The following is a 115,343-nucleotide window of genomic DNA, read 5'->3' on the forward strand; positions in this document are numbered from 1 at the left end:
GGGCAGGCGATGCTGGCGCGGCTTGGTCTTGCGGATCAACTGCCGCAGTCCGGGGTCGCCAATGACGCATTTGCCGCAACTATCGTGACCCCAGATGGCACCGCCAAAACCACGCAGGCACCTATCATCGATGCAGACCGTCCCACATGTTATTGGACCACGCGGCGCAATCTGCTGACGCTTTTGGCAGGCGCAGTTGCTGAGCGTGGCGATGGCAGGATCGAGCTTTTGTATGGGCACTCGGTCGAGGGTTTGAGCCAAGCAGACGATAGTTCTGGGCTCAAGATCACCGTTGCAAGCGGCGATGGATCGACCCGCACATTCTCACCCGACCTTATTCTCGCTTGCGATGGCCTGATCTCCACCATCAGAGAAGCCGCCAGTGAGCTTGACGCTGTCCCCGATGGTCACTTTGCGATGACGCAGTGCCCTTCACCCTCGGCGCAGATGCGATATCGCGTCCTCAACTTCCCGCCTAAGTTCACCAGCGCGTCGGGTGATGTGGCGATTGATGATACGACCATGGCGTATATCTTTCCCTCGGCATTCACAGATTTCAATCGGATGGGCTCTTTGTTCGCCTTCCCGGTCGCGGGCGAAGATCAGCCGCGCAGTCTCAATATCATCAGAGAGCCCGATCACCACATTTGGACGATTGATGATGCGCAAGATTTGCTGGATTTTCTCGAAGAATCTTACCCGCAGCTCGATATCCGCGCGCTCATCCCGCTAAGCGAAGCTCAGGACTTTGTCTCGATGAGACCGGGTAAGTTCCCCGAACCGCAATATGCCGCCAATCTGCACGCTGAGATTGGAGGCACGCAAGTGGTCCTCATAGGTGACAGCGCTCACGCCTTCCCACCTGACCTTGGACTTGGCGTCAACTCGGCGCTCGAAGACTTAGAGCGATTGGCGCAGGCAATGGCGCAAGCGGAAGACTGGCGCGAGGCCGTTCAAAACTATGCGAGAGATCGCCTGCCTCAATCCAAGGCGCTCGTGCGGCTCGTCCAAACTGTGTTCCCGGAACAATATGCGACCCGTAAATGGGCAACGCGCCGCTGGGCCGCGATGTTTGGCATTCAGGTGCTGCTGAACAAGTTTGTACCGTTCTTAGTCAACAAGCCCGCGTTCCTTTTGACCCAAAACCCTCGGTTAGATTATGTTGAGATCGAACGCCGAAAGATTCGTTCAGAGCGCAATATCAAACTGATTGCAGCTGGCCTTATGACCATAGTCCTTGCAGGCGCGATCTATCCGTTACTTTAGCGTGTCGCCATCAGCGCCCTGAAGCGCTGCCATTACATTGCCGACGATTGTGGCCATGGATGCCTCGCTCTTGGCCTGAAACGCATCGTCGGGTTGGTACGTATCGATTGCCTCTGAGGCGACAATGCCGTTGTCATTGAGCAGCGTCTCCATCACCTGAACCCGGTCATTGAGCACCACAACTTCGCGCATCAAAGTGATCAGCGCACGGCCCAGATTGTCTACTTGCGCCTCGCCCAAAAGCGCGCCCTCGGGCAGGTTAAAGCTCTTTGGATCAGACGTCATCAAGCGGGCTTTCTACCTTGAACGACATGGGGATATTGGCCTTCCGCTGTCACATCTTCGAAGCCCGCCTCGCGGGCCAATTCGGCCAAATCAAGCAAAGCTGATGCGCGCCAATGCGGCTCACCGCCATACTTCGCTCCGCGGTCCGCTTTCCAAACCGAAAGCTTATCAAGATCAGCATAGCGCGTGACGTCAGACATCAGCATATCGCCGCCTGGCTCCAGCACGCGGAAGGCCTCGGCAAACATTGCCTTGATCGCATCCTCAGGCATTTCGTGAAGAACAATGTAGCTGGTCACAAGGTCAAAGCTTGCATCGTCAAAGCCGGTCGCCTCCGCCCCGCGCTGGTAAAGTGTCCAGTTCCAGCCATTCGCATTTGCAGTGCGCCACGCGTGCTCCATCATCTCAGCGGCATAGTCGATGCCGGTAATCTGAGCATCGGGATAGGTCTTTTGCAGCGCGTAGGTGAAGTGGCCTGAAGAACAGCCCATATCAAGGATATTGGCGTAATTCTCACGAGGAGCCATAGCGGCCACATTCAAACGCTGCTGGAAGATACCACCCGGAAAGGTGCGTCCCAGCATTTTGCGATGAATGAGCTCGCCGTGGATGAAGCCCTGGTTCGCGTTGTTGACCCACCCGCCCGTGGTGCGGTGAAAATTGACGCCGTCATAATAGTCAGGAAACGTGAGGTCTGGATCATATTCGATGGTCGCAGGGCCTTTAGAAGTCGCCTCGATCACGGGGGCTAAATCCCCGGCAATCTCGTCATAGGCCTCCGCGGAAACGCGTCCGTGCATCCGTCCATGCCAATCACCCAAAAGGCGCTGCGCTGCAAAGGCATCGCTATCGGCCAAGATCGTGTCCATCGCCTCATGCCGTTCATCCAAGTCATCAGGAAGTTCAGCCGGGTCAGGCAATTTCGCCGCGATTTCGGCGTTCACTTGGGCAAAGATAGGTCCGGAAGACTTGAGCATTTGTACTAGGAAATCGACCGATGCACGCCCGCGCTGGCGCAGTTCAGGTGCGTTGATATGCTGGTTCATGAGGGTGCTTTCTCACTATTCGAATTTGCGATTTGATCTTCAGTTAATTTGTATCCTGACAGCAGCAACACTGCGATCACGTAAAATATGGCTGGCAACCAAGATACGGCCAGAAGCAGCGCTGTATTCACGCCGTCGCCTTGGGGCACGTCTGGCGGCAGGTCTTTGTTGAAACCAACAAAGCTAAGCGCGACGCCCACGATCAACGGTCCGACCGCTCCGGTTAGCTTTTCAACAAAGCTGTAGAGCGCTGTGAACGCCCCTTCGCGACGAACGCCGGTACGCCCTGCGTCTTCATTGATGATATCGGTGAGCATGCTCATCGCCATGATGACATTGCCGCCAAAAGCGATCCCGACAATCGAAGCGCGCGCAAGGATCGACCAAAGCGGCTCACCCGGCTCAGCGAAAGTCCAGCTCAGCGCGTAGATGATGTTAACTGCGGCCGCGACATAATAGGCGGCCTTCTTTCCATACCGTTTTGAGAACGCGACCAATATGGGTGAGAAGATGATGGTCGAAACCGAGACCACGACAAAGAACATCGCCAGATAAGTAAAGTCGCGCTCAAGATACTGGAGGAAGAAATATGCCATCCCAGCGCCCATGGTTTGCACACCCATGAGCTGCGAAAATTTGACGCCGATGAGACGCACGAAATGCCGGTTGCCGGTGACCGCCCCAAATTCGCTTGCCAATTGTTCAAACTTGTTGGTTTCCGCCGCTTCATCGGGCTGGGTAAAGCGGGCGCTTGCTGTGGTGAGGTAGCTCACCATCATACTGACAAAGATGATCGCGCCGCCGATGATACCCACCGTCGCCCAGCTGCTCGCGGCACCGATACCAAGGTAATCGAGAAGAGCCTTCGTGCCCGCCCCTGCGGCCATCCCGCCAAGCGCCACGAACACCATGCGGAAAGCATGGATCGAAGAGCGCTCGTGATAGCTGTCCGTCATCTCTGCAGGCATGGAGAGATAGGGGATGTTATAAAGCGTGTACCCGAATGCGTAGAGGCACAGCGCACCGAACAGATAAAGCGCGGTGATATATTGATTGTCGAATTGGGGCGTGGTGAAGATCGCCGCAAAGCTCGCAGCGCTCGCGAATGCCCCCCAGGTCAGGAATGGCCTTCGCCGACCTTTGGGAGAGCGATACCGGTCGCTCCAAATGCCGACGATTGGGTCAGTTGCGACATCGAAAAGCTTGCTGACCAAGATAACCGCGCCAGCCAGCCACGGGTCGATGCCAAGAATGCTGACGGCAAAGAGCAGGATGACACCAGATATCCCGTTCATCAGAACCGCGACACCAAACGCGCCGGTCGCCCAACCCAGCTTCAACCCGAAAGTGAGCTTTTCATCGGCAGGCGCAGCGCCCGGTTTGGTGGCAATGCTCGCGTTCATTGGGCCTGCGCCTCCGGCATGGCTTCACCATTGTTCTCTCTCAAATCACGGATCAGCATATTGGGCAGATATGAATTGTCCCATTCCGCCTCAGCAGGCGGTCGACCGCCCATGCGCAGGATCACCATGTCCTTGGACGGCACCATCACGACTGTCTGATTGCCATTCCCATCGAAGAGGAAGATATCTTTGTCGGCATAGGGTTCGCTATGCAGGACCTTGCCAAAGGGCACCGATGGATGCGCGAAACCGCGCCGCTCGAGATAAGGCCCTGCAAGCCAGAGCCCCAAGCCATAGTGCGGGTTCTCAGCTGTGCCCGTGCGCATCTCAGCGACGTAGCCCTCAGGCAAAAGGCGTTCGCCGTCCCATACGCCATCTTGCAAAAGCAAAACGGCCATTCGAAGGAACGAGCGCGCCGGTAAAAGCATGCAGCACCCTGAATGCGCCATCCCGCCCTCGCGGTTGACCCAAACGCTCCCACCGGTCGCACCAATCGGCTCGAGCAGAGCTTTGCTCACATATTCAGAGTATCGCATCCCCGTCGCCCGCTCGATCAGCGGGGCGACCATTTCCGAGGTCGCATTGGCATATTCATAGCGCGTTCCCGGCTCATGGGTGAGCGGGTAATCATTGATGATCACCTCGTCGTGGCGCGGGTGAAGATAGGCACGGTTCAAAACATCGGCGGGATCGCGTGCAAACCCCTGAGGCAGAAAACCTGACCGCATATCAAGCAAGTGGCGGATAAGGATCTTCTCGCGCTCAGCATTGCCTTTCCACTCCGTGATGAAGTCAGCGACCGGTTGATCAAGTGAGGCAATATGCCCATCCCGTAACGCTCGGCCAACGATCAGGGCGGTGATCGGCTTTGAAAGCGATTTTGAAACTAGCGTGGATGCAGCGTCGAAATCGCCGAAATAACTCTCGTGCTCGATTCTTCCGGCGCGCCAGACGATAAAAGCTGAGCTGTTGCGAGCGCCTGCATAGGCCGCAGCGGTTTTCAATGCGTCGTTAGAAAGTGTTGGCTTGGCCGCTGAAGCAATAGGCACAGCGTCCACAGCGCCAGCAACCGGCACTAAAGGGTCATAGGCACCAAGGCCAGCACCACCGCTGCCACCCTCCGCAAGGCGCTTGAAACGCGCAAGATATTCCGCCTCATCGGCCTCAGAATATTGAGAACCAGCCACTGCCTTAGCTGTTACCGCCTCAGATTGACCAGACGCGCCGCTCGTTGACGCACAAGACGCAAGCCCCACTGCCACCAAAGTGGAAAGGCCAAATCGGACTGCTAGGTTAGAGCTTGCGGGCACCATAATCCTTTCGTTCTGCACGGGACGGTAAGCGCGCACCAGAGCTTTTCCGCTCCCACGCTGCGACTTCACCGACTGGCGGAGAACAAGCGACAATCCGCGTCTTAAAGTGGCAATTTCTCGGCAATCTGCACAGATGAGGATGGCGATATTTGGAGCGACAGGCCGCGTCGGCACATCCGCCGCTCGCCAAGCACACGAGGCAGGCCATACATTGGTTTTGCATGCTCGAACGGCCGAAAAAGCGCAGTCCCTCAAAGCTTTCGGCGAAGTGGTCGTTGGCCCAATCGACGATCCTGCAACACTTGCACGAGTGGTCGAAGGCGCGGAGGTCGTATTGTGCACCTTGGGGACGACAAACCGTAAGCCGAACACTGAGCTTTCCGATATGACCCTTGGTATCATTACAATGATGGAACAACTAGGGGTTCAGCGGCTTGTCTGCGTCACCAGCCTTGGGTGCGGAGCCAGCTTCGACCAAGTGTCTGGCAGGATCATGCGTTGGATCATACGCGGGCCTGCCAAAGAAATCTGGGCCGACAAAGACCGGCAAGAAGCCCACATTATGCAAAGCGGCCTTGATTATGTGATCGTGCGCCCCGGCGGTCTGTCGAAAAAACCTGCCAAGGGAGTCTGGCAAGCGGCCTTTGACACCGAACCATTACCCAAAACCAGATGATCCCAATCGATGATGCGGCGACCTTTTGTCTAGAGCAGTGCGTCGATCTCAACCAATCGTCTGCAACTGTTTCTTTGGTCTCTGGCTAGAGAAGTTTGCGCAGCATGCTCTTGGTCTTGGCTAGGAAATGGGTTTTTCGAATACCTTGTAGTGAGCACATGAAGGTGGATCGTTGAGCCTGCCGAGCCTCTTGCGGAGTCAATGCAAATCACGCTTTGGCTATGAGCAACTGAGCTAAAAATGGCTCAAGCTATGATTGCGGTGGACTCAATAGCGTAAGAGTGCATGGCAATTTGATGCGAATGGCGAAGGATTTCAGTCGCTGTGCCATGATCCAGATCACTATCCACAAGCGGATGATCGGGAGATGTGACAACAGCGATCATCATCACATTTCGAGCACCGAGCGAAACCCCAAACCCGTTCGCAAAATCCACCATGAAGCGCACTGCGCGCGAGCGTATTGCACTCAAGTCAGCGCTTGGCTGCGCCCGTCCCCAGTGCCGCATTCCAGCCGGAAGGGCGGGATTCAGACCAGCGACAGTTTGACGGATTGCACTGCGCCAAGCATCATCGATTGTCGGCTCTGATCCGGACGTATAGAGCTGCGAAAACAGGTCTATGTTCACCGCCGATCCAGCAATTGGATCGGTATGAGCATAATGGGCCATCACGTAAACCGGCAGCACCATTGGAAGAGTACCAGGCAAAATGTCTCGCATTTCCGCCTCATTAGGGATCGGGGCGGTGTTCGGATCGATAAGCGATGGGTCAACAATAACATCAGGCGAATACAAGAGGCTAAGGGTGCCCCGAACGCTGGGAGATTTCATCTCTTGAGGCAAAACGCCGCGGCCAGTGTCGTGGTCGACCGAACGGATAAAAAGACGGCCCACCGAAGAGGGTGTGTCGCTGATATCGCGCTCCCAAATGCCCCGTGACACAAGAGCCGCTCGCAAATATCTTTGCGAACCGCCCTCTGGCGGATGGACATGCAAGTCCTCGACAATCGTTTGCGGCAAACCTTCCATCGCTGGTCGCCAAACCCAGATTGGAAGGGCGTCTTCACCGGTTCCCGTAAGGCTAAGCTCTCCCCGCCAAACGCCTAACCGATTACCGACATAGACGGTATTCCGGTTACCTGGGTCGACTACAACCGAAGTCACACCAGAAGGATTTCCGCCGGTGCCATTGTTCGTATTGAGCGGAGCATTGCGAAGGCCAGTTGGAAACCACTTGCCATGGCCGTTATACCACCACAGCACATCATAGGCTTGCACTCCGGAAATCGTCCCATCAGGTGCCGTTTCTACCGCGCCAGTGGTTGCCGCGTAAAAGCTTTCGTGGCCGACAGAGCTCACATCGTGGACTGCAGTATCGGTCCAATGGCTGTTCTTTAGCCTAGGCAGATCATTGATCGCAGGATCGGGAAGTTTCTTTTGTTTTGCGGGCGGCTTGGTAACAACCTCTTCTGACCATTCGCCCGGATCAGCGCCATTCGTTCCGTCCCCGCAGCGGAAAATGCGCACACTGTCCCGGCACAAAACCAGCAAGGCCATGCCATCGTCTTTAGTGAGATCAGTTGGCCGGCGAAGAATGTTGATCACATTGATCGGGTCGGACTTTTTGTCGAACTTTAACTGATCTTGTTTGACGTCAAGCTTGTTGTTTAACGCATCAAAAGCATCCTGACCTTCAGGGATGGTGATCCATGTGAGTGCGGTTTCATCTTTACGCCAATTGTCGCAATACCAAACACGATCAGTTCCAACAAAAACGCGCGCCGTATCATCATCCGAACCCTCTAAAACTGCGGGCTGAGAATAAAACAGGGCATTGTCTTTTGCCTTTTGTTTGGGGCCACGGTTCCCCGGCGACGATGGCTCCGCAGTGGGCCAAAATGACCAAATAGCTTTAACATATTGCCCCATGGTCATATGCGGCTGCGTCGGATGAAAGGCGCAACCGCCTCCATCACCGTGACCAATGCGTTCCCACACCGTGTTACCGACACGCTTGATAATTCCGTTATCCTGAAGGCCTGCAAGCATTGGTCCGTCTAGCGTTGGACAAGAGGCGATGTAACCAGGCTCAACAGTCACAAGTCCGGCATTCAAGCTGACCGAGGGTGGTGCGGCCGCCGGGGGATTGGTGCCCGGAAACCTAAACACTCCTCCATCGCAGCCAATCAGGAGCCCGTTAGCCGCGATGTGCAAGGCATGAACATCCGCGTGTGTTTCGCGCCCAATCCATGACAGAGAGTGACGCGGCCGCTTTGCATGAAGCTGATTGGAAAAACCGGCTTTCAGGTCATTGGCTGCAGCGCTGCCGGTGACACTGAGTTCATACAGTGCTGCTTCCCAACGATTTGATATCCCTTGAAGGCCTTGCCCGCCGACATATACCAATTCAGAACCGTCGGAGCGTTTTGTCACTGCTAAAGCTTGATCGTACGACGCCTGATCAACTTTCCATGTTGCCGCGGTTCCGGTGCCATCTATCCTGTGTGGGATGGTAAAAAGCGTTATGGGAAACTGGTCTACTTCGGCCGCGTTCCAACGATCGTGGCTGAGATCCACCTGCCATAACGCTGCATGACCCTTTAACTGCGCCGATGAAACTTGCGGCGACAAGGTCTTTGTCGACAGGACATAGATGTGTTTCTTACCGGTCCCTGTTTGCGGCAAGGACTGCTCGATAGTCAAACGTTCCCAATGCCCATAATCAGGTAATGAAACTCTCCTAAATGTACCCGAAAGCCCTGTTGAACTGCACCATAAACCAGAAACATTGGGCGGATCGGTTGGTCCCAGAGTGACGTTGCGGTCAATAAATGCATTACATATTCCGACCCAGACGCCATCCTCATTCCACAAAACATCGCAGACCTTTGCATATTCGTTGGCAGCAAAATCAAACGGCTTTTTCGTGATCCTGGTCCAAGTTTTACCCGATGATGGCCCCCCTGTACGTTGCCACAGCCCTGTCGTTGTTGCGGCGACCATGGTGTTGGGATTTCCGGGATCTTGCGCCAATCGATAGATACCCGCCCCGGCCAAATTTGGAGCCTCTCGTTCCCACGGATTGCTTCCGTGATTATCGATTGCATCTTCAATAGGCTGAGTTAAGCGCAATATGCCCAGACCGCCGTAGTGTTGCCCTGCGGTACCGCCAGACGAGAGCGGTGGCTCACCCGTTGCAACATAAACCTCATCGCGGTGTTTACCCCCAACGGGGGCAGTGTCGAAATTTACCAGCAAATCGCCAATCGTAAGCGACAACCCGCTGCGCTCTGTTCCAGCGTTAAGGCCGCCAGAGCCGACCGCCGACCAATTCTCACCAGCGTCACTTGAATACCATACGCCGCCATTGGCAGCGCCTGCATAGATGCGCTGACCATCCGGAGTTGCTCGTATCGCCCGGACACGCCCGGAGACAATCGATGAACCTCTATCAGTTCCTTTACGAAGCAAAGAAGGGCCGAGCGGGAGCCAACGGCGCTGTTCATCGAAATTGGCCTGAATGACGTCATTCAAATCGGCCACGTCGCCAATCATGCCTGCCGTTTTTCCGGTCTTTCCAAACGCCCAGCTGTGTTCAGTCCTTGGTGTCAAACGATCAGAGGATGAGAAGGGTTCTGAGGGCCAGTCATAATCCGCCATTACTGTGCCTCCTGATCTTTGTGAGGCGCTATACGAATATAGCCTTCTTCGACCGAGACACGGCCTTCGGGCAAAAGCGCCGCTTGAGTTGCGGACAATATAGGATCAGTTCGCCAACTGATCGGCGTGTTACGTCTTGTCCAAAGCTGGTCATCGCCAAAGGCCGCAACCTTAGGCAAGCGAACCCGATCAGGATCTATAATCACCGGTCCTACTCGCACTGACGGTGCGATACGCTCTAGCCCATCGTTGACCCACTCACGGAGCAATGAGAGCGATTTGCGCGGCAGAAAGCCAGTGGTTGCATGGACCTTTGCACTTGGGTGCATCAACAGTGTCAATCGGATCGGATGGCCAGAATGCACTTCAACGCGATCATTTGCCGCGATGTAAGGCGAAGTGATCGATGCTTGGGCAGGCAGACCAGCCGAGCTGATCGCTGAACCGACAGTTCCAAGCATGCTCGCAAAGCCGCGTCCCTGTCCCCCGACACGCGCTGAGCTGCTGACTTCTTTCTCGATTAAGTGGAACTTCGAAAAATCATCTCCGATGTAATAGCCGTAAAGTCCGTCCTGCCCTTTGGCGAGTTCGCCAAGACGAACTTGAAATGCCTGTGATTTGATGGTCTCGAAAACACCGGCGTCTATCAGCCTTTGACGAACAGCAGCGGCTTCCTCACCAAAGGCTCCCGTCAGAGCGAGATCATCGGGAATGTCGAGCCATAGCTTGGCTGAGACCACCGCAATGGGCCGTCCAACCAAGCCCGCAATTGCAGCTCCGCCCGCACCAAACGATCCATCAACGCTCCACATGGTCGTATCGATCGCCCGCAACATGGCGCTAAGTGGGCTTTCATCCTCTTCACCACCGTTAGCATTTCTCCGGGCGAGATCGGCATCAATAATCCCTTGAGCAATTTTAGCGGCAGGCAATGATGATGGGGTAACGCTGTCAAACGGGCTTGAGACCGCTGGACCGGCAGCGCCCACACCCCCTTCCCATTTGACACCGCCAGTGATCCCATCTTGTAGAACTTCGCCAAGCGGTGTGCCGTCCGCATCGAAAAATTCAAACGTTTCATCCATGAAATCTGGCAGAATGAAGCAGCTGATTGGATTGATCGTGTTGGCGCGGTTTGCCTGATCGAGAGAGGCCTCTGCTGGATCGGGGCCGGTGTTGGCTGGATCAACGAAGCGAAACATCAGGCGAGAAGGCAGGGCAATGCGCGGCGGCAAATCGAGCATGCGATCCCCGTCTCCAGCGTCCACTTCGAGGGCTTGAGGCAGAGCAATCGAACTTGTCTCGATATCACGAAAACGACCGAAGGTGTCGATTACTCGTGCTTTTGTGAGCTGGGCGCGCCCGGAAGCGATCAATCGCGGCAATCCGGCTGCTAAAAGGTTAGCGGCTACCTTCTCTGGCTCACTTTCGGACTGACCATCAGGACCAAGAGTTGAACCAAGCCACACATCATCCACCCGGTCCAGCGTAATCGAGCCAAGGTCAGTGTTCTTCAAAAAATCTGCCAAATCGGCGAGGGCATCCTCGTGCTGGCTGCTTATCTCACCTGCTTCAGCCAAGTCGCGCTGCGCCTCAGCGGTAAGATAGTCCGAAATGACAGCCTGGTACTTTTGCGCAATGCCGCTTGTGATTGGAGAGCGACCGCGCACCGTTAACTGCCCAGCCACAGAGCGCGATTTGTGTGCAAAATCGAACCGGCCAAGCGCCCAGCCTTGAAGGTCTTCCCCAAGCTCTAAAAGCACCTCCCACTCAAGCCACACAGGGCACCAAGGCTGCGCCCAATTGGTAACAGCCACAGGGCTCGGATCGCGCCCATCCAGAAGTGAGAAGCGGCGCACTTCTTCGGTTATCGCATACCGGGCGGCCGGTCCACGCGCGCTCGCATCCACTGCGACCTGCGCGAAACCGTCATAAACCCCTTGCGGCGAATGACGCAGCGCGATTTCTCCGCGAAGGCGCTGGTCTATCTGTGAGGCGGCGCTGGGTGGGCTTACACTTTGCGCAGCCTTGATCAGCCACTCAACCATGTGACCGTCGCCCAAGAGCGCGCTTTGCAGCACAGTGCCCGCGACATCTGGAACCTCAGGGTGATCAATGGTGGGCATATGGGTCGCACAGTTCACATAATCGCCGCACGTTGTTGGGAGTTCGGTGTTCCACCGACAAACCAAAGTGCCATCATCACTAAATCGCCCGTCTTCAAAACGATTGGTGCGGCCAAAATTGGAAAGACCAACGACCGGTGGAGTAGCCCGGAAGTATCGGGGCCCTGGTCGCTTCACGGTTCGCACTGTGGAACCCCCGGTGAGCCCTACCCCGGCCAGCGTGTGAGTGGAACCAAGACCTGCCGCCTCGCGCACAGCAGCGCGAGAATAGTTCATCCGACCAAGCGTAGAACCGCTCCACACCATTTCAGCGCGCACGGGTTCAGGCGATGCAAGAGCTGCCGATTTTGTGCGCAGCGGTCGTCCAGCCTTTATCGACGTGCGCGCGCGCTCAACGATCACATCGCTATAGGTGTCTGGGCTTTGGAACGTCTCAAAGCCATCAGCATGTTCGGTCTCATCAAGTTCCACAAGGCCATCGCGAGAAGCCAGATTGATGAAAGAGCCATTCGCCATCGCCGTAACGAGGCTCTCGATGTATTCTTTCTCTTTGGGGTCTTCGATCCGCAACCCTCGTGAGGCTTGCGCAGCCATCAATCGTTCAAGCGTTGGTGCCATTGAACACGAGATGTCTTTGCGGTCAGGGGCAAGGTCCTTTTTCACGGCCCCGCGCACGGGCACGCCGTAAACAAAGCCGTGCATTACGGTTTCATAACGGAAGATCGCTTGCGGCATTACGACCTTATCAAAGGCGACCTCGTCGAACTGAGAAAGGAGCGCGGATTGCGATGTCGAAAGCTGCAATTCGCTCTGAAAATCGACCAGTCTGCTGGCTCGGATCGCGCGCTCGATGTTGGCACCGCTGTCAACTGACACGCGACGTTGGGAGGGAGGCTTGGCGCTTATGGTTTCAAATTGAGAGACAAGGGGAGCATCCGAGGCGCTCCAATCGAGCTCCTCGAGCTTGCGTGAGACGGCGATTGGCCAATGCGCAAATCGCAAGGGGTCATGGCGCGCCTGCGACCACCATCCGATCACAGCATAACTTGCAAGCCCATTTTCAGCTGTTGAGCTGGAGACGCCTTTGAGGTCGTCATGAAAAGCAAACCTGTTTTTTGTCGCATCATAAGCCGCCGTCCACATCGGTGAGCCACCGTAGATACCGTCCAGCTCATCAGACGAGATCGCCTCAAGACCAGCTTCGTTTTCGTCCGAGGGGTAGTTTTCAAGCTCCGTGGCGCGTCCAGTTTCCGCCTCTATCACCCAGCTCTTTTGGGCGACTTTAGAGCCAGCTTTTGGACCCGTCATCCGTACGATCAACCAACGATCTGGTAGAGGCCTCATTTTCAAAGGATTATCGGCATCATCCTCCATCTCACCGCGCATCAGCCCATCTGGCAATGCCCAGTGCAGATGGACCCCCTTGGGGCGTTTTTTGCCTTCGGAGAAAGGCTGCGTGATCGTGTCCCCCTCTCCCAGGTCTAGAGGCAAGTGGATACAGGGTTCTGAGCCTGATGATGGCACATAAAGCGCCTGGACATCGATCGGCACTAACAGAGCGGGATTGGTTGGCTTTTCTGGCGGAAGGAACAGCTCACGATCAAGAAAGATATCGGCTCGCGACTGTGCTGCCATCGCCCACTCATTGCGCGAGAGCAGCTCTTCCATGACCTCAGGTTTAAGCGTTGGCATGGCTCACCCCTCCCCCAATCGTTTCTGCAAAATCTGTGTGTAAAGCTCGGGCACTTTGACCCGTGTGGGGCGAAAGGCATCATCCTGGATATTCGCATCGGTTTCCGATTGCGCGAAGACTTGGCGATAGGGAAACCGGATCATCTGCATGGCAAACTCTGCACCATCGATCCGATTGTCCATGTCGAACACCATTCCGGTGCCTTCAGCCGCTACGAAGTTTCGGGCGGTATTGGTCATGTCGATGACGCCGGGCGCACCGCGCCTGAACCTCACATCGATATCCGCCGCGTCTTCGGAGACATCAACCTGCTTGCCTTCATCGTTCACATAGCTGGCTGATTGAACATTTCGGGCGGGCACATATGCCTGCCATTGCCCATTCGTTTGCTGCTCTTTGCGTACCCCGAATTGCAGCCCCTGCCGCGGCTCTTCGAGATGAAGCACCTCGGGCACCCCATCAAACAATGCGAGCAATACAGAAGGGGCCAATCGCTCCAATCGCAAGAGCTTAATGCGTGACGGATGGCTTTCCGGCAGCACTTCCTCGTCATTTTGCGCAGGCTCGGTTGTGTAAGCCCGGACATGCATTCCCGGCCAACCCGCAACAGCAGCAGAGCGCAGGAGGAAACCGGTCACGATGCCCGCACTTCCCCCCATGAGCGCCTCGCTCCCAGGTGACCTCACACGCCGTTCAGCATCATCGATCTCTTTTTCAATTTCAGGATAAAGTGCCTCAAGCTGCGCGCGTTCGATCGTGTTGGCTGTCCCAACGCTAAGCGCGCCTTGAACAAGAGCATCAGTCCACGCCCGGTCGAGAAAGAAGAACCGAATAGACTCGGTTGGCAGCAACTCTTCATCAGCGACCAAAGTGTTAAACGGCACCCCTTCAAGCATTCTGAGCCGGGCAAGAAAATTAAGTATTGCCTCGGGCGCCACCGTTGGCCCCGCATCGCCACCCTTCAAAAAAGCACCATCTTTGAGCGCCGCTGAAACGACATCATAAGTCGAGAAATTGGAAAAGCTCATGTCAGATATCCGTTCTTGTCGCGGACATATTCTTCGCGTGTCTTTGGCTCGGCTTTGTCTTGCAGATCGCGCTTGGTTGGCTCAGCTTTACCGGTAGCCTCTTCCACCAAACCAGAGACAGCTGCCGTGAGGTTTTGTTTGAGCTTGCCGGTGTCAATTTTCTCTTCCAGCCCTTCACCAACAACAAGAGCTGCGACAGGGGGATCGACTTTGCGCAAAGTCGCGATCATCTCTGCGGAGCCGCCAAGCCTGTCCACCCGTCCAAGGATTTCGCGATCAAGGCCAAGGCCATCGGCGATGAGTTCGACCGGCTTTTGCTCAACAACGGCCGAAACGGGCGCTCCTGGATCAACAAGCGGGCGTGCCTTTGCCACAGCCACTTCGCGGTTTTCATTAATAGCTGTGATCAGAACAGCTTCCATATCGCGCTGTATCGTGCCTTTGGCGATCGCTGTTCCGAAGTCTTTGAGGTCGATGCTCGCAAAGTTTTCGCTGGCAAGTCCTGGCTTCACCAAAAGCCCTGCTGCTTGGGATTGACGCGCTCTTGCAGCTCCAAAGGCATCTTCGCGCCAGCGCTTGAGTGCGGCGACAAAGGAAGGCTGGGCCATCGCCATCAGTCGGCCCGTTTCAAAGGCCACTGCTAGTGACACATCTTCGCGGCCCTCCGGCGTCATCATCCGCATCTGATCGCTGACATGGGCAAGCACTGGGAACTGGCTCTCTTCAGCCAGAGGGTTGCGCAAGAGCCGGTGCGGTGAGAGCGGGCCGCGATACCACGCATCGCGTTGGTCACCGGTCCGGGTCACATGCGGCAGCCCGACATGCCCAGTCTCTGCGATTTCCAAAGGAAGTTTCGTGACCGGCGCATCTCCTGGTCCCTCACCCTCTTGCTTCACCGTACATGGCGGAAGTGGCCGTTCATGCCCGCTTTCCGATTTGGTCCCCAACAAGCCCACATCAAGATTGCGCATGAATGTCTCGAAACTGCCTGCACCCGCGGAGGTGAAGCGCCAAGAGGTCAACAGCGGGAAGCGATAGAACTTCTCTTGGATTAAGAGATCGAGCGGTACTCTAAAGCCGCCAAGAGCGCTTGAAACACGCACAGCTTGTGGCTTTCGCCCAGAGCTCCTGAGGTTCGAAAAATCGCCGTCGAGCACATCCTCATTGCTGATGGTCCCTAATCGATTGAGCGTGCCATCCGAAGTGACGCCGGCCCTGTCGATTAGCTGATCGCCATGGAGGACCACGTCGCCCCGGCGCATCGCTTCAAAGACGCTCTCACGGTCGCTTGTATCAAGTTCTCGTTCGCGCGGGCCCGCTTGGACCGGGACGGCAGTTCCTGATTGGATTGCGGTCGCATAACTGCGCGCAAAATCTGTGAGGAACAAATCCTTAGCGTTAAAGAAATCGATGGCTGGTGCAGGCTCTGGCAATGCACCCAATTGCCCCTCAAGATTAATGAGGCAGGCGGTGTAAGCTTTAGGCTTGCAGTTTTCCTCATCGTATTGAGGCATGCGATTGGCGATCACCACCGCCAAAAAGCCATCATCATCTCCCATTGCCGCTTCGGTATCGTCGATGTTGACCTCTCGCACATGGGTGAGCATCCCCAGGTCCTCCACCGTTGGGAAAACCTTTGTTACCGTGCTTTGTGGGACCGAGAGATAGCTTGCGCTGGGCGTATCCACCTCGCCTTCAAGCGCGACACCTGGTGTTACGCAATCGCGCCAAGGCGCATCGTGGACGACATGGCCCTCGCCTTCTGCGATTATGACAAGGGCAAGCCAAGGAGTGCGGTCTTCAACCTTCTGGCCATGAAACTCTTCACCCTCCTCTGCTGCCCGCCTGTCCCAAGGCAATGTGCGGCGCTTCAGGACAATTTGCGGAAGCCTTTGATCATAGGCTCCTTCAGAATTAGCTGGAGGATAGGTCAAAAGAACTTGATCAGGCGGCAGTTTGAAACGAGGCGCCGTCACTTTGATATGCGTGTTAAGCGGAGCAACCGGCAGATCATCGGCAGGATCGCCTGACTCGAGGTCCACATTGACCCTCATCGTGTATTTGCCCGCTTCAAGGGCCGGTACGATGCTGTCGTAAAGAAAGAATTTTCCGCGTGCGACCATGGCTTAAGCAGCTCCCTTGGTGTTGCGCTGTTTGGGCAGTTTGGGTGGCTGCCATTTGACGCGGACAAGTTCAGCTTCTTGCTCGGCCAAGGATTCCACCGTCAATTCAGGTGATTGAGTAAGAAGCTGGGTAGCCAGGCGTTCTGGAGGAAGATCAGAGGCGATCACACCGTCAAGCATGGCAGCTTTTCTCAGTCCGACATCGACTGAGAAGCCCGACATGTCATTGCCTGCTTTTGCGATGCGGCGCTTGTCTTTGGCACTTGCGCTTTTGTGCTCGCCTTCAAGAGCAAAGACGAGGCAGGTCTTCCCATTGGTCGAGACAATAAGGGGCGCAGCGTCAGCCCTCTTGGAGCCAGCAAAGTTTATCGAAATTTGCTCGAGCTCTTCGGGTGTGACCTCGCCATCAAGAATAATTGCGGCGCAGGTTGCCTTATTGTCGAATGTCGTGCTGATCACTGCCGATTGATCGGTCAACGACCCGGCTTTCATCCATCCCATGGCTCCGCGTGAGGAACCGCGATTACGGCTCGCCCCTTCCGCAAGCACAAAGCCACCCCGACATCTGGCAAGTCCGCTTCCAAGGTATGCAAGTTGGCTCCCTTCGAGCCATCCCGCCATCTGTGTCGAACCTGCCTCATCACCTGCAAAAATCGCAAAGGCACGAAGTCCACGTGGCAACACGATTTTGCTGTTTGACGGGTACGAATTCAAAAGGATTTTACCGGTTGTGCCAATAGCGGCCAAACGCGCTTTGCCTTGCACGACAACCGTTCCATTGTCCGGATAACGCGGCGAGGATGGCGCAACGTCAAAGACCGCTATCCCGCCCGGCGCAATCGCCTGCTCAGCTGCCGATTTCATGATCGCTGCCTTTGAGGCAGAAGCCTGCCTTCGAGCGCTTTTTCTTTGATCCGTCGCACGGCGAGAAGATCGACCCGAAACCATCTCTTGCAGCGCTAGCAATTGTGACCGATCAGCCCCGCCAGCAGTACCGCGTGCAGCGCTCAATGGACGGTGCGAGGAAGGGCTTGCCGGGACTGATCTTGCTGCAATTGTTGTCCGGCTGGCAATTGGTTCGACATTGGCTGATCGCATCAAGATGGGTGTGAAACCCGAAACCCGCTGGGTGCGACCGGTGTTAAGAACCGGCGGAGGTGTTCGCGGCACTTTGCGCAAAATTCCGGGCTCCACCGACGTGGTTCGCAATTCGCCCAGTTCCTCGCGCAGTTTCACTGGACCTGACAAGAACCCTCTGATTTTCGGATCCCTGAATGTCAGGTCACGCTCTGGCGCAAGTTGCGGCTTGAATGGGTTGGCATCTCCATGTTTCGCCTTACCGACAATCCGCTCTGACAACAGGCCCACGCGCATCGGAGAACGGCGAGTGCCAGCCCAATCACGCCGAGAAACATCAGCGCTAGCCCCGGCGCGCCAGTCACTGGTGATTTGCACGAGCGCATTGGGACGAAGCCCGCCGAGCAATGCGCGCTGAGACGTCGCTTGAGAGACCAAGCTATCACGCAAAGAGCCAAGCTCCTTGAGCGGAAGCGGTTTGCGTGGTCCTGCCTCGATTTGATTAAAGGCAACCCCGCCTGTGTGTGGCGCAGGAATTTTGCCGATCATCTTAGGCACGAACTTAAAGTCCACGCCTTCGGTTGCCTGTATCACCTCACCTTTAGGGAGCTTTCTGACGTCATCGTCTTGTGGTGGTCCCCAAACTCCAACCGGGAACGCTCCGGTGACGCGGGCAGACATGAATATCTTTTCCAGATCGCCAAGCCGTTCTTCGTTTCGATCAATATCCTTTTTGAGAGACAATACCAAAGTGCTCGACTGCACGTTGAGATTGGCAGGCGCTGCCCCCAGATCGCTGCTTGGTGCTTGTTCCTGGTCTGGAGCGCCCGGCCTTTTGATTTTGCTGATTGGTATCGTCGAGGTGAAAGACAGCTCAAACTCGCTGATCACTTCGAACGGACGGGCCAATGTGCCGTCAGGCGTACCGCTCTCGCTGCCATTTCCATCGGCGCTATCGCGGTCTTTTTGTGCAGGGATCAATGCGCCCTTACCCGCGATGCCGCTTAGCGCTTGGGCTTGATTACCCGGTGCAAGTTCCAGATATTTCGCAGCAAATTCGCTCCAAGACAGGTAATTGGCAGGCACCGGTGAGGAATCGCCAAACCTTACAGTGACATTGATCGGACCAACCTTAACACGTGCCTTGCCGTGGAATTCCGGCCCGCGAACCTCGATTGCAGCGCCCAGAGTGAAGCGCAGATTGATTGTTCCAAGCCATGTCTTGATCTTGATCCCCGCTGACACCCGCGCATGGGCATCGGCTTCGTATGAAAACGGTTCGAAATAGACGATGGCATTGCCGCCAAAGCTCAAATTCGCATAGGCAGGCCCGAACTTGGCGTTTGCGTCAAACAGACCGCCTGCCATGATGGCTTCGGAAGTGAGGGCAAAGTAATTCTCTGCTTTGACCGATATGTTGCTGCCAACTCTCCAATTGAAACCAAGGCGCGGCACCACAGGGTAACCGTCACGCTGGAAATTGGGATGATATCCGCCAAGTGTAAGGACAAATTCGCCAGCCTTATCGCCTTTGAACCAGCTGACAAATGCAAAGCCCCCGGTCAGCCGAGCGCTGCGGTGGAGAAGCCAGGAATTGTCGGTTAGCTGGGCTTGTATCCACAAGACGCCCTCTTCGGTAGAGAAGCGAGCAATAAGGCCAAGTTCGATAGAGACAAGAGCCGCTTCGGGACGGGGCAAGGCCATCCTCGCAAGCCCATAAATCGACAGCTCGAAACCTTCGCCAAATTCAACGGTCACAACCGCTATGCCATCAACAAGAGCGAAGGATGTGAAGCTGATTCCCGCAGCGAACCAGAACTGGTCGCGGCGCGCTGGCAGGGTGTTACGCACCTTCTCCATATTCGCAATGGGATCATCTGGCGGTGAGGCGGCAGGATCCAGCGCCTCAATCATCACAAACTCATCGAACTGCGCCATATTGGTAGGCGGAATGATATCGCGGTTGATCCCAAAACCGCCACCAACACCGGTTAGGAAGAATGCAGGTGGCCCACCGATTGCCCCTGTCACCGCGCCAAACGCGAAGAAGGAGGTGAACTGTCCCTGACTGTCAGTCAGCGTGCCATAACCGCCATAGATTGACAGCCCGTAAGCAGCGATCCGAGCAGTGAGCATACCCATGTATTCAACGCTTGGCTCTGCGTTAGGCGGTGCACCGGGCAACTCAAATTCAATCTTTCTCAGGCCTCCTGCAAGGGACACACCCGAAAGATCAGCCGATATGCCAAGACCGGCAAGGTCCACCTTCCATGCGTCAGCTGAGAAGATGTTATCTGCTCGCACATTGACCGTCAGCTCAAGATCATCGACCACCGCAGAGAGACCCGCGATTGAAATCCCACCGTCAAACAGAATAGAGAGCGACTGCAACTCGTCGTTCGATATCTGCGTACCCAGACCCACTTGCCCGACGTAAAGCGGGCCAAAGCTGCGCTGTATCGGCAGCCACCATGGCCCATCCCCCTCTCCAGCGCGAAAATTAAAGGCGAGACCGCTCTGTGGCGGTCGCCGAGATTGGATTGAAAACGCAGGGCTGAAAGCCGGCGCAAGGGATGCCTCGCCATCATTGGTTTCAGCAAGCATGCTTTGCGCAATAAGGTTGCCACCTGATGCATTGCCAACTGCCGCAGAAATTTCGGCAAGCTCCACCTGAGCCCCGCCAAGCACTTCAATATCGCCCGACGTACCCTCACCGATATCTGCAAACAAATGCAGTGCGATAGACCCAAGTGAGAGCGGATTTTCGATAAGGGGCGCGTTGTTCTTACCAATCCGCACTCCAAGCCCTTCAATCGAGAGCGAAGGTGCAGGCTCAAGTCCGTTTGCGCCGTCAATCTTCAACAGACCAACCGAAACACCTGCCTGCGATGATTCAATGATCCAGCGGTTGTCGTTTTCCAACCAGACCAAGATATCGCCATTGGTAAGAGGAATGCGATCATCCAGCGTCAGCGTGACTTGCGCAATTTTTTCGCCGCCGGAAGTCTTTGAAGACAATGCGATGGACAGATCATCAGCAATCCGCACGCTCAATCCGGAATCAACAAGATTGCCAACCAAGGTTTGAACGCGCGCGACTTTATCTTCAATCAACTGCTGCGTGGTAACACCATGCACTCGGAACAATTCCGCATCGAGCCCGCCCGGCCCCGGCAACAAAAGCACACCTTCCAGAAGGTCCTCGACCTTTATCGAGCCGACATCTGTGTCCAGAAGCTCTTGAATAGGATCAAGCGCTAGGAGGAACGAGCCAAGAAAATCGACAGCGAAATGGAATATGCCTTCGGCCACATCTTGGGGGTCACTGGTGCCTCCAAATTCGACCGAAACCGAGTTATCACCAAGGCCATATCGAACCGCCAGCGCGTCAGTCTTGTTTGCATCAGTCGCAAGACCGATTGTGATGTGCGACGCATTGCCCGGCTGTGTGATCGGCGCTGTGAACGAGTAGTCGACAAATGGCCGCAAGAACACGCCTGAACCTAACTCGATTTCAGCAGGACCAACGCCTCCTGACAGCAAGACAAGCCCATCGGTCTTGTTGAAAACGAGCGTGGTTTGGACACCGTTCAGGAACGGTACGTCCTTTATGTCGGCCTCAATCTCCACTTCAAATGGGTTGCCAGGCCTCAGCTCAATCGCAAGCGTGGATGTCGGCGTTCCAACGTCAGTGAGTTCCAGTCGGACAACGCCCCCCACCGGCGTTGGCACATTGAAGGAGTTCGGTAAAACTGAGGAGAGTGCATTTAATCCGCTCCCCAGCAGACTGGTCCAGCGATCTTGCAAGCGGTCAAGTGGGTCTGCCGCCCATGCAATTAGGGCCGCGCTATCGAATTGATCCTGAACCCTCAGTTCTAAAGCATCGCCAACCTCGGTGACCAGATTGCCAATATTTGGGTCATTATCATCCTTCAGGGCGGCAATTGCATCGAGCGCTGCGGGCAACGCTGCAATTGCGGCCGCTTCGAGGAATTGCCCAAAATTTCCAAAGCTTGGATAAACTGGGATATCGTCTCCGACAGCGGGCCGAAGAAAGATGCGAACGTCCGACCCATTCAAAGTCACATGAACCGCTTTTGTACCAGCAGCGCTCGCATCGAACCCTGCAAACAATGCGATAGCTGGGCTGACAGTACCGGTGTTTGCGATATGCACACCGACCGACCCGCCTACCGCAAACGGCGAGCCGCCCAAGAAAGTTTGAGGGTCGATGACGAGCTCGATGATCGTCCCGCCTGCCTCTCGAACACGCACGGCAAGGCCTGTTGCAATATCCCAAGTCCCAGTAGCGCCAGCAAGGTCTGCACCGATAAAAGGCTTAAGTGCGTCAAGGGCATTGATGACAGTGGACGCGGTGAGCGTCGAACCGTCGCCAAGCGCCTCATTGCTTGCAAACCAATCTTTTGGCTGCGTGAATAAAATAGCAGGCACTGAAACTCGTGCCTCAGGCGCTGCATCAAGAAAACCGAAAACACGCAAGGCCGGATCCATCACCGCTTTGGCGCCCGGATCGCTGTTGCGCACACCTTCAAGAGCGCTGGAAAGAGCAAAAGCGGCCAGTGACGGCAGTGCACTTGGGAGGAGCTCATCCAAGCGATTGGCGGGCCAAATCTGAACCCTCTCAGGCAAATGTCGTAAGGCTGGCGGACCATCGGACGGTAGAGACAGGCTCACCGCCAATGGTGCAAAGGTCGCCTCCAAGTGTGCTCCGCCAGATGTTCCTAACGAGAGCGATCCAGACGGCGCTGAGTGAGCAGCAATATCGGCCTCAAAGCTCCAAGCGCCGAACACGGGTTCATTGGTTGGCCCAGACACAGATACGGATAAGGTGTCAGTATCGCGATCATAGGTCAGGCCTGCGAAATCGCCGGTCAAGTTTCCAACCATGTTGCGCCATTGGAACGCCCGATCTGGATCAGAGATCAGCTCATCCATCGCTGCGCTTGGATCTTCCAACCAGTTGGCAAGCGATATAGCATCAAAGGCATCGACGCCATCAACGATCCCTGCCGCCCGCATCGCGTCACACAATCGGGCGATGGCCGGATCAGTGGACGCCAAAAGGTCGGTCACAATCCGCGCGATCAGCTCCCTTATCTCAGGCGTTGTTGGCGAGGCCAGCCCGTTAATGCCAAGCTCGCCGTCAGCAATCGAAGGGGACAAGGTGAGTTTGGGATAGCTCAAACTACCGATGCGCACGCCGTGCAAAACAATCGTAAAGCGATCAAGCGATGGATCATCGCCGCCAAGAGCACTGCGCGCAGAGATATGAGCCCAACGAAGCTCAAGCGGCAAAGCTCTGGACGACTGCCCCGGACCGCCGACCAACCAGCCCGATGCACGGCGGAGTGCAAAATCAACAGCGACGCGGCGTGATTGGCTTAATGAAAGAGCAAAAGGCTCATCTTGTGCCGGTAATTTCAGGCCGATACATTCCGCTAGAACATCTCCTTGCACCTCAATCCCGCCAGCGGGCGCCGTGTTCGATACTTCGAGGGCAATGCCTAAAGAGGCGGAAGTCGCGGTCAGCTCCTGCCGTTTTGCCGCTCTCGCTCTTGCATTGGAGCTAAGCCCCGCTGCGGCAAGCGCAGTGAGCGCTTTGCGAACTCCCGAATTGCTCATCGCACCATAGATCAGCCGAATATCAAGATCGCTGCGGCGGGTTGCAGACCAACCCGATGGCAAGGACAAATCACTGGAAGCGGGCAAATGCGGATCAAGGTGGGCAGCGAGGAAAGCGCGCGCGGTGCTGAGCGCATCGTCATCACTGTCTCCGGCAGCGAGAGCGGGCAAAAGCTCACTAAGGCGCCTTATCGTTTCGCCAATCAGCGGATCAGACAGATCGATTAATTGGTTAGCTGCAACGGCAAGCCCAACGGCAATCAGCTGGTTATTGCCGGAACCCGCCTCATCCAGCGCTCGCCACGCTGCATGGCCCGATGCGCTATCAGCCAGTACAGTGGCACCGGTCACATTGTCGAGCACAGAGGCAAGCAGTGCGGCTTGGCGCGCGACGCCGCCCATGGCAGGATCATCGATCTGTGCCGAGCTGCGAAGAGGTAAGAGCACATGGTATACACCGTTTGCGTTTGGCAATGGTGTGTATGTCGCAGGATCCCTTCCCGCTTCGCGTAGGTCAGATACTCCGGCGCTTCCGGCGAGTGGTTCAAACTGAGCATCGGGCCCAAGCGCTTGAACAACAATGAGCTTTGCAGGCACCGCGCCAAGCAAGGCTCCGAGATCAAGCCGTTCAAGCAATTGGCTTGCCAAAAGATCTTGGACAACATGGACCTGTGTGCCCGTTGGCGGGCTAAGGATCGGCCGGACTTGGCCATCGCTTCCCTCGAACTGAGAGAGAAGATCAGTAAATGCGCTTAAAAAATTCTCCGCTGACAAACCGCCTGCCAGCGGCGCAACGATATCGGGCAATTCTGAAATTATTGCCTGAGCCAGCGCCTCGAACTGAAGGCCCTCGGCGCCCGGACGCCATTTGCGCAAACTTCGGACTTCAGCGAAATCGGGCAACGGCAATGGCGCGTCAGGTTCCCGCCATGCTGCCAACTTGGGCTGACCGGTTGCTCCCGACAAACCGACTTTGAGCGGGTCTTCGATTGTCCCAGTGCCTTCAACGACAAGGCCGCTGTTCAGATCGCCTGCAAGGAATTTGGCCAAGGGTTGAAGTCGGGATGAAAGGTCCTCATCCACATCTGCGATTAGAGCCGCTAACCATTCTTCGATTGCAGCCTTCGCATCATTGACCAATGCAGCCAAAGGCAGGCGATGGCGAGGTGAGCCGCCCAAGACTGGCGCTTCGGGAAGCCAGCCAAACGCCTCGACAATCTCGCTTAACCAGGACTGATTAACTGCGTCAGAGATCAGGCCAATGATCCGTTCAATCGCATTCCAGTTTTCGGTTGCCATTGCCTCCAGGATTTCTTCAAGGCTTTGGTCAAAGCTTGGCAGAACAAACGGGAGCTCAATTGAGTTAAACGAGAGTGCTGGATTGGGCGCTGAGGGGCGTATTGCAAGGCCCGTATCAGGCTCCCACCGTGCAACCACGCCCACATGGTCAACATCCAGCCTGATCGAACCGAGTTCGCTGGAAAGCCTGTCGCCACCTCTGGCACGGCCAAAAACGCTCACATCGATCGCAGGCCGAAACACGCAAGAGCGTGCGTCCAAATCAATCGCAGCAATCACTACACCAATCCGGGTCTCAATGACGGTGCAGCGTTCTCCAAGATTATCTACAGACTTCTTCAAACGCAGCGCAATGAGGATCTTGCCGTTGTCATCACGCCATATCGAGAGGTTAAAAAGCGCCTCCAAAGGTATGACCCACGGATCCTCGTCCGTGCCAGTGCCTGTCACCGAGCCCGGAGTAGCATCGGCGGTCAATAACTCACGCAAGGTGGAAAAGGCGAGAAGGGCGTCTTGTTGTGCTCCTTCAAGAACAGCTTTCCAATGCTCGGCCAACTTACCCAGGGGATCTGCAAGAAATTCAATGGGGCCAATTGTGGGATAGCCCGGGCTTGCTCCTGAAGGTGCCTGCCAACCAAGGATCACTGAAATCAGATCAGCAAGACCAGTACCCGGCGCAAGGTCATCGAGTTGCTGCAACAGGGGCGCAAGAAGATCTCCGGCCGCCTGACCTGCTGCTGCTGCAAGAGCGTCTGGATTGGTGAGATCGAGCCGCTCATGGAATGTGTCGAGAATCTGAGCGTTATGAACTTCGAGCACGAACAGCGGATGGCGCAGCTCATCGAGTGCAAAGCCAACAACCAGCGTATCGATTTCAACATCCGGGCTCGGCAGGGCCGGTAAATCGAAACTGGCGATAGCTTTGAGTGCTGGCACAGCAACGACGCTGCCATCGTTAAGATCAAGCCTAAGATAATCGCACGCAATTGCTGCAGAGGTGTCTGCTTCTTCCAGTTTAAAAGCACACGAGAAGGTAACTATTGGCCGCCCCGCAGCGCCCGGTACCGCTGCAAAGCCGAGATGAACGATCGCCTGTCCGCCTAAGGGCAGGTCAATTCCACTAGGCTTCGGCGTGCCACCAAACAAGCGCGCTAGGGCATCAAGCCAGTCGGTGAGTATGGCCGTATCGCCAAGGCACTCACTCAGCCAATCGAGGAGTGCAATTGGACCGTCATTGATCAGCTCAGTCACTGGAAACGCAGGGACCAAAGGTGCACTTGTCAAACCCAGAAGGTCAGCGAGCGCTTCCATTTGCGGGCCGGTATTGACGCCCAATTGCGCCTGAATAAGACCAAAAATGAGGTCCAATCCTGCATCTCGCACTTGCTGGGGATTGGTAAGCGACAGCTCTATATCGTTAGGGCTCGCTTCCCCGGGCAATTGCAGCCCGCCAAGCGACAATTCAACAGTGGGATTGCCATCGCTTGCATTGGTAGGGATAGACAGGTTGAGGCCTAAAGATTGCAGCCCTGCCTCGCCTGGCGCTGGAGGTGCTGCGGCCAGATCAACCTGTGCTCCAAGGCCGATCTTACCTCCTGAATTGCCCAAAAGCTCCGGTGAAAGGGAGCCCGATGCTCCTTGTTTCGCAACACGAAACAGCGGAATGACAAGACGGGAATTGCTCAGCGGCAGCGGGTCTTTGGTCGCAAACGTTATACCAAGGAAGAGGTGCAGTTGATCAGAGACACCCGGAGGCGCTTCATCCAGGACCAGCGAAAACGTGACCTCGCCTTTGCCTGCAATAATTTCGCTGAACAAAGCGATCCATTGGCGATTTTCGCTATCTTGCGACACCGCCCCTTCATCGGTACTTCCCACAAACTCGAGGAGTGCCTCGCGCTGATCAGGATTTGACAATATCTGCTTGAGATAGGTCTGCGGATTTCTGAGCCAGTCGACATTGAAGTCATTGCTCGAGTTGGCAAGGCCAAGAGCCACCAATAGTTCGGACATATCGCCAAATTGACCAGGGGACAGGTCGTTCATGATTTGCCCTCCGGATAGTCAAAACGGCCCTGAGATTGGATGAGCAATTGCCCGCTAGAAGCAGAGAGGGCTCGGGGCACGAGAGGGCGCTTCTTCGAATCATATCCAGAGGCTGCTGAAAGGCTCTCAATCGTGTCCAACAGGCTCTCATAGGCAAACGCAATCAAGGCATCGCCCCACACAGCCCCGATAAGGGCGTTACCTCCCGGTCGATCGGGCGCAGCGATCACCATCCCGGTGACCTCTTTCTTTGAACCAACCGCGAAAGGCACCGTCATTACTGCCGCCGCTTCCTGACATTTCACGGGGATAAAGACCTCGATCAAGCCTTCTTGGGCAGAGACCTTCACGTCACCTGCAAACACCATCAAAGTGTTGCGTCCATCGTCCCAGACCACTTGTGCCTGTTCCTTTGAAGCACCTGTAGCTGCCAGTTTCATCAAAGATGCTGCGCTCTTGTCTCCCAATGGAAGTGCAACTCCTGCCTGGCCTGGCTTTAAAGGCTCCTTGGGAAAGGCCTCTGGGAATGCTTTGCTCAGATCTCCAAAAAGGCTCCCGGAAACGGTGCCTAAAACGTCCGCATCCGCAATTCCGATTGCGCCCTTGATCGCGCTGCCGATCAACTCATCGACCACCTCAGGCTTAATGCGCTTGATGAGATCGCCTGGGCTCGGATCTAGTGGTTTAAGGTCACGCAGCTTATCTTTGGCGTCCGGCCTTAACTTACCAATCTTGCCCCGCTCAATTTTACCGGGTTTGGTTATCGTGCCGGGCTTCGTAACACGGGTCTTGTCCACACTTTTACCCGCCGCGCGGGTCGCCTTTGCAAGGGTTGGTTGTTTCGATTGCGTCGTCTTAGATTGGCCCTTTGACGTCGCTTTGCCTCTTTCACCCGATTTCGCTGCTGGCTTTTTGCTCAGCGCAGACTGTGGTGATCTCTTTGCCCGTTTGGCAGAGCTTTTGGTTGCTTTGTTCACAGCCGCCCCCGCGGCGCGTTTATCCGGCTTGATCGGCTTTCTGGCCATCTTCAAAAACCCCCACCAACGCGCACTCAACGAGCACCGAAAGGCGCACGCCTAAGTGACGTGAAATCACGATTGGAAGTGACCGGAATTGCAAAGACCTTTTAGGCCTTGGGCAAAACGGCGCTCATCAAAAACCCAAGCACCCACCACAGAGCAGCGAACGCAAGAAGCTCAAGAGTGAAACTTCCCCATTTGAATAGAGTTTGAGCGATGACCAGAGCCGCAAAGAAAGGCAAAAACTCTTGCTTAAGCAAAAAGCGCCAATCGTTTTTACCAAAAAGCGAATACATAGAATCCCCCAACTCTATTTTTCGCGCCCGACTCGATTTTTATGTCGTACAGGATGGCTTAATTCAGCATCATGTCAATAAACTTTACAAGCTTTCTTGTGAGTATCAGTAAGTTACTTCGCCTAACACGCTGGTCCGCCGCGAGGTGAACTTGTAGCATCGGGCCCCATCAAACTGGTCAAATTTCGCATGAACACAGCCTACAGAAACGCTTGCCACCACTTCAACGCAAGAGACAGACAGCCGGACTTTGAGATACCACTGCTCAGTCAATCACCTTTGCCCGAACGAACTCAACTGCGGGTGTGATATAACCGGCCTTGCGCTCCTCAACCTTGCTCAAATCGGTCGACAAATAGCGATTGTTCCCATCAGGAAACACAGTTGCAATCGCTCTGCCATCGCAGCGCTGGAGGGCAATTCTGATTGCTCCCAAAAGGTTCGCGCCGCTGGAAATACCAACACCCAATCCGATTTCGCAGCAAAGCCGCTGTGCCATCAAGATGGCGTCTCCGTCCTGTATTGCGACGACATCGTCTAGCTGGTCTAACTTGACAATATCAGGAATAAATTCGTCTGAAATTCCCTGAATACGGTGCGAGCCAACCTTGTGCCCAGTGCTGAGTGTAGGCGATTCCGCAGGCTCAAGCGGGTGGACGCAAACCCTTGGCGCGAATTGCTTGATGAACTGAGCGACACCTGAAACCGTTCCGCCCGTCCCAACGCCAGCGACAAACGCGCACAGTTCAGCACCATCCGCCTCTGACTGGGCAAACAGTTCGGGCGCCGTACCCTCATAGTGGGCAAGACAATTGTCGGTGTTGGAAAACTGGCGTGGTAGGAACGCGCCATCGTTTGCACCCATGTTTTCGGCACGGGCGATTGAGCCAAGAAAGCCGCCCTCCTCCTTGGACACCAACCTCAATTCAGCACCAAAGCTCTTGAGAAGCGCCTGACGTTCTTGGCTCATCCAATCGGGCATGAAGATCGTCACCGGATGCCCCAGAGCCCCTCCGACCGCCGCTAAAGCAATGCCTGCATTCCCGCTGGTCGCCTCGACAATGCGTTGCCCCGGTGAAAGCTCACCCGCCCCAGTCGCGCGTTTGAGGATCATCAGAGCCATCCGGTCTTTGATGCTTCCCGAAAAATTGAACATTTCCGCTTTGGCATAAACAGTGACATCGCGGCCCTTGGCACGCATATCCAAACGGATAAGCGGCGTACCCCCCACCATCTTGGATAGGCAGGACCAGCCAAGAGATGGCCGCGTTGAGAGTTGGTCGAGCATGTGTGATCCCTTTTTATGATGGCAAGCCGCAAATTCTGTCATCGAGGGCGGCAAATCATCGTCAAAATCTCTACCAAACACGTATTTTGTGTTATATTTTCACTTATATGAATAACAATACGCAAAATCTTGATGCTAATGACCGTGCAATTCTGAAAGCGCTTCAGAAAGACGCGACCCTTTCGCTCGAAACGCTGGCCCAGACCCTTCACCTTTCGACCAATGCGTGTTGGCGACGGGTGAAGAAGTTGGAGGCCAGCGGTGTGATTGAGCGGCGGGTCGCGCTGGTCTCGCCCGAAGCGGTGGGCTTGAACGTCACCGTCTTTGTGTCGGTCAAGACTGATGACCACAGCGCAGGCTGGCTCCAGACGTTCGCCAAAGCCACCGCCGATATCTCAGAAGTGGTCGAGTTCTACCGTATGGCGGGGGACGTGGATTATCTGCTCAAATTGCTTGTGCGTGATGTGGCGGATTATGACCGGGTGTACAAGAAGCTGATCGCTGCAGCCTCGCTCGCCGATGTGTCTGCAAGTTTCGCGATGGAACGGATCAAATATGAAACCTCGGTTCCCATCCCCTGACCGCTACAAAAGTCCCGGCGTATAAAATTTGTCCGGACAACTCTTCCCATTGGCCAAAGAGCTGCCTAAGCTGCGCTTCATGATCAAATTAGGCAAAATGCTAGCTTTGGGGACTGCCTTCTTGGCAGGTCCCGCCCTTGCCAGTGACACGTTACCGGCAGGGGTTTGGACTAACACCGAAGATGCGTATTTCGCCGAGGAAGAGGGCCGCGAGGAAGCTGAATGGGCAGGCATCGAAGTCAGCGATGATGGCCGGTGGCGCATGATCGACGCCTTTGGTGCTGCGCAAAGCGACTGGTCCACCGCCCCCATCCCAAATCTGTCTCCCCGCGAAGAAGGCGGATGGCAATTGGGAGCGAGCGAACTTCGCCAAGCGCGCGCTATGTCGTGCTGGGTCTCAGTCAAGAAATTTGCGGGTAAGCCCAATGGCGATACCGACTGGACTTTTGCCAATAAACTCAGAATCTTCGACCAAGGCGGTCGCGTGGCGATTGCTGGGGAAGGCTTAGCGCCCGATGTCACCATCCGCGTGCGCAACGTCACATGGGCGAAGGGTAGCCGGAACAAGCCCTCGCTCGTTCTCTACATCCACAAGGAGGATCCGGTCCGCGCAGAGAGCTATTCTTGGGCCGCGCCCGATGCCAATTTGATCGGCGTAAACCTGCGCTGGGTCCAAGCCAGTTGCAGCCGAGAGGAGAGCTGAACCATGCAATCAACACGCGCATTTTTCAAAGAAACCGGCGGGCCAGAAGTCATCGAATGGGTGACCGAAGACCACCCTGCCCCTGCTCCGGGTGAAGTCACCATTGAGCATGGTGCAGTAGGCCTCAATTACATCGACACTTACCACCGGCGCGGCATCTACCCTGCGCCCCTGCCAAGCGGCATGGGACTGGAGGCTGCGGGCCAGATCGTCGCGGTGGGTGAAGGCGTCACACAGTTCAAAGAGGGCGACCGGGTGGCAACTTTCGGCCCGCTCCTTGGCGCCTATGCCACCCATCGCAATATCGGCGCTGAGCACCTGTTTCGCCTCCCTGATTTTATCGATGACAAGACGGCGGCGGCAGCGATCCTGAAAGCCTGCACCACCGAATTTCTTGTCGAGCGCTGCGGCAAGGTTGAAGCCGGATGGCCCGTCCTCGTCCACGCCGCTGCCGGGGCGACCGGACTGTTGCTCGTACAATGGCTGAGCCACATTGGTGCAGAGGTCATCGGTACGGTTTCAACCGAGGCGAAAGCTGAAGTAGCCCGTAAGGCAGGGGCTGACCACGTGATCTTCTACAAGGAAGAGGACACAACCGCCCGAACCCGCGAAATCACAGGCGGAAAGGGTGTTCGCGTCACTTTCGACGGCATTGGCCGGTCGACTTGGGAAACCTCGCTCGATGCTACAGGCCAGCGCGGGCTTATTATCAATTACGGCAATGCCGATGCGCCAGTGGGCGAGGTTGATGTGGGTGTGCTCGCGCTCAAAGGCTCCCTTTTCAACACGCGTCCTATGCTGTTTCACTATTACGAAGACCCTACAGAGCGCGCCGCAGGCGCTGCGCGCGTGTGGGACATGATCGACAAGGGCGCATTGTCCGCGACCATCGGACAGACCTACGCCCTGACTGATGCCGCGCAGGCACACCGCGACCTGCAAGCGGGCAAGACCACCGGCTCCACGGTGCTTGTGCCATGACCCGTATTGCGCCCATGGCAGTCGAAGATCTGCCCCCCAAGACCCGCGAGGCGCTCACCTATGCGCAAGAGATGATGGGGTTCGCGCCCAACGATGTTCTCACCATGGCGCACTGGCCCGAATTGCTTGAGGCGATGGAACGGCTGGTGCAGGTGATCTACAAGCCCGGCGCTTTGGACCCTGTTCTCAAGCGACTGATCGCGACCATCACCAGCGGCGCGGCAGGTTGCCGCTATTGCCAAGCGCACACGGCGCACGGCGCGGTGGAAATGGCAGGCGCGGATCAGGAGAAGGTCGCCAAGGTCTGGGAATACGCAAGCGATCCAGTGTTTTCAGAAGCAGAACGCGCGGCCTTGGACTTGGCACTTGCCGCCGGGACACAGCCTAATGCGGCAACCGACGATCACTTCCGCGCGCTGGAAAGGCACTTCTCCAAGCAGCAGATCATGGAAATCATGGGCGTTATCAGCTTGTTCGGTTTCCTCAACCGCTGGAATGACACGCTCGCAACCGCGCTTGAGGACAAGCCTTTGGGCTTTGCGAGCGAAACCTATTCAAGCGATGTGTGGGAAGCGGGTCGCCACAAGCGAGATTAATTCTTGGCGTAACTAATTCTTCCAGGCCGCTCCGCCAACCCAATCGCCCGCCACACCAAGGAAGTGTTGGACCTCTACGCTGTCCCAAACGCCTGCTCCAAAATAAGGGTCAGCCTCGAAGGTTTGACGCGCTTCGGCTTCGTTTTCAGCCTTGATGATGAGAAGTGAACCGATTGTTTTTCCTGCTTCTTTAAGGGGACCGGCGACTGCGATCTTGTCCATGACGGTCTCGACATGGGCAAGGTGGTCCCTCAAAAGCCGCTCGCGCAGGTTCTCTCCATTGGCGCCGTCCCGGCATAGAAACGCAAACAAAGTCATTGCGGGTTCTCCTTTGGAGGCGTGAAGACCGATGCGTTGATCGGTTCGCCGATAGTGACTGTCTTCCAAAGGACCCTATTGCTCATCACGCCATCGTACAAGAGTGAGACTGAGCGAGCCTGTACCCAACCGCTATCGGGCAGGCGCACAAAGTCATCGTATATCCGCTCATGAAAGCCGCGCGGGCTGTCGAACGCCATGTAGCGGATGAAGCCGCTCTCGATGTCAAACCCGAAGAGGGTCTCTTGCCCGCCGGGGTCGGCGATGCGCACAAGAGTGACGGGGTGGCCTGAGACGTTGCGCGGCGGAGCGAAGCTGAGAGCAAATCCCTCATCGAGCGCTGAACGAATGATGCCAAAGCCGAAATTGTTCGCCCAATAGGCGTCGGCTTGGAGCTTGGGCATGATCCCGTCTTGCGTCCATGTCGTCTCGCCGTCATAGCCAACTTCGAACAGGACGCTGCCCTCGCCGGTTTTGGCGACAATCCGAACCTTGCCGTCTGCGCCATGCGAAACCGTACGCCCACGTTCAAACTCGCGCCACATACGGTAATTGTCGGCAGTGGAGCGGACTGCCCCGGTCGCAGGGTCGAAGAAGGTTGCGGTGCCTGTAAGTTGGAGGGTCTGAGGGTCGATAAAGGTCTCGCCTCCATGCGCTGTAAGTCCGCGTTGAACGACCTCGCTTGGGGTCAGGGGCTCCTCGGCATTCACCGGAATCGCACCAAGGGCAAAAGCCGCGATTAGTGTCATGATCGAGCGGACTATCATTCAGCCAACCTCGACCAGTTCCAACAACTCACCGCCTGCCCCGATCGTGGTTGCAGTCCGGCGTCCCTCATAAAGCGCGCCTTCGCGAGCGGCAGGCGGAGTAATCCACTCGACATCGCAAGCATCAAGGTTGCTCACCGCTAGCGTCACCAGAGCATTTCCCGGCGGCAGATGGCCAGAGTGACGAGGCCTTGGCGTGGTCTCTTGCGGATAGTCATCGACCTCGACAATTGGCATGCGCTCGTGCTGGACCATAGTGATGGTGGTCTGCGTATCGGCGGGAAGGCCAAAGGCGTTGTTGATCATCGAATAGGGCAAAGTGTAATCCGCCCCGCGCGTGAGCCCTACCTTGTTGCTGTACCATTGGGCGCTGGCATCGCGGTCGGGGGTGGCGAGGACGACGATGAAAATCCGGTCCACGGGAGCGCCTGCGCGCGGCAAGTCGGTCCCTGGCATGTCGTTCAAAACCTGATTTAAATAGACCATCTCGCGGCCCGTCCCCAGCACCTGCATCGGGATGAAGGCGGGCTCGATGTTTTCGAGTTTCTTAGGCGGACCGACGATGGTGAAGCCAGCCTCTTCGACCACATCAGGCCAATGCCACACGTTTTCGACCGTGCACTCAAACGCTGCCCAACCATAGCTTCGTGTGGGGAGGAAATCGGGATGGTCTTCTTGTTCGACCAGCCGGAACCAGCAGGGCTCACCGCTTTTGGGGCGCAGCACAGCGTAAGGCGCGCCTGCATTGCCTGCGCAGTCCCAGCTTGCGGCAAGATCATTGGGCAAACCGCCGCGTTCGACCAGCTCAAGCCCAAGACAATCGCGATAGCCGCGCAAGGCCGCTTCGAGATCAGGGACGGTTGAAAGCCCGCCAAGTATGGTCCCGTGCGCGATGCTCATTGGCCGAACTCCGGTTTGCGCTTCTCAACAAAGGCGGTGGTGCCCTCAAGGAAATCGGGGCCAGTGAACGCCTCGCCGAAAACCCGTAGCGTGTCCGCATCGTCAGCGGTCTGAGCGTCCAGAACCCTTCGGACAAAGCCCTTAGTCTCACGGATCGAATGAGGGCTTGCGGCGAGCAGAGCGTTGATGAGGACTTCGGGCGTATCAGTGATCTCTTCGATAAGGCCAATGCGCCTCGCCTCCTCAGCATCAAGCAACATACCGGTGTAAAGCATCCGCTTGGCATGGCCCGGACCGACCAGATCGGTGAGCAGCTTCACATCGTGCAGAGGGTACACAAGGCCAAGTTTCGCAGGCGTAATCCCGAAACGCGCCTTAGCGCTCGCCGCCACACGAAGGTCGCAAGCGAGGGCAAGTCCGCATCCGCCTCCGATGCAGTCGCCTTCGACAACCGCGACAGTAGGTAGCGGCAGCCGCGCTAACTCAAATTGCACCCGGTTGATGGCTTTCTGATTGCGCGCGCGCCAATCGGCATCGTCCTTGTTCGCGAGCAGCTCGGAGATATCCGCGCCTGCGCAAAACGCTCCCTCTGGCTTGGCAGACCGCAGGACCAACACCCGCACGCCCTCGGTCTCGTTCGCCTCAGCAAGCAGCGCAGGCATCGCCTCCCACATCGCCATGTTGAACGCGTTGCGCTTATCCGCGCGGTCGATCAGCAGATTGGCGACCGGCCCCTCGATTTCGAGCCTCAAATTCACGCAGGGTTCTCCGCCATAAAATGCTCGGCAATGCTTTTGCGTGTTGTCACCCAAACGCCTTCACGCGCGCGGACATGCTTGAAAAACTCTTCCAGCGCCCAGATCCGTCCCGGACGACCGATAATTCGCAAGTGAAGCCCCAGGCTCATCATTTTCGGATTGCCCTCCTCGCCCTCGCGATACGCCTGGTCGAAGTTCGCCTTCGCATAATCAAGCCATTGGTGCGGGGTGAGCGCGGGATCGGTCCACATTTTCATATCGTTGTTATCAAGCTGATAGGGGACGATGCACATTGGCGTGCCTGTCGTCTCCCGGTCCCAGAAAGGCACGTCGCCGGAGTAATCATCCATGTGATAGGTAAAGCCCTCTTCCTGCAAGAGCCGCCGTGTGTTGTCGGTCAGCAAATAGCGCGAAAGCCAGCCATAGGGGCGCACGCCGCAGGTTTTCTCAATGGACCGCACAGCCTTTTGGATAAACTCGCGTTCTTGATCCTCATCCATCTTAAACTGATGCACCCAGCGCCAGCCGTGGCTGACCGGCTCATGGCCGAGCTCAACGATGGCCTCGGCAATCTCAGGATGGTTCTCAAGGGAAAGCGCTGCCACGGTCCAACTCGCCATAATGTCATAGCGTTTGAGCAGTTTTACGATCCGGGGTGCGCCGGCTTTGATGCCGTAGAGATAGTTGGATTCATTCGAATAATTGCGCATCTTCGACTTCACGAAAACGCCTAGCTCATCCACTGGCTCCATCCCGCGATCACCGCGCGCGATGGTCATTTCGGAGCCTTCTTCGACATTGACCACAACGCTGAGGGCGAGCTTTGCCCCCTCCGGCCAATCCATGCGTTCTTCGGTAAGAGCCATCAGTGCATCTCCTCGCCGCCGCTGACGTTCAATGCCTCTCCGGTCACATAAAACGCCTCGTCGCTGGCAAGCCAAAGACACGCTGCCGCAGTATCGCTGGGCAGGCCGGGCCGTCCCATCGGATTGCGGGCGCTCATATTAGCAAGGTAATCCTCGACTGTTTCAAAGCCCAGAAGCTTGGAGAAATACTCGTTTTGCCTTGCGCCGAGGCCCGTTGTGACATGGTTCGGGCACACAGCGTTGACGGTGATTCCATGCGCGCCGAGCTCCACAGCAGAAGCGCGGGTGAGCCCCACCATGCCGTGCTTTGACGAAACATAGGCAGGCAGGTGCGGAAAGCCGGTCTTAGCCGCTTGGCTCGCGATATTGATAATCCGCCCGCCATTGCCAGCCTCAACCATAGCGCGCGCGGCGGCCTGTGTTCCGTAGAATGCGCCAGAGAGGTTGACCGCGATTACCTGATCCCACTCGTCAGAAGTGTCGACGTCGAGCAGAGGCTTCATCTTAAAGCCAATGCCAGCATTGTTGACGAAGATATTGACCGAGCCGAAATGCTCTTTCGCCTGAGCAACCAGTTGCTGGCAATCTTCGGCCTTTGATACGTCGCAGGCGATGGTCGCAACCTCGGCCCCGCGCCCGCGCAATTCCTCAGCAACTGCCTCAGCCTCGGCATCAATCGCAAGGTCTGAGACGACACAATTCGCGCCTTCATCGGCAAAGGCCTGTAAAATACCTTGGCCCAGCCCCTTTTGCTTGCCTGAGCCGGTGACGACCACGGTTTTACCTGCGAATTTGCCCACGATTACAAATCCTCGGTCAGGATAAATTGCGGGCTGTCGGCATAGTCCTGAAATGGCGCTGCTTTTGCCTGAAACTCCGGATCCGACACATCGGCGATAAAGGCATCCATATCGGTGATGTCGAGCACCTCGAAATAGGCGTAGGGCGGCGGTGTGTCGGGGTCACCAAAGAGCCCTGTGGCCTTGTGGATCGTGAAGCTAGTGACCGAGGGCAGCGCGCTTGCGGTCGGCACGTCCTTGGTCTTGGCCCACTCTTCATATTCGGCGACATCGGTGCCGGGCTTCAGGTTAAAGGGTACGATAATTCTCATGGGTTTAGTCTCCCTCTTGTGTTTTGGGTGCGCGGTAGGCGCGAAGTTTGTCATCAAGGTGGCGGGCCAGGTGGAAGAGGCCTGCTTCCGCGCCAGCCGCGCCGACGATTTGCACGCCGATGGGTAGGCCGTCCTGTGTCCAGCCAGCCGGAATGCTGATCGCGGGTAGGCCAGCGATGTTTGCAAGACAGGTGAAGTCGGCCTGCGCGGCGGGTTCGGGGTCAGAATGGGAGAAGGCCGAATTGGGGACGGTGGGCATGATGAGGAAGCCATGGGCCTCAACGATGCTGAGCGCCGCAGTGCGGATGGAGGCCAAAATCGCCTGATCTTCTTTCCAATCCTCGAGGGTGCGGCGCGGGCCGTAGGTGAGGAGCTTGGCGAGGTGATCGGAAACCGCGACCCCATCCAAATCCTTAGCCATCAGTTTCGACGTTTCAATAAACCCAGCAAAGCGGATGCGGCTTTGTTTGTGTGCAAGAGAAACCGGCGTTGGATTTGTGTCCAAAACGGCCAGTGCGTTTGTGAATGTCGCGACCACATCGGGCTGCACTTCGACGCCGTGCTCGGTGAGCATTGCGCCCTCGCCGCTGATCTCGCCCTCGCCAAAATCGCTGATAACTCGGCTCGCACGATCTAGCGTATCGAGATCGCGCGCCAAAGGGCCAATGGCGTCAAGACTGGGATCGGCTGGGATAAGCCCCTCTTGGCTCACCGCGTCAGTCGCAGGCTTAAAGCCATAGACCCCGCAATGCGCCGCCGGAATGCGGACCGAGCCCATGGTGTCTGTGCCAAGCGCAACATCGCAAAGGCCCGCCGCCACCGCTGCTCCGCTGCCCCCTGATGAACCGCCTGGGGAATAGCCATCGCGGTGCGGGTTTTGGACAGGGCCAAAGTGCGGATTGTCGGTTTTGGCTCCCAGCGCACCTTCTTCCATGTTCAAAATGCCGGAGATGACAGCGCCTTCTGCGCGAAGTCGCCTCACGACCTCAGCATCAGCCTCGGCAACCCGATCTTCCCACGCACCGATCCCCGCGTGGAACGGCATGTCCTTCACCGCAATATTCGCCTTCACCCCAACGGTGAGGCCCGCGAGCGCACCCTCCCCGCCTGAGGCGCCCGCATCGCGGTAAAGAAAGGCGTTGTAGCGGTCGATCATGGGTTTCCCCTCCCGCTTGCGGGAGGGGCAGTGAGACTTGCGAGCTTGCTCGCTAGTCGCAGCGGGGTGGGCCCACCCCGGCCCCTCCCGCAAGCGGGAGGGGAGAAGTAAGAAAGCGCTGTCCCATCAAACCCCTCGCTCATCGATCAGGCGAAGCGGCTTTTGGCGCTTGTCGATTTCAGTGACCGCAGCCGTGCCACCGGGCTCACAAAGCTGCACTTCAACCTCAACGCCAAGCCCTTGCTTCAGCGTCTCGGCAAGCGCGCCTGCATCTGTTCCACCATTGCTCTCAAGCGTCACGCGCATTGCGTCGCGCCCGCTCGCATCGCGGCTGAGGTGACAGACGTATTCGCCGGTCAGATCAAGCCGGTTCTCAATGATCGCGCCTATTGCATGGGGGAAAACGTTGATGCCGCGCAGCTTCACCATATTGTCGCTGCGCCCACGGAAGCCCGCAATGCGCTTGAAGGCAATTTCGCCGCGCCCATCAAGCTCATGCGTGATGTCGTGGGTGTTGAAGCGGATGCAGGGCGCGATGTCGTCTTTGTAGAGGCAGGTGACCACCATATCGCCGGTATCGCCATGCGCGACGGGCGCGCCGCTGTCTATGTCGAGCAGCTCAAGATATTGGGCGTCCTCCCACACATACATGCCATCACGCTCCGGCCCCTCGCCTGCGATTGAGCCGGTGTCGCCCACCCCGTACCAGTCATAGGCTTTCGCGCCATGCCAAGCGTCTTCGGTTGCCTGCCGGTCTTCTGTGCCCAGGTGTCCGATAATCATGCGAATGTCGATCTTGTCGAAGAGACCTAGGTCTTCGGCTGTGCCTGCCAGTTTGCGCACGTAATCGACGAAGCCAACCACCGCTGTGACGCCAAAATCGGCCATCAATTGCACCTGATTGGCGCTGCGCGTTTCGATCCCTGTGCCAGCGGAGAGGAAGATCGAATTGGTGAACTTGGTGACCGCCTCGCGGATGTAGTGCCCGCCGTTGATCATGCCGTGGCCATAGACCGAGTGAACGACGTCGTCGCTCTCCAGCCCCATCCAGCGGTACATGCGCCCGACCAAAAGATTGCCCACCTCGCGCCCCTTGGGTCCGAACATCAACACCTGCGGTTTGCCGGTGGTGCCGCTGGTCGTGTGGAAGATCACAGGCTCGCGGGTCGCGGGGGCTTCCATGCCGTGAAAGTCGCCATAGGGCGGATGCTCGGCGATGGAGGCCATCAGGTCAGACTTGTCGTAAACCGGCAACTTGGTGATGTCGGCTAGGCTCTTGATATCGCCCGGCTCAATGCCTTTCGCCCCCCATAGACGCTGGTAGAACGGCACCTGCCAGCCCTTGATCATCAACCGCTTGAACTGCGCATCCTGGATCGCGAACAGTTCATCGCGGCTCATGGATTTGTAGCGCGCAACGAACTCCTTTCCGACCGGATAGTCGGCAAGCATCTGTTTATGATCGAGCGCTTCGAAATAGGTTGGAAAGGTCATTGGGGTTCCGTGAAATAGGCAAGAGGGTCATCGAATATGCGGGTGTCTGCATCAGCCGAGGCTAGCTCGCGCGCGAGGTTTAGCTTGGCTTGCGTTTGCTCTGGCGGAAGCGGGTTTTCCGGGCTGCCCAGAGTGTGCTCGACCGGATAGATAATGCTGCTCCCTTCGGCTTTGGTCACCGTCAGGCTTTGCGGGAAAAGTGCGTTGCCGTCGCTGTTGCCATCATCGGTGAGGCGCACTTTCGCAGCGATTGCGGCAAGGTTCGCATCAGCGATGTCGTCAGACGTAAAGCGGCGTGGGTCGATGCGGCCATCGGTAAGCATCAGCGCGCTCAAATAGGGCATGCACAGCCGCGCCCATGCTGGCGACATATCGGGCGAATAAGCACGGTCGACAAGGCGGCGAATAAGCGGTGGGCAAGCAAGTTCAATCTCAGCGACGTCGGCAGGATCGAGAGCCAGTTCCGCGAGCTTGCCAAGCGCTGCATGACTCGCACGGCCTGAGGGGAAAGGCTTGGTGCTGACCTCGGCGATCCGCCAGATGGAGCCCAGATGGTCGGTGTAACGGGTGAGGTCGCCTTCCTCGAACAATTGCAAGTAGCCAAACGGGCCTTCGAGCGGGTCCTTGGGCGCGCCAAAGCCTGCCTTCGCAAGATCGCTCGCCGCGACCGCAGCGCGTGCGGCATTGGCGATTTGGAAGGGCAGGGTTTCGCTGCCCTCAACGTGGGCTTGCATCGTGCCGGCTGCGCTCGAATAGGCAAGGCCGAGCGCATCATCCAGCGGTGCTCCATCAATCCGGGCGACCGCCAGTGCTGCCCCCATCACGCCGCAAATACCAGGGCGGAAAAAGCGCATTGCGCTATCGACACAAAGGCCAAGACCCGAGGCGACATCAACGCCGATAGAAAGCGCCACGAGCGCCTCTTGCGGATCGCATCCCCCGCGCCGGTCGATGACTGCTCCCAGCGCCGCTGTCACCACGCTCATCGCATGCACAACGGCAGGTTCGTGGACACCGTCCCATTCGAGGCAATGCACGCGGTAGCCGTTGACGAAAGCGGCAGATGCGGCGGGGAGCCGTTCTGATGTGCCAAGCAGCCTGCCCTCCTCGCCCGCACCGAAAGTCCGCGCGGTGTGCGCGATGGCCTCCTCGCCCGGTGCGGCGACGGCTGCGGCTCCGATAGCGAGAGTATCACCGAGCAAGCGCACGGCATCATCACGCACGCTCTCAGGAAGCGAATGCTCCGCCCCGGCGAAAGCAAGGATTTGATCGGTCAAGGTCATGACAACCACTCCAAGAGCAATGCGTCGATGGCTTTGGCATCGTCGCCTTGGAGACATAACTCGATCGCTCGATTTGCCTCTTTGTCCGCAATTCCACCCCAATCGCCAAGCGTGTGCATCTTGTCGATGATATGGCCTTTTGAAATTGGCCGTTCAGGATCGCCCAAGGTGTCAGCCAGCTCGAAGCCGTTCACCCTCGCCCCGAAGTGCGCCGGATAGTTTTGAGTGATTTTCGGGTCCTCTGCCACCGACACCTGCGCCCTCAGATCGGCAAGCTCGGCAATCGCAGCTATCGTAAAATCGTCCGGCTTTGCCGCGCGCCCATCCGCCACTACTGCAATCGCATGTTGCAAGGAGAACTTGGCCTCCAGCTCCGTCGCCGGGTCAGGCCGGTCGCAAAATGTCAGCGCATCGCGATAGGTCTCAACATGGAAAGGCGCCCTGAGATCGCCAGCCGACCGCAGCTCCATTGCAGCATCAATCGCAGGGTGGGCGTGACGACAAGCTGCAAAGGGCTTGAAACTAACTTCATGGATCAACCAGCCCCCTTCATTGCCAGCAAGCTCACCTGCGTCCCTCGTCATGGCTGCGAAAAGCCCCTGAGGCCCCTCAAGGATAGCGGCAGGGCCACTTACCCCGGCCCCGGCATGGCGCGCTGCGTCAATCCCGGTCCGTACCGCGTGATATGTGTGCCACTGCTTGGTAAGCACATCGTCGTGCCGCATATGCCAAAGTCCGCCTGCAACCGAACCCGCATTGCCCAGCGCATGGGTCATTTCCTCTTCGTTGAGCCCAATCAGCGAACCCGCGGCCGCTGTCGCTCCAAAAACGCCTGCTGTCGCGGTAGGGTGCCAATTTGCATAGTGATGCGCGTCTAGCGCCGAACCGATAGCGATCACGGCTTCATAGCCACGCACAGCCCCTTCGAGCCGCTCGTCCATCGACGCATTGGCAAAAGCCATCGACGCTGACCACACCACCGGCCCTGGATGCAGAAGCGCGGTGCGATGCACGTCATCCATCTCGAGCACATTGCCAAGGTAGCTCGCACGCTCCCATCCGTGTTCAAACAACTTGGCCGCCGCCTTCGCAGCCGGCGACTGCCGCGCTCCTGCAACGCACGCCAACCAGTCAAGCAAGTGCATTCGTGCACGTGACTTCTCGCTTTCGGTGACAGGACGCGCTAGGCGTTTGGAAAGTTGCGAGAGCAGCGGATCACTCATAAGACGTGCCCCACCGTGAAGATTCAATTGTTTTTGGAAAACGGAGTTTGAGTTGGCTGATGCCACCGCGCCATTGAAGAACAAAAAGACGCCGCGCTATATGCAAGTGGCGAGCGAATTGCGCGAGGCGATCCTTGGCGGGCGCTTTGAAGATGGAAAGCCATTCCCGACGGAAACTTCTTTGTGCCGAGAGTATGATGTCAGCCGTTTCACCGTGCGTGAGGCATTGAAACGGCTCGAAACCGAGGGCCTCATTGCGCGCCGGCGTGGATCGGGAACCACTGTCCAACCAGCAGCAGCTCGCGGCGGTGCGCTTCACCAGCCTTTGTCGAATGTTGGCGAGCTTCTCCAATATGCCCGCAATAGCGAAGTGGTCTACAAAGAGACCGGAGACGGCGCTCTTCCCACTCAAGTTGCCGAGCAGATTGGCGAGGACACCACGGGCAGCTGGCGCAGCTTTCGCGGCACTCGAAGGCAGGCTGCCGAGGCGTCGCCCATCGCTGTCACCGATGCGTATTTTCACGAAAACCTCGGAGACGCCATCGATCGACTTGACCTTGCAGCTGGCACTTTGTTCAGCCAAATCGAGCAATTGGCAGGCGTCACCATCGGGCGCGTGACCCAGGATATTCAAGCGATTGCTGCCAGCGCTGAAACCTCTGCAGCGTTGGGGATCGAGACGGGCGCGCCAGTTTTGCGGATTATCCGCTGCTATCTCGACACTGCTGGCAAGGTTTATGAGATTTCGGTCAGTCACCACCCAGGGGACCGCTTCGCCTACGCGATGCATATCGACCTGGATAGCTGACCCGCTCATTTTTGCCCCAACCCCGGCACCGCGCCGGGTTTCCATTCTTCGCCAGCAAAACGGATCGCAGGGGCAATGTGATTGCCGCCGCCCTTTGCCTCTACGATCAGCCCGCGTTCAGCGATGTGCGGCTCGTCAAGGGCCTCACGAAAGTTGAGGACAGGCGAGAAAGCGACATCCTTATCGGCGAACCACTCTACCCACTCGTTGCGGGTTTTGGTGGCGAAGGTTTCGCGCAAGAACGCAATAAGCTCGCCCTGTTCGCCTGCGGGTGCTTCAGCGAGCGGCAGGAGGTCGAGCCGGTCCAGCGCGGTCAGCAGATTGTTCGCAAACTTGATCTCACGCCCTCCGAGCGCGACATGCTTGCCGTCTGAGGTTTCGTAGACCTGATAAAAGCCAGCCCCGCCAAGCGAGCGTTGGGATTGCGATACGGGGCTTGTCCCCCCTGCAATCGCGCTGCCAGCGGTGTGTGCGCACCATGGCACTAAGCTGTCAAACATCGCGCAATCGATATAAGCGCCCTCGCCTGTTCGGTCGCGCCCGATAAGCGCCATGAGGACGGCGGATAATGCGGTGAGCCCAGCGGCGAGGTCCGCACTCGGGGCTCCGGGGACCACTGGCGTTCCGTCCGGGCCATCGTTGACCGCTAGGAAGCCTGCGAGTGCCTGCACCGCCATATCGTGTGCCGGGTGATGGGCAAGCGCGCCGTCCTGCCCAAAGGCTGATATGGAGCAGTAAACGATGTCAGGCTTGATCGCTTTCACGCTGTCATAGTCGAACCCAAGCCGCTTCATCACGCCGGGGCGAAAGCCTTCGACAAAGACGTCTGCGGTCTCGATTAGCTTGCGCAAATCTGCTTTGCCGTCCTCAGACTTAAGGTCGAGCACAACGCTCTTCTTGCCCCGGTTGAGGTTGGCAAACCACACCGAATGTTCCTCGCCGCCATAGGTATCGAACGGCGCTTGCTCGCGCGCGGGGTCTCCGTGGGCGGGTTCAACTTTGATGACCTCGGCGCCCTGGTCGGCCATCATGACGCTCATCATGGGGCCGGGGAGAAACTGCGAAAGATCGACAACCCGAATGCCGGAAAGCTTGCCCATAACCCCTCGAATTCCCCTAACCTTGTGGTGGTTTAGATCACGCCAGACTTGCGCAGGTCCGTGATCGCAGCTTCGTCATAGCCCAGCTCTTCGAGAAGCGCATCGCTATCCGCCCCAAGTAAAGGCGCTGCGCGGTTCGGCAAGCGCTCTCCGTCGAATTTGAGTGGGTTTGCAAGCACATTGAGCTGCGGATTGTCCGGATGCTCCACTGTGTCGCGCATCCCGATGGTCTCAAGCCATGGGTTGTCGAGCGCGCCACCCAATGAGTGCACTGGCGCAACCGGCATAAAACCGCCGAGCAGCTCCTGCCAATACGCCATAGGCTCTTTGCCGAATTCTTCATCGAGCACTGCGGTGAGCGCATCGCGATTGGCTAAACGGTCAGGATTGCTCGCAAAGCGTGGATCTTCGCGCAAATCCTCGCGACCGATGCGTGTGGTCAGCACGTCCCAGAACTTGGGCAGCTGACACATCACAAACATCCAGCCGTCTTTGGCTTTGAACATCTGACTTGGCGTGGCGGTCGGGTGAGCGCCGCGCGGGGTGCGCTGCGTCTCATCCTGATGGTTCATATACCACAGCGCAGGATAGCTCGTCTGATGCACCGCAGCGGAAAGCAAATCGGTATCCACATCGCGGCCCTTACCCGAGCGCTCCGCATCCACCAGCGCGCCAAGCAAGCCGATGCAAAAGATCGTGCCAGTGATGAAGTCGACCATGGAAAGACCCATGCGCTGAGGCTCCCCGCCGGGCTCTCCCGTCACCGCGCAATAGCCAGCTTCCGCCTGCATCAGGTAATCATACCCCGGCCATTTCGCGCGTTCATTGTCGCGGCCATAGGCGGAGAGGTGCGCACATACGAGCGCGGGGTTGGTGTCTTTCAGTGATGCGTAATCAAGCCCCAACCGCGCTGGCAAATCGCCGCGCATATTGTTGGCGACCACATGGCAGGTCTTCGCCAGCTTGTGCAGGATCGCCTGCCCCTCATCGCTGTTCAGATCGAGGGTGAGCGAGCGTTTGTTGAGATTAAACGCGTTGAAATAGGTGCTTTCACCTTTGCGAAGGTAATGCGGCCCCACCATACGCGCTGTATCGCCGCCGCCGCGCCTTTTGCCGTCTTCGCCAATCTTCCCCGGTGGCTCGATCTTGATGACCTCTGCGCCCATCTGGGCCAAGAACATCGTGCCATAAGGCCCCGCACCGTATTGCTCGGCGCTGATGATGCGGTAGCCTTTTAGCGGGAGATGCGACACTTAGATCTGGTTCTCTTTAAGGTGCTGTTTGGCGATAATCATCCGCTGCATCTCGTTGGTGCCTTCCCCAATGCACATGAGCATAGAGTCGCGGTAATAGCGTTCGATATCGTACTCTTTGGAGTAGGAATATCCGCCGTAAATGCGCATCGCTTCTTGGCTGTTTTCGACCGCTGCTTCGGAGGCGTAGTATTTGGCAATCCCCGCCTCTTTGTCGCAACGCTCGCCCTTGTCATACGCGACGGAAGCATCGAGTGTCAGCAGCCGAGCAGCGCGGGCCTTTGTGACCATTTCGCCTAGCTTCAATTGGATCGCCTGGTGCTGCGCGATAGGCTTGCCCATGGTCTCGCGTTGCTGCGCGTATTCGGTGGCGAGGCGAAGCGCGCCTTCGGCAAGACCCACGCCCCGCGCCGCGACGTTAATCCGGCCAAGCTCAAGCCCGCCAGTCGCTTGAAAGAAGCCCTGCCCTTCAACACCGCCGATCAGCTGGTCTGCGGGGACAACATAGTCCTCCATAATCAGCTCAGCGCTGTCGATCGACTTATAGCCAAGCTTGTCGAACTTCTTACCCGTAGAGAGCCCCTCTCGCTTGTCTGCGATGAAGAGGCTCATGCCCTTATAGCGTGGGTCAGCATCGGGATCGGTCTTCACCAGCATGGCGAAGCAATCACCGTTCAGCGCGTTGGAAATCCACGTCTTAGTGCCGTTCAAGACATAGTCACCGTTCTCATTCTTCGTCGCCACCGTGCGGATCGCTTGAAGGTCAGTCCCCGCATTAGGCTCCGTCAATGCGAGCCCGCCACGGATTTCGCCGGTTGCGAGCTTGGGAAGCCAGCGCATCTTTTGCTCAGGCGTGCCGAACCGCTCAACAGCCGCTGCCATGATGAGGTGCGAATTAAAGATGCCAGTGATCGCCATCCAGTAGCTGGAGATGCGCATCACGATCTTGGCATAGGTTGTCGCGGGCAGGCCAAGACCGCCATATTCCTGTCCGATGGTGGCGCCAAACAGGCCCATTTCAGCCATCTGATGCACCAATTTTTCAGGCCAGATATCGCCGTGGTCGTGCTCTTTGATGACAGGGATAACATCGCGTTCAAGCCACCGGTCGATGGTGTCCATAAACGCCTGTTCGTCTTCGGGAGAGATCGTGCGGATCTGGTCTTCGAGAATTGCTGCGGTTGCCATAATGCTTATCCCTTAGGCATGAAATTCGTATGATTTGATAGAGGGTTATTCGTCGAGCCCGCCATGGCCACGCCGCCACACAAGGACGGTGCGCTTATAATGGCTAACCATCTCGCCATGCTGGTTCTTGGCGATGGTTTTGAAAGTTACGATGCCTTGTTCCGGGCGGCTTTTGCTCTCGCGTTTTTCGAGCACTTCGCTCTCGCAATAAAGCGTGTCGCCGACGAACAAAGGCTTGGTCATGCGCACCTCGTCCCAGCCAAGGTTGGCGATTGCCTTCCCGCTGGTGTCTGAGACGCTCATGCCGGTCATCAGGGCAATCGTGAAAGGGCTTACCACGAGGGGCTTGCCGAATTCGGTGTCTTTGGAAAGCTCATAGTCGAAATGCGCCGGGTGCGTGTTCATGGTGAGGAGCGTGAACCACACATTGTCCGCGTCCGTAATCGTGCGACCCGGACGGTGTTCGTACACGTGACCCTCGACGAAATCCTCAAAATAGCGGCCCTGCACTTCGCGGAAACGGCCCGGAGCCACTTCGATTACACCATCACGCATTGTCAGTTCCTTCTGCACGCGCAAGAACAGCGCGGTATTTCTTCACAAACGGCGCTTCGAGCATTTTGCCCTTGAACCGGATCGCGCGCCCACCACCCGCTTCATAAGCGTCAATCGCCTCGCGCGCCTCGGCCACTTCCGCATCGCTTGGCGCAAAGGCCTGACGGATGGCTGCGATCTGGCGCGGATGAATGGCGGCCTTGGCGTAGAAACCAATTGCGCGGGCACGTGCGCACTCCTGTGCAAGCCCCGCTTCATCATCAAGCTTGATGTAAGGCACATCAATGAGCGGTTTGCGCGCCTCAGCGCAGGCGAGGACCATCTGCTGGCGCGCGGCGAGAAGCGGTTCCCACGCAAGCTCAACGCCGAGTTCACCAGAAAAATCACCGCCGCCAAACATCATCGCCGTCACAGCATCATGACTGGCAATCTCGAGCGCGGCGCGCAGACCTTTTGGCGTTTCGATCAGCGGGATGAGTTCGGGGCAATCTTCACCAAGCGCGCCCACCACCACATCAATCTCAGCCAGCGCTTCGACCATCGGCACAAGCAGAGTGCGCGGCATAACGCCGGTCTCACTCAGCGCCGCCAAATCGCGAACACCTTCCGCCGTTGTCACCGCATTAATGCGAATCGCCCAGCCTTCGCCAGCCCCAGACGCTGCCGCCGCCTCGATCTGTCCCAAGGCCGCCGAACGGGCGCTGATCTTATCGTCAGCTGCCACTGCGTCCTCAAGGTCAATCACTGTAAGGTCAGCGCCGCCCGCCTTCGCCTTCGCAAAACGGTCTTCGCGCGATCCGGGGACAAACAAAAGGCTGGCGGCTGTAAACATAGGCGTTAATCAATGGTCCTCTTAAGGCGAGCCGATCATCGGCCGAAATTCAGACTTCACAATTTGTCCGGACAAATCTAAAGTCAAGCAAGAAGTGACAATTTGTCCGGACAAATTTCGTTGCCGGCAGTCTTTTGGAGGGATTTTATGAAACTCAAACACGCACTTTTGGTTGCAGCGGGGCTTTTTGCAGGCACAATCGGTCTGTCCACGCCTGCATCAGCACAAATGCTCGATCCTTCCAAGCCCGAAGACGCAGTTGAGATTTCCAAGCGCCTGCAATGCGGTGTTTCTGAAGACGAGCCAGCGGTTTATCATTGGTCAGGCAATATCTACGGTCGCACGCCCGGCGAGCGCGATAAGCTGCTCTTCTGGGGCGAAGGAATGAACATCCGTCGGTGTGTTGAGGTCACTGATCCGACACGCGGGACAGGCTGGCGCATGATCAGCCGCGAGATAATGCTGATGCTCGATCCCAAGACCCGCGAAGTGGTCGACACATGGGAAAACCCGTATTTGGGCAAAACCGTAAATGTGATGCAGATCCACAATGATCCGGTGAACGGCCGCCCAAACTTTCCAAAAGGGCGCGATGGATCGCCTTACACACTCTCCACCATGCGTGAGAGCGGGCCGTTCGTGTTCGTGCCGTTTGAAGTGCCGCTGTTCTACCCCAACCCATTGGCGGGCGATTATCAGCAGTTTGTCGGCAATTCCTATCACGCGATGGAAATCTTCGACTTCGCAGCGCTCAAAGATGAGCTTTACGACACCTCAAAGCCGACCGCTTATCCGATGATCAGCTGGGTGCGGATTTCGCCTTGGGCTCCGTGGATGGAAATGGGCGGGCGTCCGGGTCAGATGGTGTTCAACGCTATGGGCCGCAAACTTCCCGGCGGTTTCGAAGAACTCCCCAATGTGCTCAAGGACGAAATTCGCGAGAATTATCCGATTTATGAGCAAGCTCCGCCAAAGGATGACACGCGCCCCAACGAGACGACTTGGACCAAGTTCAAGCTTCTAACCGACCAAGCGCGCGCCGCTAAAGCGGAAGAGAACAAGGGGTCTGAGCATTCCGGACATTGATCCATTGCCCTTCCGCAAGCCCACACGGCGCACGTTCCTAGCGGGGACATCGGCTGCGATCCTCGCAGGCGCTGCGCCGCGTGCGGCATGGGGAAAGACGCAGGTTGATGTTGCAATCATAGGGGCGGGCCTGGCTGGGCTAAATGCGGCGCGGATTTGCGAGGCGGCGGGGCTTTCGGTTGCTGTTCTGGAAGCAGATGACCGCATTGGCGGGCGGCTTCACACACTGGACGACATGCCGGGCAAACCCGAGGCTGGCGGCATCCAAATCGGCACTGGCTACAAGCGGCTCCACGCAATCGCAGGCGAGCTTGGCGTTGGCCTTTCAAGCGATAGCGGCGCTGGCGCTGGCCGGGTACAGACGCCGGGCAATCTCTATTGGATTGGTGGACAGCGTTACACGGCTAGTGAGTGGACGACGCAAGGGGCAGGACCTCTCGCTCCCTCCCTTTCGGTTGAACCTGCAAGGCTGTTGCGAAGATTTGCAGGCGGGCTGACGCAGTTTGAAAGCCCTAGCGATTGGCTGACCGCAGAGCCGTTTTCGGACGTGTCGGTCAAACTGGCTCTTCTCAAAGGTGGGGCTGACCAAGAGGCGCTTCGCCTGATCGAAGCCAACTTCAACGGCAATTCGCTGGACAGCATGTCGCAGCTGCATTTGGCGCGGTCCTTCGCGATTTTCCGCGCTGGAGCGGGCCCTGTTTCGACGGTCGATGGCGGCGCGCAGCGCTTGCCAGAGGCGATGGCAGGCGCGCTCAAAACCGAAGTGCAAACCCGTAGACGGGTGAGCAGTATCCATGAGACCGGAGACGGCGTTCGCATCTCCTATTCGAGCGCGCCTGCCCTTTTCGCCCGCCACGTGATCTGCACCATCCCCTTCGCCGCTCTGCGATCCATGCATGTGCGGGGAAACATCGCACCTGAGCTGGCGCATATGATCGGCGCGCTGCCCTACACACGGGCGAGCTTCATGTACCTTACGGCGAGCGAACCTTTTTGGCAGTCCGACCCCTTCCCAGACACGCTTTGGACCGACGACCCGCTTTTGGGACGGATTTTTGTGCTGTCTGATGGCTCAGGAGACGCGCCGCCCATGCTCAAATTGTGGACCACGGGCGCGGGCGCGGATTACCTCGACCGGCTCCCGCAAACAGTCGCCGAGGCGGAAGTTATCGCTCGGCTCGCAAAGGCGCGCCCCTCATCGGTGGGCAAGATCACATCCGCTTCCCGGTTTAGCTGGCAACACAATCCTCATGCGCGCGGCATCTACCACCATATCGGCACCGGAATGACTGCTACCCATGCCGCCGCAGTCCAGTCGCAAGGCAAACGCCTCCATTTCGCTGGCGAGCATTTAGCAATTGAGGCGAGCGGGATGGAAGGCGCTCTGGAAAGCGGTGAGCGTGCTGCACGCCGGGTGCTTGAGCTAAGCGCTTAGTCAGGGCGCATAGAAAAGGGCGGGAAGCCATAAGCCCCCGCCCCGTTCCACAACAAACCGAAAGTCCAGGTGGGACACGCCCACGCGGACCCCTCCTAACCTAGAACTGGAACCGCAGCACTGCGCCGAAACGGCGGCTCAGTCGGTTGTTGTATTGGAAACCGCGCGATTGGCCTGCCCCGGCAAGCTCGAACGCGTTCTGGATCACCGTGCCGCCAACGACAAAGCTGCCATTGCCGTTCGACGGATCGATAAAGCGCAACACGCCAAGCGGTGCGTCTTCATTGGTGAGGTTTTTCGCATAAAGCGCGAGGCTGGTGTTATCGCCAATGTTGAAAGTGATGCGCGCATCAAGTTCAAACGAGCTGCCCGTTTCTGCCAAGTTCTGCACCTGTGCAAAACGGCTCGACAAATAGTTTCCGTTGATCGCAAAGACGGCTGAGAAACTGTCGCTAAACACCGCTTCATAATCAGCAAAGAACGATGCCTGATGGCGGGCCTGACGCGGCAGTTCCTGACCAATCAGAGAATCGTCACCAAACACCAAGCCTTGTGTCGCTTCTGCACCAGAGGTGAAGCTTGTGTCTGTCCAAGCATAGGTGCCGCCAATCGCAAAGCCAGGAAGCGCATCAGGCGAGAAGACCGTGTCGATCTCAAGCCCGTAAATATCGACATCGCCAAGGTTTGCCGTGACAGAGCCCGTGGTGCTGTTCGCGCCCAGAGCCGCCAAGTTTTGCGTCAGCTGATAATCCTTCAATGCGGAATAGAAGCCCGCAATGTTGAAGACCCATTGGCCATCGGCAAAGACATTCTTCGAACCGATCTCATACTGCCACACCGATTCCTCATCGAACGTGCCAAAGCCGAATTGGAAGCCTTGCGCGCCGTTAAAGCCGCCCGGCTTTGTGCCGCGTGCAGCGCTTGCGTAGATGAGGCTGTCTGGACCTGCTTCAAAGTCGAGGATGAAACGCGGCGTGATGGCGTCGAATGAACCGCTCACATCGAAAGGCGAGCCATCGCTAAGCGTAGAGAGGCCTCCACCCGCACGGTCAAATACCCGAAGGCGCTGCGTTTCATTCGCGTACCGCAGTTCCGCAGTTGCCGTCAGCCTGTCCGACACATCGAACGCGACCGAGCCAAAGATCGACGCGTTTTCAATCGTCAGCTCTTCGGGATCGGGTGGTGAGAGATCAAGCGGGCCTGCTGCGTTAAACGCGAAGAACCGACCAAACGCTGCTGCGATTTCCTGAAGCGCTGCGGCTTCGTTTGCAAGAAGGGCCGCTTCACGCTCAGGCGTAAAGGCATCAAGCAACACATCGTCTTGCTCTTCATTACGGAAGTAATAGCCGCCCACACGCCAGCGGAATGCGCGATCCTGAGGCGAGTCCAAGCGAATTTCAGCAACATAGGTCTGCTGAAGATCGTTGTCGTTGGTGGTGAAATCAAACGGGATCAGGCCAACGCCTGCGCCCACTGGACCTGCTGGAAACGGCCCAAAGATCCGGGCAATGCCAAAACTCTCTGGCTGACCATCGCTATCAAGCAAATCGCGGAAGCGCTCGCGCGTGTAGCCCACGGTTGAGACGAGAGTGTATTCGCCGATTTCGAACTCATTGTTCAAAGAGACGAAGAATTCCTCGCGCTCAATACCGCCGCCTTCGCCGATCACATTGGGGATCTGCGGCGCACCGCTGGGGTTAGGAGCCGCCGTTGGCACTACGCCTTGGAAAAACGGCTGTGTGCCGCCAAGCTGCATTCCGCCAGGGACGTTCACATTGAGGTTCTCAAACCCGAGAAGGCCAATGGGGAAGTGACCGTCATCGTCTTCGTTGTAGGCCACGCGGATCTTGCTGGTCCACCCTTCAGTCGGGCGGATTTCCAAGGTGCCGCCGACGCTGATCGAACTTTCATTACCCACTGATGGGTTCAAATTGGTGGGGATATCAAACTCGCTTTTGAAGTCGTAAACCCGTGCGGCAAGAGAGAAGAACACCTTGTCTTCAATGATGGGCCCGCGAATATTGCCCAGTACTTCATAAAGGTCATCCTCGCCCACTTCGACGCTTAGCGATCCGCCAAAATCATTAGTCGGCTGGCGCGTGGTGATGTTGATCGCACCTGAGTAGGTGTTGCGTCCGAACAGCGCGCTTTGCGGGCCTTTGATAACCTCAATCGTGTCAATATCACCAAAGTTGAGACTGCGGATCGACTGGGTCACGTTCACATTGTCGATAAAGACCGAAACGCCGCTGTCGCCCAGAATGTTGGCCTGACCACGAATGATTGGGCGGTCAAATTGGCGACCAAAAGGCGTATCGAAGATGAAGCCCGGTGTCCGGCGAGAGATGTCTTCGATGTTCGAGATGCCCTGCTCAAACAGGTCTTCAGATGTGAATGCGGTCACCGCAATCGGCACATCCTGAATGCTCTCTTCAGTCTTACGCGCCGTCACGATGATGACATTGCCATTGTCCTCGGCGACGGTTTCTTCCTCAGCATCCTGAGCCAGCACCGCGCTAGGTGTCATGACGGTAGCCGCGAGCAATGCACCGCGAATGAGCGTTCTCATAGTCTTCCTCCCTTTAATGCGGCCAGTTCCCGTTGCGCCGCATACTGTGTCCCTTCCCCCTATTTCTGGCGAGGCACAAAAATTTGTCCAGACAAATTTTCAAAAAGATGTGCATTGCCGTGCGCAATGATGCTTCAAAGCAACGGCTTTGCATTGCCCAAAAAGGCGGTGATGAGCAGCAAAAGGTAAACCGCCCAGACCCAAATCCGCGTGCGATCCATAGTGCGTCGCAGAGGAATTTCAGTCTCGTCGCTTGATCCCTCCTCCAGCACGGCAGTGAGCTGCGCACCTACCGGCTTGAAGGTCACATCGATCATGATTGCGGCAACAAAGATGATGCCAAAAAGGAGCGCTTTCAGAGCAAGCCAATCTGGAACAAGCGGCACATCAAGCCAAAGACTTTGCGCGCCAAGCCAAAGATAAAACCCTCCGATAAGCCAACGAAGCCAACCCTCCACTCGCCGATTGCGAGCTGCTCTTGGTGTTTGGTCGTGACGATGAGAATCCCAGACTAGCCATAGCCAAAACAAACCGACAACCCAGGCTCCCCAAAGAAGCGGTGCAGGCACAGCCCACCAATTGCCCATATCCACGACACTTAGCGACAACGGCACCATCAGCGCCCAGGCGCTGCGTGGGACCATGTCGACTTCGACCAACAGTTTGAGAAGGGCGATCCGCTGATCGAGCGTATAGTCCGCGCGTCTCCGAAAATGCTGGCCCAACACGAACACGCCAACATCCGCACCCAGCCACAGCACGAACAATAAGAGGTGCGCATACACAAGCGCAGGATAGGCATAGTCAAACATCGGCGCTCTTTCTCCTTTGATAAACTGTTGCCTCAAGGGCTCAGTTTTGGGTGCAATATATCAATTTGTCCGGACAAATTGCACTTCTTCGCTTGACAAGCAAGGATTTGTCCGGACAACTTTAGCTATCTGGGACGGGAAACAACAGCTGGCGCCAACCGTCAGCGCTCCAAATACGGGAGGAATATGATCATGATTCCACGCGATTCGCACAAGTTGGCTCTCGCCAGTTTTACCTCAGCCATCGCTATCGCAGCCATGCCAGCAGCAGCGTTTGCACAAGACGCCGGTAATGCGCAGGAAGCCGATAATGAGGATGACAACACGATTGTTGTTACAGCACAGCGCCGAGCCGAGGACCTTCAAGATGTGCCAGCATCGGTCTCTGCACTGACAGGCGCACAGCTCGAAGCAAGGCAAATCGCTGATACCAACGATCTGACCTCTCAAATCCCGGGCGTGGTGATCACTACCGGAACAGGAACGGCTTCTTCTGCTCGGATCTTTTTCCGAGGTGTTGGCGAGGATGAATCGCGCGGTGCCATTGACCCTGCTGTCGGCATTTACATCGACAATGTGTATTTGGGCCGGACCGTTGGCTCGCTTGTTGATTTACTCGATGTCGAGCAAGTCGAAGTTTTGCGCGGACCGCAAGGCACGCTTTACGGTCGCAACACAAACGGCGGTGCGATCAAGTTCACCTCCGTTCGCCCCCAGCTCGATGAAAACTCGGTCTCAGCCGATTTTGGTGTTGGCAATTTTGAGCGAATTCAGGGGCGAGGCACGGTAAACTTGGGCCTTGCTGATACACTCGCAGTGCGCCTTACCGGGCTCTACAAAGAGCGCGAGGGCTTCCACACGCTTAATCCCAACGGCGATTTTGCTGCCCAAGCCGGGACCAGGGTTGGTGATGAAAAGGTGTATGCGTTTCGCGGCAGCCTATACGGCGAAATGGACGATAATTGGAGCGTGCTCGCGATCTTCGATTACACACGTGATGAGAGCGATCCTGTGCCAAGCTCACTCACCTCGAGCAGTACGAACCCTGCGATCACGACCGATGTAGACCAGGATATTTTCACAGTTGAACCCGCATTCGGGGTTACATGTTCAGCGAACACACCTGTGAATTTCCAACCGATTGGCTGTGTCACAAATTTCAACAGTGAAGTCGAAGCTTATGGCGCCTCACTTCAATTGACGGGCGACTACGAGACATTTTCCATCACCTCGATCACGGCGTTGCGCGCTTTGAAGGATGATCTTTCAAGCTTCATCAGCTTCCCATTCTTCCAGCAGACCGAGCAAGATCAGTTCAGCCAGGAAGTGCTGATCAACACAGACTTTGACGGCCCCTTCAATCTCACTGCCGGGGCGTTCTATTACAACGAAACCGTCGATCTCGATTACACTTTTGTTTTCCCGTTTGAGAACGATGTGGAGACCGAAAGCTTTTCCTTGTTCAGTCAGGCCACCTTTGATGTAACGGACGCGCTGACCGTCACAGGCGGCCTTCGATGGACCACAGAAGACCGTGAGTTTGTGGGCAACGCGGGCGGCCCTCTGGCTGGCTTTGGCTCCAACATCACCGGCGAAGCGGACACTGACAACATCACTTGGACCGCAAAAGTCGACTATTCGCTGACCGAGGATATCTTGTTTTACGCAAGCTATGCGACCGGCTTCAAATCGCCTGGATTCTCACCCGATTGCTTCAGTCCGGTTGCATGCTTTCGCGGTGTTGATGAAGAACAGCTCGACAGCATTGAGACCGGCATTCGCACTCAATTCTGGGACGGCCGTGCGACTTTCAACGCGACTTACTTCTACAACGACTACAAAGACCTACAGATCAGCGGCACTCTGCCCACCGGTGGATTTACCCGGATCAACGCAGGCGAGGCGCGCATTCAAGGTGTTGAGGTCGACGCCCAGCTTGAACCTGTTGACGGATTGACGATCTACGGAAACGCAAGCTTCCTTGATGCTGAATACCGTGAACTGAATTTTGCGCAGGCCGGCCTTCTTTCGGGAAGCTCAACTGCGGCAGCCGGCCCAGCGTGCGTCAACGCCACGGCCACACCAGGCTCCCCTGAATTTGAGGCACAGATTATCGAGTGCGGGCTTGGCCTTGATCTCAAAAACGCGCCTGAGTTCAAAGCGCTTGTCGGCTTTAACTGGGAAATTCCCGTCGGCGATGGAGAGGTGTTCCTTGGCGGCGATGCCGCATGGGAAGATGACACCTTTGGCCTTGTTGCCAATGTGCCCGGCACACAGCAGGAGCCGGGCCTGAGGTTGGACGCACGCATTGGCTATCGCGCGGATCGCTGGCGCGTGACGCTTTGGGGCAAGAACCTCACCGACCGCGAATATTTCCGCGCCAACACCTTCAACGCACCGACAGGTCAGAACCAGGTGTTCGCAGCACCGCCCCTGACTGTGGGCGTCGATGTGGGCTTCACCTTCGAATAGGATGCGCTCCACCCTTCTCTCCCAGTGCCGAACCTTGCTCGCAGGGTTCGGCACACTCCTTTGGCCGCAGCACCTGCATTGGCCGGGGCCGCTTCGGACGCTGGCGTTGAGCCGTGGAGCGAAGCCGTTGTGAGCGTGGAGGATTTGGAAGAAAGTTCGCGCTGGCTGATTGAGCATGGCGGATGGCGCATCACCTCTCAAGCTGAGGTCACGCGCGGCGAACTTAACTATTTGGGCCTTCCCGAAACTGTCACTGCTTCCTACCGCAGGATCTGCGCGCCCGAAGCTGAGACGGGATGCATCCGTTACATTCGCTTTGATGGGGTCGACGGCCAACGTCCCATCCGGCCTGCTGCAAGGGCGTGGGACACAGGCGGCATCTTCTCGATCATGTTCAGGAGCGAGGACACCGTCGCAGCCTATGACGCAGCGATTGCAATGGGCTGGTGGGCGGAGAGCGAGCCGTACCGGTTCAGCTTTGGTGGCTCAGACCTTGTGAACGTGGTCATCCGTGGCCCTCACGGGGTGAACTATGCGCTGTATGAGCGCGAAGCCCCGCCCTTCACCGACTTTCCGATCGGCCCCTTAAGCCAAGCGTTCAACACCATGCGCATGGTAAAGGATCAGCCCGCCAGCCTCGCATTCTATCGCGACACGCTGGGGTTTGACGTCTTGTTCGATGCGCCCTTTACCGACCCGGAGGCGCGCTCGAACAACTTCTCTGTGCCAGCAAACCTTGCGACCACTTTGGTGCGCCGCGCCGCTGTGGCCCAGCCCGTGTTGCCGGAAGAAAGGGGCCGCGTAGAGGTCATGCAATTTGAAGGGTTCGAAGGACGCGATTTCTCCGCCTATGCCTCTGCGCCAAATCTGGGAATCCTATCCGTGCGATACCCTGTGCGCAATTATGCAGCCTATAAGGCCGCGCTCGAAGCAAAGGGCATTGCCTTTGCGCACGAAGCACAGGATGTTGTCATCGCTGGCGTTGGCACAGTCGACCTTTTCGCAGTGCGCGATCCAGACGGAAATCTGACGGAGTTCTATAGTGCAGGCGAGTGATGTATCTACCGAGCGCGGTGAGTTTTCCAAGGGTTGGACGATCCTCCTCGCAGGCGTGCTGGGGGTTGCCTGCGGGGCCTCACCCATCCCTTTCAACGTTATCGGCTTTACTGTTGATCCGCTGATCGCAGAGTTCGGGTGGAGCCGTACACAAATCCTCTTTCCGATCACCATCTTCGGCGTCATTGCGAGCCTGCTTGCACCTTTCTTCGGGTCACTCGCGGACACCCACGGGGTGCGAAAAGTGGCCTTGTGGTCGCTGGTGGCTTTTGGGCTTTCTTTCGGAGCGATCAGCCTGACGCCAACCGCTGCGGCGACCTCTACGCTCTATACCTATTACGCGCTTTGGGTGCTTGTTGGGCTGGTCGGCATTGGCTCAACGCCGGTCACATGGAGCCGCGCGATCAATCTGTGGTTCTTTAAACATCGCGGCCTTGCGCTTGGCATCCTGCTCCTCGGGACCAGCCTAGCCGCCATCGTTGTGCCCAAGCTCGCCGTGTGGGCGATTGAGACGCAAGGGTGGCGCGCGATGTTTGGCATTGTCGCCTTGCTCCCGCTGCTGATCGCTCTGCCCGTCGCCTTCTTCCTCTTCCGCGAACCGCGCCCCGACGAACGCCCCAAAGCCATCGAGAGCGCCAGCGGCAACCTAACCGGGGTCGAGCTCAAAACCGCGCTCAAAGACTATCGCTTCTGGCTGATCTGGCTTTCCATCGCGATCATCGCCACAGCCTTTGGCGGGGCTTTCATCAACATGCCAACAATGCTGGGTGACCGGGGTATCAGCCAAGGGGACGCGGCGAGCGTTATGGGTATCCTCGGCATTGGCATCCTCGCTGGCCGCATCGCCACCGGAGCGTTGCTCGACCGTTTCTGGCAGGGTTTCGTAGCCTTCCCGCTTCTGTGCCTGCCAGCGATCTCGTGCTTCATCTTGCTGAGCGGAGACATCACCTTCGCGATGGCGGGACTTGCCGGGTTCCTCCTAGGCTTTGCAGCGGGCGCGGAGAGCGACCTTATCGCCTATCTCACGGGCCGCTATTTCGGTATGGCGCATTACGGCAAAATCTACGGCATGCTCTACATGCCCTTTGGCCTCTTCAGCGCGCTTTCGCCTATTATCTACGCCTATGTGCGCGATACGACTGGGAGCTACGATCCGATCCTGCAAGTTGCGCTTTTCGGCTTTATCTTCGGCGGCGGATTGCTGCTCTTCCTTGGCAAATACCCGGAAGCGCTGCCCGAAGCCGACACAACCGCACCCTCCCCTTCCCCTGAATTGGAGCCTGCATAATGGCCACCCTCGCCACCACCTCGAACAGCCTTGTGGCCGACCTTAAAGCGACCGGCGCAGAGGTTCTGGATGACCCTGCCAGCCTCGATTTCTACGCCCACGATATCTACGATCGCGGCGCTGATTTGGCGGCCATCGTGCGGCCCAAAGACAAGCATCAACTCGCCTCCGCCGTGAAAGCCGCCACCGATGCGGGCCACCGCGTTGCCCCGCGCGGCGGCGGGATGAGCTACACCGGCGGTTACACGCAAGGTGAGGCTGGCGCGATCCTGTTTGACCTTGCTCAAATGAACCGTGTGCTCGAAGTCGACGACGTCTCAATGACCGTGACGGTTGAGGCAGGTTGCACATGGGCCGCGCTCAAAGAACACCTCGCCGAGCGCCATTTGCGCACACCCATGTGGGGCACGCTCTCGGGGCTCAAGGCGACCATCGGCGGCGGGATGAGCCAGAATGGCATTTTCTGGGGCACCGGGCGACATGGCTCGGCGGTACAAAGCTGCAACTCGCTGGAAGTCGTGCTCGCCGACGGGACCCTGCTCAACACTGGCAAGAAACATACGCGGCCCTATGGCCCTGACCTGACCGGGCTTTTCCTGGGCGACACCGGGGCATTGGGCATCAAAGCGACCGTCACGCTCAGGCTGATCCCCGAAGCCGATTTCCACGCCTATGCCAGCTTCGCCTTTGACGACGCGCAAAGCTGGTTTGCCGCGGCCAGCGCCATCGAACGACTGGGCATTGCGACCGAGTGTTTCGGCTTCGACCCCTACCTCAACGCCATTCGCATGAAGCGCGACAGCCTCACCAGCGACGCCAAGCAGCTCGTCGGCATGATGAAGAAGCAGGCCTCGACTGGGGGCGGCGTACTAAAGGCGCTCAAAGAGGGCGCAAAGGTCGTCGCAGCGGGGCGCGATTTCCTCAAAGATGCCAATTTCTCGCTCCACGTGCTGGCGGAAGGGCGCATCCAAGCCGCCGCTGATGCAGACGTCGAAATCGCGCGCCAGATCGCCCAGCAGCATGGCGGGCGCGAGGTTGAAAACACGATCCCCAAGATCGTCCGCGCCAATCCGTTTGGGCCGCTGAACTCCATCCTCGGCCCAGAAGGCGAGCGCTGGGCACCAATCCACGGGCTTGTCTCGCACGGCAAATCCGCCGCGTGCTTTGCCGCGTTTGAGGCGCTGTTTGCTCAGCATGCCGAGGAAATGGAGCGCCTCGGCGTCCACTACGGCACTCTTGTCGCAGCGGTTGGCGGGGCTGGCATGGTAATCGAGCCGTGCCTTTACTGGCCCGACGCGCGCAATCCGGTGATCGAGGACACGATTGAAGCCGCGCACCTGAAAAAGCTGCCCAAGCATCAGGCGAACGCGGAAAGCTGGGCGCTGACGCAGAAACTCAAGTCCGCGATTGTCGATATCTTCTTCGAACACGACGCAGCGCATTTCCAGATCGGGCGAACTTATCGCTATCGTGACAGCCTTCATCCGCGTGCCGATAGGCTGCTGAAAGCGGCGAAGGCTGAACTTGATCCAAAGGGCCTGATGAACCCGGGGTCACTTGGGCTTTGATCCATGCTGGAACTTGATCGCAGGCGGGCATTGGCATCCGGGATCTGCGCTGCAATGGTTTCAGCAAGCCCGATTTCTGCGGCTAGAGGAGATACCGTGAACGACACCTCAATCTATTCAGCGATGGCGATGCAGCTGACTGCACGCTCGCTCGAACGCCTGCCCGACGCGGACGCGGCGCGGGCGGCGATGCTTGAGCATATTACCGAAATCGAAGGGCAAATCCGCACCAGCTCCATTTTCGTCGCGCAATATTCGGGCAAGCCCGTGAAGCTGGTGGTGCTGCCAGAATATCTCTTCACCTCCTATCCGGGGCGCATCTCCATTGAAGACTTCGCCGCACGGGTGGGCTGGGCGGCGGGCGGCCCAGAGTACGAAGCGCTTGGCGGGGTCGCGCAGCGTTTGGGCATGTTCCTTGCTGGCAACGCCTATGAGACCGATGAGGCCTTTCCCGGCTTCTATTTCCAGACCTGCTTTATCGTCGCGCCCTCGGGCGATGTGCTACTGCGATACCGCCGCCTTATCTCCATGTTCGCGCCAAGCCCCCACGATGTGTGGGACGCTTACTTGGACAAATATGGGCTCGAAGGGGTCTTCCCGGTGGCCCAAACCGAGATCGGCAACCTCGCCGCGATTGCGTCTGAGGAAATCCTCTACCCTGAGGTCGCCCGGGCCTTGGCTTTGCGAGGCGCGGAGGTGTTTTGCCATTCGTCGAGCGAAGTCGGCTCACCCATCGCAACCAACAAGGATATCGCCAAACAGGCGCGCGCGTTTGAGAACCTCGCCTATATCGTTTCCTCCAACACCGCCGGGATTTCGGGAACTTCGATGCCGCTCTCAAGCGCGGAAGGAAACAGCCAGGTGGTCGATTGGAAAGGCCGCGTGGTGGCGCAGTCTGGTGATGGCGAAACCTTCACCGCCTTCTCTACCATCGATCTTGGCGCCCTTCGCGAAGCGCGCCGGGTCCCGGCCATGACCAACTACCTCGCCCGCCAGCGCCCGGCTTTGTTCGCCGAGGCCTATGCCGCAGCCGCTGAGCCTTTCGCGCAGGAAGGCATGATGAAAGATGGCAAGCCTACCATTCCCAACCGCGACTATTTCCGCCGTCGCCAAGCCGAAGTGATTGAGCGGCTGGGTAAGGCTGGGATCATCTGATGCAGCACAGAAACGTCCGGGGCAAAATCCGCTATTCCTCGATGAAGCCAGGGATGGAGGGGCAGGAGCGCGGGCGCGAGTGGTTCAATTTTTCGCACCATGCCGATGGCTCGGTCATTATGAGCGCGCAGTGCGAGATTGAGGAGCCCGATCCCACGGTCCTTCGCAACATTACCTACCATATTGGCCCGGATCGCAAGCCGCAGAACTTGCTGGTGCACCTCACGCTGGGCGATGAGTTTTTGGGCTCGGGCTGGATGCGATATGACCAAGACGCCGACCAGATCCTGTGCGAGAGCTACGGCCCCGGCATTGGACGCAATTCAGAAACGCGCTCGGCAGGCGAATTCGACGCCTTTGGCACCCATCCAATCGCGGGCGATGGCTTCACCACAAGGCTTATGGACATCTCCAAAGGCCCGCACAAAAGGCGGCTGAAGTTCTACCTCCCCTCCCCCGACCACAGAGGGGCAACGGCTCCGCAAATCGCTTATCTCGAAATGACGATGGAATATGTGGGCGAGGAGGAAAAAACGGTCGAAGCGGGCACTTTCCGGTGCCGTCACTATCGCTACGTCGACGATAGCGACGATGGCATGGGCGGCACGCACCATCCGGATTTCGACATGTGGGTGACGGCCGATGAGGACTCGATCCTCGTCTACGGCTCCATCGAAGGCTACATGATGAACCGCTACGAACTGGTGGAGCTAGAGCGCTAATTCAGCGTTCGATTTGCTCGACACCGTCCGCTGGAAATTCGGCGATAAAGGTGTTGTCGCCGACCTTGCCCACCATGTCCTCGCGAAGCGGTGCCTCTGGGTAGACGCGCACGCTGTAATCGCCTGCACTTGGGTTCTGGCGCAGGGGTAGGATCGTTTCCTGATAGGTCTTGCTATACCAAAACGCCCGGGCGTTTTCGATGCAGGGAAAGCGGACAGTGATGGTGGTGGCGCGCGGGTCCTCAGTGCCCTCGAAAATCTCCAAGGTGCGCGGGATATTGAGATAATAGCCGCCCAGTTCCTCGTAGATTTTGCTCTTGGCAATGGCCTGAGCGTATTGGCCCATGCGTGCGCGGTCGAGGGTTAGGCCAGTGACGACCATCACGACGGGTTGGTCGCAGGTGGCTTGGGGTGGCGGCCCTGCACGCTCAGTTTCCTGAGCCGAGGTTGGCCCAGACAACAGCAGAGCGGCCCCAGCCAAAGCGGCCAAATTCTTCATCCTTCAATCCTCTTTTCATCGCACAATGTCCGCTTCCACGGCTCTTCGTCCTTGAACCACTGCCAAGTGCGCGCGCGGGTTTGCGCTCCGGGAAAAAGACCAATCATCTCGACATAACACGCACCCGGCACATCCAACCGGTCAAGCCGCAGCATGATGGTGTGCTCATGGGTCTGCCAGCCATAGCCAGAGAAGCGGTCGGTGTCCCAAATCAACCGATGACCATCGAGCTTGCCGCCGAACTCGTATGTCGCCTCGCGCCCATCGGCCCAGCTGATCCAATTGTGCTGGATATAGTGCCACTCGCCATTGTCCGGAAATTCGCAATGGGTTTTAACCCGGCATTCGTCGAGCAATTGGCCGTCCAGATCAAAGTCGCGATACCATCCATCCCAATAGCCATCGTGAAGGAGCATCGCGGGCATCACTGCCTCGAGGTCCGCGCGGTTTCCCATTAAGTCTGCCCTTCGCGGTAAGCATCAATGGGCAGCGCTTGGCCGGTTTGCGCGATCATGGCCCTGCGCCTGAAGAACCGGAGGAGGCCTTCGTCGCCCATACGGCTTGGGCCAAGGCCAGAGGCTTTGCGCGAGTGGTTGGTCGCGTCCGAAACCATGCTGGTGAGTGCGCCGTCCTGGAGGCTAATGGCGCCCGCTTCGAGGTGCGCGCCGACTTGCGCGGCCTCCTCCAGCGATCCGGCGAGTACAGCGGCGGAGAGGCCGTAGGTGGTGTCATTGGCGTGCGCGATGGCCTCATCCAGCGTCTCGCAAATCATGACCGGGAGCACGGGGCCGAACGTCTCGTCGCTCATCACCGCCATATCGGGGGTAACATCGGCAAGGACGGTGGGGCGCAGGTAATTGCCGCCGTCCAAATGCTCGACTTTGCCGCCCGAAAGAACCCGCGCGCCTTTGGCCACCGCATCGTCGATCTGCGCCTGCACTTTGCCCGCCTGATCCGGGAAGATGAAGGGGCCGATATGGCCTTGCTTGGGATCGGGGTGGGTGATTTCGACCTTCTCTGCTGCATTCACCAAAGCCGCGAGGAACGGCCCGGCAATCTCGCGCGCGACGAAGATCCGTTCGATGGATTGGCAGGCTTGGCCCGTGGCCACAATCGAGCTGCGCAAAGCGACCTGCGCGGCCCATTCAGGGTCAGCGCTGGCGGTCACGATCATCGGGTCTTTCCCGCCCAGCTCCAAGTTTGCCGGGATCAGTTGCCGCGCTGCTGCTTCTGCAACCTTGCGGCCTGTCGCGGTCGAACCGGTGAAGCAGACATAGTCGACCTCTTCAATCAATGCCTGCCCGACCTCGGCCCCGCCCATGATATAGGCGAGCGGCAATTCGGGCACCGCCGCGAGCACATCGCGCAAGGGCTCTGCAAAGCGCGGGGTGACCTCGGAAGGTTTCACCAGCGCCGCGCATCCCGCCATCAGAGCAGGCACGGCGTCGATATGACTGAGGATCACCGGGAAATTCCACGGAGCAATTGCGCCGAATAGCGGATAGGCCGAATAGTCGGAAGCGATCTCAAACCCGGGGGTGGCTGACGGTTTCCCTTCGCGGTCCAATCCTGCGATCAGCGCCGGCCCACGCTCGGCCCAGCGGCGGATGTTGCGCGAGAGCCCTTCGACCTCGATCCACGAAACCGCGTGGCGGCCTGTGTCGACGGCGAGCGCCTCTGCGATGCGCGGAGCAGCGGCGTCCACTGCATCGGCGAATGTGAGCAGCACCTTGGCGCGCCCTTCAGGGCCAAGCGCTTCCCATGCAGGTTGCGCTTCCCTCAAGCGGGCGGCCTCGGCGGCGATGTCCTCGCGCGAGCTTACTGCGAATTCATAGTCGGTCTCGCCTGTGCGGGGGTTGAGTGCCTCCATCGATTGGGCCTTCATTGTTGGCCTTTCCAAACGCTGACAATTTCATCGCCGCGCGCAAACCATGCTTCTTCGCGCGACGTGAGATCGGCGAGCAATTGTTCCAATGCACCAATGCGATAGGGCAGGCCCATGATATATGGCGTCAGCTGGATCGGCAGCATCCGACCGCCACCTTTGGTGTAGTCATTACCCCTGGCCTCAGCGGCGAGCCAATCGAAACTGTCGCGCATCATCTGCGCCCAGCCCTCGGCTGAATGCTGCTGGGTTGCGACGATCATCCGGTCGGAAAGCTCAGTGTTAAGCGGCAGGTTCACAAGGCCATTGTTAAAGCTGTAAGGCAGCTCATCATTGACCCAATCGCAGGTGTATTGGAGGCCATGTTCAGCGAGCAAATCGGCCGTGCGCCAGCTTTGCGAACGGGCGATGGAGTGCCACCCCTTAGGCTTAACGCCGCACGCTGCCTCAAGCCGGGTGAGGCTGTCTGAAACCAGTGCGCGCTCATCCTCCTCGGGCAAATCCGAGGTGATCGTTCCGTTCATATCGGTCGAGTGAGCGATGATCTCATGGCCATCGGCGAGCACCGCTTCGATCAGTTCAGGGTAGCGCTCTGCCACCGCAGCATTGACCGCGAAACTTGCGCGCACGCCAGCGGCCTTAAACGCCTCGAGCATTCGCCATACGCCCACCCGGTTGCCGTAGTCGCGCACGGTGTAGTGCCGGTAGTCAGGGTAAGGTGTGACCATATGCCCCGGCGCTTTGAAAGGGCCTTCAGGGGTTATCGGAAACCATTCGAGGCTGATGCAAAGCCACACCGCGACCGACTTATCTTCGGGCCACTTCACCGGCTTTCGCTGGTGCATGTTCGACCAGGGATAGAGGTCGTGATCGTAGCCCTCTGCGCGCTTGGGGTATTGGGTGTATTCTTCGGGAAGGCTCATTGGGCAGCCCTCCAATGATCCACAATCTCACCCGCACGCGCTGCCCAGCACCTTGGGTCCGCAGCGATGTGAGCAAGCGCCTCTTCAAAAGGGCCGATCCGATGGGGTTGTCCGATAAGATAGGCATGCAGCGGTATGCACATGACGGTGCCGGAACCTGTCCGCTCGCCTTCATCGGCAAGCCGCTCAAACTGGCGGATAAGGCAATCGGCATATTCGCGGCCCGACATGCCATAGACATTGAAACCGTAGTGGTCGTTGACCTCAAGGCTATAGGGGATTGAGGCGAGCTTGCCTGAAGCCACCTTCACTTCTTGCACCTGATCGTCGTGATAAAGATCGCAAGTGTAGTGAAAGTCGTATTCAGCGAGCAGATCGAGCGTGCGCGGAGTATGCGTCAATGCGGGGGCGAGCCAGCCGCGTATTCGCTGACCGGTCGCCCCCTCGACTGAGCGAATCGAGTCTTCGATAATCGCCCGCTCCTGCGCCTCGGACATGCCGTAAGAATAGCGTGTATTGTAAATGCCGTGGCTGAAAAACTCCCAACCCCGTTCCACCCCGTCCTGCACGACCTCTGGATGGTGATCACAAAGGGCGACTGAGAGGCTGACGGAGCCGGGAAACCCATGGCGGCTCATCACATCGGCCATGCGCCAGTGGCTCACGCGGTTGGAATGGTCGCGGTAAGAAAAGCCGACCACATCGGGGTGCGGTTTGGGCCAAGGCTTGCGCTGTGGATTGGTTGGCGGGTCTATCTCGTAATATTCGAGATTGGGTGCGACCCACACCGCGCAAGACTTGCCGCCGGGCCATGCAAGCTTTGGGCGGTCGCGATAAGCTTGATAGTCATAAAGGCCCGGATCAGCTGCACCCTCTTGCATCAACGCGCCTCCAGCCAGTCGATCACGGTCTGCACCGGCTCTACATCGGCATATTTCAGCTGAAGATCGGTGAGATTGGCAAAGTGATAGCTCTCATGTTTGTCAGCACAGGTCTCAATCGGAACAATGGTGCGATAACCGTATGAGAGCGCGTCCACCGCCGTTGCCCTCACACATCCGCTGGTCGAGCCGCCCGTTACCACAACCGTATCCACCCGGTGAAAGGTCAGATAGCTTGCAAGCGGGCTTTCAAAAAACGAGCTTGGCATACGTTTGGTATATTGCAGGTCATCTGGGCCGATCTCGCAGCGCGGATCATATTCGTGGCGCGGCGAACCGTATTTGATGTTTTGGAGCGAGATCCTCGGTATCCGTGCGCGTGCCCCAAACGCCAGCATCCGCAGCATCATCTTTATAGCCAACCCGGCTCCAGATCACCGGCATGCCCTTTTCACGGGCTAGGCGGCTGATGGTATTGATGTACTCGATCTGACGTGGGTCGGTTTCATAGGCGGTCTTGAACATATCGGTGCGGGTGTAGGCCTGCTGCACGTCGACATTGACGATGGCGAGCTTTGCACCAAAGCCAAACTTCTTGCGCGCAGGATTGGCCATCACCGCTTCAAAAAGCTCACGGGCGGTTTTGCCATCTTCCACCATCTTGGTACCGATCAATTCACTCACGTTAGAGCCTCTTTCCATTCCTTTTGGCGCTAATGTCACTACCCTTTGACAAGGCACATTAAACGCGGTTACACGCTTGTCGAGCAAAATTTGTCCGGACAAATTATTGACCCAGATAACACGTCATATTCTCACTATCCCTGGCTCCAACGAGCGAGCATCCCGGAAGGTCCATTATCGCCGCTGCGGTGAAGGCCCGCCGCTGCTTATGGTCCATCAAAGCCCGCGCTCAAGCGCCGAATATGAAGCCTTGATGATGAAGTGGGCCGCGCACTTCACCTGTATTGCGCCCGATTCACCGGGGTTCGGACAAAGTGATCCTTTACAAGGGCACCCAGAGATCAATGATTTCGCCGATGCGGTGTGTGAGTTCGCCGATGCATTGGGGTTAGGACCTTGCGCCGCATACGGATTTCATTCGGGCGGGATCATTCTTGTCACGGCCCTAAAGCGCCAACCAGAACGTTTCAAAGCGCTAGCCGTAGGTGGTTATGCGATCTGGAATGAAGAGGAAATGCGCATCTTTGGAGAGCGCTATCTCCCCGAATTTCACCCTAGTGACTATGGCGAGCACCTCACTTGGCTGTGGAACCGGATGCTTGAACAAAGCTGGGTTTTCCCATGGTTTGATACACGCGAGGAAGCGCGACTTTCAGTGGCTCATGCGGACGTCGGCCGCGTGGCTCAGGCAGTCTCTGAGATGCTGGATGCGGGCAATAATTATCAAGCGGGATACGGCGCAGTTTTGCGGGCCCCGCGCGATATTCCCGCCGTCGATGCCGATGTACCGCCGTGCTTGATTAGCGCCTATGATGGCGATCCTTTACAGGCGCATATCGACCGTCTTGGCGAAATGCCGCGAGGGTGGTCCGCTGAGAAAGTGCGCACCCCTGCCGACCATCAAGAGGTGAGCCTGCAATTTCTTCTCGGTCATGCGGGCGCAGAAGGCTGCCCTCCCCTCAAGGAAGATCAGGGTGAAGGCTGGCTCGAAATCGACGGTGGGCTGATCCACTGGGCCGGGACGCGCGGAGGAGCGCTCACATTGCATGGGCCCGCTGAAGATATGGGGTCTCCGGTTGAGGGAGGCCTCGCAATCGACGTCCCCGGCCACGGCCAATCTTCGGATTTCGACGATATGGCCGGGACTATCGACAAGGCAGCGCAAGCCTTGGGCGCTTCGCAAATCCTCTGGCCGGAGCCACCTAAGGGTGATCCGGCCAAACTCTACCCAGACATGGCCCCAGACCGCTTTGGGCAATATCTTCAATGTGCCTGGGCGGCGGCCCGCGCCGAAGCATTCTTCGAGCCATGGTATGAGGCAGGCGCTGCAAACGCGATCCCTCTCCAGCCCCAAACGCTTGATCTGCATCAATTACACGCCCGCGCCCTTGCCCGCATCAGAGCAGGCGATGCGAGCGCACGCTGGCACAACACACTTTTATCTCTCAAGGGAGCTTAGAATGACCACCTACGCCGAATTTGCTGAACGCATGCCCCTTCTCGCGCGCCATGAGGGCGTTTGGGATGGGACTTACACCTATTTCAACGCCAAAGACGAAATGGTGGACCAGCACGCCAGCCGCCTTCTCTGCCGCATGACGGGTGAAGACGACATCCCTTATCACCAGACCAATCACTACACATGGCCCGATGGCAAAACCGAAATTCGCGACTTCCCCGCGACCTATCGCGAAGGCCGGATTTGGTGGGACAATGAGCTGATCCAAGGGTGGGCCGCCGAGGTGCCATTGGACGAATATAACCGCACAATGATGCTTTATTGGCAGCGTACAGGCGATCCTTCGCTCTATCTTTATGAGCAGATCCAAATCTCCGATGACGGGCAAAACCGATGCCGCACATGGCACTGGATCCGCAATGGAGTATTGGAAACACGCACCGCCATTCAGGAGACATTCGTCACCAAGGATTGGCGCGCGATTGATGCGGAGATGAAGGCGTCTGCCTAATGCAAGGCGTCTGGTAATAAGAGGCTATGGCAGGAACACTGTTCGATAAAATCTGGGACGTGCATGAGGTTGCCAAGACCTCTGGCGGGGCGTCTTTGATTGCGATTGATCGCGTGTTCCTGCATGAACGTACCGGGGCATCCGCTCTCAAGCAAATGGCTGAGATGGGCCGCAAGGTGCTTGATCCCGCGCGTGTTTTTGCAGTGATGGACCATATCGTCGACACCCGTCCGGGGCGCGGTGATGGCACTTTGATGCAAGGCGGCGAAGGTTTCATCACCGAAACCCGCGCGGCGTGCAAGGCGGCTGGTATCACCCTCTTCGATGTGAACGACCGCGATCAAGGCATCGTCCATGTGATCTCGCCGGAGCAAGGCATTGTGCTGCCCGGAGTGACCTTGGTCGCGCCTGACAGCCACACTTGCACGCAAGGCGCATTTGGAGCGCTGGCTTGGGGCATCGGTTCTTCCGAAGCAGAGCACGCTATGGTGACGGGCACGCTGAGGCTCGATCGTCCCAAGACCATGCGTGTGAGGTTTAAGGGTACCCTCCCCGCGGGCGTCACAGCCAAAGACATGATCCTCACCCTGATCGCTCAGCATGGCGCTGGCGGCGGGGCAGGCCATGTGGTCGAGTTTGCTGGCGAAGCTGTCGAGGCGCTCGACATGGAAGCGCGCATGACGTTGTGCAATATGGCGACCGAGTTCAGCGCGATGACCGGGCTGATTGCGCCAGATGCCAAAACCTTCGAATTTTTGGCCTCGAGACCCTATGCCCCCGCCGATTTCAAAGATCCTTATTGGACAGCCCTCAAGAGCGACCCCGATGCGCAGTTCGACCGCGAAATCGTGATCGACGCCGCAAACCTCGCCCCAATGGTCAGCTGGGGCACAAGCCCTGAGCACACCGTCCCAGTGAACGCAAAAGTCCCACAAGGGCCGGAGCGCGCACATGAGTACATCGGCCTTACTGCAGGCGCTCCAATCGCAGGCACACCGCTTACCGCAGCGTTCATTGGAAGCTGCACCAACAGCCGCATCTCTGACCTGCGCCGCGCTGCTGCATTGCTTGAAGGTCGCAGGATTGCGCCCAGCATCACGAAAGCGCTCGCGGTCCCAGGATCGCTCAGCGTCAAACGGCAGGCGGAAGCCGAAGGGCTCGACAAAATCTTCAAGGCCGCTGGGTTCGAATGGCGGATGAGTGGCTGCTCTCTTTGCTTTTATGCTGGCGGAGAGGGTTTCCCCGAAGGCTCCCGCGTGATCTCCAGCACCAACCGCAATTTCGAAGGGCGCCAAGGCCCCGGCATCCGCACCCATATCGCCTCACCTGAAACGGTAGCGGCGAGCGCAATCGCAGGCGTCATCGCAGACCCACGCGAGATAGCGGTGGAGAAGACAGCCGCATGAGCGCTTTTCCTCAGCCCCTCACCAGCATTGCCGCGCCGCTCAACCCAGAGCGCTTAGCCGACAATGTCGATACCGACGCGATCATTCCCAGCCGTGAAATGCGCACCACCGGGCGCACGGGACTGGCCGAAGGATTGTTTGCTCCCTGGCGTTATCTCAATGCAGAAACGCGCGAAGAGAACCCCGAGTTCATGCTCAACAAGCCGGAGTATCGGTCTGCAAAAGTGCTGGTCGCAGGATCAAATTTCGGCTGCGGATCCAGCCGTGAACACGCCGTTTGGGCGCTGGCAGAATGGGGCATTCAAGCGGTCATTGCGCAGAGCTTCGCACCGATCTTCCAAGGCAATTGCATTCGAAACTTTATCTTGCCGATTGCACTGCCCCGTGACGCGTTGAGCAGCGTCGCAGGAAAAGAGGTCACCATCGACCTAGCAGCGCAAACCGTCGAGCAAACGAGTTTAGGCACTGGTCAATCGCACAGCTTCACCATCGATCCCGAAGCCAAGCAAATGCTGACAGAAGGCCTCGATGCGATTGACCTCACTCTCACACAGGCGAGCGCTATCGCCGACTGGACTCAAGCTGACCGCACCATGCGACCTTGGGTCTATCTGGAGAAATCATAATGACCGATATTCTCGTATCCGAAGTGGGCCCGCGCGATGGGCTCCAATCCATCGACCGGGTGATGCCGCTCGACGCCAAAAAGGCATGGATCGCTGCCGAAGCCGCAGCAGGCGTGCGCGAAATTGAAGTGGGGAGCTTTGTGCCGCCAAAATTGCTCCCGCAAATGGCCGACACTGCCGAGCTCGTTGCCTTTGCAAAAGGGATTGAAGGGCTCGACGTAGTGACGCTCGTACCCAACGCAAAAGGGGCACAGTTTGCGGCGGAAGCAGGCGTTGATGGGATGAGCATCCCCTTCTCCATGAGCGAAACCCACTCGATTAAGAATGTTCGCAAAGACCACCCTGCGATGCTCGAAGAAATCCGGACCGCTGCGGCGATTGCTAAGGAGCACGGCATACACTTTGCTGTTGGCCTATCGACCGCCTTTGGCTGCACCATGGAAGGCGCGGTTAGCGAAGACCAAGTGGTGCGTCTTGCTGAAAAGGCTGCCAAAGCAGGCGCGATGGAATTTAGCCTTTCCGACACCACTGGTTACGCCGATCCCGCGCAGGTTCGTCGCTTAACGCGCAAAGTGAAAGCAGCTGTGGGTGATGACATGCTCACCACCCTTCACCTGCACAACACACGAGGGCTTGGGCTCGCCAATGTGGTCGCGGGGTTGGAGGAAGGCATTACGACCTTCGATGCCTCTCTTGGCGGGCTTGGCGGATGTCCATTCGCGCCGGGAGCCAGCGGCAATCTGGTGACCGAAGACCTCGTGCTGATGCTCAATTCGATGGGCTGCAACACCGGGATTGATCTTGAGAAGCTCCTTAAAGTTCGCAGCATTGTGGAGGAGGCGCTTCCGGGCGAGCCGCTTTACGGCTTTACGCCCGATGCAGGGCCCATGCTCGACTACAAAGAAAGGGTGGCAGCATGAGCTCCCCAAGCCCCTTAGCCGGCATCAAAGTCGTCGAATTTACCCACATGGTGATGGGGCCGACGGTGGGCCATATCCTTGCAGGGCTTGGCGCAGAAATCGTCCGGGTGGAGCCCATTGGCGGCGACCGCACGCGGCGTCTGCTGGGCTCAGGCTCTGGCTATTTCCCGATGTACAATAGGGGCAAGCAATCGATTTGCCTCGACCTCAAAAGCGAGGAAGGCATCACGGTCGCCAAGGACCTTATCCACGGCGCAGATGTGCTGGTCGAGAACTTCCGGCCCGGCGCGCTCGACCGCTTGGGGCTTGACTATGAAAGCTGCTCCAAGGGCAATCCGGGCCTGATCTACGCCTCGGAAAAAGGCTTCCTGCCCGGCCCCTATGAAAAGCGAACCGCTTTGGATGAGGTTGCGCAGATGATGGGTGGGCTCGCTTATATGACAGGCCAACCGGGCAAACCCACGCGAGCAGGGGCCAGCGTAATTGACGTGACCGGGGGCATGTTTGGCGTGATCGGTATCCTAGCCGCGCTCGAAGAACGCCACCGCACAGGCCGCGGGCAAAAGATCACCGCGAGCCTCTTTGAAACCACGATATACCTCGTGGGCCAACATATGGCGCAATATGCGGTGACCGGCACCCCCGCCGCGCCCATGCCCGCGCGTGTGTCGGCATGGGCGGTGTATGACGTGTTTGAGACCCGCGATGAGCCGGTGTTCATCGGCGTTGTGACTGACGCGCTGTGGGAGAAGTTCTGCAAGCTGTTCGGCCTTGATGACCTATGGGCCAATGAGGCGTGGCGCGAGAACAACGCCCGCGTGATGGCCCGCAATGAGATCATCCCGCAAATCCGCGCCCTGATCGGCACAATGACGGCGGCAGAGGTGATCGAAAAGCTTGATGGCTCGGGCCTGCCGTTTGCGCCGATTGGCAAGCCTGAAGACATGTTCGACGACCCGCACTTGAACGAAGGCGGGCTTGAAGATGTGACGCTGGATAATGGCACGCAGGTTCGCCTCCCCACCATCCCGCTGGAGATGGATGGCAAACGGATCGGCGCACCGCAACAACTGCCGCAAGCAGGCGCCGACAGCCGCGCGGTTCTGGAGGCGCTTGGCTATGATGAGACGCGGATAGAGGCGTTGATAGAGGCAGGTTCGGTCGGCGAGACCTAGCTATCGAGGGCTGCCGAAACCTCAGGCGCTATTGTGCCAGCCGCCTCGTCAAGCACAGCGCGCTTGATGTCGAGCCGTTCGACCAAGCTTGCGCCGGGGATGAGAGAAGCCGCCCGGCGAGTGGCATCAAGAAGCATCGACTGGGTCGCAATGATGGTGGTGGGATGCTGGACCGCCGCGAGCCGCTCTTCAAGCCGGTAGGTGAAACCAGCATGGAAGCCCGCATTCATCGCCTCACCGTGGCGCAGATGCTCGACAAACATTGCGAAACTGCGCTCCATGCCTTGGCTCTCAACCCGGCGCGTGATGCCCCGCTCCCAAGCCGTTGCAAGGCTGGAGAGGTCGGGAGTGAAGTCCGGCGGCTTGGTGCTATCGATGAGCTGGGTGACGCGGGTCTCGGCATCGAACGCGGGCACGTCGATCAGTACCATTTTGCGCACTTTGGCAGAAGCGATGAGCGCCAATTCGCACGCGACAAGGCAGCCTGTATGGAAGCCAAGAAGATCAACCGGGCGGTCTGACGAGAGGTCTGCGATGACGCTCTCGATAGCCTTCGCATAGTCCTCAACCGCCGCGTCGAGGCGGTGCGGATCAGACCCACCATGCCCCGGAAAGTCGGGCGCGATCACCCGTCGGCCTTGCGCGAGATGCGGCATGATGGTGGTGAATGCGAGGCCGCTGAAAGGCGCTGGATGCAGGCAGAGGAGGTCAAGCTTGGACCCTGCCTTGCCGCACACACGCCGATGCACCTGACCGAACGGGCCGTCGGAGTACCCCTTGGTTATCGCATTCACGAACCGCTGCTCTCAATGAGCTGCACCTGTGCAAGGTAGCGTCGCCGCGTCATCGGCATCATCGCCAGCGGTATAAGCGCGAAGATGAAGGGTACGGCAGCGACTGCAAACCTCAGGTCGTCCTCGCCAAACACCTGGCTGGAGAGCTCACCCACGACGATTGGCCCGAGCGATCCGAACCAGCTGATCGCGAGGTAGTAGAGCGCGACGATCTGACCGCGCACTTGAGCAGGTGTAATGACCAGAAGCGCGGTGACGCCAATCGCCGAGACAATGCCGATCCCTACCGTGTTGACGCACAGCACTGCAAAAGCGGCCAAAGCGTTGGGCATGAACATCGGGAGCGCGGCGGTCGGGACCATGATGAAGAAGCCGATATACATGAGCCGGAGCGCTGCATCCGGCACACCTTTGGAGGTCCATTTGTCGGAAATCGTACCCATCAGCATCATATTGAGCGGCCCAATAATGAGGAGCGAGATGCCGTTGACGGTGGCGTAGGTCTGCGGCGACCAGCCCCATGTGCGTTCAAACACGGGTGCGAGGAAGCCTTGGCTGTAAGCAATCGCGGTCATGCAGCACACCACCATGACGAAGCCGAAGTAGAGCGCAAAATTGTTCCAGATATACTTGAACGCATCGCCAATCCCATTGCCACCGATCACCTCATCGCTGGTCTGAGCGGGCCTGCGGGCAGGCTCTCGGATGAAGAGAAACAGCGCGGCGAAGAACAGGCCCGGGAGGCCGACCACGATCAGCGTAAAGCGCCAAGGTTCAAGCTCACCGAAAAGCGGCAGGCTCTGGTTGCCACTTGCCGCCGTCCACGCGATCACCGCGCCCGATAAGAGCGAGGCAAGCCCTGCCCCGATCGGCAGAGCGCTGGAGTAAAAAGCGATGGGTTTGCCGCGTTTTTCAGGCGGGAAACTGTCGCCGATCATGGAGAAAGTCGCAGGGCTCAGCGTTGCCTCACCGATCCCCACACCCATGCGCGCGGTGAAGAGCTGGACGAAGTTTTTGGCCATGCCGGTTGCTACCGTCGCAGCCGACCAGAGCGCCATACCGATGGCAACAATCCATGTCCGACGCCCCCGATCAATGAGCCAGCCCATAAAGATGCCGACAAAGCCATAGACCCATGTGAAGGCCGACAAGAGCCAGCCGATTGCCCTGTCCGACAAGCCAAACTCGGCCTTAATCGGCTCGATCAAAAGCCCGAGAATATAGCGGTCGACGAAGCTGAAAATATAGGCGAGCGTGAGCAATACGACGAGCGCCCAGCCCGCGACTGCACTGGGGTAGGCCTTTGAATCAGCGTTACTTTCAGAGCTCATTGCTGGCCTTTCGGGAAGTTGTATATGACGATCAGATTGTCATCGAAGTCGACAATTCCGATCTCGCGGCCCACCCTTCCATCAGGGGTCTTGAGCACCTCTTCCTCATAGACAGTAAGACCAAGCTCGCGCGCGCCCGCCATTACAGCGTCGGGGTCATGGGTCTCGAGCACAATCGCGCTGCGCCGCGGGTGCGGGACAGGGTCCATCGCGACTTTCCCGATCTCGGTGAGAGCCATCACCCGGCGCTGTCCGGGGAGGTTGAGGGTCACAAAACCAAGCTCAGCCGCATCAGGAATATCGAACACGGGCCGCGAGTAGCTGTTCGGGTTGTCGCCCAGCCGGTACTCAACCTCGAACCCAAGCACGCGCTCATAAAAAGTCAGCGCTCGGTCCAAATCCGCTACGATAAAGTTCGCTCTTTGAAAGCGGACGGGGGCTTCATCACTCACAGCCATTCTTCGGGTTCTCCACACACTGAGCAGCATTGGACGCCGACATTGGCGCCGTAATATAGGTTAGCGAGGGCGCGGGGCATGGCCGCAAAGCCCTCTTCGATGTCTTGGACGGGTTTGAGGCGTCCATCGGAAATCCAGCCAGCGATGTCCTCCATCACCTCTTCCCAGCGGTCCAGGTGATTGTAGACGAAGAAGCCGCGCATCACGCTGTCGGTTGCTCTGAGCCGCGTGTAGTTGGAGAGCTTGAAGGGCTCATCGCGCGTGTATTCGCTGATCGAACCGCACAGAACGACGCGGGCGTGCATCCTGAGGCGTTCGAGGCAAGCTTCCAGCGTCTCCCCGCCGACATTGTCGAAGTAGAGGTCGATGCCATCGGGCCGCAATTCGTCGAGCTTGGCCTCGATATCGTCCGACTTGTAGTCAATTGCTGCCGAGCAGCCGTGCTCGCGAATGAAGGCGCATTTTTCTGCGCCGCCCGCCATACCGACCACGTCGCAACCTACCACATTGGCCGCCATCTGGCTGACCATGGAGCCCACGCCTCCTGCGGCTCCGGATAAGACCATACGGTCGCCCTCGCGCGGGGAACCGCAGGCAAAGAGGCCAGCGTGTGCAGAAAGGCCGGTCATGCCAAGCACCCCTGCACCAAGCGCTGCGGGAAGCCCGTTGTTGGGCATGCGAAAGAACTTTTCTTGGGCGCTCATGCGGCTGACCTTGTAGGTCTGCCAGCCGGTCTGGCCCTGCACCATCTCGCCTTCGCGCCAATCGGGGTGGCGAGACTTAATGACCTGAGCAACGCCGCGTCCGTGGATCACATCGCCAATGCCCAGCGTCGCATCGCCTGTGCGAGCCGTGCCTTGCATGTAAAACCGCATCACTGGTGCGAGGCCAAGGTAGTGGGTCCGCAGCAGCACCTCCCCTTCAGCAGGTTCAGGTATGGGTTCGGTATGCCAGCCAAAATCCTCAGGTCTTACATTGCCATCAGGCCTTCGCGCGATGCGCCATTGGTGGTTGACGTCCTCGCTAAACCCTTGCGCCAAGTGGACATCAAACGCTGAGAGGGCTTCGGGCAAGTTCACGCTTCGTGGATCCGAAGCACCTGATTAACCTCAAAGAAATTACCGTCCAGATCCCAGAAGCTTGCCCCCATCATGTCCTTCTTGCGGCCATCAGCTCCCGTGACAGTCCATTCCAAAGGCTCTGCGTGAATGCGCGAACCAGTAGCGCGGGCTCGCGCAACCGTTGCTTCCGTGTCCTTGGAGGCAACCACGAAAATCGGCGTTCCAAAAGGTATCTCGGTTGGCAACTGCGCAGGAACATCGCTGCGCACCGGGTCGACCCATTGGAGAAGGCCGATCATGCCAATCTCGTCGTGCTCGGCCTTCATGATGACAAGGCGGGTCTGATCCCCCTTCTTGCCCGATGCCAATTGATTGCCCGACAGCGTGAATGGCGTGTCCATCCAGCGGCTCATGCCAAGCACACTCTCGTACCATTGCGCCGCCTTCTCCGCGTCGCGCACTATGACCGTTGTGCGCTTGATGACGTCGATGCCCGCCCCCTCAGGCATTGAGCGCCTCCGCGATGCTAGGCGCTTCGATCAGCAACACCTGACAATCGGCTATCCCAGCGCGCAATTTCTTAGCCTCGCCATATTCGGGGCTGTCCCAGAACGCCTTGGCCGCCGCTTTGTCGGGCCATTCGGAGATCACCATGGATGCGCCATCGCCAAATTCGCCTTCGAGCAATTCCGCACCCGGGCCACGCAAAATGTAGCGCCCGCCAAACTTAGCAACGAGCGCGCCAGCGGCAGCACCGTAGCCTGAGATGAAGGCATCGCGGTCGGCGATTCTAGCGGCGACGATCATATAGGCTGGCATGTGAGTTCCTTTGAGTTGCTATTGGGCACGCTCGCGCAAGACCTTCGCCTCATCGGTGCAATAGAGGGAAACGCATTGGTGATGGAGGATGTACTCGCCCGGTTTTGAGCCCCAGATCGGGTTCATCTGCTCATCAAAGCCACGCTCCGAGGTGGCATACACGCCGCCATGGTAATAGCTATCAGCACCGATCCGAATATGCGCCTGACGCCGCTCGGAGAAAATGAGGCATGTCGCGGGGTCCACCTTGCCGCGCCAACGGCCAGCTTCATCTTTAAGCCATACCTGATCGCAGCCCTCCGGCAGGGCTCGCTTAAGATCATCCTTGGTTATTACATAGAGTGCCGAGGAGTCCTTCCAAGCACTCTCGAAAAGCTCTGGCTCTTTAAACACGTAACTTCGCTGAATGACTTCGCGGTTGTCTTCAGACACAATCATGTGATGGAGGCGTTGACGGTAGAGTTTTTGCTCCGCGCCTGTGTTCAATTGGCTGTAGATCCATATCCCATGCTCGCCGACCACCCAAGTGGCGACGCGCTGATCGATGATCGTTGCATCGCTGTTGTCCTTGGCAGTTGCGTAGCTGAATGAGAGCACTTCCAAGAACCGCACGACCTCCATCCAAGGTGCGCGATCAGAAGTGTCCGCATCGGGCTTAGCCAAAGCAATGTGTGGAAACGCTGCAAGAGCGATCAGCAAAGCGGCGAGCCGACGCACCATCATCGCCCGCTTGTCCAGCGGGTTTTCGCCCGTAGATATCGCCCAGCATCTTTGGTGTCGGTCGGCTGATAGTCTTTAAGCAGATTGGGGCCGTAAGGACTACGGTATTGCTCAAAAATGGGCATCACCAATTCGCTGTGCACAATCGGCTGGCGGTGGCGCGCGCGGAAGCTTGCGATGGGAATGCGGCCATAGATGAGCGTTTCATCATCGGTCTCGGAACGCTCGAAGAACTCGCCGTCTGGGCCAACCATTCCAGCGTATCCTGGGTTGGAATCGGCGAGATAATATTTGTTTTCTGGCGAGGCTGAGTTGTTTGCGATGGTCGAGTACACGCGGTTGTACATGGAGACGGCTCGAATGTCGGTCTCGTTGTAATTGCCGGTTGCGGTGCGCAGCATAATCTCTGCGCCTTTCATGGCGGCTGCCCGGAACAGTTCGGGCTCCAATTGCGAGGAGCTGGTGTAGAGATTGCCAAGCGGGGTCTGGATCACCGGAATGACCGCGTCCCAGCCATAGCGCTCCACATATTCGTCGAGGACGTCATAGATCGTTGTGGTGAAAAGCTCGCGCCCGCCGGGGAAGAAGCCTTTGAGATTGCGTGCCTTCCAATCCTTGGCGATGATCTCGCCTTGGTCGTTCAGGATCGTGGTGATGGACAAGAGGCGCGTGGGCCAATCCGGGTCGCGCACGTAGGAACCAAAGCTGATGTAACTGCCATATTCGCGCGCCTTCGCGCTGAGCATTTCGGTCTCTTCACCGGGCAGCTCAATCGCGATCTTGCGTGCGTCGTTTAGGTCCCAGACATGGCGATAGCCGGTGATCGGAAACTCGTGGAAAGCGATCAGATCCTTGGAACCCGAGAAGCCGTTCGCAATGTCGATCACATCGCACATATGCTGGACATTGGCGCGGCGCGTCTGCGCAATATTACCAAGCTCAACAGGCACCACGCGGGTCTGCGCTACTGCAATGGATATCGTGTCTTTCGCAAGCAGGACACTGGCGTACCTGCCATCTGAGCGCATTTGCACCGGATCGCCGGGACTGCCCGTTGCAGCTGCTGCTGGCGAGGCGAAAGCTGTCCAGTCGATGGCCGTAGCCGCCGCGACACCTGCTCCAGCGCCCAAAAGAGCGCGGCGGTTTAATCCGTCAGTATCCTTAGCAGCCATGTCCCCTCCCCTCGATTTTGCGAGAATGCCTCTATTCGCGCGACAGTCTCTCCACGACGTCCATAATCGGCGGGTCTTCTGCTTCCATCGCCTCAACGTGCTGCTGGAACCCGCGCATGATCCGCGAGACATAGGCGCGTGTTTGCAGGCCGCGTTCTTCGCCTGATTCCCGGTCGGGTTCGTAGCCCTCAATATCTTCGCGCCTTACTACGCCGTTCTTATCAAGCAGTCGCTCGACCGTGTCCTGCCGCTCGCGCAAGGCAGAGACTTCCGCCGCGAGCGCAAAGACGGTCGAGTAAAGGCGATCAAGCGCAGGGTCTTCAAAATACTCGGGCCGCTTACCCTTGGCGCGCTTGCCGGAGAGCGAGACCCAGTCGATGGGATCGCTCATGCAGCGGCCTCATGAACCATCGGCTTCCACGCACCGTAAGCGTTCCAAATGGCAGCGCGGCCAAAGTCCTCTTCGCCCTCATCAGGAGACGGCGGGAAAATCTCAGGATCAACCACGGCCCGGACCCCTGCCACGAATTGGTTTTCAAGGGCAAAACCAGCCTGCGCCATAACCTGCTTCAAGTCCTGCCCGTGCATCGCCGACCAGAACGGCTCGTTATTGTTGAAAGCGTCCCAATCGCGCATAAACTGTTCAAACAACGGCATTTCGTCCGAATATTGCGGCTGCTCAATGTGCAGGATTAGGCCCCCCGGAGCCATCACTCGGTTCGCCTCGGCAAGCAGTTTGGGCATCGCCTTGGACGAGAGTTCGTGCAGGAACATGGTCGTCTGAACCCAATCAAACTCACCATCGGCCCAGCGCGAGAGGTCCTCACCCGAGGCCTGCACAAATTTGATGTTGGTGACACCCATCGCAGCAGCGCGCGCCGCGCCGTAGCGAAGCGAAGCACCAGCGGTATCAATCGCGATCACCTCAGCATCAGGATAGGCCTGAGCAATTGGCACGGCATTGTGGCCCACGGTACAACCGATATCGAGAATGCGTTTGGGCTGCCAATCGGGGCGTTCTTTTTTCGCCCATTCGACAACCGCCTGCCCGCCGCCATCATTCAAACCGCCCAGCGCGCCTCCAGTCGTTGCAAACAAGCCTATGTCGTAATTCGCGCCCACCGTCACATCACCGCGCCGCTCTTCGGTATGATATCCGCCGGGCTGACAGTGGATGTCGACCGCCGTTTGATAATACGGCTGCTCCACCGACGGGTCGAGTTCAAGAAGGCCCGAATGCTCATTAAATTGCGCGGCCATCGCATCGAGCTCGTCAAGCTGACGCAGCACGGCTTGGCGACCATTATGCTGGCGCATCTCCATCGAGTTGCGCTTTAAAGCCGACCACATACGGTGCCAGTCGTTCTTAATCATGCCATCGCGGATTTCATAGCGATGCTCAGGGTCGCGGCCATGCTCGGCGCGAAAGGCGGGAAGAACCTGGTTCTCATAAGCAAGCTTGTTACCAACACCCACTTCGCCCGAAAGGTAGCGATTGAAATGCGTCAAGAAATTGAAACGCGCCGCCTCGTCGTGGTTGGTGCGGGGCATCATCGGATGGCGGGTTAGCGCGGTGTACGGTGGGGGAAGATCGGAAGCCATGCCTCTACCTCAAAAGTTGTCCGGACAAATTTGCATGTCCGTGATGACTATGTCAATCGCAAAGGGGCATCGTCCAGCTCGATTTTCGTTTTTGCTAGCCAATATCCCTCCCCCCGAATTTTCGAGGCGAAGCATTCGAGCCGATTTGCACCACTTTAACGAGGCTAGCCGGGTGTGTGTCGTACAGGATAACGGCGCATGGGAGCGCTTACTCGCTCGCTTCCTTAGTGCGCGGCTCCCGCCATGATAGGAAGCAGAGGCTGAGAACACCAGCCGCAAACGACGATGTATTGAGGCGGTGCTCAATAACGCCTGAGCGCACAGATTTCGTTCGAGTAAAAACTCTGAGAGCGGGGCAAGGGCTCTCGCACAAATCCTCGCTGCACGCAGATGACTGTCACGCGGCTATCAAAAAGCGCTAACCTAGGACCAAAATCCGGTCCTTTGTTCGAGCGCGTCGCGCAGTGGCGCGCGTTATTCTACGCCGCGAACTATTCGTCGGCCAGATCTTCTATCAATTCTCTTGAGACAGCCCTTTCAAAGGACTCTTGCTCAGGGGTCAGGTTGTCATTCACACACGACTGCTGCGGGAACAGCCCGATGGCCGGGTCACATCCCACAACCAGTCGCAGTGTGAACGGGTACAAAGTCATGCTTAACGCTGAACCCGGCCAGAACCATCGCCGCTCATCAGTTTTTCAACCTCTGGCACAGTCACGCGGTTAAAGTCGCCCATGATCGTGTGTTTGAGCGCAGATGCCGCCACAGCGAACTCTAGGCTTTGCTGGCGGTCTTCATAGGCGTTGAGTCCATAGATGAGCGCTGAGGCGAAACTGTCACCGCCGCCAACACGGTCAACGATATCGGTAAGTTCATATTTTTTGCTGAGCTTGAAGCCGCCCTCGCGGGTGCGAAGGCAAGCTGACCAATTGTTGCGGTCTGCACTTAAGGACTCGCGCAAAGTGATGGCGATGGTGTGCATATTGGGATAGATGTCGAGGACCTTTTGGCCCAGCGCTTCATACTTCTTGGTATCAAGCTCGCCGCTCTCCACATCGACATCAACCGAGATATCGAGCGACTTTTGGCAGTCTTCCTCGTTCGCAATGCCAACGTCGACGTATTTCACGAGCTCACGCATCACTTCTGGCGCGGTCTTGCCGTACTTCCAAAGTTTGCCACGGAAGTTGAAGTCACATGAAACCGTTACGCCGGCCTCTTTCGCCGCTTTGACACAGGCCATCGAAAGGTCGGCCGCCGATTGACTGAGCGCTGGCGTAATGCCGGTGATGTGGAGCCATTTGGCGCCTTTGAAGATCGTAGGCCAATCAAACTCATCCATCCCTGCATTGCAGATAGAAGAGTTCGCGCGGTCATAAACGACCTTTGACGGACGTTGGTTCGATCCTGTTTCCAAGAAATAGATACCAACGCGGTCGCCCGAACGGCTGACGTGCGCTGTATCAACGCCGAACTTGCGCAGTTCCATGATGGCGTTTTCGCCTATGTCATTGTCGGGAAGCGCGCTGACAAACCCTGCATCAAAGCCATAGTTGGACAGCGCAACCGCGACATTTGCCTCGCCGCCGCCAAAGGTTGCTTCAAATTCAGGGGATTGGAAAAAGCGTTGGTGGCCCGGCGTTTTAAGCCGCAGCATGATTTCACCAAAAGAGAGGAATTCAGCCATGGGGAGGAGCTTTCATTCAGCGAGCGGCCTGTGCAATTGACACAGCTTCGCTCGCAAGGGTTGTGATTTGGGAATAGTCGCCCGATGCGACCGCTTCCTTGGGTGTAAGCCAGCTGCCACCGCAGGCGATGACGCTGGGAAGGGCTAAGAATTCAGCCAGATTGTCTGCCGATACACCGCCGGTTGGCATGAAGCGCATTTCCCGGAACACCGAAGAGAACGCTTTCAGCATTGGCACACCGCCTGCCAGCGATGCAGGGAAGAATTTCACCTCACGAAGCCCAAGCGCATAAGCGCGTTGGACTTCGCCGGCGGTCATAGTGCCGGGGTAGAAAGGGATGTTTTCTGCAAGGCAATATTCGGCGATCTCATCGACAAGACCGGGTGATACGATGAACTGCGCACCGCTTGCCCGGACCGATTTGGCCTGATCAAGGGTCAGCACAGTCCCCGCGCCAACGATCAGGCCTTGCGTCTCTGCAAGGATTGCTTCCATGCCTTTTTGCGCGTCCGAGCTGCGCATAACGACTTCGATGACCGAAAGACCACCATCGGCAAGCGCCTCGGCCGTCTTTACAGCGCGGCCCGCATCATTTTCACCTATGAGCGGCACCACTGGCGCAGCTGAAAGGCGGCTTGTCAGTTCTTCTCGCATTGCGTTCTTTTCCAATTACGAGAAGGCGAGGCCGCCGTTGATGTCGATGTTCGCGCCGGTGACGAAAGATGCTTCGTCAGAGGCGAGATAGGCGACGAGATCAGCGGTTTCCTCTGCTTTGCCTTGGCGGCGAAGCGGAGTTGAATTTGCGACGTTCTCACGCGCTGCATCAGGCGTGAACTTGTCGTGGAAAGTGGTCGCAATCATGCCAGGGCACAGCGCGTTCACGCGGATGCCTTTGGGGCCAAGCTCTTTGGCAAGGCCGCGGGTCATCGTCATCACCGCGCCTTTGGACGTGGCATAGGCAATCGCCCCGCCTCCGCCGCCATCGCGGCCTGCCAGCGATGCCAAGTTCACAATCGCAGCGCCCTCTTTCATGAGAGGCACAGCCGCCTTACACGCGAGGAAGGTTGAGGTGGCGTTCAACTGCATGACGAAGTTGAAGAACTCCTCGTCCATCTCTTCCAAAGTCTTGCGCGCAACAAGGCCGCCTGCATTGTTGACGAGGATGTGAACCTCATCACCGAAAGCTTCAGTTGTGGCAGCGATGAGAGCGTCCACGTCAGCAGGCTTGGTCACGTCAGCTTTCACCGCGATGCCTTTACCGCCCGCTGCTTCCACGGCGGCAACCGTTGCATCGGCGTCCGCTTGATTGCTGTTGTAGTTCACAACAACGCTTGCACCTTCGGATGCGAGTTTAACGCACACTGCGCGGCCAATATCGCGGCTTCCACCGGTCACTACGGCAACTTTGCCAGCAAATTTCATAATCGTTCCCCCTTAAGGAATGTCTGCGGCCTTAGGCCGATTTTGGTTTCAATGGTTTGATTTCGGGGCACAGGATGAGCACCGAAAGAACAGTCGCAATCGCAAGACCAGCGCCGACGATGAACGCGGGCGCGTAGCTATTCACTGTGATTGCTGGGATCAGGAAGTTCAGACCCACAACGGCAAGCTTTGCAGCGGTGCCCGCATAGCCGGCCAAAGTGCCGACCGATGCGCCGCTGTAAAAGTCGCTGGGTAGTGTCTGAATGTTGCCGACAGCCGTTTGGAAACCAAACAGGATTGCCGCCATCATAAGGACCGCGATAAGCGGCGTGGCTGCTTGGGTGGTCGACAAAAGCGAGACCAGCATGATCACACCGCCAAGCGCGATCACCGATTTGCGCGTTTTATTAACGCTCCACCCGGACTTAATTCGATTGCCAGCCAGAAGCCCGCCGAACCAAGCGCCAAACATGGCGCCAACATAGGGTATCCAAGCGTAGACCGCGATTTCCTCGACACCAAAGCCGTAAGTCTTGGCAAGGTAAATCGGGAGCCAACCCACGAACAGCCACCAGATCGGATCAAGGAAAAAGCTTGCAAGGATCACGCCCCAGCTTTCCTTGCGGCTCAAGATCTCAGCTGACCCCGGCGCGTAGGTCGCAACCTCATTGGTTTCGACATTGCGTTGACCGGTCAAGATGAACTGGCGCTCTTCCTCGGTAATCCAAGGGTGCGCGTCAGGACCGCTTTTGTAAACGATGAGCCATGGGATCAGCCACAAGAAGCCAAGCGCACCAATGGCGATGAAGGTCGCCTGCCAGCTGCCGAGCCATACGAACAGCAGGCCGATGATCGGGGCAGACACGATGCCGCCAATGGCGGCGCCTGAGTTGAAGATACCTTGCGCAAGAGCGCGTTCGTCAATCGGGAACCATTCAGCATTTGCCTTGGTCGCGCCGGGCCAGTTGCCCGCTTCCGACACACCCAAAACTGCACGAAAAACCGCAAAGCTCAAAAGCCCTTGGGCAAAAGCGTGGAGGATGGTTGCAGCCGACCACACAACGATCGAAAGGACAAACCCAAGCCGTACGCCGATCCAGTCAAAAATCTTGCCAAAGATCGATTGACCAAAGGCATAGGCAAAGGTGAAGACGTTGAGAATGATCGCATAATCATACTCGTCAAGATCAAGCTCTTTGGAAATCTCAGGCCACAAAAAGCCCAAAGCACCTCGGTCGATATAGTTGATAATGGTCGCGAGGGCGACAAGCCCGACGATCCAGAAACGCAGCTTTCCCTTAAACATCGCCTTATCCCCCTCACCCAAGAAATCTTCGCGAAGCGGGCTGAAGGTGTCGATCAGAACGCCTGCTTCCAGGCACACTGCGCCGTGGTCGAGATGTGGCGCGATGTAGAAGCTGTCACCAGCCTCCAGCACCTTTTTCGTCCCGTCGATAAAGACCTCAAACTTGCCGCTTTCGACATAGGTTGATTGGCTGTGCCGATGGGAATGGACATCGCCCACGGAGCCCTTTTCAAACCAGACCCTGACGATCATGATTTCAGGCCCATAGCCGAGGATCTGGCGCGATATTCCGCTTCCCAGATCCTCTTTGGGTGTATCCTTCGCGACCACGAAGGGCGGGCTTTGCGCCTCTTTCACCATTTCCATTCCCATCTCCCGTTATTCTTTATCCGTCAGCGCGACGACGCCCGCAAACCCTGTCCAAGCGACTGTATCGCCCTCAATAGTGACGCTGTGCGCCGCCTTCGGATCAGGATTGTGCGAAACCGCCACCGCGTAGCGCTGCCCTGATTTCAGGGTCAGGCGCAAAATATCCATGCCGCCCACGCGCGTATGCGTGAGGTCCGCGACAAGGCTGCGGCTGTCGAGCGTCTGCTCGGCCGCGCCGTCATAGCTGCCGTGCGCCTCGATGAGGCTGGCGAAGCTCACCGCGCCCTCGCGCTGCGCGCGCAGCATCAAAAGCGGCTCGCGGCGAAGGTTGAACTCAGGGTCATTCGCACCGCTCTCTCCAAGGATCGCGGTAACTGGCCCGTTGGCTGCAAAGCGGTAGGTGTAAAACCGCCCATCAAGGATCCACGTCAGCGCGCCCTTGCCATCGTCTAGCGCGCCGGTCGCGTCGACCCAGATGTGCTGATAGCCATTATCTGAGCCAAGCACCGGGCGTTCAGCGACATTGCGCTGCGCGTCGAAGTCATATTCCATGATATGACCCGAATAATGCAGCGGCAGATCATATTGGTGTGCATCTCCGCTTGAGGCGTGCACAAGATCGATCACCAAAGGCTCTTCCAAGCCGGGGATCGAAGGCATCAAAAGCGTGCGCTTCATCGAAACGCCCGGATAGGCGCTGTCGATCATGCCGCTTGAGACCTGAAGTCCCTCAGCATCAGAGAAATAGGTTTGCGTTGGCCAGAATTTATCGGCGTATTTGCCATCACCGTCGAAGTGGCTGGTCTCGTCAACAACCAGAGTGTTGTGTGCGACCGATGACTTGGCCCAAGTCTCGTTCTCAGGCAGATAGCGTCCGCCGCGCTTTGCCTCGATGTTGAGGAAACGCGCCGCACCATAATCGCGCACGATCTCGTTGCCATTGTCGTACATTTGCCAGGCGAGCTTGTCGAAGTGGCCGTGACCCATGCCTTGCGAGCTGTTTTTGGCAATCAGCACGGTGGCCGGTTCGCCTTCCGCATTGGCCTTGCCTTGGCGAAGGACAGCGACCGCGCCCTGATCACCTTCGGGCCCGTCTGTCAGCAAAAGCGAGCGGAAGGGGAAGGGCTCTGCCTTACCCGCCGCCAGGTCCTTTGCCACCATCGCCCCGCCGGGGGTGAGGACAGTGCGCCCCTGAAAATCAGCAATCGACAAAAGCGCCGGATCGCGGGTTTGCTGATAGGCAATCGCAACGCCTTCATAGAGCTCAGCTGTGCGCAGGCTCTTGTCGCGGATCGCATCATTGAACGGGAAGAAATACCCGCGATAGCTCAGCTGAACGGTGGTACGCAGGGCCTTTAACAAGATAGCGTCGCGGTGCTTGAATATCTCGCGCTCAGGCTCATTACGCTCAATCGCATTGGCGAACACAAGGAAGGGAAGCAGCGCGAACCGCTGATAATATGGCCCTTCGGTGTAATACCCATCGGGAGAAAAAGCAGTTCCGTCTGGCGGATGAAGCCCGCCTCACCGTTTTTGTCAGAGCCCAACAGCGCGCGCTCGACCAAATCCTCGTCGCCAAGGAGATAGCCTGTCATCCCCACACCAGCGGTTGCCCACGTGGCGTGGTTGTGGATCCGGTCAAAGGTTGCAACCGATTCCACCGATAGGAAATGCGCCGCAGGGCGGAACACTTGATCGTCGATTTTCTGACGCTCAGCCTCGCTCAAGGTGTCGCGGATATTGCCGTACCCTTGCACCGCGTGGACCAGCCACATGGCATCGTTCAGGACCTGCCAGAAAATGCGGCCCGAATATTGGTTCGCTTTCGCCGGGTGCTCACCCAATGTTGGGTAAAGGTCGGCATATTCGAGCAGCATATCGCGCACATATTCACGGTAGCGCTCATCGCCGGTGATCTCGAAAAGCTGCCCACCTTGGTAGATCGCGCGGAAATTGCGTTTGTGCTGTTCGTGGGTGTAGCCGCCGCCGGGGTCTTTGGGCTGTGGCACGACAACGCCGTTGGCCATCATGCCATCGACAAAGGCGCGGGCCCGATCCATTTCTTGCGCAAAAAGCGGCGCTTGCGAAGCGGCGCTCTCATGAGCGTCATTTGCATGACCATCAGCCGCCAGAGTGACAACGGGCACACTCGCCAAGGCGAAAGCGGATACAAGTGTAAGGGCGCGCATTATTGATCGCCTCCATCTGCAAACTCATTGCCCGAAAGCTGCGCGCGGTGCTCTCCATCAAAGATCAGCTCTTCGAGTAGAAACGCGGCAGTGCTCGCAAATGCGTTGTCGTTGATCTGGGTCTTGGGCGTGCCGACAGTGTGCACCACCCGGAACGGCGCAGAGGCGCTGACCGCATTGCTCTCAATCGCGGCGATTTGAACGCCGTGAAGGTGAACCGACCCACCTGTGCCATTGGTTGGCGCAAGGCCCACATTGTGCAAAGCATTGCCAGAAATCGTGACATTAGGACCAAAGGTGCTCTCATCGCGCCCGCCGCGATAAATGCTGGCGATAGGCCCGCCGATATTGGCAAAGGCATTGCCCGAGATGTCGAGATATTCGACATTGTACTGGCCGTAATCCTCTGTCTCAGCCGATGCTGAGACGATGGTGCCAGAGATGTTTTCAAACGCGCTGTTCGTGATGGAAACGCTGTCAGCCAGAGTGCTTTTGCCAAGGGTCATGACACTGAAAGACTTGTTCACATCAAGATTGCGCACTGTGATCTGATCAAGCTCAATCCGAAGGTTCGATTGGATCGGATACACCCCGGTGCGGATCATGGAATTACCAACGGAATCGGGCGCGCGCACGCCATCAATCGCAAGACCAGAAAGCTTGAGATTGCCGCCTTCGCGCAGCTCAAAAAGCGTCGGCCGCGCAAATTCGATAACCGTCTCTTCCGCGCCCGCACCCACAATGGCAAGCGCCGTTGCGAGCGGAATGGTGCGCTCGGTCACATAGGTGCCTGCGGTAAGCTTAAGGACATCGCCGGACCCCGCCGTCATGGCGGCCTGCGCCAAAGTGCCTTGCCCGGGAGCCACTTCGATCACTTTGCCAGAAGAGCCGAACTCTACGGGATCGCTGGGCTTGGGATACCAACTTGGCCCGACCTCATTAGGGCCCAAGACCTTCAGATCGCGCGGCGCACCCACCGATGCAAGCGCCGGGTCCACGGGATAAAGGAGACCATTCTCGCCGCGCACCATCTCAACTGAACCTTGCGGCAGATCACCCAGCTCAGCTGCGACCCCGCCTGCACCCACCTGGTTGTCAGCGAAGGTGAACCCGGAAATGTCGTCATAGACTTCGAGGAAGGACTGCCCCTCCAACCCGCTCAAAAGGTTGTTTTTGAACGTAGAATTGCTTGGCGCAGCGGAGCGTTCTTCATCGGCACCCACGTTGAACGCGACCCGGCGGCTATCGACGATCGTGTTGTTGTCGATTGCAGCGCCCTCAACCTCTACATAGCGATTGACCGGCGAATTGGGCACGCCGTTCATAATGGCAAGCGCGCTGGAGAACGCCTCGCCGCGAAGCCCCTCCATATAATTGCCGCGCACCGTCTGACCGCGGTTGATGACCCGAATGCCGCCGGTGTAATCCGCGCCGCCGCCCAAGAACACATTGCCCTCGACGACATTGTTGTCGCCGTGGCGTAGGGTCAGCGTCCCGCGCGCTGCGCGAAAGACATTGCCCCGGAACACATTGCCGCCAGACTTAGAGGAAATGATTTCCACCTCGCCGCCGGTACGGTCAAACATGTTGTAGGCAACAAGTGTGTTCGAATTGAACATCGAGTAATGGCTGGTCCCGACACGCAGAGTTTCCCCGCCATTCGACCCCAGCACCGCGCGCGGGCCGAAATAATTGCGCTCAATCCGGTGATTGTTCTCGCGGCTTTCCTCTGTGTCGAGGCGCACCGCAAGCGTCACACCCTTATTGGTTTTGCCCCCGAGGTAGTTGTAATCAAAGCGATTGTTTTGACCGTAAATGCCGACCCAATAGTCACTTTCATACCGATCAGGCTTGCTGAAGCCATCGATGACGACCTGCGTCACACGAGAATTGCTGGCCTGATCTTCTTTCGAGACGCGGAACGAAACGACTTCGCCGCGCGGGCTATACCCATCGCGAAACACAAGGCCGCTGACGGTTACGAACTCGCCGCCGAGCCGCAGACTCGACTGTCCGGTGAGGATGACCTTGCCAGGCTCCTCAGCCATAAGCTCAATCGGTGCGTCTTCGCGACCCTCACCTGTGATGACCAAATCGAAATCGCGCCACTCGCCATTGGCTAGGACGATCTCATCGCCTGCCTCAACCTTGGCCAGCACCTCGGCGTATTCAATCTGAGTTTGAACAAGGTATTGATGCGCACTCAGCGGCGATGCCGGCAGGCACGCAGCAGCAATCACAAGGCTCACCCTTGGCATCATGCAAAATTTCCCTCGTCCAAACTTATTGGGAGGGAGTATAGCTCAGACCAATCGGGTGTCAATCAATCTGGCATATAGTTTTCAGTGTTTTTGTCGTACCAATATGGCTAGGCAATTTTGGAGGCTGCTGCAAAACGCTCGCGGCTTTTGGACGCCTGAGCTTGCAACTCTTCCATCGCCATTTTCTCTGTCGCATCCAACATCGCTTCGATCAAACGGTGGAAGTGCTCACGCATGGCATTGCGCGCAGCGGAAGGATCACGATCGCGTAATGCAAAGAAGATTGCCTCGTGCTCCTCGGTGCGCGATTCAGCATCGTGAACGCAGACAGCCTCGTAGGTGGCTTTCACTTCCGGGATATCTTCGCGCATCCGCCACAAGGAATTGACGGTATGGATCATCGCAGCATTGTTGGAAGCTTCTGCGATCTTAGAGTGAAATTCCTCATCAGCCTCGTTTGCCGCTTGCTCGTCACCGGTGCGCATTTGTTCGATGAGTTCGCCCAAGCGTTCAATGCCTGCATCTGTAATGTTGTGGGCCGCAAGCGCCGCCGTTTCCGATTCCACCAAAAGACGCGCCTCGGTCACCTCAAATGCGCTTGCCGATGGCAGCGACGCCGCGTTTTCCGGCTTCTTCTCGCTGACATAAACACCTGAGCCTGTCTTGATCTCAAGGCGACCAATTGCTTGCAGGGCAATTTCAGCTTCGCGGATCGTCACGCGGCTAACATTAAGTCGTTCGGCAAGTTCGCGCTCACCCGGAAGGCGGGTTCCAGGAGGGAATGCTCCGGCATCGATCAGCTCCGAGATCTGCTCGGCAACGGATTGGAAAAGTCGCTTACCACTCATGCAATTACTCCGACGAAACGCTTATCCAGTGTAATACCAGTCTAACCCCATAGGTTTGAAGGAGCGCCCAGTCAAAAATGGCGCAAAAAACAGGCGGGCCGCCGCTGCCCCTCGAAATGCGGCGACCCTAAACCGTTTAGAAGCGTGCGCGCACCCCAGCAAAGAAGCGCGGGCCATAAACAAGCACCTGACTAAGGTCGTCTGGCGCACCGCGAAAGTCAGTACGCGGCTCATTGAAAAGGTTGAGCCCCTCAAGAGAGAAGCGCAGATTATCATTCAACGAGTAAGTGATACGCGCCTCGAACACTTCGAAATCATCGACATACCGAACACGGCCTGGCGTTGACACAAACTGCTGGAAGTAGTCGCTGCGATATTTGTAGATGCCTTGGAAATCGAAGTCTCCGATCTCGTAATACACCTGCGCCGACAAAACGTGCTCGGAGAAGCCGAACAGATTTGATGGAGGGATCAAGCCGTTTGTGACAGTGGTCGTGCCATCATCATTGAGCGTGGTGATTGCCCCGAGAGTGTCGTCTTCGAACTCGAAGTTGGAATCGGCGATGTTGTAGCTAAGCTTGAAACCCAGCCCATCAAGCGGTGCCGGAAGCCAGCTCAAACGGTGGGCTGCTGTGATCTCAAGACCATAGATTGTGCTTGTGTCATCGGAGGTGTTGACAGAGGTGACCAACAGGTCAGCAGTGGCTCCGCCCACGCTAAAGGGCTCGAGGATGCCTACCGTTTCAAATCCACCATTGAAGCTCTTGTAGTAAGCATTGAATGCGAGGATTGAATCGTCATTGGGATACCACTCCAAGCCGACATCGACATTCCAAGACATCAATGGATCGGTCGCTGGATTACCCGTGGCCGAGACATTGTTGACGCCGCCAACCAAGGCTTCTTGAGGTGTTGCGAAATCATCCCCGTCATTGACATTGAGGATACGGCCATCGCCAAGATCAGACGGGTCAGGACGCGAAAGCGCCCGATAAACGGCCAAACGGCCAAGCAGATCGGGCTGGAAATCAGCCACCAGATTGAAGCTCGGCAGGAATTCAGTGTACGACGCCCTCGAGGTCGTGATCGACAGCTGGCTCGCATCTTCAACAAGCGCAAAACCATCAGTGCCATCACCGTCCTGATCGATAATCTCGATGCTTAGCGCGGTGCGGAAAGCACGTGAGCTGACAGAGGTGTTGACCACGCGAAGGCCAACATTACCGCGCAATGGCAGATCACCAAGAAGGGTATCGAAATCGCCTTGGACATAGCCCGCCCAAGTCCTCTCGGTCACGTCAGTGTTTTGGATGGAGTCGAAATCACCCGTCGGGTAAATTGGATTTCCATCTTCATCAAAAGACAAGCCTGAGGGGTCCTCACGCTCAAGGACACGGGCAATACAAAGGGCGTCAAAGGTTGCAAACGTGTTGGTTGAGGCAACCACATTACCAGCTGCATCAACCTGTGTCACAAGCGGGTTTCCGCCAGAAATCGACGACAAGAAGCCGGTTTCCGGGAATGCTGTTCGGCATTCCTGATTAGCAATCGCCAAAGCGCCGGTGGTCGATGTGTCGTTATAGGTGTTTTCGAAACGGCTGGTCCCGTTAGAGGCGCCTGGCACATCGCGATAATCCAATTCTTGGTAACGAGTGCCCGCCTGGAACAGGTTGAAGAACCCATCCATTTCGTAGGCAACATCGCCCCTCAGCGCCCAAACACGGTTGAAACGGTCTTGCTCCAGATCAGCGCGAAGGCGTGGATCATTGGCGAACAGGTCATAATTGTTCACATCGAAGTCTTGGACCACGAAGTTCAGACCTTGCGACCCGTTTTGGAAAATCTGAACGACGTTTTCGACGCGGTCATCCTGAGTGCCGCCATCATTCTCGACACTGGGCGTAAACGCGCCTGTGTTGCCAAAGATGTCTTCATCATCCTCGGTGCGGAAGCGGATTTGCACGGCCTCCTCGATCCGCTGCGTTTGCGAGAATGATGCATCCAGTGAAACCGTAAGGCGATCAGCGGGACTAAAGTCGACCGACAACCCGCCACCGTAATACTCTTCGTCACGCTCCAGATACTCGCTAACTGCCTCGATGCGCTGTTCGCTTGTAAACTGACGCAGCGCGCCGCTCTCAGTGAAGATCAGGTCGAACCCGGGGATTGAGTTTGCTGCGCTTTGCTCGTCAATCCGGCGACCTTCCGCAAAGTTCAGATCAGAGCGCTGCTCGCTTTGCTTGCGGGTCGAATATTGGAAGTCTGCATTGATATCGACATCGGGGCTTGGCTTGTATTGCACCGCACCGAAGAAGGCATTGCGAGTGTCTGCGGTGATGTTCTGACGCAGCGCATAGCTGTTGCGTGCGATCACAAATGGCAAATTGACGCTACCATCACGAAGCCCGGCAACTGTGCCGCTGCTTGTGTCGCAATTCCCATCATCGAAGACACCATCGCTTGTGGTGCTTGGGTCAACCACACAAGCGCGAATGGTACTCGACACCCGCGCTTCTTGTTCAGGGCTGTTGGAATCGCGTCGCTCAAACCCAAGCGAAAGACCCAGCTCGCCATCGCCCACGGACCATTGGTCGATATAACTAAGCGAACCACGATAGCCCAGATCATTTAGGCGCTGATCAGAATCGATGTCAAAATTGTCCGGGTTAAACTCACCTTTGAGCTCACCCTGAATCCGGCGCTTCCCGTAATCGACCGGCCGCGTTGTCTCGAGCACGATTTGACCAGCAACACCGCCCTCAATGTAACTTGCAGCCTGCGTTTTATAGATACCAATCTTGGTGAAAAGCTCTGAAGGAAACTGACTGAAATTGACCGAGCGATCGCCGCTGCCATTGGTCGCGACGCGGCCATTGATGACGGTCGAACTCAAGAAGGGACCAAGACCGCGGATCGAAATCTCAGTAGCCCCGCCGTTTTCCCGGTGTGAGCCTGCCCCTGTTAGCGTTTCAAGGGCTTCACCGATTGAAAGAGCGGGAATGTCGCCGATTTCATCTGACGACAAAGCATCAAACACCTCAATCGATTGACGCTTTTCATCAATGGAGTTTTGCACAACAGCGCGGAAGCCTTCGACGATGATAACATCACCCTCTTCTTCGGCGACGTCAGCGGCCTCTTGTGCCGCCTCGCCGTCTTGCGCGAATGCCGGACTAGCTACACAAGCGGTGCCTGCCAGCAGTGCGGCCGAGAATGAAATACGCGACGACGCGCGGCGACCAAATACACCAAATGCCATGTTCCCCTCCCTCAAGGATATGTCTTATTTATTGGCGAGAATAGGATTACACTCACATGAGTCAACCTAAATGTCATACCAACTTTCAACAACTGGTCTTACCAATTAGTCCGCGCCGAATTGGAATAGGGCAAGGCAGGGCATTGGAAATGGCGGATGGGGAGACCACCGAGCGGCACAAACACTGTCAGCTTTGCGCCAAAGCGTGGTTTTTGGGGATATTTGGCCGCAAGCGCTGGCTTTCATGTGATGCAATTATGTTACTAACGCTCGGTATTCCACTTGGGGTGCACACGGTTCATAGAAAGCCCCGACACCTAAAACCCATGGAATTCCGGGGTTTTTTGCATAATCCCTGAATTGGTATGACAGACTATTCCACATAGGACTGCAAAACTGGTTGACTAGCATTCAGTCCTTCGTAATTTTTATCTCGATCAACCAAAATAACTTGGTGATGGGAGAGTGTAATGAAGTACCTTAAAGGGGGCGCAGGCCTTCCCGCTGCACGCACACGTCTGATTGCTGGACTCCTTGTCGGGTCAGCAGGCTTGATGCCCGCAATGGCCTCGGCGCAGGACGCGGAAAACGAGGCAGGTGTCACAAGCGGCGAAGAAGATACCATCGTTGTAACCGGCATCAGAAGCTCGCTGCAAAGCGCGCTTAACGAAAAACGTAATGCCGAAAGCATCGTCGAGATCATTCAGGCAGAAGACATTGGTAAGCTGCCTGACCAAAACTTGGCAGAAGTCCTTGAGAACGTGACCGGCGTTCAGATCACGCGTACAGCTGGTGTTGGTACTGGCGTCCAAATTCGCGGCACCAATGACAACCAAGTGCTTATCAATGGCGTAAAAACTGTCGCTGCTGGCACGGGCCGTGGCGGCATCAGTTTTGAAGACATCAATCCGGCGATCATCGGATCGGTCGAGGTCATCAAGGCCCCAACCGCTGCGACAATCGAAGGCTCTGTTGGTGGTACGGTTAACCTTCGCACCATTCGCCCGCTCGACATCACCGACACGATCATTTCTGCTCGTATCCAAGGCGAATACAGCGAGCTTTCTGAAAGCGTGAAGCCGCGTATTTCAGGTAGCTTTGGCGATGTATGGCAGGCCGGTGATGGTGAAATCGGTCTGGTTTTGAGCGGTAGCTATTCCGAGCAAGACGCAACCTCTTTCCGTCCGCGCGTTGACCGCGATAACATTATTCTTGGTGGGCAAGCGGTCACCGCTTCCGGGGCTCCGGGGCCGGCTAATCCGTTCCTCAACATTCAGTTCCTCAACCAAGAGCGCGAGAACTTCGAGTTTGACACGATCAACTTTGCAGGTTCGCTGGAATATGCGCCAAACCCTGGTCTCATGTTCTTCCTGGATGTGATTTACAACGACCAAGAGCGTCGGCAGGACTCATCACGTATCCAAGGTTCAGGGGTTAGCGCAGTTGATACTGTCAACGTGCCAGATGGCTTTGAGACGGTGAACTTTGGGTCACTTGATGGAGTGGATCTTGGCAGCATCGAGGCGGCACTGTTCGGCACAATTCAGCCAAACATTGCGCGCGATGATGATGATCCCAACCTGCGCTTTTCGAGCGACACTGGCGCTCGTCTCACCACCAGTGAGCTTTACCGCGTCGGGACTGAGTTTGAGACAGGCCGTTTGACGACACGCGTTGAATTCGCTCGCTCGACGTCGGACACATCCAACCCTAACCTCAGCACAACGCTGAACTTCATTAACCCGAACCCGCTGACGCCGCTTGATGGTTCAAGCAACGACAACAGCGTTCCGTTCGCTTATGATCTTCGCGATGGCGCCTTGACCTTTGGCATTGATTTCAATTCGCCATTTGCGCCAACGGTTCAGCAGCTCTTGGACCCGAACAATACGGTTCTTGATGCGGTCACAAACAGCAACAACACCACCGAAAACTCCGAAAATGCCTTCCGCATCGATACAACTCTCGATTTGGATGGTGTCCTAGGGTTTATCACATCGGTTGACGCAGGTTACCGTTACAGCGATGCATCAAGCGAGTTTAACCAGCTGCGCTCGACGTTTGGCACAGGCGCAATCGCGAACAGCCCAAGCGGTGCAGCCCTTGGCGATCTGATCGTTCAAGGACCTGATAACTTTGGTGACTTCGACGGCCGTGAGCTTGCTTTCCGTAACTTCACGGTGATCGATCCAGATCGTTCATTCTCTGAGCGCGATGCTGTCTTTGCTCAATTGCAAGCAGCACTGGACGCAACACCAGGCGGGCAGAATGCCATCGCAAATGGTGGACGCCTGCTAAACGATCTTGATCCAACATCAGCTGGAAACCTTGGTGCCTCGTTCCGGGTCGAAGAAGAGACGCACGCGCTCTATGCGCAGGCCAATTTCGAAACCGGCCCTGTTCGCGGCAACATTGGCTTCCGTTATGTAGACACCAGCATCGACTCGCTTGGCAACGGCGTTGTCAATGGAGTGGTTCAGCCCCTCACCGCCAGCGGCAGCTACTCAGAGTTCCTGCCACGCGTTAACGTAACGGCTGAACTCACCGATGATCTGTTCTTCCGCGCAAGCTACACCGAAGACATCAACCGTCCGGATTTCGACGATCTCTCGCTTTCGGTGACATTCCCTACCGGCCCTAACAATGCCGTCTCACAGGGTAATGCGAACCTCGCACCTGAAACAGTGAAGTCTTATGATGCTTCGCTTGAATGGTACTTTGCGCCAAGCTCGCTGATCAGCATCGGCTTCTTCCACAAGGATCGCACGAACCTGTTCGTGACCCAGGTTGAAGACGCATTTGAAGATCCGGTAACGGGCTTCCGCGACATTACCGACCCTTGTGAGCAAGGTGGTGTCTTCAACCCGGTGCCTGATCGCAACGTTTTGTCAGATGTCCCAGGCAATGGCCTTTGCGTGCCGCTGCAAACGATCATCAACGACAATGCGAACACCACGCAAACGGGCATCGAGATCGCCTTCCAGTATGACCTCTCACAATTTGAGGACACACTTGGGTTCGCGTCGGGCTTTGGTATCCTTGCCAACTACACATACCAGGACTTTGGTGGCGGTGAGGCAACTCAAACCGCGTCCGGCCGTGGTCAGGCAATCTTTGAAGCGATCAATCCGAACGTGCCCGACCCCGTCGAAGCGGTTCAAGGCCTGCTCGACTTCTCTGAGAATGCCTACAACATCACGCTGTATTACGAGAAGTACGGTCTTTCGGCCCGCGCTCGTTACACATGGCGCGATGCCTTCCGCACGCTGGATACAGCGGCAGGTGCCTCATTGAACTCGACGCTTGGTTTCCCGGTTGTGACCGCTTCGCGTGCACAGTTGAACGGCTCAGTCGTCTATGACCTGACCGACAACATCGCGATTGGGGTTGAGGGCGTGAACTTGACCAAGTCGCGGATTAGCCAATTCTGTGTGAACGACGGAGCGCTTCTGTGCTTCCAAGGTCTGCCAGATCGTCGGATCACTTTTGGCGCAACAGTCCGCTTCTAATCTCTCCGGATGAGAGGGCAGTTGCCCAAATTGAGCGCCCCGCCATCGTGCGGGGCGCTTTTTTTGAGCCTTTCGCAAAGCGGGGATTGTTCAGCTTTGGTTGAGGCAGCATTTGCTAAGTATGATGAGAAAGTCTGAGAGGGATATCGTGAACAATTTCAACAAGGTGAAGCATAGCGTCAGTGTAGTGGGCGGGGCGATCCTCGCATTAAGCGTGCCGTTCGTCGTGCAAGCATCAAGTGATGCCGAACCACATGAGACAAAACGCGCTCCGAGCGATGCTTTTGATCTTAGCCATTGGAAAATTACGTTGCCCTCCGATGGCAATAAAGATGGCAAACCCGATGAGATCACTGTGAGCGCGATGCAGGGTTTTGAGCACTCCGATTTCTTCTACCTGGATAGCGAGGGCCGCATGGTCTTTGCCGCTCCCAACAAGGCGCCGACCACTGCCAATTCGACCAACACCCGCAGCGAGCTGCGCCAAATGCTACGCGGCAGCAACACGCGCATTGGCACGCATGATCCGGGGAACAACTTTGCGGTCGAAGCGCGCAAGGGCTCTGACAAGTTCGCCTCGGTCGGTGGTAAGCTTGAGGCGACTTTGCGGGTCGATCATGTATCGTTGAACGCTGGAGACCCCACCAAGCGCCCTGCTTTCTCCGCCGTGGTCGGACAAATCCACGCGGTGAAATACAAAAGCACCCGCAGCGGCTTTGGCTATGGCAATGAGCCCATTAAAATCTACTACAAGAAATTCCCCGGCCATGAGACCGGATCGGTCTTCTGGAATTATGAGCGCAATCTGGATAAGGACGATCCCAACCGCACCGATTTGTCAGTGCCGGTTTTTGGCGGCAATTGGGATGGAACCGAAGATCCCGGCGATAAGGGCATCGCTCTGGGGGAGGAGTTCAGCTACACCATCAACGTTCATCGCAACACGATGTATCTGACCTTCCACAATGAGCGTCTTGGCACTGTGCGCCACACACGCAGCCTGGTGAGAGGCGCGGACGCAAAAGACAACCCTTACGCATACGGCGGCGACTCGCTCTATTTCAAAGCGGGCATCTACAACCAGTGCAGCACCCGCACAGGTACGTCCATGTGGTACGCTGGGTGCCCTGGCACGGGTGATTGGGAAACCGATAAGGCCAACGGCAATTATGCGCAGGCGAGCTTCTCACGGCTCGTTGTGGGTCCTTCTACACCGCCTGAATGAGGGGGCCTGAAAGGCACCTTTGCTCCAGTCAAAAAAGGCCCCCGTCTCGTTTGAGACGGGGGCCTTTTTGCATTCGGGCGTCAGGCAAATCAGAACCCGATGGTGATCCGCGCTCCGCCAGCATGGGCTTGGGAGTTGTTGCCATAGATCCCATCATAGACCACGCCGATTGAGCTGTTCTCACCCAGCTTGAAACTTGCCTCAACTTGCGCAAAGCCTGCACTTCCCGATTGTGGTGCCCCAAACACCGTGAAGGTATTACCGCTTTCGAAGCGTGCGACCGATGATGGGTCTTTGTCGCCAAAGCCTGCTTGATAACCGGCATTACCGCGCACTTGGAACGACCCTTCATCGGACGTTTCAAACCGCAGACCCAGCGTCGCTGATCCGGAGTTTTCAATCCCATCGTCAAAGCGCAGAGCCGCAATCCCGCCTGCTTCGGAGAAAGCATCGGTGCTGGCCTCACCAAAGTTGAAACCGACATATGGCTCAACCGTGGCGCTACCCATTTCGAGCGGATAACCAGCCTCAATGAAGCCGAAAGTTACCGATCCGTCATAGTCGGAGATAAGCAAATCCGCGAAGGTGCCAAAAGCGACTGAGCGAGTGGTTTCCACGCTGCTCCAGCCATAGCCACCGCCTGCGCGGATACGCAAACCAAGCGCGTCCACGCCGATATAGGCAAGGACATTGAGCGTCTCAGCCGAGCCAACACCGCTTGCCGGGTTGGTCAGATCAAAGTCAGTGTCCTGATAGCTGGCGGCAACACCCATACTGGCGTTTTCGCCAAGGCCAACATCAGCGCCCAGAAGGAAGCCGATGCCATCGCGGTCCACACCAAGAGCATTGCCATCGCCGTCATTGTCGCCGGTAAAGCCCCATGCCTGGCCCCAGATGTGACCACCGCGTTCGTTGCTGGCGAGGTGGTTCAGGACTGCATTGCGAACAAGGCGCTGATCTTCGGTCAGCACGGTGCGCGCAGTTGCATGGACTTCGCCTGAAAGCTGAGCAAAGGCAGAGCGGGCAGTGGCTGCATCAAGATTGATGATTGCATTGCCCAAAGCGCCGTTGATCTGGCTTTCAATCGCGTTCGCGGTCGCAACCTCATTAGGTGTTTGCGCAATGCTCGCAAAATCCACATCGTTGCGGCGCAAGGTCAACAGAACCGCAGTATCGGTGTAGCTGAGCGTTGGATCGAGGAACGCGAGATCGCTGACAACATCTTCGAACTGTCCATCAACCGCGCCGGTTGCCGTGACAATCGTGTAGTCGGTTTGGAAGTTGAAGTCTGTGCTGTCGCTAAGAACGCTCACGGTGCCGCCGTCGATAGTAACATCGCCTGTGACGGCTACAAGATCGCTTGATCCATCTGGATCCACTTCAACTTCGAGGGTCGAAGTGCTCGCGAAGGTCAGATCGCCGTTCACATTGACGGTGCCGATGCTGTTGCCCGGGGCCAGCGTACCAGCCACGGTCAATGCGCCAATCGTGCCATCACCGCCAAGCGAACCACCGTCGTTGATCGTCACAGCCGAAGCGATGCTTCCATTGACCACCAGAAGGCCGCCATCAACCACAGTGTCACCTGTGTAAGTGCTATCGCCGGAAAGGACCAAGGTGCCCGCATCGAGCTTGTTCAGACCGCCGGTGCCGCCGATTGCTGCCGAGATGGTGGCTGTTGCGCCCTCATCCACACGAAAGGCCGTTGCAGCTTCGCTGATGGTCAGAGCACCTGTGCCACTCGCGATTTCATAGCCGTCGGTGACGAATTGAATGCCGGTGAAGGTAATCGCATCATCAACCGTGACGGTTCCGCCTGCGGCACCTGCAAACGCTGCGAAATCATTGTTCCATGCAGCGTTGAATTCGCCGTTGGCGTCCGTCCAGTTCGTATCGGTGAGGTTCCAGCTGCCGCTGCCCCCATCGATCACATCGTCGCCTTCCGCATCAGCGCCATCGAAGAACTGAATTGATGGAATTGCGCGGTCGATGATGAGGTTCACCTGACCCTCAGCGGTGACTTGGATTGAACCTTGCTCAAGCTCGAACCCTTCAGGCAGGACGCTAACGTCGAGCCCGTTATCGGTGATCGCACCCGTCACATCAATCAGGCGATAAACGCCAATACCAAAGCTATCGAGCCCGTTTGCATTGAGCAGACCATCGAGCGTCAGATCGCCGCCAACAGTTATAAGGTCGCTGGTGGTTGCATCGCTTGGATCGCCAAGGTCGGCAGCAAGGGTTGAGGATGATCCGAGCACCAAATCGCCAGAAATCGCGAGCGTCCCCGCGCCGCCGACTGATCCTGCGTTGATCGTTGCGCCAGCGCCCAGTTCGACATTCCCATCGATCGAACCACTGCCGGTCAATGTCGAGCCCGCCAAGGCCGTTGTATCGCTGGTGATCGAACCATCCACTACCAATGTACCGCCCGACACGGTGGTCGCGCCTGTGTAGGTGTTGGCGCCTGTCAGGGTCAGAGTGCCGCCTTCAAGTTTGTTGATGCCGCCTGTGCCAGCCAGGGGCGCCGAAATGATGGCAGAGATGCCATCGCCCACACGAACACCGCTTTGGTCTTCCGTCAGTGAAAGCGTAAACATGGTGTCAGCCGCAGTGATTTCGTAGCCGTTCACAAGGAACTGCAAACCAACCGCTTCAATATTGTCACCCAAAGTCACAAGCCCGCCAGCCTCGCCGCTAAAGACAGCAAAGGCATCGTTGAATGAGAAGTTGTCGACGCCGTCTGCCTCGGTGAAGTTGGTGGTGACATTGTCCCACACACCAGCACCGCCATCAATGACGCCGTTGCCTTCGGTTTCAGCCCCGTCGAAGAACAGGATTTCAGCGTCAGTCCCTGTATCGAGCGCTGTAACGACAAAGTTGACTTGTCCGCTAACGGCTGTCTGCACCTCGCCTTGGGCGACAGTAAAGCCCTCAGGAACGGTGCCGACATCCAGGCCATTATCGGTCAGCGCGCCTGAGTAATTGATGATGTTGTACACACCAAGGCCGAACCCGCCCGCATCCGTTACATTAAGCGTGCCATCAAGAGTGAGGTCGCCTGCAACGACCAGCACGTCGCTTTCCGATGCCACACCGGGCGTGCCAAGGTCAAAGTTGAGCAGCGAGCCTGATGATAGGGTCAACGAGCCAACCCGAAGCTGATCTGCTGCGCCCAGATTGCCCGGATTGATGATACCGCCATCGGCAACAGTGGTGTCTCCACCAGAGCCATTACCGCCCAAGGTTGCACCATCGCCAACCGATATTGCGCCGGTCGCGCCCGGATTGACGAACAAGGTGCCGCCGGTGAGCGTGATATCACCGATATCGGAGGCCATCGAGGACAGGCTGAACAAGCCGCTGTCGACGTTGACCTGACCAAAATTGGACGCCTGAACGTTGGTCACGCTCATCGCTGAACCGGTAAGGTTGAGGATATTGGTCGCCCCCGTCTCCCCGCTGCCTTGCAAGCCGCCAGAAACACTCGCCCCGCCCGTGATCGTGAGCGTATTTGTGCCCGAACCGGCAAACTCAACCGCGTTGTCGGTGCCAGATGTAGAGCTTGCAGCGCCAAGCGTGACGGTTGCATTCTGAGTGCCTTCGAAACGCACGCCATCGCCGTCCGCGCCTGTCAGTGTGCCATTGTTGACCAATGTGCCGCCAGTGGCCGATTGGATGCCATCATTACCCGTGATGGTGCCACCTTCATTATTGGTGATGATCGCGCCGATGGCATCAGAATTCACAAGAATGCCATCATTCGTCCCAGAAATCATGCCTGAGTTGGTGATCACGGTGTCGGTTGGCGTTGTGTCCTCGCTAATGTCGCTTCCACCAAGAAGGCGAACGGAGATGCTATCTCCATCAAGGCGTACACCTTCATCGTCGCCCATAATCACTCCGCCAGCCTCATTGACGACGGTAACCCCGGTCCCGCCGATCAGGATGCCTGCCTCGGCCTGACCATTAATCGTGCCAGCGTTGCTGATAGTGACCGAGTGGTCAGCGTGAGCGCCATTGATGCGGATCGCGTTGCTCGCGCCCACGATCATACCGCCTGCCTCGTTAGTGATCGTCCCGCGCAGCACTGCGTCGCTTTCTGACCGAATAGCTGCGTTGGACGAGTTGTTGCGATCAGCGGAAATCGTGCCGCTGTTGGTTACATCAACTTCGATAACGCAGTTGACGCGGTCACCCTCACGGCAGCCGCGATCTTCGCCGCCAGTGCTGCCGGGATCACCGTTAAAGTGAAGCGCGTCTGCATCGCTGTCGGAACCGGTGTTGGAAATCGTACCCGTGTTTACAAGCCGGAAACGCGCGATGCCCTCCTCGTCGCCCACTGTGCCCGACGAGGGGTCTGTTCCCAATAGCGAGTCGACACCAAGGGTCGCACCGCCAACACTTGTGATTGTCCCGTTGTTGATGACGGTATTCAACAGGCCGTCAGCATCACGATCGAAATAGACAACCGCCTCGGTCGCCTCGCCGGTGCCTGCGATCAGACCGTCATTGGTAAGTATCTGATTGTCACCCTCGAAGAAAATGACCCCATCCTCGCCCTGCAATACACCGGTCGAGAGGATGTTGACCGTGATGTCGTCCTCGGAGTTATCAACCTCGATCACGACATCCTCGTCGCTCCCATCGGTGTTGATGTGCGTGCCGCCCAATGTGATCACAGCGCCGTCGTTAGACTGGTCCTCAAGACGAATGTTATCGCCATCGCTCACCGTTTGAGTGACACCATCCGCCGAGGTCACACCATCCGGCCCAGGGTTGGTGACGCGCGTGTTATCAGTAATGACGACCTGCGCGTGAGCAGGTGCTGCAAACACTGTCGCCAGCGCAAGGCTCGATACAGAGGCTCCGACAAAAAGGCTGGGGAGCGATTTGCGCATCCGCCCGGTCTTCGGTCCAACCTTAGTCTTAGCAAGCTTTGTTGAACCGCGCTCAGCGATTGGCTTCGTACCCATCGAATATTCCCCTCTCATTTGGCCCGCCTGCTTGGCGACGCCTTGCGCCTTTTGGCGCGTCATTTTCCAGATGAGTGCATCCAGCCCCACCATCGAATGAGAGTTATGCAGGTTTAACAGACCAATTCAACTCAATTCGTCATACCTATTGGCAGACCAATGGTTGGAACGCCTGGAAATGCCGAATTAGGGGTTGTTCACCTTAGCGCGGTCAATCGTGCGTGTTTTCCAAGCGGTAGAAGGTGGTCTGATCAAAGTCGTCACCATCGCCCGTGTTGTTCTGGGTGTAGGTGCCTGCTTTAAAATAGTTCCACTCATCAATCGTGTCGTATCCGCTGTTCTCAGCGGTCATATCGACGAAGTTGTGACCGATGATCTCACCGTCCTGATCACCGCGGCGAATGATCACATCGATCCGCGCACCGGCATTGGTAATCTGATAGGAGAAGACCTCGTTCAGAGCGATGCCGTTTACCGGGTCATTGCGGTCCTCAGGCTGGCTATCGCGGTCTGAAAACTCAGGACCCACAACCATGAAGTAGATATCATCCCCGCCGCGAATTTCGTGTGCGAAATAGATGTAGCCCCGGTCATTCTCAGGGTATTTGCGATAATACAGCCGGATGGGCTCATCGCTCGATGCGTGGATTTGCCCAAAGACCATGCGGCCAATGTGAAAGTCAGTGCCCGATGAGGTCACATTGTTGATCGCAAGCGTCCCCTTAAGCACGCCTCCGCGCCCGCCAACGGGTACACCGGGATCAGGTTGATAGCCGAGAACCCAGTTATTCTCATTGACCCCTTGCGTGCTGATGCTGCGGTTCCCTGCCCGTAGCATTTCGCGCAATTCTGAACGGGTGAAGCGTGAGTTCGCAGAAGTTGTTGCCCCGTCGATAGTTGAGCGGAACACCATGCCCCCATCAGAGGCGGTGAAGAAAAATTCGTCCGAGAAATTCTCCAGATCGCGGTCTTGCGTTCGCTGTGCAAAGCCATCGGATGGGTCGGTCGCAGGCGTATCCAATGCCCACCTGAGCAGATCAAAGTTCTGCCCCGGGGTGACGTTTGGGTCGAGGCCGAAAATGCTGGTGTCGAAGGGTTGGACCGCCGCTGGTGTTTGCGTTCCAGATGTGCATCCAAAAACGGCTGCCTCAACCACGCCAAAGTCGCCTCCGTCCGACGTTCCTTCAGACGAAATCCGGACAAAGCGAGCGGAGGTGTCATCAACGTCAAACCGGTCGAAACTAAGCGTATCACCGGATGAAACTGTGCTGCCCAAAAGCGGCACAAAGGTGGTCCCATCGTCGGATACTTCAAGCGAGAATGTGGCGGTGCGTTGATCCCCCAAATGAAAGGCAATTCCCACATCGCGCACAAGAAAACGTTCGCCCAGATCAAGGGTCAATGTTGCTGGAACACCCGATGCAGCCCAGCGAGACGCAGCACCCAGATCATCATCAATCGCATTGCTTGCCGCAAATGCAGACCCCGAACTCGCGCTGGCCATTGCGCTTTGAATATCGAGCAGGTTCAAGCCGGTGCAGGCCACAGGCGTTGGGGTCGGCGAAGGAGTGGGGCTCGGCGTTGGCGACGGGGCCTGTGTCGCAACGGGCGTAGGTGTGGATGACGACCCGCCGCCACCTCCGCAGCCTGTGATCAATCCAGCTGAGGCCATCGCTAAAGCTATTGAAGAAACGGCTCGGTTCAATTTCACAATCATTCCCTCTCACCAACCCCTTCGCCAATTTCGCAGCGCTGTTTTGTGAAGTCGTAGCCTGACCCAACTGGAAATCAAGCAATTTGTCATGCCAATTGGTATGACACAATTTCCAATAGGGAGGTCGAATTGGTCCAAATACTCGCCAGTTGAGAAGGAAATTAGAAGAAGGGAGGAGCCGTGGCATCAGCGGGTGCTAATTCTGGCATGACGCTTTTGCGCACCACCATGATCTCATGCGCGTGCAACTGGCGAAACCGCGCTTAAAGCCATTCGCGAGCATATCCACTGCGCCCTCGGCGTCTTTTTTATCCTGATGCCCCCTGTCGCCGACATCACCGCCGACATCGCCGCCTGCATTGCCATAGAAAAATAGGTCGATGAGAACAGAAGAACCAGCGCCAGCAACCGTCAAATTGGTTGAAAGAAGGCGATTGTGTGCTGTGTTGCCCAATGCGCCAAGTACTGGCGCAGGTGCGGGTCAAATGATCATGCGAGAACACGGCCCCGCACCTCTTGGCAGCAACAGCATCCCAAACGGCGGCAAGCGGCACCAGCAGCGCAGAGCATTGTCTGGCGATAAACGCGTGTATCCATAATGCCGGAAAAAATGCGGTAATATGGCGCAATTGCACCAAGCGTAAGTTCGCGGACATTCCTATCTTCTTCGTATGGGAAGAACGAACTTAAAGGCCTCTCTTGAAACGAAACTATCTCAAGTCCTTGGTGAGTTGCAGGCTGCCGAGACAGAGTTCGACCAGTTAAGGGCAGGCCTCAAGAAACTCATATCGTTGCGTCAGAGAATTGCCGAGCTTCGTGAAGTGGCTAATTCGGCAGAGACGATCTTGCGCTCCGAATATCCTAACTGGACGCCGGTCAATATCAAACCAACTCGTGCTGGCGTGTGGAAGAATCCTTTCAGGTCAGGTGATCTGGGTAAGACCGCTCTGGAAACGCTTCGCGAACTAGACGACTGGGCGCGGCCAAGGGAGCTAGCGCCCTTGATGTTGGCTAAGGTTGGACACGACCAAGATGACGCTGATGCACTCCATCGGGTCGCCAACTCGGTCGGCACATATTTCAAGAAGTACGAAGGTGAACTCGTCGAAGCGCAAGGCGATTTTGCAAAAGAATGGCGAATCATCAAGAGGTGATTCTTGCCTATTGAGGGCAGTTCCGGAAAATCCAAAGGTAAGCAGTTCCGGGAAAAGTAAGATGGTTAATGCTGTGGGCCGCAGAAAACTGCCAAACCCAGTTCCGGAAAACAAAAGTGTTGATTTAAATAGATAATATGTATTTTTCCTTCGCTGCGATTTCGCAAAGGAGGAAACATCGCAGCACTTTTTACTCTCGAATAAGGCACGATCGCTTAGCTTGAAGCGCATCCATCGCCTTACCCACGACGAGGCTTTTGCCGAGTTCGTTGGGCTCCGCTTTGCGGAGAACGAGGGTCATCCCTTCTGCCCGAAATGTGGCTGCACGCACGTCTACTCCATTAAGACCCGTCGCAGATGGAAGTGTTCGGATAAATCCTGTGGTGCAACATTCTCAGCAACGTCTGGGACAGTATTTCAAGATCGCAAACTTTCTTACCGTGATCTTTTGCTCTTGGTTGCTCACTTTGTGATCGAACCCAAGGGCATCTCAGCTATCCGAATTAGTCAGTTCCTCGAAATCTCATACAAGAGCGCGTTTGTGATCGCACACAAGCTTCGCGAGGTCGTCACCGCTTATCAATCGTCGTTTCGATTAGGCGGAGAAGTGGAAATCGATGCAATGTGGTGTGGCGGCTATGTGAAGCCGGGGAAGAGCAATCCTTCGCGTCGAAATCGCCGCCGTCTCAATCGCAACAGGGAAAAACAAAAAGTCGTGATGATCGCCCGTGAGCGGCACGGCCGTTCAAGAGCATTTATAGTGCCCAAAGAGAGCGCCATGCCTGACGTGCTGCCCGATGTTCTTGAAAAAGGAACTATCGTCTTCTCCGACAGCTTTAATGGCTCTGCAAAGATTTCCGCGAATTTTCAGTCTTTCCGGGTCGTCCATTCTAAGGAGTACGCGGACGGATGGATTTCGACCAATCATGCAGAGTCATTCTTCTCTCGGTTGCGCCGCATCGAGCTTGGCACACACCACAAGATTGCGGGCCTCTACACGCTCTTTTACGCAAATGACGCATGTTGGCGCGAGGACCACCGCAGGGTCGATAGCGCTTCGCGGTACATCGACGTGCTTACGTTGGCCGCACGCCATCCCATTTCCCGGCAATGGAAAGGCTATTGGCAGCGCCGAAAGGAGGCAGCCTAATGTCTACCTTCACAATTCACCTCATGGGGCAGGCTCAACCGATCACACTCGACTTACCCTGTGCCGACATCGATGACTTGGCCAGCCAAGCTACAACATCCCGGTTTCTATCCGGGCATATGACTGAAGCAGAGGAGGATGGTGTTTGTCGGCGTGTAATGATTGCCACAAGTCGTATTCAGTGCGCCATTGAAGCCAACTAGATTGCTCGTTCACGCTGATCGATTTGACATACGCCTTCCTGCGTTGGTGGGAGATCGCGATCCCACCAATTGCTGCCATTGCGTTTGACGAAGGTTAGATTGACGCGGCTGATCCTGTAAACTTCGAACTGAATTTCGGTAGATGTGAAGGATGCGTTGCGTGTCACCAACTTCCCGCCTTCGCTGTGGCGGTATTGAAAGTTGGCGATGCCCTCGTTCTCGTTCAGTTGAACATCCATGATCCAGTCGGGATCGTCATTCAGCGTACATACCAAATAGATCGGCTTGGCAATAGACGGTGTGGTTGCGGCCAATACGGCCGCCATAGCAAGTTCCAGCATACAATGCCCCAAGTTCGGCCCCGGCTGGTGCCGGGACGGTTAACATGCGCGAACTTGGGTAAGCACACCCCACCTATTCAGCCTTGCGACCTCTTGTATTCGATGGGCCGCCCGACATAAGGCGGACCCAAGTTCAGTGCGCTCAGACGCACGTCTCGTGATGGTGTTAAGCCACCACGAGACATTGCCAAACTAGGCGGCAAACATTGACTTTTCAATAGGATTGGTGTATGCTCGCGACACTCGATCGCGGCGGGGCTGGGACGATTTTCTCAACAATCAGGTGAACTATGAAACATTTCGTTGTGTCTGCGTGCGACGCGCAGTCTCATGCAGAATACGTCCAAGCGCGCTTATGGGAGCACAATATTGGCTACCTTTACGGTGCAATGGAGATGACTGATCAGGAACTTACGAATGCGATTGCCAATCTAGTTCAATCTCGTCGTGAGGATGTAATTGCAGGACTGCCCCGTGTTCCGTCCAACGTATGTCCATGGTGCTATGAGCTTCTTGAGACGCACGAAACGGAATGTTGCCCTTCAGGAACTGATCGCCCCAAGTGTGTATCCTGACAAACACATAGATTTGATGGTCCCGAGTCTTGGTTAGTTCTACCGTACAATATTGCCCTTGATGAATCCCCATGCTCCCGACCTTATTTGGGTCGGTCCAGAGTTCTTGAGTTTTGTGCTCGATACGGACCGTATCATGGCCTGAAATGAGTCTTGTTTCACTGCTCATTTGGTAGCCTTATTCCTCGATCCCTAACAAGCCAATGCGAATGAAATCACCTGTTAGCCGGTCGTCGAGTTTTGCGATGATTTCAGGGTCTGAGCCCTCTCCGAAATAGATGTTCCAGCCATATTGGACGCCATCGTCAGAGCAATGAGGCAGTGCATCCCATTCGATGCAATCTAGTTGGGCGAGTGACAAACCCAACTCTGCTGCCACAGTCTTTTCGAACCGTGCAGTTTTCTCATCGTCCAATTCACTATTCGACATGTCGCGCTCCTTTACCCATGAAAGCATCCGCAACGACGATCGGAAGGCTAGACTGATCGATAATCCGAGAGAGGATGTTAACGCCTTTACTGGCGTGCTCTAACACATTCGCCATTCCTACAATCTTTGAAACCATTAACTCAATCAATCACTGAAGGTTACGGTGCCTTCGGCAGTCAACTCCCATTCCCAGAGAGTGCAAATTCTATGCCCGTCTCGTACCCCGACTCCCCAACGTGTGAACGCTACTGCTGCGGACTCTGAGCCACCATCGACTTGCTGCCAAAGAGGTACTGTAACTGGATCGCCGAACTGATCGCCTACTCTTTTACCAACTAAAGAGAGCTGCTCCTGCTCCAAGACAAGAACGCCCTTCGTCTCTTCAAGCCCAAAATTACTCTTTGCAGAGCTGAAATCTACCAAGATTTCAGCATCCGGAACGAACAGTCCAACTCTCGGCGTGTCCAACTTGATTGGAAAGAAGCCGAATGGATGATCCCCGTCCAGCATAACCGCGTGCATTTGCCTGTCCCAATCGACCACAAGCATCGGTGGGTCATTTTGCTTTATTGGTAAAAGCAGACCAGATTTTTTAAGATCGCGAATATCGGATGCGGTTGCATCACCAATTGGGAACAAGTCTTCAGACATGACGTCTCCTCAAGCAATCAATCTGCCGCACAGGAGTATAAAAAATACATCAAAGCAAGCTATGAATAGAGAATATTGTGGAGAGCTGTACGACATTCATTCTCTAAGTAATGAATTAGGCCTAACCCATGAATTAGAGGAGGTAAGAATGGCAATTGATGGAACGTACAAAGACGGCTTCATTGAAGGTTATAAGGCGATCTGCGGGAACAATGTCATGGTGCCGATAGCACCTATGCCACCCATGACGCCCATGGGCCTAACACCGTTTCGAATGGGAATATTGGCAGGAATACGCGCCGCTGGCGGCATGGATGACTGAGGAAGACTAGTTCGAAAGCTCGGCTCTCTGTGGCTCCCCCATCGCCTCGATTTACTGACGCCCTTGGTGGACGTCTTCCTGCACTAGAGCGATGCCTCATCCGCTATCGGGCGCTTCAGTCCACTTTAGCCATCTACCATGCCGAGGAACTGAAACGCGACATTGTTTCTGCGGCTGAATGTCATCGGAATTTTCGAACAACGGTTCTTGATGAAGGCGAACAAGGTCAACAACCTGCACAACCGAAAAACAGGATGAAAAAGGCGTTTCGTCAGCTTATCGACGATGGCCTGCTGAGCACTAAAGAAAAGAAAGAGATGCTCGATCTGATCGGTCACCGCAACGCCATGGCGCATCAGCTTCACGAACTATCTGCCGATCTTAGCCCTGATAGCTTCGTCCGTTCCCATGTTGAATTTGCGGAGAACCGCCCGGAGCACGATTATGAGATTGTGGAGAAACTAAGAGCCGCTCGTCGCCTTTTGGCTGATCGAGCTGTCAAAAATCATTATGTGATCTCGATACGGTTCAATGATGTGCTCTTTTCCGCAGTTGATCGCGCTTTAACGGCCGATCTTCGGGCGCTGAAACGTCGCATCGTCGCGCTTATGAAGAAGAGAAAAGCAGACATCGCCAGTCTGAATGCAGAACTCTCGCTTAAAGGCACCGGGTTAACAGGGGAGCATCATCCACGCCATCCATTGAATCAATACGCAAATGGAAGGCTCACGGCTCGGGGCGAAGAGATATGTTACAGGCTATTTGATTTGGGAAAGTCAAATCACGCGACGGCAGAACTCATGGGGATCACTTTAGCAAGTATTAGGTCTCGATATAGAAAATGGGAGAGCCTTGGGGGTCTCAGCCGAGAGCGCGCCGATCTTGAAAGCCTTCCTATCCCAAGGATCGGCCGCCGCTATGAAGACTAGACAAGCGAGGAGTCGCGATGACAATTAAGCGCCAGTCGGGAGATGAGGCTACACTGTTGCGAGAGGTCTTAGATCGACTGGGTGGTATGCTTCGTCCTTATGGACTTGCTGCGGATTACAGCATCGACGTGGAAGGCAACACTTTTTCGGCGAACGTCCATTCAGAGGGATTGGGCTTCGACGAAACTTGGATGCGTTTGCAGCACTACGATAAACTCAGAACGATCTTGGAAGAAATCGTTTTCGCTACCGACGAGGAAACGAGGACTCTCGCGATCCAGCGTGCTGGCTGTATGTTAGACTCGCAAGCGCTTCGGTCAGTCGAGTAACCAGCAAGCGCACTTTACACTTCCTGTCTTTCTGCGTTTTCTGGCGCAATACCGCTTCGAAGCAATAGGAGAGAAAAATGGCGCTTGTTGATGCCGAACCCTTCCAGCATTGGATAAGGACATTCGATAATCACGACCGAATGGAAAGACGCTTCCAAGCAGCGGGACGACTTAACAATGCAGCTCTAATCGAACACCTGCGTCCGCAGCTTGAGGAGGCTAGGATAGCCTATAATGCCGCGATCAGGGAGCTGAACGCCCATACAAAAACATGAGTGTAAGGTTTGGTGCAATTGCGCCATAATACCGAAAAATGGCGGAGACGGTGGGATTCGAACCCACGATACGGGGTTACCGTATACACACTTTCCAGGCGTGCGCCTTCGACCACTCGGCCACGTCTCCGTTGGGGGAGCCCTCTAAACGTGACAGGCTTGAGGTGCAAGCGCTGTGATGTCATGAAAGTCACGATGAAACACACAACGCTCGCAGCCGCCGCTTTGATCGCGCTTTCAACCCAATTGGGCGCGCCTTTGTCCGCTCAAGAAGAGGCGCAGGTAGCGCCCTCCCCCAATGAGATTGTGAACGCCGCAGCGGACAAAGATTGGGTCCAGATTGCGGCGGAAGATTTGCTGGTGATGACACTTGCGCCGGACCGCGATGGAAACCCGCGCGAAGTGGTGATCCAGTTGATGCCAGCGCCTTTTAGTCAAGGATGGGTCGAGAACATCCGCACCCTCGCCCGTGCCGAATGGTATGACGGGATTTCGGTCAACCGCGTGCAGGACAATTACGTCGTCCAATGGGGCGATCCGGGGCATGATAATCCCGAGGGCGAGGGGATTGAGACTAAGCCTTTGCCCGGCGGGCTAAACGTCATGAGCGATCAGGATTACACGCTCGCCTTTGACGAGGCGATGTTTACGCATATTTGGAATGCGAACGGACGCGAGCGAAGCGTAAGAGAGCTTACACCTAGGCCCCAGCCGGGTAAAAATTGGAACGGCTTTGATGATCCCTATGCACGCGCCTTTTCATACGTTGGCTCGTTCCCTGTTGCAGCCACAACTTCCGTCAAGAAGGTCTCCTTGCCATACCAGAACACCTTCACGGGCGAGAGTGTACAGAAAATCAAAGATATCCTAAGCCCCGATGAGGTCTGGCCCGTCCACTGCTACGGCATGGTAGGCGTTGGGCGCAACTACTCGCCTGATGCTGGCAATGGTGCCGAACTCTATACTGTGATTGGCCATGCGCCGCGTCACCTTGATCGCAATATCGCTCTGGCCGGCCAAATCGTTAGCGGCATGGAGCACCTGTCATCCCTTCCACGTGGCTCGGGCGTCTTGGGGTTCTATACCGAGGAAGAAGCGGACCTTCGCACGCCGATCCTCTCAATCCGTATTGCATCTGACCTGCCTCAATCAGAGCGCCCACAATTCGAGTATCTCGATACCAACAGTCGAGCTTTCGTCGACTATGCCAGAGCAAGGGCCAATCGGCGTGATCCCTTCTTCATTGTACCAGCAGGCGGCGCGGATGTTTGCAATATCCCTGTTCCTATCCGTTCTGTCGGCAATGAATGACACCATCACCGCCACCCTCCCCTTGCGCAAATGGCAGGGCGAGAAGGCGACCTATCACCTTGTCGGCTTCACCGGTGATGAGGCAGAGGCGCTTACCGGCCATGCCCTTATGCAAAGGCTGGAATTTGGAAAGCGGGGCGGATTTGGATCGCTCAAAGTGACAGCCACCATTGGCGACACCAACTGGAAAACATCCGTATTCCCGCAAGATAAGCAATCAGAGTGGATCTTGCTCGTCAGCAAAAAGGTTATGAAAGCCGAAGGCTTGGCCCCCGGCGACCAAGTGGCCGTCAACGTTGCGCCGATTTAAGCCGATTTCCCATCCGCCTCAAGCTCGCGCGCAGACCGGCGCACATCGGCGATAAATCGTCCCGCCTTCTCGCGCAGATCATCAGCGTGCGTTCCGAGCGCATTTGCGCTCGCCACGACATCACCAGCTGCAGCTCCTGTGTCTTCGCTTGCCACCTTTAGCGTTACCAAAAGCTCGCTCACTTGGCGCGACCCTTCGGCGACGGTGTCGATATTGCGTGCAAGCTCCTCGCCAGAGACGGACTGCTGATCCACCGCGGTGGCGATGACAACCGCAACCTTTTCCAGCTCTTCGATCTGGTTGTAGATTGAGCCCAAATCCCCGGCGCTCGACCTGGTCGATTCTTGCATAGCGCTGATCTTCTCAGCGACCGAACTTGTCGCAGCGCTCGTTTGCATGGCGAGCTCTTTGACCTCGCTTGCCACCACCGCAAAGCCGCGCCCGCTTTCCCCGCCGCGCGCCGCCTCAATCGACGCGTTCAAAGCAAGCAGATTGGTGCGCTGAGCAATCGTATGGATGAGCCCTGCAATCTCGCCCACTTCCTCTGCCGCGCTCGACAAATCGTCCATCCGCGTGTTGGCGTTGGCCACCAGAACGGTCGCATCACGCGCCAAAGTGGCCGAGGCGGTCGCTTGCTGGCTAATCTCATTGATCGATAGCGCAAATTCATCTGTTGCTGCCGCCGCTGCCGTCACATTGGAAGACGCGCGTTTCATTGCCGCGCTGGCGCTGTCAGCCTGACCGTTCGATCCATCAGCGACATCAACCATTTGCGCCGATGTCGCTTTGAGCTGCTCAGAGGCCGCCGAAACCGAGGTGATAAGCTCACCAACCGACACCTCGAACCCTTGCACCAGATTTTCCAAAAGCTGACTTTTCTCAAGTTTGAGAACGCGCATTTGTTCAGAGGAAATTTTCTGGCGCCTCAATTGATCTTCCACTTCGCTTGCGCGTTTCTGGTTGAGCTCACTTAGCTCAAGCGAGGAACACCTGAACACTTCAAGCGAACGCGCCATATGGCCGATCTCATCGCTGCATTCGCGGCCCGGTATGGCAACCGATGTTTCGCCAGCGACAATGCGGTCCATCGTGCGGGTGAGCTTTGTGATTTTTGTCGAAACGTTCGCGGCAATCTTGCGTGCGGCAAGACTGGCAGCGCCGATGCAAGCAGCGCTCAGTAAGACCAGAGAGATCAAGAAAGCAGTGATGCTATCAAAAAGCTGAGCTGTGCTTTCTTTAATGCTGCCCCTGATGTCGCTGGTGAAGGCGACAATTTCGAATTTCGTAGTTTCAATGTCTGAGCGCAAACTGGCAAGGTCGACGGTGCTGCCATCTGCGGCTCGCACCTTGGTTTGCAAGCCATTCACATCTTCGCGAAGGTCCATATAGGTGGTGCCATAGCTCATCGGGATAGCGCTTCCTGCTTGCGTAATCGGTTCATCTAGCAGGGCAACAGCGCGCACCAAAGCATCTTCAGCGCGGGCCAATGCGCGATCCCGATCCGCAGACGTCGAGGCCGATTGCGCCTTAGTGATGCTTTCTCCTGCATCATACAGCGCGATTGCGGCGTTGTTGCTTCGTGCTTCGACCGAGTTCGAAATCGAGTGATCGCGTCCCGTTTCGGTAAAGAACCAAGCGGCAAGAAGGATAATCGCAACAAGAAACGCAAGAACGATGGTGTTTCCGAGCACCGCGATCCTGAGCTTGTTGGTCACCGACAATCGGTCAAGCCAACTGGAGCTGGCC

92 protein-coding genes, 1 tRNA gene and 1 pseudogene (2 of these 94 cut by a window edge) are annotated in these 115,343 nt (G+C 56.9%); 31 read left to right on the plus strand and 63 right to left on the minus strand.

The annotated features are described in order from the left end of the window. Nucleotides 1–1,266, plus strand: partial view of an FAD-dependent oxidoreductase gene (locus AC0V61_RS02365; protein ID WP_486155665.1) — the 3' portion only. The gene continues 165 nt to the left of window position 1, outside the view; only the last 1,266 of its 1,431 coding nucleotides appear in the window; its start codon lies off the left edge, out of view; it ends in the stop codon at nt 1,264–1,266. Here the strand turns inward: AC0V61_RS02365 and AC0V61_RS02370 are convergent. The 4 genes from AC0V61_RS02370 to AC0V61_RS02385 are packed head-to-tail and all read right to left on the minus strand — an operon-like array spanning nt 1,258 to nt 5,406. Then, entirely contained in the window at nt 1,258–1,551 is a 294-nt protein-coding gene (locus AC0V61_RS02370) for a hypothetical protein (RefSeq protein WP_486155666.1), read from the minus strand. The genes AC0V61_RS02365 and AC0V61_RS02370 overlap by 9 nt on opposite strands. Next, nucleotides 1,551–2,597, minus strand: a complete 1,047-nt coding sequence (locus AC0V61_RS02375; RefSeq protein WP_486155667.1) for a class I SAM-dependent methyltransferase — start codon at nt 2,595–2,597, stop codon at nt 1,551–1,553. Before AC0V61_RS02375 ends, AC0V61_RS02370 begins: the two co-directional genes overlap by 1 nt. Then, entirely contained in the window at nt 2,594–4,000 is a 1,407-nt protein-coding gene (locus AC0V61_RS02380) for an MFS transporter (RefSeq protein WP_486155668.1), read from the minus strand. The genes AC0V61_RS02375 and AC0V61_RS02380 overlap by 4 nt, the downstream gene beginning before the upstream one ends. Next, complete coding sequence (locus tag AC0V61_RS02385) at nt 3,997–5,406, minus strand: serine hydrolase domain-containing protein (RefSeq protein WP_486155669.1); 1,410 nt, start codon at nt 5,404–5,406, stop codon at nt 3,997–3,999. The genes AC0V61_RS02380 and AC0V61_RS02385 overlap by 4 nt, the downstream gene beginning before the upstream one ends. Nucleotides 5,407–5,452: 46 nt before the next feature. On the opposite strand from AC0V61_RS02385, the gene AC0V61_RS02390 reads away from it, so the two are divergent. Beyond that, complete coding sequence (locus AC0V61_RS02390) at nt 5,453–5,989, plus strand: NAD(P)-dependent oxidoreductase (RefSeq protein WP_486155670.1); 537 nt, start codon at nt 5,453–5,455, stop codon at nt 5,987–5,989. A 245-nt stretch (nt 5,990–6,234) separates the two neighbouring features. Here AC0V61_RS02390 and AC0V61_RS02395 read toward each other — a convergent pair whose 3' ends face one another. The 8 genes from AC0V61_RS02395 to AC0V61_RS02430 all read right to left on the minus strand — a co-directional run bounded on the left by AC0V61_RS02395 (nt 6,235) and on the right by AC0V61_RS02430 (nt 29,289). After that, a complete protein-coding gene (locus tag AC0V61_RS02395; protein ID WP_486155671.1) occupies nt 6,235–9,651 on the minus strand; it encodes a beta propeller repeat protein in 3,417 nt (1,138 codons plus the stop codon). Next, complete coding sequence (locus AC0V61_RS02400) at nt 9,651–13,469, minus strand: hypothetical protein (protein ID WP_486155672.1); 3,819 nt, start codon at nt 13,467–13,469, stop codon at nt 9,651–9,653. Before AC0V61_RS02400 ends, AC0V61_RS02395 begins: the two co-directional genes overlap by 1 nt. 3 nt (nt 13,470–13,472) lie before the next feature. After that, entirely contained in the window at nt 13,473–14,498 is a 1,026-nt protein-coding gene (locus AC0V61_RS02405; RefSeq protein WP_486155673.1) for a hypothetical protein, read from the minus strand. Beyond that, nucleotides 14,495–16,621, minus strand: a complete 2,127-nt coding sequence (locus AC0V61_RS02410; RefSeq protein ID WP_486155674.1) for a hypothetical protein — start codon at nt 16,619–16,621, stop codon at nt 14,495–14,497. Before AC0V61_RS02410 ends, AC0V61_RS02405 begins: the two co-directional genes overlap by 4 nt. 3 nt (nt 16,622–16,624) lie before the next feature. Continuing rightward, entirely contained in the window at nt 16,625–26,686 is a 10,062-nt protein-coding gene (locus AC0V61_RS02415) for a DUF6603 domain-containing protein (RefSeq protein WP_486155675.1), read from the minus strand. Beyond that, nucleotides 26,683–27,711 (minus strand): hypothetical protein, encoded by a 1,029-nt coding sequence (locus tag AC0V61_RS02420; protein WP_486155676.1) that lies wholly within the window; start codon nt 27,709–27,711, stop codon nt 26,683–26,685. The genes AC0V61_RS02415 and AC0V61_RS02420 overlap by 4 nt, the downstream gene beginning before the upstream one ends. Nucleotides 27,712–27,812: 101 nt before the next feature. Beyond that, nucleotides 27,813–28,001, minus strand: coding sequence for a hypothetical protein (locus AC0V61_RS02425; protein WP_486155677.1), 189 nt, complete (start codon nt 27,999–28,001; stop codon nt 27,813–27,815). 265 nt (nt 28,002–28,266) lie between these two features. Beyond that, nucleotides 28,267–29,289 carry a PLP-dependent cysteine synthase family protein gene (locus AC0V61_RS02430; protein WP_486155679.1) on the minus strand — a complete coding sequence of 341 codons (1,023 nt, stop codon included), beginning with the start codon at nt 29,287–29,289 and terminating at the stop codon, nt 28,267–28,269. Nucleotides 29,290–29,396: 107 nt separating this feature from the next. Here AC0V61_RS02430 and AC0V61_RS02435 point away from each other — a divergent pair, with 107 nt between their 5' ends. The 4 genes from AC0V61_RS02435 to AC0V61_RS02450 all read left to right on the plus strand — a co-directional run bounded on the left by AC0V61_RS02435 (nt 29,397) and on the right by AC0V61_RS02450 (nt 32,150). Continuing rightward, nucleotides 29,397–29,870 carry an Lrp/AsnC family transcriptional regulator gene (locus tag AC0V61_RS02435; RefSeq protein WP_486155681.1) on the plus strand — a complete coding sequence of 158 codons (474 nt, stop codon included), beginning with the start codon at nt 29,397–29,399 and terminating at the stop codon, nt 29,868–29,870. 121 nt (nt 29,871–29,991) lie between these two features. Next, nucleotides 29,992–30,573 carry a hypothetical protein gene (locus AC0V61_RS02440; protein WP_486155683.1) on the plus strand — a complete coding sequence of 194 codons (582 nt, stop codon included), beginning with the start codon at nt 29,992–29,994 and terminating at the stop codon, nt 30,571–30,573. A gap of 3 nt (nt 30,574–30,576) precedes the next feature. Continuing rightward, nucleotides 30,577–31,554, plus strand: coding sequence for a quinone oxidoreductase family protein (locus AC0V61_RS02445; protein WP_486155684.1), 978 nt, complete (start codon nt 30,577–30,579; stop codon nt 31,552–31,554). Beyond that, nucleotides 31,551–32,150 carry a carboxymuconolactone decarboxylase family protein gene (locus AC0V61_RS02450; protein ID WP_486155685.1) on the plus strand — a complete coding sequence of 200 codons (600 nt, stop codon included), beginning with the start codon at nt 31,551–31,553 and terminating at the stop codon, nt 32,148–32,150. The genes AC0V61_RS02445 and AC0V61_RS02450 overlap by 4 nt, the downstream gene beginning before the upstream one ends. A gap of 12 nt (nt 32,151–32,162) precedes the next feature. Here the strand turns inward: AC0V61_RS02450 and AC0V61_RS02455 are convergent, their stop codons facing one another. The 11 genes from AC0V61_RS02455 to AC0V61_RS02505 form a co-directional block, all read right to left on the minus strand. After that, a complete protein-coding gene (locus tag AC0V61_RS02455) occupies nt 32,163–32,468 on the minus strand; it encodes a YciI family protein (protein WP_486155686.1) in 306 nt (101 codons plus the stop codon). Beyond that, entirely contained in the window at nt 32,465–33,217 is a 753-nt protein-coding gene (locus AC0V61_RS02460; protein WP_486155687.1) for a hypothetical protein, read from the minus strand. The genes AC0V61_RS02455 and AC0V61_RS02460 overlap by 4 nt, the downstream gene beginning before the upstream one ends. Before the next feature lie 18 nt (nt 33,218–33,235). Further along, a complete protein-coding gene (locus AC0V61_RS02465) occupies nt 33,236–34,135 on the minus strand; it encodes a VOC family protein (protein WP_486155688.1) in 900 nt (299 codons plus the stop codon). Beyond that, nucleotides 34,132–34,893 carry an enoyl-CoA hydratase/isomerase family protein gene (locus AC0V61_RS02470; RefSeq protein ID WP_486155690.1) on the minus strand — a complete coding sequence of 254 codons (762 nt, stop codon included), beginning with the start codon at nt 34,891–34,893 and terminating at the stop codon, nt 34,132–34,134. The genes AC0V61_RS02465 and AC0V61_RS02470 overlap by 4 nt, the downstream gene beginning before the upstream one ends. Next, nucleotides 34,890–35,759 (minus strand): polysaccharide deacetylase family protein, encoded by an 870-nt coding sequence (locus AC0V61_RS02475; RefSeq protein ID WP_486155691.1) that lies wholly within the window; start codon nt 35,757–35,759, stop codon nt 34,890–34,892. Before AC0V61_RS02475 ends, AC0V61_RS02470 begins: the two co-directional genes overlap by 4 nt. Beyond that, nucleotides 35,759–36,559 (minus strand): SDR family NAD(P)-dependent oxidoreductase, encoded by an 801-nt coding sequence (locus tag AC0V61_RS02480; RefSeq protein ID WP_486155692.1) that lies wholly within the window; start codon nt 36,557–36,559, stop codon nt 35,759–35,761. Before AC0V61_RS02480 ends, AC0V61_RS02475 begins: the two co-directional genes overlap by 1 nt. 2 nt (nt 36,560–36,561) lie before the next feature. Beyond that, on the minus strand, nt 36,562–36,870 hold the full coding sequence (locus AC0V61_RS02485; RefSeq protein WP_486155693.1) for an REDY-like protein HapK: 309 nt from the start codon (nt 36,868–36,870) through the stop codon (nt 36,562–36,564). Nucleotides 36,871–36,874: 4 nt separating this feature from the next. Beyond that, entirely contained in the window at nt 36,875–38,026 is a 1,152-nt protein-coding gene (locus AC0V61_RS02490) for an amidase (protein ID WP_486155694.1), read from the minus strand. 126 nt (nt 38,027–38,152) lie between these two features. Beyond that, nucleotides 38,153–39,520 carry a phenylacetate--CoA ligase family protein gene (locus tag AC0V61_RS02495; RefSeq protein ID WP_486155695.1) on the minus strand — a complete coding sequence of 456 codons (1,368 nt, stop codon included), beginning with the start codon at nt 39,518–39,520 and terminating at the stop codon, nt 38,153–38,155. Then, entirely contained in the window at nt 39,517–40,803 is a 1,287-nt protein-coding gene (locus tag AC0V61_RS02500; RefSeq protein WP_486155696.1) for an MmgE/PrpD family protein, read from the minus strand. Before AC0V61_RS02500 ends, AC0V61_RS02495 begins: the two co-directional genes overlap by 4 nt. After that, a complete protein-coding gene (locus AC0V61_RS02505) occupies nt 40,800–42,026 on the minus strand; it encodes an MmgE/PrpD family protein (protein ID WP_486155697.1) in 1,227 nt (408 codons plus the stop codon). The genes AC0V61_RS02500 and AC0V61_RS02505 overlap by 4 nt, the downstream gene beginning before the upstream one ends. Before the next feature lie 52 nt (nt 42,027–42,078). On the opposite strand from AC0V61_RS02505, the gene AC0V61_RS02510 reads away from it, so the two are divergent. Further along, nucleotides 42,079–42,834 (plus strand): GntR family transcriptional regulator, encoded by a 756-nt coding sequence (locus AC0V61_RS02510; RefSeq protein ID WP_486155698.1) that lies wholly within the window; start codon nt 42,079–42,081, stop codon nt 42,832–42,834. Nucleotides 42,835–42,839: 5 nt separating this feature from the next. On the opposite strand, the gene AC0V61_RS02515 is transcribed toward AC0V61_RS02510, so the two are convergent. Genes AC0V61_RS02515 through AC0V61_RS02535 form a run of 5 tightly spaced genes read right to left on the minus strand, consistent with a single transcriptional unit; the run spans nt 42,840 to nt 47,762 of the window. Beyond that, complete coding sequence (locus tag AC0V61_RS02515; RefSeq protein WP_486155699.1) at nt 42,840–43,934, minus strand: CaiB/BaiF CoA transferase family protein; 1,095 nt, start codon at nt 43,932–43,934, stop codon at nt 42,840–42,842. 32 nt (nt 43,935–43,966) lie between these two features. After that, entirely contained in the window at nt 43,967–45,187 is a 1,221-nt protein-coding gene (locus AC0V61_RS02520) for a CaiB/BaiF CoA transferase family protein (RefSeq protein WP_486155700.1), read from the minus strand. Beyond that, a complete protein-coding gene (locus AC0V61_RS02525; RefSeq protein WP_486155702.1) occupies nt 45,188–46,375 on the minus strand; it encodes an acyl-CoA dehydrogenase family protein in 1,188 nt (395 codons plus the stop codon). A 45-nt stretch (nt 46,376–46,420) separates the two neighbouring features. Further along, nucleotides 46,421–46,930, minus strand: a complete 510-nt coding sequence (locus tag AC0V61_RS02530) for a MaoC family dehydratase (RefSeq protein WP_486155703.1) — start codon at nt 46,928–46,930, stop codon at nt 46,421–46,423. Then, nucleotides 46,923–47,762, minus strand: coding sequence for an HpcH/HpaI aldolase/citrate lyase family protein (locus tag AC0V61_RS02535; RefSeq protein WP_486155704.1), 840 nt, complete (start codon nt 47,760–47,762; stop codon nt 46,923–46,925). Before AC0V61_RS02535 ends, AC0V61_RS02530 begins: the two co-directional genes overlap by 8 nt. A gap of 147 nt (nt 47,763–47,909) precedes the next feature. On the opposite strand from AC0V61_RS02535, the gene AC0V61_RS02540 reads away from it, so the two are divergent. Together AC0V61_RS02540 and AC0V61_RS02545 are read left to right on the plus strand one after the other, a co-directional pair. Further along, nucleotides 47,910–48,848, plus strand: coding sequence for a DUF1838 family protein (locus AC0V61_RS02540; protein WP_486155705.1), 939 nt, complete (start codon nt 47,910–47,912; stop codon nt 48,846–48,848). A 4-nt stretch (nt 48,849–48,852) separates the two neighbouring features. Then, a complete protein-coding gene (locus AC0V61_RS02545) occupies nt 48,853–50,283 on the plus strand; it encodes a flavin monoamine oxidase family protein (RefSeq protein ID WP_486155706.1) in 1,431 nt (476 codons plus the stop codon). A 100-nt stretch (nt 50,284–50,383) separates the two neighbouring features. Here the strand turns inward: AC0V61_RS02545 and AC0V61_RS02550 are convergent, their stop codons facing one another. Beyond that, on the minus strand, nt 50,384–52,852 hold the full coding sequence (locus tag AC0V61_RS02550) for a TonB-dependent receptor (RefSeq protein WP_486155707.1): 2,469 nt from the start codon (nt 52,850–52,852) through the stop codon (nt 50,384–50,386). A 134-nt stretch (nt 52,853–52,986) separates the two neighbouring features. Further along, entirely contained in the window at nt 52,987–53,664 is a 678-nt protein-coding gene (locus tag AC0V61_RS02555) for a hypothetical protein (protein ID WP_486155708.1), read from the minus strand. Between the two features lie 192 nt (nt 53,665–53,856). Between AC0V61_RS02555 and AC0V61_RS02560 the strand changes: the two genes are divergently transcribed. From AC0V61_RS02560 to AC0V61_RS02585, 6 genes are all read left to right on the plus strand, one after another. Beyond that, entirely contained in the window at nt 53,857–56,136 is a 2,280-nt protein-coding gene (locus AC0V61_RS02560; protein ID WP_486155709.1) for a TonB-dependent receptor, read from the plus strand. Between the two features lie 60 nt (nt 56,137–56,196). Next, nucleotides 56,197–57,192: a VOC family protein gene (locus tag AC0V61_RS02565; protein WP_486155710.1), complete on the plus strand. Its 996-nt coding sequence runs from the start codon at nt 56,197–56,199 to the stop codon at nt 57,190–57,192. After that, nucleotides 57,179–58,480 carry an MFS transporter gene (locus tag AC0V61_RS02570; protein ID WP_486155711.1) on the plus strand — a complete coding sequence of 434 codons (1,302 nt, stop codon included), beginning with the start codon at nt 57,179–57,181 and terminating at the stop codon, nt 58,478–58,480. The genes AC0V61_RS02565 and AC0V61_RS02570 overlap by 14 nt, the downstream gene beginning before the upstream one ends. Further along, the gene (locus tag AC0V61_RS02575; protein ID WP_486155712.1) at nt 58,480–60,048 is read left to right on the plus strand and encodes an FAD-binding oxidoreductase; all 1,569 of its coding nucleotides are present in this window, start codon (nt 58,480–58,482) and stop codon (nt 60,046–60,048) included. Before AC0V61_RS02570 ends, AC0V61_RS02575 begins: the two co-directional genes overlap by 1 nt. A 96-nt stretch (nt 60,049–60,144) precedes the next feature. Further along, nucleotides 60,145–61,203, plus strand: a complete 1,059-nt coding sequence (locus AC0V61_RS02580; protein ID WP_486155713.1) for a nitrilase-related carbon-nitrogen hydrolase — start codon at nt 60,145–60,147, stop codon at nt 61,201–61,203. Beyond that, nucleotides 61,203–61,925, plus strand: coding sequence for a hypothetical protein (locus AC0V61_RS02585; RefSeq protein WP_486155714.1), 723 nt, complete (start codon nt 61,203–61,205; stop codon nt 61,923–61,925). The genes AC0V61_RS02580 and AC0V61_RS02585 overlap by 1 nt, the downstream gene beginning before the upstream one ends. Before the next feature lies 1 nt (nt 61,926). Here the strand turns inward: AC0V61_RS02585 and AC0V61_RS02590 are convergent, their stop codons facing one another. The 6 genes and pseudogenes from AC0V61_RS02590 to AC0V61_RS02615 all read right to left on the minus strand — a co-directional run bounded on the left by AC0V61_RS02590 (nt 61,927) and on the right by AC0V61_RS02615 (nt 66,815). Further along, nucleotides 61,927–62,424, minus strand: coding sequence for a DUF1330 domain-containing protein (locus AC0V61_RS02590; RefSeq protein ID WP_486155716.1), 498 nt, complete (start codon nt 62,422–62,424; stop codon nt 61,927–61,929). Next, the gene (locus tag AC0V61_RS02595) at nt 62,421–62,879 is read right to left on the minus strand and encodes a hypothetical protein (protein WP_486155717.1); all 459 of its coding nucleotides are present in this window, start codon (nt 62,877–62,879) and stop codon (nt 62,421–62,423) included. The genes AC0V61_RS02590 and AC0V61_RS02595 overlap by 4 nt, the downstream gene beginning before the upstream one ends. Further along, nucleotides 62,879–64,309: an aldehyde dehydrogenase family protein gene (locus AC0V61_RS02600; RefSeq protein WP_486155718.1), complete on the minus strand. Its 1,431-nt coding sequence runs from the start codon at nt 64,307–64,309 to the stop codon at nt 62,879–62,881. The genes AC0V61_RS02595 and AC0V61_RS02600 overlap by 1 nt, the downstream gene beginning before the upstream one ends. After that, entirely contained in the window at nt 64,306–65,232 is a 927-nt protein-coding gene (locus AC0V61_RS02605) for a polysaccharide deacetylase family protein (RefSeq protein ID WP_486155719.1), read from the minus strand. Before AC0V61_RS02605 ends, AC0V61_RS02600 begins: the two co-directional genes overlap by 4 nt. Continuing rightward, nucleotides 65,229–66,113: a polysaccharide deacetylase family protein gene (locus AC0V61_RS02610; protein WP_486155720.1), complete on the minus strand. Its 885-nt coding sequence runs from the start codon at nt 66,111–66,113 to the stop codon at nt 65,229–65,231. The genes AC0V61_RS02605 and AC0V61_RS02610 overlap by 4 nt, the downstream gene beginning before the upstream one ends. Then, a pseudogene (locus tag AC0V61_RS02615) lies at nt 66,113–66,815 on the minus strand (isochorismatase family protein). The gene AC0V61_RS02610 and the pseudogene AC0V61_RS02615 overlap by 1 nt, the downstream one beginning before the upstream one ends. A 190-nt stretch (nt 66,816–67,005) precedes the next feature. On the opposite strand from AC0V61_RS02615, the gene AC0V61_RS02620 reads away from it, so the two are divergent. The 6 genes from AC0V61_RS02620 to AC0V61_RS02645 are packed head-to-tail and all read left to right on the plus strand — an operon-like array spanning nt 67,006 to nt 72,894. Next, entirely contained in the window at nt 67,006–68,256 is a 1,251-nt protein-coding gene (locus AC0V61_RS02620) for an alpha/beta fold hydrolase (RefSeq protein ID WP_486155721.1), read from the plus strand. A gap of 1 nt (nt 68,257) precedes the next feature. Further along, on the plus strand, nt 68,258–68,767 hold the full coding sequence (locus AC0V61_RS02625; protein ID WP_486155722.1) for a DUF3598 domain-containing protein: 510 nt from the start codon (nt 68,258–68,260) through the stop codon (nt 68,765–68,767). Nucleotides 68,768–68,793: 26 nt separating this feature from the next. Then, on the plus strand, nt 68,794–70,173 hold the full coding sequence (locus AC0V61_RS02630; RefSeq protein WP_486155723.1) for a 3-isopropylmalate dehydratase large subunit: 1,380 nt from the start codon (nt 68,794–68,796) through the stop codon (nt 70,171–70,173). Beyond that, complete coding sequence (gene leuD / locus AC0V61_RS02635; RefSeq protein ID WP_486155724.1) at nt 70,170–70,799, plus strand: 3-isopropylmalate dehydratase small subunit; 630 nt, start codon at nt 70,170–70,172, stop codon at nt 70,797–70,799. Before AC0V61_RS02630 ends, leuD begins: the two co-directional genes overlap by 4 nt. Continuing rightward, nucleotides 70,799–71,719 (plus strand): hydroxymethylglutaryl-CoA lyase, encoded by a 921-nt coding sequence (locus tag AC0V61_RS02640; RefSeq protein WP_486155725.1) that lies wholly within the window; start codon nt 70,799–70,801, stop codon nt 71,717–71,719. The genes leuD and AC0V61_RS02640 overlap by 1 nt, the downstream gene beginning before the upstream one ends. Further along, entirely contained in the window at nt 71,716–72,894 is a 1,179-nt protein-coding gene (locus AC0V61_RS02645) for a CaiB/BaiF CoA transferase family protein (RefSeq protein WP_486155726.1), read from the plus strand. The genes AC0V61_RS02640 and AC0V61_RS02645 overlap by 4 nt, the downstream gene beginning before the upstream one ends. Here AC0V61_RS02645 and AC0V61_RS02650 read toward each other — a convergent pair. The 19 genes from AC0V61_RS02650 to AC0V61_RS02740 form a co-directional block, all read right to left on the minus strand. Continuing rightward, a complete protein-coding gene (locus tag AC0V61_RS02650; RefSeq protein ID WP_486155727.1) occupies nt 72,891–73,688 on the minus strand; it encodes an alpha/beta fold hydrolase in 798 nt (265 codons plus the stop codon). The two genes, AC0V61_RS02645 and AC0V61_RS02650, sit on opposite strands and share 4 nt — an antisense overlap. After that, a complete protein-coding gene (locus AC0V61_RS02655) occupies nt 73,685–75,019 on the minus strand; it encodes an MFS transporter (RefSeq protein ID WP_486155728.1) in 1,335 nt (444 codons plus the stop codon). Before AC0V61_RS02655 ends, AC0V61_RS02650 begins: the two co-directional genes overlap by 4 nt. Then, nucleotides 75,016–75,477, minus strand: coding sequence for a VOC family protein (locus AC0V61_RS02660; RefSeq protein ID WP_486155729.1), 462 nt, complete (start codon nt 75,475–75,477; stop codon nt 75,016–75,018). Before AC0V61_RS02660 ends, AC0V61_RS02655 begins: the two co-directional genes overlap by 4 nt. Further along, nucleotides 75,468–76,556, minus strand: coding sequence for an NADP-dependent oxidoreductase (locus AC0V61_RS02665; protein ID WP_486155730.1), 1,089 nt, complete (start codon nt 76,554–76,556; stop codon nt 75,468–75,470). The genes AC0V61_RS02660 and AC0V61_RS02665 overlap by 10 nt, the downstream gene beginning before the upstream one ends. After that, a complete protein-coding gene (locus tag AC0V61_RS02670) occupies nt 76,553–77,047 on the minus strand; it encodes a VOC family protein (RefSeq protein ID WP_486155731.1) in 495 nt (164 codons plus the stop codon). The genes AC0V61_RS02665 and AC0V61_RS02670 overlap by 4 nt, the downstream gene beginning before the upstream one ends. Continuing rightward, nucleotides 77,040–77,357 (minus strand): DUF1330 domain-containing protein, encoded by a 318-nt coding sequence (locus tag AC0V61_RS02675; RefSeq protein WP_486155732.1) that lies wholly within the window; start codon nt 77,355–77,357, stop codon nt 77,040–77,042. The genes AC0V61_RS02670 and AC0V61_RS02675 overlap by 8 nt, the downstream gene beginning before the upstream one ends. A gap of 18 nt (nt 77,358–77,375) precedes the next feature. Beyond that, the gene (locus AC0V61_RS02680) at nt 77,376–78,080 is read right to left on the minus strand and encodes a chromophore lyase CpcT/CpeT (RefSeq protein WP_486155734.1); all 705 of its coding nucleotides are present in this window, start codon (nt 78,078–78,080) and stop codon (nt 77,376–77,378) included. Next, on the minus strand, nt 78,077–79,249 hold the full coding sequence (locus AC0V61_RS02685) for a nitrilase-related carbon-nitrogen hydrolase (protein ID WP_486155735.1): 1,173 nt from the start codon (nt 79,247–79,249) through the stop codon (nt 78,077–78,079). Before AC0V61_RS02685 ends, AC0V61_RS02680 begins: the two co-directional genes overlap by 4 nt. Before the next feature lie 31 nt (nt 79,250–79,280). Continuing rightward, nucleotides 79,281–79,640, minus strand: a complete 360-nt coding sequence (locus AC0V61_RS02690; protein WP_486155736.1) for a hypothetical protein — start codon at nt 79,638–79,640, stop codon at nt 79,281–79,283. Further along, the gene (locus AC0V61_RS02695; RefSeq protein WP_486155738.1) at nt 79,637–80,851 is read right to left on the minus strand and encodes a class I SAM-dependent methyltransferase; all 1,215 of its coding nucleotides are present in this window, start codon (nt 80,849–80,851) and stop codon (nt 79,637–79,639) included. Before AC0V61_RS02695 ends, AC0V61_RS02690 begins: the two co-directional genes overlap by 4 nt. A gap of 655 nt (nt 80,852–81,506) precedes the next feature. Continuing rightward, nucleotides 81,507–82,538 carry a PfkB family carbohydrate kinase gene (locus tag AC0V61_RS02700; protein WP_486155739.1) on the minus strand — a complete coding sequence of 344 codons (1,032 nt, stop codon included), beginning with the start codon at nt 82,536–82,538 and terminating at the stop codon, nt 81,507–81,509. A gap of 16 nt (nt 82,539–82,554) precedes the next feature. Beyond that, a complete protein-coding gene (locus AC0V61_RS02705) occupies nt 82,555–83,193 on the minus strand; it encodes a bifunctional 4-hydroxy-2-oxoglutarate aldolase/2-dehydro-3-deoxy-phosphogluconate aldolase (RefSeq protein ID WP_486155740.1) in 639 nt (212 codons plus the stop codon). 15 nt (nt 83,194–83,208) lie between these two features. Further along, complete coding sequence (locus tag AC0V61_RS02710) at nt 83,209–83,961, minus strand: SDR family NAD(P)-dependent oxidoreductase (RefSeq protein ID WP_486155741.1); 753 nt, start codon at nt 83,959–83,961, stop codon at nt 83,209–83,211. A 31-nt stretch (nt 83,962–83,992) separates the two neighbouring features. After that, nucleotides 83,993–85,633, minus strand: a complete 1,641-nt coding sequence (locus tag AC0V61_RS02715; protein ID WP_486155742.1) for an MFS transporter — start codon at nt 85,631–85,633, stop codon at nt 83,993–83,995. 12 nt (nt 85,634–85,645) lie between these two features. Further along, complete coding sequence (locus AC0V61_RS02720) at nt 85,646–87,064, minus strand: heparinase II/III family protein (RefSeq protein ID WP_486155743.1); 1,419 nt, start codon at nt 87,062–87,064, stop codon at nt 85,646–85,648. Further along, complete coding sequence (locus tag AC0V61_RS02725) at nt 86,992–87,825, minus strand: alginate lyase family protein (protein WP_486155744.1); 834 nt, start codon at nt 87,823–87,825, stop codon at nt 86,992–86,994. The genes AC0V61_RS02720 and AC0V61_RS02725 overlap by 73 nt, the downstream gene beginning before the upstream one ends. Then, a complete protein-coding gene (locus tag AC0V61_RS02730) occupies nt 87,825–90,086 on the minus strand; it encodes a polysaccharide lyase 6 family protein (RefSeq protein WP_486155746.1) in 2,262 nt (753 codons plus the stop codon). The genes AC0V61_RS02725 and AC0V61_RS02730 overlap by 1 nt, the downstream gene beginning before the upstream one ends. 107 nt (nt 90,087–90,193) lie before the next feature. Next, nucleotides 90,194–90,934: a FadR/GntR family transcriptional regulator gene (locus AC0V61_RS02735; protein ID WP_486155747.1), complete on the minus strand. Its 741-nt coding sequence runs from the start codon at nt 90,932–90,934 to the stop codon at nt 90,194–90,196. Nucleotides 90,935–91,070: 136 nt separating this feature from the next. Then, nucleotides 91,071–94,193, minus strand: coding sequence for a TonB-dependent receptor (locus tag AC0V61_RS02740; protein WP_486155748.1), 3,123 nt, complete (start codon nt 94,191–94,193; stop codon nt 91,071–91,073). Nucleotides 94,194–94,663: 470 nt separating this feature from the next. Between AC0V61_RS02740 and AC0V61_RS02745 the strand changes: the two genes are divergently transcribed. After that, the gene (locus AC0V61_RS02745) at nt 94,664–97,702 is read left to right on the plus strand and encodes a TonB-dependent receptor (protein ID WP_486155749.1); all 3,039 of its coding nucleotides are present in this window, start codon (nt 94,664–94,666) and stop codon (nt 97,700–97,702) included. Nucleotides 97,703–97,850: 148 nt separating this feature from the next. Then, entirely contained in the window at nt 97,851–98,927 is a 1,077-nt protein-coding gene (locus AC0V61_RS02750; protein ID WP_486155750.1) for a polysaccharide lyase family 7 protein, read from the plus strand. 89 nt (nt 98,928–99,016) lie between these two features. Here AC0V61_RS02750 and AC0V61_RS02755 read toward each other — a convergent pair whose 3' ends face one another. From AC0V61_RS02755 to AC0V61_RS02765, 3 genes are all read right to left on the minus strand, one after another. Continuing rightward, the gene (locus tag AC0V61_RS02755) at nt 99,017–103,903 is read right to left on the minus strand and encodes an autotransporter domain-containing protein (protein ID WP_486155751.1); all 4,887 of its coding nucleotides are present in this window, start codon (nt 103,901–103,903) and stop codon (nt 99,017–99,019) included. Between the two features lie 211 nt (nt 103,904–104,114). Further along, a complete protein-coding gene (locus AC0V61_RS02760; RefSeq protein WP_486155752.1) occupies nt 104,115–105,575 on the minus strand; it encodes a polysaccharide lyase family 7 protein in 1,461 nt (486 codons plus the stop codon). Between the two features lie 238 nt (nt 105,576–105,813). Beyond that, nucleotides 105,814–106,071 (minus strand): hypothetical protein, encoded by a 258-nt coding sequence (locus AC0V61_RS02765; protein WP_486155753.1) that lies wholly within the window; start codon nt 106,069–106,071, stop codon nt 105,814–105,816. Nucleotides 106,072–106,288: 217 nt separating this feature from the next. Here AC0V61_RS02765 and AC0V61_RS02770 point away from each other — a divergent pair, with 217 nt between their 5' ends. Continuing rightward, a complete protein-coding gene (locus tag AC0V61_RS02770; protein ID WP_486155754.1) occupies nt 106,289–106,771 on the plus strand; it encodes a hypothetical protein in 483 nt (160 codons plus the stop codon). A gap of 340 nt (nt 106,772–107,111) precedes the next feature. Continuing rightward, nucleotides 107,112–107,921: an IS1595 family transposase gene (locus AC0V61_RS02775; RefSeq protein WP_486159433.1), complete on the plus strand. Its 810-nt coding sequence runs from the start codon at nt 107,112–107,114 to the stop codon at nt 107,919–107,921. A gap of 199 nt (nt 107,922–108,120) precedes the next feature. Here the strand turns inward: AC0V61_RS02775 and AC0V61_RS02780 are convergent, their stop codons facing one another. The 3 genes from AC0V61_RS02780 to AC0V61_RS02790 all read right to left on the minus strand — a co-directional run bounded on the left by AC0V61_RS02780 (nt 108,121) and on the right by AC0V61_RS02790 (nt 110,121). After that, the gene (locus AC0V61_RS02780) at nt 108,121–108,465 is read right to left on the minus strand and encodes a hypothetical protein (RefSeq protein WP_486155755.1); all 345 of its coding nucleotides are present in this window, start codon (nt 108,463–108,465) and stop codon (nt 108,121–108,123) included. Nucleotides 108,466–109,218: 753 nt separating this feature from the next. Next, nucleotides 109,219–109,470, minus strand: coding sequence for a hypothetical protein (locus tag AC0V61_RS02785; protein WP_486155756.1), 252 nt, complete (start codon nt 109,468–109,470; stop codon nt 109,219–109,221). A 144-nt stretch (nt 109,471–109,614) separates the two neighbouring features. Then, nucleotides 109,615–110,121 (minus strand): hypothetical protein, encoded by a 507-nt coding sequence (locus AC0V61_RS02790; protein ID WP_486155757.1) that lies wholly within the window; start codon nt 110,119–110,121, stop codon nt 109,615–109,617. A gap of 148 nt (nt 110,122–110,269) precedes the next feature. Here AC0V61_RS02790 and AC0V61_RS02795 point away from each other — a divergent pair, with 148 nt between their 5' ends. From AC0V61_RS02795 to AC0V61_RS02810, 4 genes are all read left to right on the plus strand, one after another. Beyond that, nucleotides 110,270–110,443, plus strand: a complete 174-nt coding sequence (locus AC0V61_RS02795) for a hypothetical protein (protein WP_486155758.1) — start codon at nt 110,270–110,272, stop codon at nt 110,441–110,443. A gap of 29 nt (nt 110,444–110,472) precedes the next feature. Next, nucleotides 110,473–111,372, plus strand: a complete 900-nt coding sequence (locus AC0V61_RS02800) for a hypothetical protein (protein WP_486155759.1) — start codon at nt 110,473–110,475, stop codon at nt 111,370–111,372. A 17-nt stretch (nt 111,373–111,389) separates the two neighbouring features. After that, nucleotides 111,390–111,701 carry a hypothetical protein gene (locus tag AC0V61_RS02805; protein WP_486155760.1) on the plus strand — a complete coding sequence of 104 codons (312 nt, stop codon included), beginning with the start codon at nt 111,390–111,392 and terminating at the stop codon, nt 111,699–111,701. A 77-nt stretch (nt 111,702–111,778) separates the two neighbouring features. Beyond that, nucleotides 111,779–111,976: a hypothetical protein gene (locus tag AC0V61_RS02810; RefSeq protein WP_486155761.1), complete on the plus strand. Its 198-nt coding sequence runs from the start codon at nt 111,779–111,781 to the stop codon at nt 111,974–111,976. 39 nt (nt 111,977–112,015) lie between these two features. On the opposite strand, the gene AC0V61_RS02815 is transcribed toward AC0V61_RS02810, so the two are convergent. Continuing rightward, a tRNA-Ser gene (locus AC0V61_RS02815) sits at nt 112,016–112,106 on the minus strand. A gap of 65 nt (nt 112,107–112,171) precedes the next feature. On the opposite strand from AC0V61_RS02815, the gene AC0V61_RS02820 reads away from it, so the two are divergent. Beyond that, nucleotides 112,172–113,287, plus strand: a complete 1,116-nt coding sequence (locus tag AC0V61_RS02820; RefSeq protein WP_486155762.1) for a peptidylprolyl isomerase — start codon at nt 112,172–112,174, stop codon at nt 113,285–113,287. Then, entirely contained in the window at nt 113,241–113,597 is a 357-nt protein-coding gene (locus tag AC0V61_RS02825; RefSeq protein ID WP_486155763.1) for a DUF1905 domain-containing protein, read from the plus strand. Before AC0V61_RS02820 ends, AC0V61_RS02825 begins: the two co-directional genes overlap by 47 nt. On the opposite strand, the gene AC0V61_RS02830 is transcribed toward AC0V61_RS02825, so the two are convergent. After that, nucleotides 113,594–115,343, minus strand: the 3' portion of a protein-coding gene (locus AC0V61_RS02830; RefSeq protein ID WP_486155764.1) for a methyl-accepting chemotaxis protein. Its footprint extends 113 nt past the window's final position; the window shows 1,750 of its 1,863 coding nt (coding positions 114–1,863); its start codon lies beyond the right edge, outside the window; the stop codon is at nt 113,594–113,596. The genes AC0V61_RS02825 and AC0V61_RS02830 overlap by 4 nt on opposite strands.

The organism is Erythrobacter sp. JB1-4 (genome assembly GCF_057365025.1).

Excerpts from the sequence above, each read along its gene's own strand:
- AC0V61_RS02390 (WP_486155670.1), top strand. The coding sequence starts at position 5,453 with ATGGCGATATTTGGAGCGACAGGCCGCGTCGGCACATCCGCCGCTCGC.
- AC0V61_RS02695 (WP_486155738.1), bottom strand. The coding sequence starts at position 80,851 with ATGGCTTCCGATCTTCCCCCACCGTACACCGCGCTAACCCGCCATCCG.
- AC0V61_RS02420 (WP_486155676.1), bottom strand. The coding sequence starts at position 27,711 with ATGGCCAGAAAGCCGATCAAGCCGGATAAACGCGCCGCGGGGGCGGCT.
- AC0V61_RS02430 (WP_486155679.1), bottom strand. The coding sequence starts at position 29,289 with ATGCTCGACCAACTCTCAACGCGGCCATCTCTTGGCTGGTCCTGCCTA.
- AC0V61_RS02465 (WP_486155688.1), bottom strand. The coding sequence starts at position 34,135 with ATGAGCATCGCGCACGGGACCATACTTGGCGGGCTTTCAACCGTCCCT.
- AC0V61_RS02690 (WP_486155736.1), bottom strand. The coding sequence starts at position 79,640 with ATGAGCGATCCCATCGACTGGGTCTCGCTCTCCGGCAAGCGCGCCAAG.
- AC0V61_RS02825 (WP_486155763.1), top strand. The coding sequence starts at position 113,241 with ATGTTTGCAATATCCCTGTTCCTATCCGTTCTGTCGGCAATGAATGAC.
- AC0V61_RS02685 (WP_486155735.1), bottom strand. The coding sequence starts at position 79,249 with ATGGCTGCTAAGGATACTGACGGATTAAACCGCCGCGCTCTTTTGGGC.
- AC0V61_RS02620 (WP_486155721.1), top strand. The coding sequence starts at position 67,006 with ATGGTCCATCAAAGCCCGCGCTCAAGCGCCGAATATGAAGCCTTGATG.
- AC0V61_RS02725 (WP_486155744.1), bottom strand. The coding sequence starts at position 87,825 with ATGCGCGCCCTTACACTTGTATCCGCTTTCGCCTTGGCGAGTGTGCCC.
- AC0V61_RS02735 (WP_486155747.1), bottom strand. The coding sequence starts at position 90,934 with ATGAGTGGTAAGCGACTTTTCCAATCCGTTGCCGAGCAGATCTCGGAG.
- AC0V61_RS02605 (WP_486155719.1), bottom strand. The coding sequence starts at position 65,232 with ATGAGCCTTCCCGAAGAATACACCCAATACCCCAAGCGCGCAGAGGGC.
- AC0V61_RS02645 (WP_486155726.1), top strand. The coding sequence starts at position 71,716 with ATGAGCTCCCCAAGCCCCTTAGCCGGCATCAAAGTCGTCGAATTTACC.
- AC0V61_RS02525 (WP_486155702.1), bottom strand. The coding sequence starts at position 46,375 with ATGGCAACCGCAGCAATTCTCGAAGACCAGATCCGCACGATCTCTCCC.
- AC0V61_RS02660 (WP_486155729.1), bottom strand. The coding sequence starts at position 75,477 with ATGGCTGTGAGTGATGAAGCCCCCGTCCGCTTTCAAAGAGCGAACTTT.
- AC0V61_RS02505 (WP_486155697.1), bottom strand. The coding sequence starts at position 42,026 with ATGAGTGATCCGCTGCTCTCGCAACTTTCCAAACGCCTAGCGCGTCCT.
- AC0V61_RS02595 (WP_486155717.1), bottom strand. The coding sequence starts at position 62,879 with ATGGGAAACCGCGCGGACCTCGAGGCAGTGATGCCCGCGATGCTCCTT.
- AC0V61_RS02655 (WP_486155728.1), bottom strand. The coding sequence starts at position 75,019 with ATGAGCTCTGAAAGTAACGCTGATTCAAAGGCCTACCCCAGTGCAGTC.
- AC0V61_RS02780 (WP_486155755.1), bottom strand. The coding sequence starts at position 108,465 with ATGCTGGAACTTGCTATGGCGGCCGTATTGGCCGCAACCACACCGTCT.
- AC0V61_RS02575 (WP_486155712.1), top strand. The coding sequence starts at position 58,480 with ATGGCCACCCTCGCCACCACCTCGAACAGCCTTGTGGCCGACCTTAAA.
- AC0V61_RS02770 (WP_486155754.1), top strand. The coding sequence starts at position 106,289 with ATGGGAAGAACGAACTTAAAGGCCTCTCTTGAAACGAAACTATCTCAA.
- AC0V61_RS02455 (WP_486155686.1), bottom strand. The coding sequence starts at position 32,468 with ATGACTTTGTTTGCGTTTCTATGCCGGGACGGCGCCAATGGAGAGAAC.
- AC0V61_RS02590 (WP_486155716.1), bottom strand. The coding sequence starts at position 62,424 with ATGAAGAATTTGGCCGCTTTGGCTGGGGCCGCTCTGCTGTTGTCTGGG.
- AC0V61_RS02550 (WP_486155707.1), bottom strand. The coding sequence starts at position 52,852 with ATGAGAACGCTCATTCGCGGTGCATTGCTCGCGGCTACCGTCATGACA.
- AC0V61_RS02460 (WP_486155687.1), bottom strand. The coding sequence starts at position 33,217 with ATGACACTAATCGCGGCTTTTGCCCTTGGTGCGATTCCGGTGAATGCC.
- AC0V61_RS02630 (WP_486155723.1), top strand. The coding sequence starts at position 68,794 with ATGGCAGGAACACTGTTCGATAAAATCTGGGACGTGCATGAGGTTGCC.
- AC0V61_RS02745 (WP_486155749.1), top strand. The coding sequence starts at position 94,664 with ATGAAGTACCTTAAAGGGGGCGCAGGCCTTCCCGCTGCACGCACACGT.
- AC0V61_RS02600 (WP_486155718.1), bottom strand. The coding sequence starts at position 64,309 with ATGAAGGCCCAATCGATGGAGGCACTCAACCCCCGCACAGGCGAGACC.
- AC0V61_RS02585 (WP_486155714.1), top strand. The coding sequence starts at position 61,203 with ATGCAGCACAGAAACGTCCGGGGCAAAATCCGCTATTCCTCGATGAAG.
- AC0V61_RS02790 (WP_486155757.1), bottom strand. The coding sequence starts at position 110,121 with ATGTCTGAAGACTTGTTCCCAATTGGTGATGCAACCGCATCCGATATT.
- AC0V61_RS02675 (WP_486155732.1), bottom strand. The coding sequence starts at position 77,357 with ATGCCAGCCTATATGATCGTCGCCGCTAGAATCGCCGACCGCGATGCC.
- AC0V61_RS02515 (WP_486155699.1), bottom strand. The coding sequence starts at position 43,934 with ATGGGCAAGCTTTCCGGCATTCGGGTTGTCGATCTTTCGCAGTTTCTC.
- AC0V61_RS02715 (WP_486155742.1), bottom strand. The coding sequence starts at position 85,633 with ATGGAAATGGTGAAAGAGGCGCAAAGCCCGCCCTTCGTGGTCGCGAAG.
- AC0V61_RS02730 (WP_486155746.1), bottom strand. The coding sequence starts at position 90,086 with ATGATGCCAAGGGTGAGCCTTGTGATTGCTGCTGCGTGCCTGCCGGCA.
- AC0V61_RS02810 (WP_486155761.1), top strand. The coding sequence starts at position 111,779 with ATGGCGCTTGTTGATGCCGAACCCTTCCAGCATTGGATAAGGACATTC.
- AC0V61_RS02535 (WP_486155704.1), bottom strand. The coding sequence starts at position 47,762 with ATGTTTACAGCCGCCAGCCTTTTGTTTGTCCCCGGATCGCGCGAAGAC.
- AC0V61_RS02705 (WP_486155740.1), bottom strand. The coding sequence starts at position 83,193 with ATGCGAGAAGAACTGACAAGCCGCCTTTCAGCTGCGCCAGTGGTGCCG.
- AC0V61_RS02700 (WP_486155739.1), bottom strand. The coding sequence starts at position 82,538 with ATGGCTGAATTCCTCTCTTTTGGTGAAATCATGCTGCGGCTTAAAACG.
- leuD (WP_486155724.1), top strand. The coding sequence starts at position 70,170 with ATGAGCGCTTTTCCTCAGCCCCTCACCAGCATTGCCGCGCCGCTCAAC.
- AC0V61_RS02500 (WP_486155696.1), bottom strand. The coding sequence starts at position 40,803 with ATGACCTTGACCGATCAAATCCTTGCTTTCGCCGGGGCGGAGCATTCG.
- AC0V61_RS02640 (WP_486155725.1), top strand. The coding sequence starts at position 70,799 with ATGACCGATATTCTCGTATCCGAAGTGGGCCCGCGCGATGGGCTCCAA.
- AC0V61_RS02495 (WP_486155695.1), bottom strand. The coding sequence starts at position 39,520 with ATGACCTTTCCAACCTATTTCGAAGCGCTCGATCATAAACAGATGCTT.
- AC0V61_RS02475 (WP_486155691.1), bottom strand. The coding sequence starts at position 35,759 with ATGGCTCTTACCGAAGAACGCATGGATTGGCCGGAGGGGGCAAAGCTC.
- AC0V61_RS02435 (WP_486155681.1), top strand. The coding sequence starts at position 29,397 with ATGAATAACAATACGCAAAATCTTGATGCTAATGACCGTGCAATTCTG.
- AC0V61_RS02680 (WP_486155734.1), bottom strand. The coding sequence starts at position 78,080 with ATGATGGTGCGTCGGCTCGCCGCTTTGCTGATCGCTCTTGCAGCGTTT.
- AC0V61_RS02755 (WP_486155751.1), bottom strand. The coding sequence starts at position 103,903 with ATGGGTACGAAGCCAATCGCTGAGCGCGGTTCAACAAAGCTTGCTAAG.
- AC0V61_RS02740 (WP_486155748.1), bottom strand. The coding sequence starts at position 94,193 with ATGGCATTTGGTGTATTTGGTCGCCGCGCGTCGTCGCGTATTTCATTC.
- AC0V61_RS02490 (WP_486155694.1), bottom strand. The coding sequence starts at position 38,026 with ATGATCGACCGCTACAACGCCTTTCTTTACCGCGATGCGGGCGCCTCA.
- AC0V61_RS02560 (WP_486155709.1), top strand. The coding sequence starts at position 53,857 with ATGATTCCACGCGATTCGCACAAGTTGGCTCTCGCCAGTTTTACCTCA.
- AC0V61_RS02370 (WP_486155666.1), bottom strand. The coding sequence starts at position 1,551 with ATGACGTCTGATCCAAAGAGCTTTAACCTGCCCGAGGGCGCGCTTTTG.
- AC0V61_RS02785 (WP_486155756.1), bottom strand. The coding sequence starts at position 109,470 with ATGTCGAATAGTGAATTGGACGATGAGAAAACTGCACGGTTCGAAAAG.
- AC0V61_RS02450 (WP_486155685.1), top strand. The coding sequence starts at position 31,551 with ATGACCCGTATTGCGCCCATGGCAGTCGAAGATCTGCCCCCCAAGACC.
- AC0V61_RS02400 (WP_486155672.1), bottom strand. The coding sequence starts at position 13,469 with ATGCCAACGCTTAAACCTGAGGTCATGGAAGAGCTGCTCTCGCGCAAT.
- AC0V61_RS02760 (WP_486155752.1), bottom strand. The coding sequence starts at position 105,575 with ATGGCCTCAGCTGGATTGATCACAGGCTGCGGAGGTGGCGGCGGGTCG.
- AC0V61_RS02795 (WP_486155758.1), top strand. The coding sequence starts at position 110,270 with ATGGCAATTGATGGAACGTACAAAGACGGCTTCATTGAAGGTTATAAG.
- AC0V61_RS02380 (WP_486155668.1), bottom strand. The coding sequence starts at position 4,000 with ATGAACGCGAGCATTGCCACCAAACCGGGCGCTGCGCCTGCCGATGAA.
- AC0V61_RS02375 (WP_486155667.1), bottom strand. The coding sequence starts at position 2,597 with ATGAACCAGCATATCAACGCACCTGAACTGCGCCAGCGCGGGCGTGCA.
- AC0V61_RS02445 (WP_486155684.1), top strand. The coding sequence starts at position 30,577 with ATGCAATCAACACGCGCATTTTTCAAAGAAACCGGCGGGCCAGAAGTC.
- AC0V61_RS02670 (WP_486155731.1), bottom strand. The coding sequence starts at position 77,047 with ATGCCTGAGGGGGCGGGCATCGACGTCATCAAGCGCACAACGGTCATA.
- AC0V61_RS02395 (WP_486155671.1), bottom strand. The coding sequence starts at position 9,651 with ATGGCGGATTATGACTGGCCCTCAGAACCCTTCTCATCCTCTGATCGT.
- AC0V61_RS02625 (WP_486155722.1), top strand. The coding sequence starts at position 68,258 with ATGACCACCTACGCCGAATTTGCTGAACGCATGCCCCTTCTCGCGCGC.
- AC0V61_RS02415 (WP_486155675.1), bottom strand. The coding sequence starts at position 26,686 with ATGAACGACCTGTCCCCTGGTCAATTTGGCGATATGTCCGAACTATTG.
- AC0V61_RS02610 (WP_486155720.1), bottom strand. The coding sequence starts at position 66,113 with ATGCAAGAGGGTGCAGCTGATCCGGGCCTTTATGACTATCAAGCTTAT.
- AC0V61_RS02530 (WP_486155703.1), bottom strand. The coding sequence starts at position 46,930 with ATGCGTGATGGTGTAATCGAAGTGGCTCCGGGCCGTTTCCGCGAAGTG.
- AC0V61_RS02710 (WP_486155741.1), bottom strand. The coding sequence starts at position 83,961 with ATGAAATTTGCTGGCAAAGTTGCCGTAGTGACCGGTGGAAGCCGCGAT.
- AC0V61_RS02540 (WP_486155705.1), top strand. The coding sequence starts at position 47,910 with ATGAAACTCAAACACGCACTTTTGGTTGCAGCGGGGCTTTTTGCAGGC.
- AC0V61_RS02820 (WP_486155762.1), top strand. The coding sequence starts at position 112,172 with ATGAAACACACAACGCTCGCAGCCGCCGCTTTGATCGCGCTTTCAACC.
- AC0V61_RS02410 (WP_486155674.1), bottom strand. The coding sequence starts at position 16,621 with ATGGTCGCACGCGGAAAATTCTTTCTTTACGACAGCATCGTACCGGCC.
- AC0V61_RS02805 (WP_486155760.1), top strand. The coding sequence starts at position 111,390 with ATGACAATTAAGCGCCAGTCGGGAGATGAGGCTACACTGTTGCGAGAG.
- AC0V61_RS02485 (WP_486155693.1), bottom strand. The coding sequence starts at position 36,870 with ATGAGAATTATCGTACCCTTTAACCTGAAGCCCGGCACCGATGTCGCC.
- AC0V61_RS02555 (WP_486155708.1), bottom strand. The coding sequence starts at position 53,664 with ATGTTTGACTATGCCTATCCTGCGCTTGTGTATGCGCACCTCTTATTG.
- AC0V61_RS02405 (WP_486155673.1), bottom strand. The coding sequence starts at position 14,498 with ATGAGCTTTTCCAATTTCTCGACTTATGATGTCGTTTCAGCGGCGCTC.
- AC0V61_RS02425 (WP_486155677.1), bottom strand. The coding sequence starts at position 28,001 with ATGTATTCGCTTTTTGGTAAAAACGATTGGCGCTTTTTGCTTAAGCAA.